The 115,343-nt window shown below is 43.5% G+C and carries 110 protein-coding genes, 9 tRNA genes and 1 other RNA gene (1 of these 120 running past the window's edge); 39 read left to right on the top strand and 81 right to left on the bottom strand.

Annotation, left to right across the window (positions count from 1 at the left end):
- The 3 genes from ACOSVQ_RS13780 to ACOSVQ_RS13770 all read left to right on the top strand — a co-directional run.
- Positions 1 to 340 carry the 3' end of a cobalamin biosynthesis family protein gene (locus ACOSVQ_RS13780; protein ID WP_491983102.1) on the top strand. It extends 614 nt beyond the left edge of the window, so only the last 340 of its 954 coding nucleotides appear in the window; the start codon falls outside the window, past its left edge; it ends in the stop codon at positions 338 to 340.
- Complete coding sequence (btuF, locus tag ACOSVQ_RS13775; protein WP_491983101.1) at positions 341 to 1,165, top strand: vitamin B12 ABC transporter substrate-binding protein BtuF; 825 nt, start codon at positions 341 to 343, stop codon at positions 1,163 to 1,165. It abuts the gene before it with no gap.
- A gap of 68 nt (positions 1,166 to 1,233) precedes the next feature.
- Entirely contained in the window at positions 1,234 to 1,854 is a 621-nt protein-coding gene (locus ACOSVQ_RS13770; protein ID WP_165312208.1) for a TRIC cation channel family protein, read from the top strand.
- A gap of 31 nt (positions 1,855 to 1,885) precedes the next feature.
- Here ACOSVQ_RS13770 and ACOSVQ_RS13765 read toward each other — a convergent pair whose 3' ends face one another.
- From ACOSVQ_RS13765 to secA, 6 genes are all read right to left on the bottom strand, one after another.
- A complete protein-coding gene (locus tag ACOSVQ_RS13765; protein ID WP_491983100.1) occupies positions 1,886 to 2,668 on the bottom strand; it encodes a TSUP family transporter in 783 nt (260 codons plus the stop codon).
- A gap of 154 nt (positions 2,669 to 2,822) precedes the next feature.
- On the bottom strand, positions 2,823 to 6,053 hold the full coding sequence (gene carB / locus ACOSVQ_RS13760) for a carbamoyl-phosphate synthase large subunit (RefSeq protein ID WP_491983099.1): 3,231 nt from the start codon (positions 6,051 to 6,053) through the stop codon (positions 2,823 to 2,825).
- A gap of 16 nt (positions 6,054 to 6,069) precedes the next feature.
- Positions 6,070 to 7,209, bottom strand: coding sequence for a glutamine-hydrolyzing carbamoyl-phosphate synthase small subunit (gene carA, locus ACOSVQ_RS13755; RefSeq protein ID WP_491983098.1), 1,140 nt, complete (start codon positions 7,207 to 7,209; stop codon positions 6,070 to 6,072).
- Positions 7,210 to 7,690: 481 nt separating this feature from the next.
- Positions 7,691 to 8,515, bottom strand: a complete 825-nt coding sequence (gene dapB, locus ACOSVQ_RS13750) for a 4-hydroxy-tetrahydrodipicolinate reductase (RefSeq protein ID WP_491983097.1) — start codon at positions 8,513 to 8,515, stop codon at positions 7,691 to 7,693.
- Between the two features lie 66 nt (positions 8,516 to 8,581).
- Complete coding sequence (gene mutT / locus ACOSVQ_RS13745) at positions 8,582 to 8,980, bottom strand: 8-oxo-dGTP diphosphatase MutT (protein ID WP_491983096.1); 399 nt, start codon at positions 8,978 to 8,980, stop codon at positions 8,582 to 8,584.
- A 68-nt stretch (positions 8,981 to 9,048) separates the two neighbouring features.
- Complete coding sequence (secA, locus tag ACOSVQ_RS13740; RefSeq protein WP_491983095.1) at positions 9,049 to 11,742, bottom strand: preprotein translocase subunit SecA; 2,694 nt, start codon at positions 11,740 to 11,742, stop codon at positions 9,049 to 9,051.
- Between the two features lie 342 nt (positions 11,743 to 12,084).
- On the opposite strand from secA, the gene ACOSVQ_RS13735 reads away from it, so the two are divergent.
- Positions 12,085 to 12,543, top strand: a complete 459-nt coding sequence (locus ACOSVQ_RS13735) for a DUF721 domain-containing protein (RefSeq protein WP_491983094.1) — start codon at positions 12,085 to 12,087, stop codon at positions 12,541 to 12,543.
- Between the two features lie 86 nt (positions 12,544 to 12,629).
- Here the strand turns inward: ACOSVQ_RS13735 and lpxC are convergent, their stop codons facing one another.
- The 14 genes from lpxC to rsmH form a co-directional block, all read right to left on the bottom strand.
- The gene (gene lpxC, locus ACOSVQ_RS13730) at positions 12,630 to 13,547 is read right to left on the bottom strand and encodes a UDP-3-O-acyl-N-acetylglucosamine deacetylase (RefSeq protein ID WP_491983093.1); all 918 of its coding nucleotides are present in this window, start codon (positions 13,545 to 13,547) and stop codon (positions 12,630 to 12,632) included.
- A gap of 97 nt (positions 13,548 to 13,644) precedes the next feature.
- Positions 13,645 to 14,856 carry a cell division protein FtsZ gene (ftsZ, locus tag ACOSVQ_RS13725; RefSeq protein ID WP_491983092.1) on the bottom strand — a complete coding sequence of 404 codons (1,212 nt, stop codon included), beginning with the start codon at positions 14,854 to 14,856 and terminating at the stop codon, positions 13,645 to 13,647.
- A gap of 30 nt (positions 14,857 to 14,886) precedes the next feature.
- Positions 14,887 to 16,149: a cell division protein FtsA gene (gene ftsA, locus ACOSVQ_RS13720; RefSeq protein WP_491983091.1), complete on the bottom strand. Its 1,263-nt coding sequence runs from the start codon at positions 16,147 to 16,149 to the stop codon at positions 14,887 to 14,889.
- Positions 16,142 to 16,891, bottom strand: a complete 750-nt coding sequence (locus ACOSVQ_RS13715; RefSeq protein WP_491983090.1) for a cell division protein FtsQ/DivIB — start codon at positions 16,889 to 16,891, stop codon at positions 16,142 to 16,144. The genes ftsA and ACOSVQ_RS13715 overlap by 8 nt, the downstream gene beginning before the upstream one ends.
- Positions 16,892 to 17,106: 215 nt before the next feature.
- A complete protein-coding gene (gene murC, locus ACOSVQ_RS13710; protein WP_491983089.1) occupies positions 17,107 to 18,567 on the bottom strand; it encodes a UDP-N-acetylmuramate--L-alanine ligase in 1,461 nt (486 codons plus the stop codon).
- Positions 18,568 to 18,577: 10 nt separating this feature from the next.
- The gene (murG, locus tag ACOSVQ_RS13705; protein WP_491983088.1) at positions 18,578 to 19,642 is read right to left on the bottom strand and encodes an undecaprenyldiphospho-muramoylpentapeptide beta-N-acetylglucosaminyltransferase; all 1,065 of its coding nucleotides are present in this window, start codon (positions 19,640 to 19,642) and stop codon (positions 18,578 to 18,580) included.
- Complete coding sequence (gene ftsW, locus ACOSVQ_RS13700; RefSeq protein WP_491983087.1) at positions 19,632 to 20,822, bottom strand: cell division protein FtsW; 1,191 nt, start codon at positions 20,820 to 20,822, stop codon at positions 19,632 to 19,634. The genes murG and ftsW overlap by 11 nt, the downstream gene beginning before the upstream one ends.
- Positions 20,823 to 20,850: 28 nt before the next feature.
- Positions 20,851 to 22,188 carry a UDP-N-acetylmuramoyl-L-alanine--D-glutamate ligase gene (gene murD, locus ACOSVQ_RS13695; protein ID WP_491983086.1) on the bottom strand — a complete coding sequence of 446 codons (1,338 nt, stop codon included), beginning with the start codon at positions 22,186 to 22,188 and terminating at the stop codon, positions 20,851 to 20,853.
- Between the two features lie 74 nt (positions 22,189 to 22,262).
- A complete protein-coding gene (gene mraY, locus ACOSVQ_RS13690) occupies positions 22,263 to 23,345 on the bottom strand; it encodes a phospho-N-acetylmuramoyl-pentapeptide-transferase (RefSeq protein WP_491983085.1) in 1,083 nt (360 codons plus the stop codon).
- Positions 23,342 to 24,703, bottom strand: a complete 1,362-nt coding sequence (gene murF, locus ACOSVQ_RS13685) for a UDP-N-acetylmuramoyl-tripeptide--D-alanyl-D-alanine ligase (RefSeq protein ID WP_491983084.1) — start codon at positions 24,701 to 24,703, stop codon at positions 23,342 to 23,344. Before murF ends, mraY begins: the two co-directional genes overlap by 4 nt.
- Positions 24,700 to 26,184, bottom strand: a complete 1,485-nt coding sequence (gene murE / locus ACOSVQ_RS13680; RefSeq protein WP_491983083.1) for a UDP-N-acetylmuramoyl-L-alanyl-D-glutamate--2,6-diaminopimelate ligase — start codon at positions 26,182 to 26,184, stop codon at positions 24,700 to 24,702. Before murE ends, murF begins: the two co-directional genes overlap by 4 nt.
- 47 nt (positions 26,185 to 26,231) lie before the next feature.
- Complete coding sequence (locus tag ACOSVQ_RS13675) at positions 26,232 to 27,989, bottom strand: penicillin-binding transpeptidase domain-containing protein (protein ID WP_491983082.1); 1,758 nt, start codon at positions 27,987 to 27,989, stop codon at positions 26,232 to 26,234.
- Positions 27,986 to 28,303 (bottom strand): cell division protein FtsL, encoded by a 318-nt coding sequence (gene ftsL, locus ACOSVQ_RS13670; protein ID WP_491983081.1) that lies wholly within the window; start codon positions 28,301 to 28,303, stop codon positions 27,986 to 27,988. Before ftsL ends, ACOSVQ_RS13675 begins: the two co-directional genes overlap by 4 nt.
- A gap of 7 nt (positions 28,304 to 28,310) precedes the next feature.
- Positions 28,311 to 29,261, bottom strand: coding sequence for a 16S rRNA (cytosine(1402)-N(4))-methyltransferase RsmH (gene rsmH, locus ACOSVQ_RS13665; protein ID WP_491983080.1), 951 nt, complete (start codon positions 29,259 to 29,261; stop codon positions 28,311 to 28,313).
- Positions 29,262 to 29,767: 506 nt separating this feature from the next.
- Between rsmH and ACOSVQ_RS13660 the strand changes: the two genes are divergently transcribed.
- The 7 genes from ACOSVQ_RS13660 (at position 29,768) to ACOSVQ_RS13630 (ending at position 34,072) form a co-directional block, all read left to right on the top strand.
- Positions 29,768 to 30,424 carry a recombinase family protein gene (locus ACOSVQ_RS13660; RefSeq protein WP_491983079.1) on the top strand — a complete coding sequence of 219 codons (657 nt, stop codon included), beginning with the start codon at positions 29,768 to 29,770 and terminating at the stop codon, positions 30,422 to 30,424.
- A 23-nt stretch (positions 30,425 to 30,447) separates the two neighbouring features.
- Positions 30,448 to 30,855 carry a hypothetical protein gene (locus ACOSVQ_RS13655; RefSeq protein ID WP_491983078.1) on the top strand — a complete coding sequence of 136 codons (408 nt, stop codon included), beginning with the start codon at positions 30,448 to 30,450 and terminating at the stop codon, positions 30,853 to 30,855.
- A 288-nt stretch (positions 30,856 to 31,143) separates the two neighbouring features.
- Positions 31,144 to 31,548, top strand: coding sequence for a hypothetical protein (locus ACOSVQ_RS13650; RefSeq protein WP_491983077.1), 405 nt, complete (start codon positions 31,144 to 31,146; stop codon positions 31,546 to 31,548).
- Positions 31,549 to 31,560: 12 nt separating this feature from the next.
- Positions 31,561 to 31,959, top strand: a complete 399-nt coding sequence (locus ACOSVQ_RS13645; protein ID WP_491983076.1) for a hypothetical protein — start codon at positions 31,561 to 31,563, stop codon at positions 31,957 to 31,959.
- 4 nt (positions 31,960 to 31,963) lie between these two features.
- Positions 31,964 to 32,140, top strand: coding sequence for a hypothetical protein (locus tag ACOSVQ_RS13640; protein ID WP_491983075.1), 177 nt, complete (start codon positions 31,964 to 31,966; stop codon positions 32,138 to 32,140).
- A complete protein-coding gene (locus tag ACOSVQ_RS13635) occupies positions 32,133 to 32,687 on the top strand; it encodes a helix-turn-helix domain-containing protein (protein WP_491983074.1) in 555 nt (184 codons plus the stop codon). The genes ACOSVQ_RS13640 and ACOSVQ_RS13635 overlap by 8 nt, the downstream gene beginning before the upstream one ends.
- 71 nt (positions 32,688 to 32,758) lie before the next feature.
- Positions 32,759 to 34,072, top strand: a complete 1,314-nt coding sequence (locus ACOSVQ_RS13630; RefSeq protein WP_491983073.1) for a hypothetical protein — start codon at positions 32,759 to 32,761, stop codon at positions 34,070 to 34,072.
- A 10-nt stretch (positions 34,073 to 34,082) separates the two neighbouring features.
- Here ACOSVQ_RS13630 and ACOSVQ_RS13625 read toward each other — a convergent pair whose 3' ends face one another.
- The 5 genes from ACOSVQ_RS13625 to rsmI form a co-directional block, all read right to left on the bottom strand.
- Positions 34,083 to 34,562 (bottom strand): hypothetical protein, encoded by a 480-nt coding sequence (locus tag ACOSVQ_RS13625; RefSeq protein ID WP_491983072.1) that lies wholly within the window; start codon positions 34,560 to 34,562, stop codon positions 34,083 to 34,085.
- 231 nt (positions 34,563 to 34,793) lie between these two features.
- Positions 34,794 to 36,107: a site-specific integrase gene (locus ACOSVQ_RS13620; protein ID WP_491983071.1), complete on the bottom strand. Its 1,314-nt coding sequence runs from the start codon at positions 36,105 to 36,107 to the stop codon at positions 34,794 to 34,796.
- Between the two features lie 12 nt (positions 36,108 to 36,119).
- Entirely contained in the window at positions 36,120 to 36,314 is a 195-nt protein-coding gene (locus ACOSVQ_RS13615; RefSeq protein WP_491983149.1) for a DUF6538 domain-containing protein, read from the bottom strand.
- A gap of 50 nt (positions 36,315 to 36,364) precedes the next feature.
- Positions 36,365 to 36,794: RNase P RNA component class A (gene rnpB, locus ACOSVQ_RS13610), an RNA gene on the bottom strand.
- Positions 36,795 to 36,885: 91 nt separating this feature from the next.
- Positions 36,886 to 37,749 carry a 16S rRNA (cytidine(1402)-2'-O)-methyltransferase gene (gene rsmI, locus ACOSVQ_RS13605; protein ID WP_491983070.1) on the bottom strand — a complete coding sequence of 288 codons (864 nt, stop codon included), beginning with the start codon at positions 37,747 to 37,749 and terminating at the stop codon, positions 36,886 to 36,888.
- A gap of 70 nt (positions 37,750 to 37,819) precedes the next feature.
- Here rsmI and ACOSVQ_RS13600 point away from each other — a divergent pair, with 70 nt between their 5' ends.
- Genes ACOSVQ_RS13600 through ACOSVQ_RS13585 form a run of 4 tightly spaced genes read left to right on the top strand, consistent with a single transcriptional unit; the run spans position 37,820 to position 41,166 of the window.
- The gene (locus ACOSVQ_RS13600; RefSeq protein ID WP_491983148.1) at positions 37,820 to 39,640 is read left to right on the top strand and encodes a penicillin-binding protein activator; all 1,821 of its coding nucleotides are present in this window, start codon (positions 37,820 to 37,822) and stop codon (positions 39,638 to 39,640) included.
- Complete coding sequence (locus ACOSVQ_RS13595) at positions 39,612 to 39,983, top strand: YraN family protein (RefSeq protein ID WP_491983069.1); 372 nt, start codon at positions 39,612 to 39,614, stop codon at positions 39,981 to 39,983. Before ACOSVQ_RS13600 ends, ACOSVQ_RS13595 begins: the two co-directional genes overlap by 29 nt.
- Before the next feature lie 3 nt (positions 39,984 to 39,986).
- Complete coding sequence (locus tag ACOSVQ_RS13590; protein ID WP_491983068.1) at positions 39,987 to 40,577, top strand: phosphoheptose isomerase; 591 nt, start codon at positions 39,987 to 39,989, stop codon at positions 40,575 to 40,577.
- A 16-nt stretch (positions 40,578 to 40,593) separates the two neighbouring features.
- Complete coding sequence (locus tag ACOSVQ_RS13585; protein WP_491983067.1) at positions 40,594 to 41,166, top strand: BON domain-containing protein; 573 nt, start codon at positions 40,594 to 40,596, stop codon at positions 41,164 to 41,166.
- Between the two features lie 58 nt (positions 41,167 to 41,224).
- Here ACOSVQ_RS13585 and sspB read toward each other — a convergent pair whose 3' ends face one another.
- From sspB to zapE, 8 genes are all read right to left on the bottom strand, one after another.
- A complete protein-coding gene (sspB, locus tag ACOSVQ_RS13580) occupies positions 41,225 to 41,662 on the bottom strand; it encodes a ClpXP protease specificity-enhancing factor (RefSeq protein ID WP_491983147.1) in 438 nt (145 codons plus the stop codon).
- A 48-nt stretch (positions 41,663 to 41,710) separates the two neighbouring features.
- On the bottom strand, positions 41,711 to 42,346 hold the full coding sequence (sspA, locus tag ACOSVQ_RS13575) for a stringent starvation protein SspA (protein WP_491983066.1): 636 nt from the start codon (positions 42,344 to 42,346) through the stop codon (positions 41,711 to 41,713).
- Positions 42,347 to 42,445: 99 nt separating this feature from the next.
- Positions 42,446 to 43,183, bottom strand: coding sequence for a cytochrome c1 (locus tag ACOSVQ_RS13570; protein WP_491983065.1), 738 nt, complete (start codon positions 43,181 to 43,183; stop codon positions 42,446 to 42,448).
- Positions 43,180 to 44,445, bottom strand: a complete 1,266-nt coding sequence (locus ACOSVQ_RS13565; protein ID WP_165312237.1) for a cytochrome b — start codon at positions 44,443 to 44,445, stop codon at positions 43,180 to 43,182. Before ACOSVQ_RS13565 ends, ACOSVQ_RS13570 begins: the two co-directional genes overlap by 4 nt.
- Positions 44,445 to 45,038, bottom strand: coding sequence for a ubiquinol-cytochrome c reductase iron-sulfur subunit (petA, locus tag ACOSVQ_RS13560; RefSeq protein ID WP_491983064.1), 594 nt, complete (start codon positions 45,036 to 45,038; stop codon positions 44,445 to 44,447). The genes ACOSVQ_RS13565 and petA overlap by 1 nt, the downstream gene beginning before the upstream one ends.
- Before the next feature lie 331 nt (positions 45,039 to 45,369).
- Positions 45,370 to 45,762: a 30S ribosomal protein S9 gene (rpsI, locus tag ACOSVQ_RS13555; RefSeq protein WP_042480501.1), complete on the bottom strand. Its 393-nt coding sequence runs from the start codon at positions 45,760 to 45,762 to the stop codon at positions 45,370 to 45,372.
- 15 nt (positions 45,763 to 45,777) lie between these two features.
- Complete coding sequence (gene rplM / locus ACOSVQ_RS13550) at positions 45,778 to 46,206, bottom strand: 50S ribosomal protein L13 (RefSeq protein WP_165312239.1); 429 nt, start codon at positions 46,204 to 46,206, stop codon at positions 45,778 to 45,780.
- Between the two features lie 212 nt (positions 46,207 to 46,418).
- Complete coding sequence (gene zapE / locus ACOSVQ_RS13545; RefSeq protein ID WP_491983063.1) at positions 46,419 to 47,522, bottom strand: cell division protein ZapE; 1,104 nt, start codon at positions 47,520 to 47,522, stop codon at positions 46,419 to 46,421.
- A 151-nt stretch (positions 47,523 to 47,673) separates the two neighbouring features.
- Here zapE and zapG point away from each other — a divergent pair, with 151 nt between their 5' ends.
- From zapG to degS, 3 genes are all read left to right on the top strand, one after another.
- The gene (gene zapG, locus ACOSVQ_RS13540) at positions 47,674 to 48,114 is read left to right on the top strand and encodes a Z-ring associated protein ZapG (protein WP_491983062.1); all 441 of its coding nucleotides are present in this window, start codon (positions 47,674 to 47,676) and stop codon (positions 48,112 to 48,114) included.
- A 142-nt stretch (positions 48,115 to 48,256) separates the two neighbouring features.
- Positions 48,257 to 49,624: a Do family serine endopeptidase gene (locus ACOSVQ_RS13535; RefSeq protein WP_491983146.1), complete on the top strand. Its 1,368-nt coding sequence runs from the start codon at positions 48,257 to 48,259 to the stop codon at positions 49,622 to 49,624.
- A 188-nt stretch (positions 49,625 to 49,812) separates the two neighbouring features.
- Positions 49,813 to 50,874 carry an outer membrane-stress sensor serine endopeptidase DegS gene (gene degS, locus ACOSVQ_RS13530; protein ID WP_491983061.1) on the top strand — a complete coding sequence of 354 codons (1,062 nt, stop codon included), beginning with the start codon at positions 49,813 to 49,815 and terminating at the stop codon, positions 50,872 to 50,874.
- 118 nt (positions 50,875 to 50,992) lie between these two features.
- Here the strand turns inward: degS and rplS are convergent, their stop codons facing one another.
- The 5 genes from rplS to ffh form a co-directional block, all read right to left on the bottom strand.
- Positions 50,993 to 51,346, bottom strand: coding sequence for a 50S ribosomal protein L19 (rplS, locus tag ACOSVQ_RS13525; RefSeq protein WP_102940491.1), 354 nt, complete (start codon positions 51,344 to 51,346; stop codon positions 50,993 to 50,995).
- Positions 51,347 to 51,387: 41 nt separating this feature from the next.
- Positions 51,388 to 52,134, bottom strand: coding sequence for a tRNA (guanosine(37)-N1)-methyltransferase TrmD (trmD, locus tag ACOSVQ_RS13520; protein WP_491983060.1), 747 nt, complete (start codon positions 52,132 to 52,134; stop codon positions 51,388 to 51,390).
- 25 nt (positions 52,135 to 52,159) lie between these two features.
- Positions 52,160 to 52,714, bottom strand: coding sequence for a ribosome maturation factor RimM (gene rimM / locus ACOSVQ_RS13515; protein WP_491983059.1), 555 nt, complete (start codon positions 52,712 to 52,714; stop codon positions 52,160 to 52,162).
- A 27-nt stretch (positions 52,715 to 52,741) separates the two neighbouring features.
- Positions 52,742 to 52,990, bottom strand: a complete 249-nt coding sequence (rpsP, locus tag ACOSVQ_RS13510; protein WP_491983058.1) for a 30S ribosomal protein S16 — start codon at positions 52,988 to 52,990, stop codon at positions 52,742 to 52,744.
- 209 nt (positions 52,991 to 53,199) lie between these two features.
- Complete coding sequence (ffh, locus tag ACOSVQ_RS13505; protein WP_491983057.1) at positions 53,200 to 54,585, bottom strand: signal recognition particle protein; 1,386 nt, start codon at positions 54,583 to 54,585, stop codon at positions 53,200 to 53,202.
- A 246-nt stretch (positions 54,586 to 54,831) separates the two neighbouring features.
- Between ffh and ACOSVQ_RS13500 the strand changes: the two genes are divergently transcribed.
- A complete protein-coding gene (locus tag ACOSVQ_RS13500) occupies positions 54,832 to 55,626 on the top strand; it encodes a cytochrome C assembly family protein (protein ID WP_491983056.1) in 795 nt (264 codons plus the stop codon).
- A gap of 100 nt (positions 55,627 to 55,726) precedes the next feature.
- On the top strand, positions 55,727 to 57,001 hold the full coding sequence (locus ACOSVQ_RS13495; protein WP_491983055.1) for an HlyC/CorC family transporter: 1,275 nt from the start codon (positions 55,727 to 55,729) through the stop codon (positions 56,999 to 57,001).
- Between the two features lie 81 nt (positions 57,002 to 57,082).
- Here the strand turns inward: ACOSVQ_RS13495 and luxS are convergent, their stop codons facing one another.
- From luxS to cysP, 26 genes are all read right to left on the bottom strand, one after another.
- A complete protein-coding gene (gene luxS / locus ACOSVQ_RS13490) occupies positions 57,083 to 57,601 on the bottom strand; it encodes an S-ribosylhomocysteine lyase (RefSeq protein WP_491983054.1) in 519 nt (172 codons plus the stop codon).
- A gap of 142 nt (positions 57,602 to 57,743) precedes the next feature.
- The gene (gene gshA / locus ACOSVQ_RS13485) at positions 57,744 to 59,309 is read right to left on the bottom strand and encodes a glutamate--cysteine ligase (RefSeq protein ID WP_491983053.1); all 1,566 of its coding nucleotides are present in this window, start codon (positions 59,307 to 59,309) and stop codon (positions 57,744 to 57,746) included.
- Between the two features lie 123 nt (positions 59,310 to 59,432).
- Positions 59,433 to 62,288: a M16 family metallopeptidase gene (locus tag ACOSVQ_RS13480; RefSeq protein WP_491983052.1), complete on the bottom strand. Its 2,856-nt coding sequence runs from the start codon at positions 62,286 to 62,288 to the stop codon at positions 59,433 to 59,435.
- 19 nt (positions 62,289 to 62,307) lie between these two features.
- On the bottom strand, positions 62,308 to 62,763 hold the full coding sequence (locus tag ACOSVQ_RS13475) for a YqaA family protein (RefSeq protein ID WP_491983051.1): 456 nt from the start codon (positions 62,761 to 62,763) through the stop codon (positions 62,308 to 62,310).
- Positions 62,760 to 63,707: an NADP-dependent oxidoreductase gene (locus ACOSVQ_RS13470; protein WP_491983050.1), complete on the bottom strand. Its 948-nt coding sequence runs from the start codon at positions 63,705 to 63,707 to the stop codon at positions 62,760 to 62,762. Before ACOSVQ_RS13470 ends, ACOSVQ_RS13475 begins: the two co-directional genes overlap by 4 nt.
- 144 nt (positions 63,708 to 63,851) lie before the next feature.
- The gene (locus ACOSVQ_RS13465) at positions 63,852 to 64,982 is read right to left on the bottom strand and encodes a sodium ion-translocating decarboxylase subunit beta (RefSeq protein WP_491983049.1); all 1,131 of its coding nucleotides are present in this window, start codon (positions 64,980 to 64,982) and stop codon (positions 63,852 to 63,854) included.
- 9 nt (positions 64,983 to 64,991) lie between these two features.
- The gene (oadA, locus tag ACOSVQ_RS13460) at positions 64,992 to 66,776 is read right to left on the bottom strand and encodes a sodium-extruding oxaloacetate decarboxylase subunit alpha (RefSeq protein WP_491983048.1); all 1,785 of its coding nucleotides are present in this window, start codon (positions 66,774 to 66,776) and stop codon (positions 64,992 to 64,994) included.
- A 19-nt stretch (positions 66,777 to 66,795) separates the two neighbouring features.
- Complete coding sequence (locus ACOSVQ_RS13455; protein ID WP_491983047.1) at positions 66,796 to 67,065, bottom strand: oxaloacetate decarboxylase subunit gamma; 270 nt, start codon at positions 67,063 to 67,065, stop codon at positions 66,796 to 66,798.
- A 395-nt stretch (positions 67,066 to 67,460) separates the two neighbouring features.
- Positions 67,461 to 67,537, bottom strand: a tRNA-Arg gene (locus ACOSVQ_RS13450).
- 35 nt (positions 67,538 to 67,572) lie between these two features.
- A tRNA-Arg gene (locus tag ACOSVQ_RS13445) sits at positions 67,573 to 67,649 on the bottom strand.
- A gap of 97 nt (positions 67,650 to 67,746) precedes the next feature.
- Positions 67,747 to 67,823, bottom strand: a tRNA-Arg gene (locus ACOSVQ_RS13440).
- 35 nt (positions 67,824 to 67,858) lie between these two features.
- Positions 67,859 to 67,935, bottom strand: a tRNA-Arg gene (locus ACOSVQ_RS13435).
- Positions 67,936 to 68,032: 97 nt separating this feature from the next.
- Positions 68,033 to 68,109, bottom strand: a tRNA-Arg gene (locus tag ACOSVQ_RS13430).
- Between the two features lie 66 nt (positions 68,110 to 68,175).
- Positions 68,176 to 68,268, bottom strand: a tRNA-Ser gene (locus ACOSVQ_RS13425).
- 47 nt (positions 68,269 to 68,315) lie between these two features.
- Positions 68,316 to 68,392 (bottom strand) — tRNA-Arg (locus ACOSVQ_RS13420).
- Between the two features lie 42 nt (positions 68,393 to 68,434).
- A tRNA-Ser gene (locus tag ACOSVQ_RS13415) sits at positions 68,435 to 68,527 on the bottom strand.
- Positions 68,528 to 68,708: 181 nt separating this feature from the next.
- On the bottom strand, positions 68,709 to 68,906 hold the full coding sequence (gene csrA, locus ACOSVQ_RS13410) for a carbon storage regulator CsrA (protein ID WP_004415691.1): 198 nt from the start codon (positions 68,904 to 68,906) through the stop codon (positions 68,709 to 68,711).
- A gap of 90 nt (positions 68,907 to 68,996) precedes the next feature.
- Positions 68,997 to 70,184 (bottom strand): aspartate kinase, encoded by a 1,188-nt coding sequence (locus ACOSVQ_RS13405; RefSeq protein WP_491983046.1) that lies wholly within the window; start codon positions 70,182 to 70,184, stop codon positions 68,997 to 68,999.
- A 189-nt stretch (positions 70,185 to 70,373) separates the two neighbouring features.
- Positions 70,374 to 72,956, bottom strand: coding sequence for an alanine--tRNA ligase (gene alaS, locus ACOSVQ_RS13400; RefSeq protein WP_491983045.1), 2,583 nt, complete (start codon positions 72,954 to 72,956; stop codon positions 70,374 to 70,376).
- Positions 72,957 to 73,141: 185 nt separating this feature from the next.
- Positions 73,142 to 73,603: a recombination regulator RecX gene (gene recX / locus ACOSVQ_RS13395; protein WP_491983044.1), complete on the bottom strand. Its 462-nt coding sequence runs from the start codon at positions 73,601 to 73,603 to the stop codon at positions 73,142 to 73,144.
- 124 nt (positions 73,604 to 73,727) lie between these two features.
- Positions 73,728 to 74,780 carry a recombinase RecA gene (gene recA, locus ACOSVQ_RS13390; protein ID WP_491983043.1) on the bottom strand — a complete coding sequence of 351 codons (1,053 nt, stop codon included), beginning with the start codon at positions 74,778 to 74,780 and terminating at the stop codon, positions 73,728 to 73,730.
- Positions 74,781 to 74,930: 150 nt separating this feature from the next.
- On the bottom strand, positions 74,931 to 75,413 hold the full coding sequence (gene pncC, locus ACOSVQ_RS13385; protein WP_491983042.1) for a nicotinamide-nucleotide amidase: 483 nt from the start codon (positions 75,411 to 75,413) through the stop codon (positions 74,931 to 74,933).
- A 149-nt stretch (positions 75,414 to 75,562) separates the two neighbouring features.
- Positions 75,563 to 76,693: a sulfate/molybdate ABC transporter ATP-binding protein gene (locus tag ACOSVQ_RS13380; protein ID WP_491983041.1), complete on the bottom strand. Its 1,131-nt coding sequence runs from the start codon at positions 76,691 to 76,693 to the stop codon at positions 75,563 to 75,565.
- Positions 76,690 to 77,580 (bottom strand): sulfate ABC transporter permease subunit CysW, encoded by an 891-nt coding sequence (gene cysW / locus ACOSVQ_RS13375; RefSeq protein ID WP_491983040.1) that lies wholly within the window; start codon positions 77,578 to 77,580, stop codon positions 76,690 to 76,692. Before cysW ends, ACOSVQ_RS13380 begins: the two co-directional genes overlap by 4 nt.
- A gap of 14 nt (positions 77,581 to 77,594) precedes the next feature.
- The gene (gene cysT / locus ACOSVQ_RS13370) at positions 77,595 to 78,464 is read right to left on the bottom strand and encodes a sulfate/thiosulfate ABC transporter permease CysT (protein WP_491983039.1); all 870 of its coding nucleotides are present in this window, start codon (positions 78,462 to 78,464) and stop codon (positions 77,595 to 77,597) included.
- Between the two features lie 80 nt (positions 78,465 to 78,544).
- Entirely contained in the window at positions 78,545 to 79,546 is a 1,002-nt protein-coding gene (gene cysP / locus ACOSVQ_RS13365) for a thiosulfate ABC transporter substrate-binding protein CysP (protein ID WP_491983038.1), read from the bottom strand.
- Between the two features lie 273 nt (positions 79,547 to 79,819).
- Between cysP and cysM the strand changes: the two genes are divergently transcribed.
- Entirely contained in the window at positions 79,820 to 80,710 is an 891-nt protein-coding gene (gene cysM, locus ACOSVQ_RS13360) for a cysteine synthase CysM (RefSeq protein WP_491983037.1), read from the top strand.
- 201 nt (positions 80,711 to 80,911) lie between these two features.
- The gene (mutS, locus tag ACOSVQ_RS13355; RefSeq protein WP_491983036.1) at positions 80,912 to 83,497 is read left to right on the top strand and encodes a DNA mismatch repair protein MutS; all 2,586 of its coding nucleotides are present in this window, start codon (positions 80,912 to 80,914) and stop codon (positions 83,495 to 83,497) included.
- A gap of 84 nt (positions 83,498 to 83,581) precedes the next feature.
- On the opposite strand, the gene rpoS is transcribed toward mutS, so the two are convergent.
- The 11 genes from rpoS to folB all read right to left on the bottom strand — a co-directional run bounded on the left by rpoS (position 83,582) and on the right by folB (position 91,309).
- Complete coding sequence (rpoS, locus tag ACOSVQ_RS13350; protein WP_491983035.1) at positions 83,582 to 84,580, bottom strand: RNA polymerase sigma factor RpoS; 999 nt, start codon at positions 84,578 to 84,580, stop codon at positions 83,582 to 83,584.
- Positions 84,581 to 84,651: 71 nt separating this feature from the next.
- Positions 84,652 to 85,638: a peptidoglycan DD-metalloendopeptidase family protein gene (locus tag ACOSVQ_RS13345; RefSeq protein WP_491983034.1), complete on the bottom strand. Its 987-nt coding sequence runs from the start codon at positions 85,636 to 85,638 to the stop codon at positions 84,652 to 84,654.
- Positions 85,638 to 86,264, bottom strand: a complete 627-nt coding sequence (locus ACOSVQ_RS13340; RefSeq protein ID WP_491983033.1) for a protein-L-isoaspartate(D-aspartate) O-methyltransferase — start codon at positions 86,262 to 86,264, stop codon at positions 85,638 to 85,640. Before ACOSVQ_RS13340 ends, ACOSVQ_RS13345 begins: the two co-directional genes overlap by 1 nt.
- Positions 86,257 to 87,024: a 5'/3'-nucleotidase SurE gene (gene surE / locus ACOSVQ_RS13335; protein ID WP_491983032.1), complete on the bottom strand. Its 768-nt coding sequence runs from the start codon at positions 87,022 to 87,024 to the stop codon at positions 86,257 to 86,259. The genes ACOSVQ_RS13340 and surE overlap by 8 nt, the downstream gene beginning before the upstream one ends.
- Positions 87,017 to 88,063, bottom strand: coding sequence for a tRNA pseudouridine(13) synthase TruD (gene truD, locus ACOSVQ_RS13330; protein ID WP_491983031.1), 1,047 nt, complete (start codon positions 88,061 to 88,063; stop codon positions 87,017 to 87,019). Before truD ends, surE begins: the two co-directional genes overlap by 8 nt.
- A 10-nt stretch (positions 88,064 to 88,073) precedes the next feature.
- Positions 88,074 to 88,550, bottom strand: a complete 477-nt coding sequence (ispF, locus tag ACOSVQ_RS13325) for a 2-C-methyl-D-erythritol 2,4-cyclodiphosphate synthase (protein ID WP_491983030.1) — start codon at positions 88,548 to 88,550, stop codon at positions 88,074 to 88,076.
- Between the two features lie 2 nt (positions 88,551 to 88,552).
- Positions 88,553 to 89,248 (bottom strand): 2-C-methyl-D-erythritol 4-phosphate cytidylyltransferase, encoded by a 696-nt coding sequence (ispD, locus tag ACOSVQ_RS13320; protein ID WP_491983029.1) that lies wholly within the window; start codon positions 89,246 to 89,248, stop codon positions 88,553 to 88,555.
- The gene (ftsB, locus tag ACOSVQ_RS13315; RefSeq protein ID WP_042480612.1) at positions 89,248 to 89,529 is read right to left on the bottom strand and encodes a cell division protein FtsB; all 282 of its coding nucleotides are present in this window, start codon (positions 89,527 to 89,529) and stop codon (positions 89,248 to 89,250) included. Before ftsB ends, ispD begins: the two co-directional genes overlap by 1 nt.
- A gap of 125 nt (positions 89,530 to 89,654) precedes the next feature.
- Positions 89,655 to 90,458, bottom strand: a complete 804-nt coding sequence (locus tag ACOSVQ_RS13310; RefSeq protein WP_491983028.1) for an undecaprenyl-diphosphate phosphatase — start codon at positions 90,456 to 90,458, stop codon at positions 89,655 to 89,657.
- A gap of 9 nt (positions 90,459 to 90,467) precedes the next feature.
- The gene (folK, locus tag ACOSVQ_RS13305) at positions 90,468 to 90,959 is read right to left on the bottom strand and encodes a 2-amino-4-hydroxy-6-hydroxymethyldihydropteridine diphosphokinase (RefSeq protein WP_491983027.1); all 492 of its coding nucleotides are present in this window, start codon (positions 90,957 to 90,959) and stop codon (positions 90,468 to 90,470) included.
- Complete coding sequence (gene folB, locus ACOSVQ_RS13300) at positions 90,956 to 91,309, bottom strand: bifunctional dihydroneopterin aldolase/7,8-dihydroneopterin epimerase (protein WP_491983026.1); 354 nt, start codon at positions 91,307 to 91,309, stop codon at positions 90,956 to 90,958. Before folB ends, folK begins: the two co-directional genes overlap by 4 nt.
- 242 nt (positions 91,310 to 91,551) lie before the next feature.
- On the opposite strand from folB, the gene plsY reads away from it, so the two are divergent.
- Positions 91,552 to 92,148: a glycerol-3-phosphate 1-O-acyltransferase PlsY gene (gene plsY / locus ACOSVQ_RS13295; RefSeq protein WP_491983025.1), complete on the top strand. Its 597-nt coding sequence runs from the start codon at positions 91,552 to 91,554 to the stop codon at positions 92,146 to 92,148.
- A gap of 60 nt (positions 92,149 to 92,208) precedes the next feature.
- Here the strand turns inward: plsY and tsaD are convergent, their stop codons facing one another.
- Positions 92,209 to 93,225, bottom strand: a complete 1,017-nt coding sequence (tsaD, locus tag ACOSVQ_RS13290) for a tRNA (adenosine(37)-N6)-threonylcarbamoyltransferase complex transferase subunit TsaD (RefSeq protein ID WP_102943020.1) — start codon at positions 93,223 to 93,225, stop codon at positions 92,209 to 92,211.
- Between the two features lie 240 nt (positions 93,226 to 93,465).
- Here tsaD and rpsU point away from each other — a divergent pair, with 240 nt between their 5' ends.
- The 7 genes from rpsU (at position 93,466) to ACOSVQ_RS13255 (ending at position 100,733) form a co-directional block, all read left to right on the top strand.
- Positions 93,466 to 93,681, top strand: a complete 216-nt coding sequence (rpsU, locus tag ACOSVQ_RS13285) for a 30S ribosomal protein S21 (protein ID WP_001145625.1) — start codon at positions 93,466 to 93,468, stop codon at positions 93,679 to 93,681.
- Positions 93,682 to 93,709: 28 nt separating this feature from the next.
- Positions 93,710 to 94,153: a GatB/YqeY domain-containing protein gene (locus tag ACOSVQ_RS13280; RefSeq protein ID WP_491983024.1), complete on the top strand. Its 444-nt coding sequence runs from the start codon at positions 93,710 to 93,712 to the stop codon at positions 94,151 to 94,153.
- Positions 94,154 to 94,260: 107 nt separating this feature from the next.
- Entirely contained in the window at positions 94,261 to 96,006 is a 1,746-nt protein-coding gene (gene dnaG, locus ACOSVQ_RS13275) for a DNA primase (protein WP_491983023.1), read from the top strand.
- A 97-nt stretch (positions 96,007 to 96,103) separates the two neighbouring features.
- Complete coding sequence (rpoD, locus tag ACOSVQ_RS13270; protein WP_491983022.1) at positions 96,104 to 97,975, top strand: RNA polymerase sigma factor RpoD; 1,872 nt, start codon at positions 96,104 to 96,106, stop codon at positions 97,973 to 97,975.
- A 156-nt stretch (positions 97,976 to 98,131) separates the two neighbouring features.
- Positions 98,132 to 98,207 (top strand) — tRNA-Ile (locus ACOSVQ_RS13265).
- Positions 98,208 to 98,835: 628 nt separating this feature from the next.
- On the top strand, positions 98,836 to 100,296 hold the full coding sequence (locus ACOSVQ_RS13260) for a methyl-accepting chemotaxis protein (RefSeq protein WP_491983021.1): 1,461 nt from the start codon (positions 98,836 to 98,838) through the stop codon (positions 100,294 to 100,296).
- Positions 100,293 to 100,733 carry a hypothetical protein gene (locus ACOSVQ_RS13255; protein WP_491983020.1) on the top strand — a complete coding sequence of 147 codons (441 nt, stop codon included), beginning with the start codon at positions 100,293 to 100,295 and terminating at the stop codon, positions 100,731 to 100,733. The genes ACOSVQ_RS13260 and ACOSVQ_RS13255 overlap by 4 nt, the downstream gene beginning before the upstream one ends.
- Here ACOSVQ_RS13255 and ACOSVQ_RS13250 read toward each other — a convergent pair.
- Entirely contained in the window at positions 100,730 to 101,563 is an 834-nt protein-coding gene (locus tag ACOSVQ_RS13250; RefSeq protein WP_491983019.1) for a helix-turn-helix domain-containing protein, read from the bottom strand. The two genes, ACOSVQ_RS13255 and ACOSVQ_RS13250, sit on opposite strands and share 4 nt — an antisense overlap.
- A gap of 239 nt (positions 101,564 to 101,802) precedes the next feature.
- On the opposite strand from ACOSVQ_RS13250, the gene rhaM reads away from it, so the two are divergent.
- The 3 genes from rhaM to ACOSVQ_RS13235 all read left to right on the top strand — a co-directional run bounded on the left by rhaM (position 101,803) and on the right by ACOSVQ_RS13235 (position 105,485).
- Positions 101,803 to 102,126 (top strand): L-rhamnose mutarotase, encoded by a 324-nt coding sequence (gene rhaM, locus ACOSVQ_RS13245; protein ID WP_491983018.1) that lies wholly within the window; start codon positions 101,803 to 101,805, stop codon positions 102,124 to 102,126.
- A gap of 247 nt (positions 102,127 to 102,373) precedes the next feature.
- Positions 102,374 to 103,516, top strand: a complete 1,143-nt coding sequence (locus ACOSVQ_RS13240) for an iron-containing alcohol dehydrogenase (RefSeq protein ID WP_491983017.1) — start codon at positions 102,374 to 102,376, stop codon at positions 103,514 to 103,516.
- Positions 103,517 to 103,721: 205 nt separating this feature from the next.
- Positions 103,722 to 105,485, top strand: a complete 1,764-nt coding sequence (locus ACOSVQ_RS13235) for a bifunctional lysophospholipid acyltransferase family protein/GNAT family N-acetyltransferase (RefSeq protein WP_491983016.1) — start codon at positions 103,722 to 103,724, stop codon at positions 105,483 to 105,485.
- Positions 105,486 to 105,588: 103 nt separating this feature from the next.
- Here the strand turns inward: ACOSVQ_RS13235 and ACOSVQ_RS13230 are convergent, their stop codons facing one another.
- The 4 genes from ACOSVQ_RS13230 to hutW form a co-directional block, all read right to left on the bottom strand.
- Entirely contained in the window at positions 105,589 to 107,685 is a 2,097-nt protein-coding gene (locus ACOSVQ_RS13230; RefSeq protein WP_491983015.1) for a TonB-dependent hemoglobin/transferrin/lactoferrin family receptor, read from the bottom strand.
- Between the two features lie 219 nt (positions 107,686 to 107,904).
- Positions 107,905 to 108,480, bottom strand: coding sequence for a heme utilization protein HutZ (hutZ, locus tag ACOSVQ_RS13225; protein ID WP_102942965.1), 576 nt, complete (start codon positions 108,478 to 108,480; stop codon positions 107,905 to 107,907).
- Positions 108,477 to 108,998 carry a heme utilization cystosolic carrier protein HutX gene (gene hutX, locus ACOSVQ_RS13220; protein ID WP_102942964.1) on the bottom strand — a complete coding sequence of 174 codons (522 nt, stop codon included), beginning with the start codon at positions 108,996 to 108,998 and terminating at the stop codon, positions 108,477 to 108,479. The genes hutZ and hutX overlap by 4 nt, the downstream gene beginning before the upstream one ends.
- A gap of 27 nt (positions 108,999 to 109,025) precedes the next feature.
- On the bottom strand, positions 109,026 to 110,372 hold the full coding sequence (hutW, locus tag ACOSVQ_RS13215) for a heme anaerobic degradation radical SAM methyltransferase ChuW/HutW (RefSeq protein ID WP_491983014.1): 1,347 nt from the start codon (positions 110,370 to 110,372) through the stop codon (positions 109,026 to 109,028).
- Between the two features lie 215 nt (positions 110,373 to 110,587).
- Here hutW and ACOSVQ_RS13210 point away from each other — a divergent pair, with 215 nt between their 5' ends.
- From ACOSVQ_RS13210 to ACOSVQ_RS13185, 6 genes are read left to right on the top strand one after another with little or no spacing between them, the layout of a single operon-like run.
- Positions 110,588 to 111,373 carry an energy transducer TonB gene (locus ACOSVQ_RS13210; protein ID WP_491983013.1) on the top strand — a complete coding sequence of 262 codons (786 nt, stop codon included), beginning with the start codon at positions 110,588 to 110,590 and terminating at the stop codon, positions 111,371 to 111,373.
- An 8-nt stretch (positions 111,374 to 111,381) separates the two neighbouring features.
- Entirely contained in the window at positions 111,382 to 112,065 is a 684-nt protein-coding gene (locus tag ACOSVQ_RS13205; RefSeq protein WP_491983012.1) for a MotA/TolQ/ExbB proton channel family protein, read from the top strand.
- Positions 112,065 to 112,484, top strand: coding sequence for an ExbD/TolR family protein (locus tag ACOSVQ_RS13200; RefSeq protein WP_491983011.1), 420 nt, complete (start codon positions 112,065 to 112,067; stop codon positions 112,482 to 112,484). Before ACOSVQ_RS13205 ends, ACOSVQ_RS13200 begins: the two co-directional genes overlap by 1 nt.
- Positions 112,484 to 113,353 carry a heme/hemin ABC transporter substrate-binding protein gene (locus ACOSVQ_RS13195; protein ID WP_491983010.1) on the top strand — a complete coding sequence of 290 codons (870 nt, stop codon included), beginning with the start codon at positions 112,484 to 112,486 and terminating at the stop codon, positions 113,351 to 113,353. Before ACOSVQ_RS13200 ends, ACOSVQ_RS13195 begins: the two co-directional genes overlap by 1 nt.
- Positions 113,354 to 113,412: 59 nt before the next feature.
- Positions 113,413 to 114,453, top strand: a complete 1,041-nt coding sequence (locus ACOSVQ_RS13190) for a FecCD family ABC transporter permease (RefSeq protein WP_491983009.1) — start codon at positions 113,413 to 113,415, stop codon at positions 114,451 to 114,453.
- The gene (locus tag ACOSVQ_RS13185) at positions 114,453 to 115,292 is read left to right on the top strand and encodes a heme ABC transporter ATP-binding protein (protein WP_491983008.1); all 840 of its coding nucleotides are present in this window, start codon (positions 114,453 to 114,455) and stop codon (positions 115,290 to 115,292) included. The genes ACOSVQ_RS13190 and ACOSVQ_RS13185 overlap by 1 nt, the downstream gene beginning before the upstream one ends.
- The last annotated feature ends 51 nt before the right edge of the window (positions 115,293 to 115,343 follow it).

Genomic DNA, 115,343 nt, shown 5'->3' with positions numbered 1-115,343 from the left:
TATTGCTGTGCTCGAATTTATTCCACTAAGACTATTCAGCCTAATGATTACATTGGGGAATAACTCAGGCAAAGCCCTGCAAGCAATCAAAAGTCAAAGTCGCTCTTGGCCTCTGCCGGGGCCAAGTTGGTTACTGTGCGCAATCGGCGGAAAACTTGAATTAGCTTTAGGTGGACCGGCTATCTACGGTGAACAAAAAGTCGTGCGCGCAAAAATAGGGGGACGTATCGTTCCATCTGCGCTTCACCTTTCTCAAATACATAGCTTACTTGCTTGGCGACTTATTGCTTGGATCGTTCTCGAAAGCCTTCTACTTGTCGCTATTCATAAAGGAATATAAATGCGTTTTTGGTCACTCGCTTTCACTGCTCTAGTACTCGCCGCTCCCACTCAAGCTGAACAATCCATTAAACGCATTATTAGCCTTGCGCCTCATGCTACTGAACTCGCTTTTGCCGCAGGCTTAGGTGACAAACTTGTCGGTGTGACTGACTACAGTGACTATCCGGAAGCTGCAAAAAGCATTGAAAAAGTAGCGAACTATCAAGGGATAAAATTAGAGCGCATTATGGCGCTCAAACCTGATCTCATCATCGCTTGGCCCAAGGGCAATCCTGCTAAAGAAGTCGCTAAGCTCAAACAGCTCGGTTTCATATTTTTTGATTCACAAGTCAATACGCTCGACGATATTGCCACCAATATTGAAGCTCTCAGTCAATACGCCGATGACCCACAACAAGGAAAGCAAGCAGCTAAAGAGTTTCGCGATCGTCTAGCCAAGTTGAAGTCGCAATATTCACAAGCAACGCCCGTTCGCTACTTCTATCAACTCAGTGAGAAACCAATTATTACTTTGGCTCAAAATAGCTGGCCGAGTGAAGTCTTTCGATTCTGCGGCGGTGAAAACATCTTTGAACACAGTGCTACACCTTACCCTCAAGTGGGTATAGAGCAAGTACTGGTCGCACAACCAGAAGTAATATTTACCTCTGAGCATGCTATTGCAAACGGCAACATGTGGTTGCGCTGGAAAGATGATATTCCGGCAGTACAACTAGGTCATGTCTGGTCGTTAAATTCAGACTGGATTAACCGTTCAACACCAAGAACGCTCAACGCAATTGAAGAAGTGTGTGACTACTTTGACAAAGTAAGAAACGATTAACAGCACGTAAAAAAAGTCTTACAATCCACCACCTTTTTTCGATAACCCTTTTTGGTAGCACATAAAAATTGGATACCTCATTACTTTATTTAATCGATATGTTTGGTACAGCTATCTTCGCCATTTCTGGCGTACTCTTAGCTGGTCGTTTAAAAATGGATCCTTTCGGCGTCACCGTATTAGCAAGTGTTACTGCCATTGGTGGCGGTACTATCCGTGATATGGCGCTAGGCGCTACACCCGTATTCTGGATTAAAGATACCACTTATATTTGGGTGATTATCGTAACGTGCATATTAACGATGGCATTGGTACGCAGACCAAAGCGAATCCCTTGGTGGGTACTACCCGTTTGTGACGCTGTCGGTTTGGCCTTCTTTGTCGGAATCGGTGTTGAAAAAGCGTTGATGTATCAAGATTCAGCAATAATCGCGATTATTATGGGCGTGATCACTGGCTGTGGCGGAGGCATTATCCGCGATGTATTAGCGAGAGAAATTCCAATGGTGTTGCGTAGTGAAGTCTACGCAACAGCCTGTATTGTAGGCGGTGTATTCCATACAACTGCATTAGCAATGGGATATGACAACTCGGTCGCTCTACTTTCAGGTGTTGCGTCTACACTGATCATTCGCCTTGGCGCTATACGCTGGCATCTATCATTGCCTACGTTTGCTTTAACTAAGTAAGTACTTTTAACAAAGTAAGTGTCTTAGTACATTAACTAAATAGATTCAGAAACCACTGCGAATGTTGTTGCCACAACAATTTCGTTGCCATCAACATCGACATTAAAATAACTAAAGGTCGGATCCATTTCTGACCTTTAGTTATCACCACTTTCGCACCTAAGCGAGCCCCGAAAAACTGCCCACATGCCATCACTAAACCGAGTTTCCAGATTGGTAAACCCGCAATCACGAAGAACAGTAACGCCGCAATATTCGAAGTGAAATTTAGGATTTTCGTTCTCGCTGTCGCATCCACCAAAGTAAAGTGACCAAGAACGACAAAACAGACAGTGAAAATAGAGCCCGTGCCCGGACCAAAAAATCCGTCGTAGAAACCTACACAGCTACCGACACTGAAAGCAAATGCCGATTCTGATAGTGGCTTTTTACCTGAGTCTGCTTTGGTTTGTGGGGCAAACAGAAAATAGAGAGAGATACCGACCAACAGCAAAGGTATCAAGCTGGTCAGTAGCGAAGCATCAAACTGCTGAACTAACACGGCCCCAGTTGCTGCGCCGATAAAAGTACACAGAATTGCGAGACGCATCTCCTTAAGATTCACAATTCCACGGCGGACAAAGTACAAACTGGCAGAGAAACTACCAAATGAGCTTTGTAATTTGTTGGTGGCTAGAGCTTGTGTGGGAGGTACGCCTGCGGCTAATAGTGCTGGTAGTGTTAAGAGACCGCCGCCACCAGCCATGGCGTCGATAAATCCTGCTGCACCTGCTACAAAAAACAGGATCGCCAGCATTTCGAATGAAACTTCCATGATTTTCCAAAACTACGACATCGAACGCACAAAGTAACACCAAGTTACTGTTTGAGATAGCGAAATCATGGCGACAAACAATAAAAAAGCCCGCTCAAATGAGCGGGCAATGAGGTTGTCAGATAAACCTTTAGGTTTATCGATTTATTATCTCTTACGCTAAGCTAGCTTTTACTTTCGCGTGTAGCTCTTGTACTGAAGTTACTGTCGCTTTCGCGTCAGCAGTGTGAGACATACAGGTTGCAAACGCTGCGTTTAGCGTTGTTGTGTAGTTCACTTTCTCAGCCAAAGCACCACGACGTAGCAGCTTAGAATCTTCAATCGCTTGACGACCAGATGCAGTGTTCACGATGTAGGTGTATTCATTGTTCTTGATGCGGTCCAGAATGTGTGGACGACCTTCATGAACTTTGTTTACCAAGCGTGGGTTGATACCTGCTTCGCCTAGAATCACAGCAGTACCGTGAGTTGCATCTAGTTGGTAGCCAAGTTTCACTAGCTTAGAAGCTAGGTCTACAACACGCTCTTTATCACCTTCACGAACTGAAAGTAGTGCACGACCACCTTCTGGGTAAACAGAACCACAGCCAAGCTCAGCTTTCGCATAGGCTTCAGCGAACGTTGCACCAACACCCATAACCTCACCAGTAGAGCGCATTTCTGGGCCTAATAGTGGGTCAACACCAGGGAACTTGTTGAACGGTAGTACCACTTCTTTCACTGAGTAGTAAGGAGGAATGATCTCTTTAGTGAAGCCTTGTTGCTCCAGAGATTGACCTGCCATTACACGTGCAGCGATTTTCGCTAGTGGTGCACCAGTCGCTTTAGATACGAACGGTACTGTACGTGCAGCACGTGGGTTTACTTCAATGAGGTAAACTTCGTTATCTTTAACAGCAAACTGTGTATTCATTAGACCGCGTACACCAAGTTCGAAAGCCAGTTTCTCTACTTGTTCACGCATCTTGTCCTGAATTTCTTGGCTTAGCGTGTATGCTGGAAGTGAACATGCTGAGTCACCTGAGTGAACACCTGCTTGTTCGATATGTTCCATGATACCGCCGATAACCACACGCTCACCGTCACAAATAGCATCAACATCCACTTCAGTTGCATCGTCTAGGAAACGGTCTAGCAGAACTGGAGACTCGTTTGATACGCTTACAGCTTCGTTGAAGTAACGACGTAGATCTTGTTCGTCGTATACGATTTCCATCGCACGACCACCAAGTACATACGAAGGACGTACAACTAGCGGGAAACCGATCTCTTTCGATTTTTCAATCGCTTGTTCCATTGTCGTTACTGTTGCGTTTTGAGGCTGTAGTAGGCCTAAACGCTCAACAGCAGCTTGGAAACGCTCACGGTCTTCTGCACGGTCGATTGCATCTGGGCTAGTACCGATAATTGGCACGCCAGCCGCTTCTAAAGCACGAGCCAGTTTCAGTGGCGTTTGACCACCGTACTGAACGATAACGCCTTTTGGCTTTTCAACACGTACGATTGCTAGTACATCTTCCAGTGTTACTGGTTCGAAATACAGACGGTCTGAGGTGTCGTAGTCTGTTGAAACTGTCTCAGGGTTACAGTTAACCATGATAGTTTCGTAGCCATCTTCGCGTAGTGCTAGAGATGCGTGTACACAACAGTAGTCAAATTCAATACCTTGACCGATACGGTTTGGACCGCCGCCAAGAACCATGATCTTGTCTTTATCTGTTGGGTTCGCTTCACACTCGTCATCGTAAGATGAGTACATGTAAGCAGTGTCTGAAGCAAATTCAGCCGCACAAGTATCTACACGCTTGTACACTGGGTGGATATCGTATTGGTCACGTAGACGACGAATTTCGCTTTCAGCAACACCGAGTAGCTTAGACAGACGTGCATCAGAGAAGCCTTTGCGCTTCATCTTCTTCAGTACATCTTGAGTCAGGCCAGCAAAACCGCCCGCTTTCACTTCAGCTTCCAGTTTCACTAGCTCTTCAATTTGAACTAGGAACCAACGATCAACGTTTGTCAGGTTGAATACGCCATCCACAGACATACCTGCACGGAATGCATCCGCGATGTACCAAATACGCTCTGCGCCAGCTTCTTTCAATTCGTAACGAATCTTCGTTAATGCATCTGGTGCATCTAGGTCAACCATCTCATCAAGACCGTTCGCGCCAACTTCAAGGCCACGAAGTGCTTTTTGTAGAGATTCTTGTTGGTTACGACCAATCGCCATAACTTCACCAACAGACTTCATCTGAGTCGTCAGGCGGTTATTAGCACCAGCAAATTTCTCGAAGTTAAAACGAGGAATCTTAGTCACAACGTAGTCAATGGTTGGTTCGAATGATGCTGGAGTTGCACCACCAGTGATGTCGTTCATTAGCTCATCTAGAGTGAAGCCAACTGCCAGTTTCGCTGCGATTTTCGCAATTGGGAAACCTGTTGCTTTAGAAGCAAGAGCAGAAGAACGAGATACACGTGGGTTCATCTCGATGATAACCATACGGCCATCTTTCGGGTTGATACCAAACTGTACGTTTGAACCACCAGTCTCTACACCGATTTCACGCAGTACCGCTAGAGAAGCGTTACGCATGATTTGGTACTCTTTGTCAGTCAGAGTCTGAGCTGGAGCAACAGTGATTGAGTCACCGGTGTGGATACCCATTGGGTCGAAGTTTTCAATCGCACAAACGATGATACAGTTGTCGTTCTTATCACGAACAACTTCCATCTCGTACTCTTTCCAACCGATTAGAGATTCATCGATAAGCAGTTCGTTGGTTGGAGATAGATCCAGACCACGAGTACAGATTTCTTCGAATTCTTCTTTGTTATAAGCGATACCACCACCAGTACCACCCATAGTAAATGACGGACGGATGATACATGGGAAACCCACCATATCTAGAACACGGTAAGCTTCTTCCATTGTTTTTGCAGTATCAGCGCGCGGACATTCAAGACCGATAGACTTCATTGCTTTATCAAAGCGAGAACGGTCTTCTGCTTTGTCGATTGCGTCAGCAGTCGCACCAATCATCTCTACGCCGAACTCTTTTAGTACACCGTTAGCTTCTAGAGCTAGTGCACAGTTCAGTGCCGTTTGACCACCCATTGTTGGAAGAATCGCATCTGGGCGTTCTTTCTCGATGATCTTACGTACAACTTCCCAGTGAATTGGCTCTATGTATGTTGCATCTGCCATTTCTGGGTCAGTCATGATTGTTGCTGGGTTTGAGTTCACAAGGATAACTCGGTAACCCTCTTCACGTAGCGCTTTACACGCTTGAGCACCAGAGTAGTCAAACTCACAAGCCTGACCGATAACAATTGGACCTGCACCTAAAATAAGAATGCTCTGAATGTCAGTACGTTTTGGCATTATCTACTACTCCAAATTAAGCGCGGTGTTGTTTAATCAATTCAATGAAGTGGTCAAATAGCGGTGCAGCATCGTGCGGACCAGGGCTTGCTTCAGGGTGACCTTGGAAGCTGAAAGCTGGCTTGTCCGTACGGTGAATACCTTGTAGAGAACCATCAAATAGTGATTTGTGCGTTGCACGTAGGTTCTCTGGTAGTGTTGCTTCATCCGCAGCAAAACCGTGGTTTTGAGAAGTAATCATTACGACACCACGATCAAGATCTTTAACCGGGTGGTTCGCACCGTGGTGACCAAACTTCATTTTTACAGTCTGAGCACCAGAAGCTAGTGCAAGGATTTGGTGACCTAAACAGATACCAAACACAGGTAGACTTTTCTCAAGGAAAGTTTTTGTCGCTTCGATTGCGTAAGTACAAGGTGCTGGGTCACCAGGGCCATTCGATAGGAACACGCCATCTGGATTCATCGCTAGTACTTCTTCAGCAGAAGTTTCTGCAGGAACGACTGTTAAACGACAACCGCGGTCAACCAACATACGTAGAATGTTACGTTTCGCACCAAAATCGTAAGCCACTACGTGGTACGGTAGCTCACTATCATTTTTCGGTTCAGGTAGACCACCTTCCAGTGTCCATGAACCTTGTTTCCATTCGTACGCTTCTTTGGTCGTTACTACTTTCGCTAAATCCATACCTTTAAGGCCTGGGAATTCTTTAGCTTTTACCAACGCTAATGCTTCATCTAGGTTATCGCCCGCCATGATGCAACCGTTCTGTGCGCCTTTCTCACGTAAAATACGCGTAAGTTTACGCGTATCGATATCAGCAATACCGACGATATTTTGTGATTTAAGGTAATCAGAAAGAGATTGTTCACTACGGAAGTTAGAAGCGATAAGAGGAAGATCGCGGATCACAAGGCCTTGTGCATGAATTGAAGAAGATTCTTCGTCTTCGGTATTGGTACCGGTATTGCCAATGTGAGGGTAAGTCAGTGTAACGATTTGTTGAGAATAGGAAGGATCAGTGAGGATTTCTTGGTACCCCGTCATCGAGGTATTAAAAACAACTTCACCAACGGATGAACCATCTGCCCCAATGGACACTCCGCGGAACACTGTCCCATCTTCTAGGACTAACAGTGCTGATTTACTCAAGACAACCTCCAGAATAAAAATGCATAAAATATAAATTAAATTGCAAATTTGCCTTCCTGTTAGCGTGAAAATCATGCTCTAGGGTAATTTTGACAAATTGGCGGTATTTTAGAGATCGCTGTGACCCATGTCAACGTTAGGAGGGAAATTAAATTTAAATTTATTACCTTAGAAGTAAAAAACCGACCTAAACCATCAAAAACTCATGTTTTAAGCATTTAAAAGTAATATTTATGAGGTTTTGATTTTCAAACAGGAAAAAATAGTTTGTTAACAATTGAAATTAGCGCAAAAAAAACAAGCAAACGTTAATCTTATTTTTTAATTGTAAAAAATGAAGGTAAAACGGAGTAATTAACCTCAACAAGACAAAATTGCTTAAAAAGTTGACGGATAACTCGATTTATAGGAAAGATAAAATGAATAGGAAATGTTAGTAAATTTCTTATGCGCCAGGTAAACCTGACGCATAATTATGTAATTAGAGTTCGTTCAAACCTAGCACATCAGTCATGCTGTAGAAGCCAGCTGATTTTTGATTCAACCAAACAGCAGCACGAATAGCACCGTTGGCAAATGTCATGCGATCAGTTGCTTTGTGAGTAATCTCTACGCGTTCACCAATATCTGCAAACATAGCAGTATGCTCACCAACGATGTCACCTGCGCGAATGGTCGCAAATCCAATTTCGTTACGAGTACGTTCACCTGTGATACCTTCACGAGCATAAACTGCAACATCACTAAGCTTATTACCCATAGCGCCAGCAATCGCTTCACCCATACCAATAGCAGTTCCCGATGGTGCATCAACTTTATGACGGTGGTGCGCTTCAACGATCTCGATATCGCAGTAATCCCCCATCACTTTTGCTGCTTTCTCTAATAATTTGAATACTAGATTCACACCAACGCTGTAGTTCGGCGCCATAACAATAGGGATAACTTTTGCTGCTTCATTGATAAGTTGACGCTCTTCATCGGTAAAACCCGTCGTACCAATGACTAACTTTTTGCCGTATTTCTTACACAGTTCAATATTCGCTAGAGTGCTCGCTGGGGCCGTAAAGTCGACGATGACGTCAAAGTTTTCTACTGCCAATTCCAAGTTATCTACTAAAGCGACGTCAAATCGACCAACACCACACAACTCACCGATATCAACTCCCACTAGCGAAGACTCAGGGCGTTCAGATCCTGCCCCTACTGTTGATTCAGAATTGTGATGTGCTGCTTTGACTAGATTGCGGCCCATACGTCCAGCTGCGCCTGCAATTGCAATTCTTACCATTGCAAAATTCTCCATTTACTCGTTGCTATCCTACGATTTACGCTTTTTAAACTACCAACTATCGAAGTTGATAGCCAGCACTTACGAAAACTCTTTAATCACTCGCTCGAGGATTGGAACGTTCGCTTCTGGAAACTGGTAGTTAGCAAGATCTGCAATGTCTACCCAGAGTCCGTCCTGACCTTCTTTACCATAAGGTTGATTGTTAAATCCACTGATGACAATGAAATCGAACTTGAGTGATTTCTCTGGATAGTCATATTCCAGATGTTCGAATAGGTGCTGCTCAGTCACTTCAATACCAATTTCTTCTTCTAGTTCTCGAGCCATTGCTTGGGAAACAGATTCGCCTTCTTCTACTTTGCCACCCGGAAACTCCCAGAAACCACCTTTGTGCAAATTGTCAGGACGCTTAGTGATGAAGATTTGAGATTTGCTCAGGTTAAATATAATTCCAGCAACGATATGTATTCGTTTCATCTGTCTTCCCTTGTATTTCTTTACTCAAAAAAAGAGCCGCCTAAGCGACTCTTTTCTATTGGTTTTTATTAAGCGATTTTACCGTGGCACTGTTTGTACTTCTTACCTGAACCACATGGGCAAGGCTCATTACGGCCAACTTTACGTTCTGCTGTTGCATCACCGTCGCTAGTTTCACTGCCTTCATGCTGAGCTTGGCTCATACGTGCAGCTTGTTCAGCTTGAGCACGACGCTGCGCTTCCATACGCTCAACTTCTTCTTGCTGTTGAACTCGTACTTTAGAAAGAATAGCGATAACGTCTGATTTCAATGACTCAAGAAGCTCTTCAAACAATTCAAACGATTCACGCTTGTACTCTTGTTTAGGGTTCTTCTGAGCATAGCCACGTAGGTGAATACCTTGACGCAGGTGGTCCATCGCCGCTAAGTGTTCTTTCCATAGCGTATCCAGAGTCTGTAGCATTACAGATTTCTCAAAGTTACGCATGACTTGAGCGCCAACCACTTCTTCTTTGTGTTTGTATACCGCTACTGAATTTTCAAGAATACGTTCACGAAGTGCTTCTTCGTAAAGCTTCTCGTCTTCATCAAGCCAAGATTGAATTGGTAGTTCAAGATCGAAATCGTGCTTCAAGCGATCTTGCAAACCTGCAATATCCCACATATCGTCAAGTGATTGTGGTGGAATGTATTGGTCGATCACCGCTGTCATAACATCAGCACGGTTTTGTTCGATCATGTCACTGATATCGTCAGTGCTCATGAGTTCATCACGAAGCTCATAAACTACGCGACGTTGATCGTTGGCTACATCATCGTATTCAAGAAGCTGTTTACGGATGTCAAAGTTACGACCTTCAACTTTACGTTGAGCTTTTTCGATTGAACGAGAAAGCATTTTAGATTCGATCGCTTCGCCTTCTTCCATACCGCTTTGGATTAAGCTTGCCATACGGTCAGAAGTGAAAATGCGCAATAGCGTATCTTCCATTGAAAGGTAGAAACGAGAAGAACCCGCATCACCTTGACGACCAGAACGACCACGCAGCTGGTTATCGATACGACGTGATTCATGACGTTCAGTACCAATAATGTGCAAACCGCCAGCTTCTAGAACTTGATCGTGAACTTTACGCCATTCCGCTTTAATCGCATTAATTTGATCTTGAGTTGGGTTATCTAATGACTCAACTTGCATCTGCCAGCTACCACCAAGCACGATATCCGTACCACGACCAGCCATGTTAGTTGCGATAGTTACTGCGCCCGGTTTACCAGCTTCAGCAACGATTTCCGCTTCCTTTTCATGGAACTTCGCGTTTAGTACGCTGTGTTTGATTTTCGCTTTCTTCAATGCGTTAGAAAGAAGTTCAGATTTTTCAATCGACACAGTACCAACCAATACTGGCTGACCTTTCTCAACACATTTCTTAATATCTTCGATAATAGCCGCAAATTTTTCAGCTTCGGTACGGTACACCATATCTGGCATATCGTTACGAATCATTGGTTTGTTAGTTGGAATAACTACCGTTTCCAAACCATAAATTTGTTGGAATTCGAACGCTTCAGTATCCGCTGTACCTGTCATACCTGACAGTTTTTCGTATAAACGGAAGTAATTCTGGAAGGTAATCGACGCCAGAGTTTGGTTTTCGTTCTGGATCTTAACGCCTTCTTTCGCTTCAACAGCTTGGTGCAAACCGTCTGACCAACGACGACCTGGCATAGTACGGCCAGTATGTTCATCAACGATGACCACTTCGCCGTCTTCAGTCACGATATAGTCTACGTTCTTCTCAAATAGAACGTGTGCACGTAGTGCTGCGTTCACATGGTGAAGCAAACTGATGTTTGCAGGCGAGTAAAGTGTATCACCCTCTTGCATTAAACCGTTTTTGACCAATATCTCTTCGACAAACTCTTGACCAGTTTCCGTTAGATATACTTGCTTAGATTTCTCATCAACAGTGTAGTGGCCGTCACCGCGATACTCTTCAGAGTCTTCTTTATCCTGACGCTGTAGAGATGGGATTAACACGTTAATACGAGTGTATAGCTCTGAGCTATCTTCTGCAGGGCCAGAAATGATTAACGGAGTACGAGCTTCATCGATAAGAATTGAGTCCACTTCATCGACAACAGCGAAGAAACGTTCACGTTGAACGCGGTCTTCAGGGCGGAAAGCCATATTGTCACGAAGGTAATCGAAACCAAACTCGTTGTTAGTTCCGTAAAGAATATCGGCTTGATAAGCTTCTTTCTTGGCTGGTGGCGACATGTTTGGAACGTTAACGCCAACGGTCAGGCCAAGGAATTCGAATAATGGGCGGTTTGTTTCTGCGTCTCGCTTAGCGAGGTAGTCGTTCACTGTTACAATGTGAACGCCTTTGCTTGGTAGAGCATTTAGATAAGCAGGAAGTGTCGCTGTAAGAGTTTTACCTTCACCAGTGCGCATCTCTGCGATACGGCCGCCGTTAAGCACCATACCACCGATTAATTGAACGTCGAAATGACGCATACCGAAGACACGTTTAGAAGCTTCACGAACGGTAGCAAATGCTTCTGGTAGTAGTTGGTCTAGATTTTCGCCTTGCTCAAGACGTTGACGGAATTCTACCGTTTTAGCCTTTAGCTCTTCGTCGGACAGAGCTTCAAACGCAGGCTCATAATTATTAATTTCTTTTACAATTTTTCTTAGACGGCGAAGTGTTCTGTCATTACGACTGCCGACTACTTTTGTCAGTAGCTTAGTTATCATTTCTTGTGAATCTCTCTTTGCTTAGATCGTCCGCGATCTCTTAATGCCTTCAGTCTCTACCTGTTTTCAACTAAGGATACTGAGATAAATCATGTATCTTTTGATATTGTGATGATGACGTTTATTTTCAAGACACTAAATTTATTAAGTGGCGCATAGTTTAAGTAATTTTTCGTTCAACAACCAATAACATTAGTGGTTGATGGCTCTTAGCTTTGTATTTTGTGCACTAAGCCTAATGTTTTAAGGTATTTGAAACCTAATAATCTCTAATTAATCGCTCGTTTCAGTCAACAATAAATCGTTATAGAATGTCGCTGAGCTTTATAAAAGGAGTGCGGAATGCGAGATCATCGCCCCACAACGACAGATGAATTGATTGAGTCATCTCGGCTAAGTAAGTTACAACAGCACGCAAAAGAGATCATCCAGATCAACCTAATATTGCAAACACACCTGCCCAAAGGGATTGAGCCGCATATTAGAGCGGCAAATATTCGCGGTGGACATTTAGTATTGGAAGCGGCAAGTGCATCGATCAAGATGAAGGTAGATTATGATCGACTCAATATTCTCAACCAATTAAGAAACCAAGGTTTTGGTAAGTTGATCAGCATTGAAATTAAGATCAACCCAGCGATTTATCGCACCAAAACAGGTTCAACAGAGGATCAAAAAGAGGCAATTCCTCGCCCCCCTCTTTCGGAAAATGCCGCATCATCCCTACTGATGATCGCTCAGAATGCCAATCCTAAGGTAAAACAACGCTTAGAAAACATCGCTAAGCTAGCAAAGAAATAGTATTTCGAAAGTTACACTAACTTTCTCTTTCGACAGATATAAAAAAAGCCAGACTTAGTCTGGCTTTTTAGAATCTTCAAATTGTCTTACGCTAGAACCATGTTTGGGTCTGCAAACGCTACTGGTGAACCCACTTCCTCTTCGAAAGTCGCCCATTCCCAAGCTTCTTGATCCGCCAATACTTTACGAAGTAGTTGGTTATTCAGACCATGACCTGATTTGTAAGCACTAAACTCACCAACAATTGCGTGACCACACATGTATAAGTCACCAATTGCATCAAGTACCTTGTGAGTAACGAATTCGTTAGCGAAACGTAGACCTTCTTCGTTAAGGATACGGTAATCATCCAAAACGATAGCACAGTCAAAGCTACCACCTAAACATAGGTTTTGTGATTGCAAGTATTCGATATCACGCATGAAACCAAAAGTACGAGCTCGTGAAATCTCTTTGATAAAACCTTGAGTTGAAAAATCAAACACTAAGCGTTGATCGTCACCATCGATTGCAGGGTGATCAAACTCAATTTGGAAATCCATTTTGAAGCCATTGTGTGGACGCATTTCTGCCCACTTATCACCATCTTCAAAACGAACAGGTTTCTTAATACGGATGAATCGCTTAGCTGCATTTTGTGTTTCGATACCCGCTTGTTGTAGTAGGTATACGAATGGGCTTGCGCTGCCATCCATAATTGGAATTTCAGGTGCATCCACTTCGATAATAACGTTATCAATACCCATACCAGCCAGAGCCGCACTTAAGTGCTCTACAGTAGAGATACGAACGCCTTCATCGTTAACCAATGCTGTACAAAGCATTGTGTCACGTACAGCTTCTGGGTCAGCTGGAAAATCAACTGGTGGATTTACGTCTGTACGACGGTAAATAATACCTGTGTTTGCAGCGGCTGGGCGAAGAGTAAGTGTGACTTTACGACCAGAGTGGAGACCCACACCAGTAGTTTTCACTATCTCTTTCAGAGTACGTTGTCTGATCATCTGCTTGCCTCTAAATCAATGCCACAAAGCTCGGTCGGTAACTTTACCGACCGACATATTACCAAAATTTTGAACACTGTCAAATTGTGGCGGTATTTTAATCAGCCTGACGACGTAAAAATGCAGGTATATCCAAGTATCCGCTCTCTTTTTCTGGCTTAGGTGCAACATTTTGCCCTTGGCCCGAAGAAGAGATATTTGACGTCGGTGAAGGCTGTACTTTTACTTCTGTCTTTTCATGCAAAGGCTGTGCCGGCTTTTCTTCCACTTTAGCTGCAACAGCAACTTGTGGTTGAACGACTGGTGCAACTTTCGCTTTACCGCCTGCTACTAGAGTAATGTCTGGCTTTCTTTCGTTGCCAATACCCGTTGCAACAACCGTTACGCGAATTTCATCAGCCATATCTGGATCTAGTGATGTACCGATAACAACAGTTGCATTGTCAGAAGCAAACGCTTTAACAGTGTTACCAACCGTTTCGAACTCATCTAGTCTCATATCCAGACCAGCGGTGATGTTAACCAATACGCCACGAGCGCCTGCAAGATCAATATCTTCAAGTAGAGGACTTGAAATTGCCATTTCAGCAGCTTCTTCTGCGCGGTCTTCACCTTTAGCAATACCACTACCCATCATCGCGTGCCCCATCTCAGACATAACTGTACGTACGTCTGCGAAGTCCACGTTAATCATACCTGGGCGAGTGATTAGCTCTGCAATCCCTTGTACTGCATTTTTAAGTACGTCATTCGCGCTAGCAAAGGCTTCAAGTAAAGTGATACCACGACCCAGTACTTTCAACAGTTTTTCGTTTGGAATAGTAATTAAAGAGTCCACGTGTTTAGACAGCTCTTCAATTCCCTGTTCAGCAAACGCAAGACGTTTTTTACCTTCAAAGCTAAATGGTTTAGTCACTACAGCAACCGTTAAGATGCCCAGTTCTTTTGCCACTTCAGCAATGACAGGAGCAGCACCAGTACCGGTACCGCCGCCCATACCAGCTGCGATAAACACCATATCGGCGCCAGCTAGTAATTCTTTAATTCTATCTCGGCTTTCTAGAGCTGCATCACGTCCCACTTGAGGGTTAGCACCCGCCCCCAAACCTTTAGTGATATCACCACCGATTTGAATGACGCTGCTTACGCTGGTTTTGCGAAGTGCTTGTGCATCCGTGTTGATACTGATGAATTCCACGCCTTCAATGGACTCACGCACCATATGTTCAACAGCGTTACCGCCGCCGCCACCAACTCCAACAACTTTAATTACCGCGTCGTCAGACATTTCCATCATCGGTTCAAACATGTGTTATCTCCGTTTTTCCTGCAACTCAGGTTAAAACTCTTTTTGTATCCAATTACGCAAACGACTAATTACACTAGACACTGACTGGCGCTTAGGCTCTTGAAACTCAATGTCGTCATTAATTTGACTGTCTTTGGCGTAATGAAGTAAACCAACTGCCGTAGAATGATACGGCTCTTTAACGTAATCAGTAAGCCCACTCACTTCGAGAGGCTTACCTACCCTAACTTGATTGCGGAATACGCGTTCAGCACATTCCACTAAGCCTTCTATTTGCGAAGCACCACCAGTTAAAACTACACCTGCAGCTAAATGATGTTTAATGCCTTCTTTTCGCAAGTTCTCTTGGACAGTATCTATGGTCTGGTTAACTAAGCCCATTAACTCAGTGTAGCGAGGCTCAATCACTTCCGACAAGGTTTGACGTTGTAAACTTCGTGATGGTCTACCGCCAACACTAGGTACGTTTACTGTGTCATCCTTACTAACCAACTCACTTAACGCGCAACCGTACTTAACTTTTATTTCTTCAGCGTCGTTTACAGGTGTACCAAAAGCAAACGCTATATCGCTTGTTACTGCATTGCCCGCATATGAGAATACTTCTGTATGTCTTAAAGCACCACCAGTCCAAATAGCGATATCCATCGTACCTGCACCAATGTCAATAACACATACACCAAGCTCTCGCTCATCTTCAGTAATAACAGCATTACTTGCCGCCAATCCTGAATACACTAACTGCTCAACTTTCAAACCGCAACGTTCAACAGCTTTAATAATATTTCTCGCCATATCGCTATGGCAGGTAATCAAGTGCACGCTAACTTCCATGCGCACTCCAGATAATCCTAGCGGATTTTTTATACCTTCTTGATAATCAATCGTAAATTCTTGAGGAATAACATGCAAAATACGTTGTTCCTCACTTATTTTGATCGACTTCGCGGTATGAATAGCACGATCCATATCTTCTTGGGAAACTTCCCCTTCAGAAATAGTGCCCATACCTTTTTCAATTCTGCTCGTAATGTGTCGACCAGAAATCGACAAGAATACATTACTAATTTGGCATTCCGCCATTAATTCAGCCTGATCTACTGCACGCTGAACTGATTTAACCACCGATTCCAGATCGTTTACGCCGCCCTTATCCATTCCTCTGGATGGGCTTGTACCTGCGCCAATAATATTAATTTGACCATCAGGAAGTAGTTCACCAACTAAAGCTGAAACGGTGGCAGTACCTATATCGAGACCAACAATTAATTTGTCATCAGCTGTTTTACTCATCTGTGCTCTCTTGCGCTAATTCTTGATCAGGAAACCAACCAACGGCCGCTCCGGTATCGTATCTGAGATCGATATAACTTACTCGTTCAGCATCATTACCTAGCTGCTTATAGAGTAAAAAGAAACGATTTATTCGCTCTTCTAAAGACTCTTTTCCTAATTCTAAGCGAATTCCGTTATCTAAAATAATTTGCCAAGCTCGACGCTCATTTAATACCAGAGAGGATATATTTAAGCCTATCTGCTGAAATTTAGGGCTGTATTCTTTCCAGATATTTAAAACTTCAGGTGCACTGCCATCTGGACCATATAGTTTTACGTGCTCTTCATTAACCTGAGCAATATCGCCATTAAAGACAATACCTTTATCATCGAGCAACGAATTACCATTCCAAATAGCTTTAACCTGATATTCGGTTAAAAATACTTTTATTGTATCTGGCCATTGTTTGCGGATTGAAGCATGAGATACCCAAGGTATTGACTGAGCGCTAGATTGCAGCTCATTAATATCCTGCGACATGAATGTGCCAATATGATCGAGCTGACCAAATGCACGTTGAACATCAAACGCGGATACGTATTGTAAGTCACCTTGCAAAACTATCTTCGAGAGCGGAAGTCTCTGTTCATCCCACATCCAACTGATCGTTGAATACAGCAAAAAGCCAACCAACAACATCACCAAAAGTAAAAAGCTACCACCTGCGATATGCTCTCGAACTAATGGTGAACGGGACATAATACGACCTTGAGAAAATGTACTATTTATCAAAGTTCGTTGTTCCTGTTGACGACTGGCAATTTAATTCCCTATTTCAATGTACAATAGAGGCAAAAGCAATAACTTTAACCTAAGGATTATACTGAGGACACTAAAAGTATCAAACACTCAAATAAATAAAACTGGTAGGAGTACCACCGAAATCACGAATGATACACCTATAAGCAACAAATTTAATATTTCTGCATCTTTTCAATATTCAATTGTAAAGATTGTAAGTGCTTGGCTACTTTGCCCACATCCCCTGCACCTTGAGTCAGAACTAGGTCACCATCTTGTAATACATTCGCTAGTACTGCTGGCAATGTTTTGTTGTCTGAAACAAAGATAGGATCAACTTTTCCTCGGCTACGAATAGTGCGGCAAAGAGAGCGTCCGTCCGCGCCAGCAATAGGTTTTTCACCTGCTGAATAAACATCCAACATAATCAATACGTCGACCTGCTCCAGCACATTAGCAAAATCATCATAAAGGTCGCGAGTACGTGTATAGCGGTGTGGTTGGAAAACCATAACCAAACGCTTGTCAGCCCAACCACTACGAGCCGCTTTAATGGTTACATCCACCTCTGTTGGGTGATGACCATAATCATCTACCAACATAGCCATACCATTACCTGTTTCGAACTCACCGAGGTGGTCAAACCGACGACCTGTACCTTGAGTACTGATCAACGCTTTCAAAATTGCTTCATCGCTGATGTCATCTTCTGTTGCAACGGCAATCGCTGCTGAAGCATTTAGTGCATTGTGGCGACCTGGAATATTTAGAGTGATATCCAAGTTTTCTTTACCTTGGCGAACAACGGTGAACTTCCCTTGTTGCCCCTGCTGACGGTAGTTTTCAATACGAACATCAGCATCATCAGAGAAACCATAAGTGATTACTTGACGGCTAATACGTGGAATCAACTCACGAACCACTGGATCATCAATGCAAACAATTGCTTGACCATAAAATGGCAAGTTGTGCATAAAATCGACAAATGTTTGTTTCAACGTTTCGAAGTCACCGCCATAGGTATCCATATGGTCCGCTTCAATGTTGGTTACAATCGTTGCCATTGGTTGCAAATGTAAGAATGAAGCATCGCTTTCATCAGCTTCTGCAATCAATACGCGGCTAGAACCTAAGCGTGCGTTAGTACCTGCACTTTTAACCAAACCACCATTAACAAATGTTGGATCCATCCCAGCTTCAGAATAGATTTGTGTCACTAACGCCGTAGTCGTTGTTTTGCCGTGCGTGCCTGCCACAGCAATACCGTGACGGAAACGCATCAGCTCAGCCAACATTTCAGCGCGACGAACAATGGGTATACGCTTTTCGCGAGCGGCTTGAATTTCAGGGTTTTGTTCGTTGATCGCCGTTGATACGACCACAACACTCGCTTGATCAATATTCGACTCTTGATGACCGATAAATACCGTTGCTCCGATACTTTCTAGACGCTCAGTTACCGCATTCGCAGAAATATCAGAACCTGTTATTTGATAACCTTCATTTAGCAAAACCTCGGCTATGCCACTCATACCTGCACCACCGATACCGATAAAGTGAATGCATTTAACTCGGCGCATTTCAGGCACCATTGCTCGGATTTGAGCTAAGTCTTGAGTATGTTTGATCTTCATGAATAGGTTCTCATTTCTCAGTAATAGCGATAATGGCGTCAGCAACCACTTGGTCTGCATCTAATTTAGCTGCTTGACGGGCTTTATTGGCCATATCTAATAATTGGGTACGTTCGAGCTCTGCTATAGTTTGTGTCAGCTTTTCAACCGTCAATTGCGGTTGTTCTATCATTTTTGCCGCACCACACTCGACTAAATGATCTGCATTCAATGCTTGCTGTCTATCTTTGTGCATGAACGGAATAAAAATAGCTGCAACACCAGCAGCTGAGACTTCAGAAACCGTTAACGCTCCAGAGCGGCAAACTAACAAATCTGCCCATGCGTATGCTTGCGCTACATCATCTATAAATTCAGTTACTTGGTAGTTTTTGGCACCTGATGCTTGGTAGGCTTGTTCTACTTCCGGCTGATTATCTTTACCAGCCTGATGACGAACTTCGTAGCCTTCGCCTAATTGTGCCATGACATCAGGCAGAGTTTGGTTAAGGATTCTTGCACCTTGGCTTCCACCCATGACAAGCACACGAATAGCCCCATTTCTCTCAGCAAGACGTTGATTTGGCTCTGACAGTTCCACCACATCGGTACGAACAGGGTTTCCAACCACAGGCGCATTCGGAAATGCACCTTTAAAAGCCTGAAACACTCGCGATGCAATTTTCGATAACCACTGATTGGTTAAACCTGCTACCGCATTCTGTTCATGTAAAACAACAGGAATTCCTTGAATCCATGCAGCAACGCCGCCCGGACCACTGACGTATCCACCCATGCCAAGTACTGCATCTGGCTGCCATGCTTTGATATGGCGACGAGCTTGCATAATGGCATTGATGATTTGGAAAGGCGCTTTGATCAGACGAGTGATACCTTGCCCACGTAAGCCTTTTACACGAATGAAATCAATCTCAATACCATGTTTCGGCACTAAGTCTGCTTCCATACGGTCAGCTGTGCCTAACCAACGAATTTCCCATCCTTGCTGCTGAAGCTTTTTAGCTACAGCTAATCCAGGGAAAACATGACCGCCGGTACCACCAGCCATCACCATTAAACGTTTCTTATTCTTCATCAGCCATTTCTTCTAACTGTCGAACTCGCTCTACTCGGCATTCATGATCGATGCGAAGCAAAATAGATACTGCCACAGACATAACAATTAAACTGGAACCACCATAACTTATCAGCGGTAAAGTAAGACCTTTTGTTGGCACCATACCAGCGGCGGCACCAACGTTCACCAGCGTTTGGAACGCAAACCAAATGCTAATTCCCAGAGCAAGATAACCACCAAACTGATGATCATGCTCAAATGCTTTCTTGCCGATAAACGCAGCTTTCAGAACCAGACTAAAAATCAGCGTTAAAATTAGTATGACACCGACAAACCCCAGTTCTTCTCCGACAACTGCAAATACAAAGTCGGTATGCGCTTCAGGTAAATATTCAAGTTTTTGAATCGAGTTACCTAAACCTTGACCAAACCACTCACCACGACCAAACGCCATCAATGATTGAGTTAACTGATAACCACTACCAAAAGGGTCATCCCAAGGATCAAGGAAAGAGGTCACGCGGCGTATACGGTATGGCTCTGCGGCAATAAGACCAACAATCACTAAAATCCCCGCCACCATTAAAGCGAGGAACTGAGATAGCTTTGCGCCTGCAATAAATAGCATGCCAAACAAAGTCACCAGCATCACAACCACAGTACCTAAGTCAGGTTGTAGTAGCAGCAATACGGCTAGCGCCATAAACACCAAAATCGGTTTAATGAAGCCGCCAAAGAAAGTCTCTCGCACTTCGTCTTGCTTACGAACTAAATAGCCTGACATAAAAATAAACAAAGAGAGTTTCGCGACCTCAGCGGGTTGTAAGTTGAACAGTCCTAAAGGGATCCAACGTGAAGCACCATTAACCGATTTGCCGCCAACTAATACCACCACCAGCAACAGGAAAGAGACTGCCAGTAATACCGAGCTGTATTGAGACCAACGCTGCATTGGTATTCGCAATATGACTGACGAAACCATTAACGCCAATAGCAAAAAGACTGCATGACGAAACATAAAATGGAACGGCTGATCTGTGAGTCTTGAACTGATTGGAAACGACGCTGATGTCACCATCACAAGACCAATCAACATTAAACCTAATGCTATCCAGACGAGTTGGCGATCAAACAGAGCCTCTGGTGAAGGAGTTCTTAGCCATTTATGAATAGAATTTATTGGTTTAAATCGTCCCAAAACATTACCTTTCGACTATGCGAATTATTTACACAGAAACTTTATCTGCAAATTGTTTTGCCAGAGCGGCAAACTGCTCACCTCTGTCCATAAAGTTTTTAAACTGATCCATGCTGGCACAAGCAGGAGACAATAACACCATGTCACCGTGTGCAAGCTCATTACTGACGGCTTTTACTAGCTGCTCCATCGTATCAAAACGGCGCGCTGACGGATGAAGAGGCATAAACTGATCGCCATCTTTACCGAAGCAGCAAAGCTTTAGCGGTAATGTTTCGAATACAGGCTTGAGTGAAGAGAAATCTGCACCTTTACCTAAACCACCCACCAGCAGATACAGATTACCTTTCAAAGAAAGTCCCGATAGAGCTGCCAAGGTACTTGCAACGTTGGTTGCTTTGGAATCATTAACCCACTTAACACCATGTTTGTCTTCAACCACCTGACAACGATGCGTCAATCCGGTGTAAGACTTTAGAGCGTTCAACAGAGAAACACTGTATTCAATACCCGCAGCTTTCAGCAGAGCAAGAACCGTTAATACGTTTGCAACGTTATGGCGCCCAACTAGGCTCAGTTCAGTTGAAGGTAGTACTGCTGTATCACCAGCCATTAACCACTCTTGACCTTGGTGCTGTTGAGTGTAGAAATCCGCCGGATTTTCTAAACCAAAGCTGAGCAGCTCGGTACTTTTTGAATCTGGATAGGTTTGGCGGTCATCGGCATTAACAACCAATGTTTCAGTATGCTCAAAAATGCGTAGTTTAGCCTGACGGTAAGATTCCATCCCGTCATAGCGATCCATATGATCTTCAGAAAGATTTAAAAACGCTGCGGCTTTAAGGTTTAGATTCGAAGTCGTTTCAAGCTGAAAACTAGAAAGTTCAAGCACATAAAGATCAGAATCTTCAGAAAGTAAATCGAGTGCTGGTACACCGATATTGCCACCAATAAAGGTTTTTAAACCAGCGGCATTACCCAACACACCCATCAGGTCAGTAACGGTACTTTTGCCGTTTGAGCCTGTAATCGCGACCACTGGTTTTTCAACGTGCCAAGCGAAAAGCTCAATATCACCGACAACAGGAATGTTCGCAGCGATAGCTTGTTGAATTTGTGGTGTTGCCAAGGCAATACCCGGATTTGCCACAATCAAATCAGAAGCTAACAACCAATCCACATTCCAGCCACCGCTATGCAGAGCAACGTCTTGCGGCAGTTGCTCCTTGCTTGGCGGATTATCGCGAGTATCAATCACTTTCACCTCAATTTGAGGATGAAATTTTCTAAGATAATTAACGACAGAGAGCCCGGTAATACCGAGCCCTACGACCACAACATGCTGAATGCCTTGCCAACGGTCCATTTTAAATCCATATCCTTCGGGGATATTCCCCAATCATTATTTCTGTTTAGCTTTAAACTAACGGACTTTAGCTATTAACGTACTTTAAGAGTCGCTAAGCCAATTAAAACCAACACAATTGAGATGATCCAAAAACGCACAATAACGCGCGGCTCTGGCCAGCCTTTAAGTTCATAGTGATGGTGAATTGGTGCCATACGGAAAATACGTTGACCACGCAGTTTGTATGAACCAACCTGCAATATTACAGAGATAGTTTCCATCACGAAAACACCGCCCATGATGACTAACACAAATTCTTGACGAACCAGCACAGCGATAGTACCGAGCGCACCACCAAGAGCAAGTGAACCTACATCGCCCATAAACACTTGTGCTGGATAGGTGTTAAACCATAGGAAGCCTAAACCCGCCCCAACAATCGCAGTACAAACCACCACCAGTTCCGAGGTGTAAGGGATATAAGGAATATGAAGGTAGTTAGCAAAGTTAACGTTACCTGTCGCCCATGCAATCACACCGAAACCAGCTGAAACAAGAACGGTCGGCATGATCGCCAATCCATCTAAGCCATCGGTTAAGTTAACAGCGTTACTGGTACCAACAATCACAAAGTAAGTCAGAACGATATAAAGCATACCAAGCTGCGGCATGATGTCCTTAAAGAAAGGCACCACCAGCTGAGTTGCAGCCGTATCTTTACCATGTGCATAAAGTGCAAAAGCCACAACCAAGGCAATTGTTGATTGCCAGAAGTATTTCCAGCGAGCAATCAAACCGTCAGTATTCTTACGCACCACTTTACGGTAGTCATCAACAAAACCGACTGCGCCATAACCACCAAGAACAGCCAATACAGCCCAGACATAAGGGTTCGACAAATCAGCCCAAAGTAGAACAGTGGCAAAAATAGAAGCCAAAATCATCACACCGCCCATAGTCGGTGTTCCACGCTTACTAAAGTGCGATTCAGGTCCGTCATTACGAACGACTTGACCAATTTGTAGAAGTTGTAAGCGCTTAATTAAGTGAGGTCCCATCCATAACGACAACGCAAGTGCCGTTAAGATGCTCACAATTGCTCGAAACGATAGGTATTCGAACAAACGAAAAAACGAAAAATATGGCTGGAGTAATTCCGCTAGCCAAATAATCATGAGTACTTCTCCTTAAGAGCAGCAGCAATCTTACTCATACCCGCACTATTAGCCCCTTTGACTAACAACACGTGAGAACGATCCTGTTGTTGTGCTAATTCCTGCTCGATAAAACTGATCATCTCTTGATGACTGTCAAAGTGTTTACCATGGCAAACCTCGCTAATTACTTTTGCATCAGCGCCATAGGTCAAAACAAATTCAAAATTGAATGGTGCTGCATGTTCACCGACTTGTTGGTGAAGTGCAAGACTTTCGTTACCCAACTCCGCCATATTGCCTAAAATTAACCAACGGCTGTCAGAAAAACTCGCCAACAAGTCTACCGCAGCCTTCATAGCTGGAACACTCGCATTGTAGCTATCATCAATTAAGGTGATATTTTCAGTCAACGTTTCAACATCAACTCGGCCTTTCACCTTAGGTAGATGAGCCAAACCGTATTGAATTTCGTCTAAAGTCGCGCCCATTTCAATCGCCAGAGCAGATGCTGCTAATGCATTAGAAACGTTATGTTGACCGATGATATTCAAAGCAATGTGGGCTTCACCAATCGGTGTCACCATATTAAATGAAGTTCGTCCCGCTTGATCTAACTGAATGTTGTTAGCGTAGAAATCCGCTTCGCTATTGATGGATGAAAAGGTTTTCACCGTTTTGTCTGCTAGTACCGGTTGCCAGATTTCGCCACCATTACTTTCAAGGTTCACTATCGCCGTACTTGCCGATGATAAGCCTTGATAAATTTCGCCTTTAGCCTGTTTTACGCCATCGATAGAGCCAAAGCCTTCTAAGTGAGCCGCTGCCACATTGTTGACTAAAGCCACATCCGGTTTAACTAGCTCTGTGGTATAGGCAATTTCGCCAATATGGTTAGCACCAAGTTCGATAACAGCAAAGTCATCTTGCTCTGTTGAACGCAGCAGAGTCAGAGGTACACCAATATCGTTGTTGAAGTTTCCAGCGGTAAAAAGAACCTGTCCTTTAGATGACAAGATACTCGCCACCATTTCTTTCACTGTGGTTTTACCGCAACTACCGGTAATCGCCACCGTAGGTGTAGCACACACTTGGTGAACCCAAGAACCGAGTTTCCCCAAAGCCAATTTAGTATTGGAAACAATTAATTGTGGTAAATCGACATCTAGCTCACGTTCAACCAATAGCGCTTTAGCGCCTTTCTCCACAGCTTGCTGTGCAAAATCATGAGCATCAAAACGCTCACCAACTAAAGCCACAAACAGAGCATTCTCAGGCACATTACGAGTGTCTGTGGTAACGGCTTCAATATCGAGATCTTCGCCAACTAAACGCGCACTCAGTACATCACTTAATTGGGATAACGAAGTTTTAATCATAATGCTAACCCTAATAAAGTTTGAGCAGACTCTCTGTCTGAGTAATGGATAGTTTCATTCGCCATGACTTGGTAATCTTCATGACCTTTCCCTGCCAACAAGATAATGTCATCAGTACCAGCATTATCAACCGCAAATTTTGCAGCCAAATAACGGCTGTGCTCAATTTGAGCGGCGTCGGGATGGTCTAATCCAGCTAACATATCCTGCACGATAGCCGCAGGATCTTCACTACGAGGATTGTCATCAGTGAGAATGACGCGATCGGCAAACTTTTCAGCTATCGACGCCATCATTGGGCGTTTGCCTTTATCACGATCACCACCACATCCAACGATTGCCCAAAGCTTACCGCTGCAATGAACTCGAAGAGCCAGCAAAGCTTTCTCCAATGCATCTGGGGTGTGTGCGTAATCCACAACCACTTTGGCTTTATTCGCTACTTGGAACAGCTCCATTCGACCAAGCACTGGTTTTAATTGTGGAGCGGTTTTGATTAGCTCTTGTTTCGCAAAGCCCAGCGATAACATTGCCGCAAAAGCTTGCATGACATTCGAAGCGTTAAACTCGCCGATCAGAGGGACATGCAGCTCTCCGTTACCCCAACTTCCATCAAAACCAAGAGTAATCCCAGTTTCTGCATAAGTAACTTGTGTAGCCCAAAGAGCACGTTCAGTTTTCGGTCTTGTTTTCAGTGAGATGCCAATCGCATGAGACAATTTGACACTCCACTCCAAACCAACTGCATCATCAATATTGATAATCGCATTGCGACATTGATGTTCAGTAAAAAGAGAGAACTTCGCTTTCGCGTACTCTTCCATCGTACCGTGGTAATCCAAATGATCACGGCTCAAGTTCGAAAATACACCGACATCAAAAGTAAGTTTTTTCACTCGCCCTTGCACCAGACCATGAGAAGAAACTTCCAAAGCAGTGAAAGCTGCGCCTTGTTCGGCAAGTTGATGTAACTGAGCTTGAATTTCAATCGCGCTGCCTGTGGTGTTTGCTGCGGGCTCTAGGTTCGCGAGAAAACCATTACCCGTTGTACCCATCACAGCCGCTTTTTCACCGAGTAAATCTATCCATTGAGCAATGAGCTGAGTAATGGTGGTTTTTCCATTAGTACCAGTCACCCCAACTAAACGACTCTGATGAGCGCCGTAAAGATTTCCGGCTAATTCAGACAAATGCAGATCCAGTTTCTCAATGTAAACAACGGGAACATCAGCTTTCCATTCAACGCTACCGTGGGTTTTGATTTGACATGCTTGAGCTAATACCGCATTCGCGCCACGCTCAATAGCCGTATCAATGTATTTTCTGCCGTCCACAGCATGACCAACGATGGCAACGAAAGTATCACCAGCGCGAATTTTTCGACTGTCTAGATCTAAATGGGTTACTGAGATATTGCCCCAAGCTGAATCCGCTTGAAGCCAAGGAGAGATAAGTTCAGATAAAGCCTTACTAGTGTTCATATTGGTTCTCACACTAACTTTCACATTAAGATGTTATTTTTAAACCGTTATTGTTGGAATCGATTTTCATCTGGAACGATGTTCAGGATTTGCAGAGCACCTTTCATGATCTCTGAAAATACAGGACCCGCTACGGCACCACCGTAATAAGAGTCACCTTGCGGCTCATTGACCATCACAACCAGAGAAATTCTGGGGTCACTGACTGGAGCAACACCTGCGGTGTAAGCAAAGTACTCATCACTGTAGCCACCAGCAATCGCTTTACGCGATGTACCTGATTTAGCTGCAATACGATATCCAGGCACAGCAGCTTGAACCGCAGTGCCACCCGGTTGAGTTACCGTTTCCAACATATCCAATACTTGTTTAGCATACTTGGCATCAACCACTCGATGAGCCAAATCTTGTTGGTGGCTGTCGATAATATGAATCGGCTGATAAACACCTAAGTTTCCGAGCGTCGCATAAGCATGTGCCAATTGAATTGGCGTGATTGCAAGGCCATAACCGAAGGCAAGCGTAGCAATTTCGAACTGTGACCAGCGATTACGGCTTGGGAAAATACCGGCTGTTTCACCGACTAGGTTTAAACCTGACATTTCACCCAAGCCAACAGAATTGTACATACCCAGCATGGCTTCGAGTGGCATTTGCAATGCAAGTTTTGCTACACCAACGTTACTCGATTTCTTCAAAATCATCTGAAGATCAGCTTTGCCCACTTTTGATGTATCACGAACGCGGCTACCACCAATCTGCATCACGCCATCACCGGTATCGATAATGGTATTTTTGTCGGCAATACCGTTCGCTAATGCTGCCAAAACCACAAAAGGTTTAACTGTTGAACCCGGCTCAAATGCATCGGTGATAACTCGGTTGCGCATTTTAAAACTTTGCCAGTCACTGCGGTTATTCGGGTTATATGATGGAGCATTAACCATGGCTAGAACGGCACCCGTTTTTACATCTAGCATCACAGCCGAAGCAGATGTTGCTCGGTAATCAGCCATTGCTTGTTTTACCGCACGAAACGCGATCGCTTGCAAACGTTGATCAATCGTCAATTGTAGTGGTTTTCCTTCTTCACTCTCTTCCAGTGAAATGTTTTCCACTACTCGGCCATATCTGTCTTTACGGATAATGCTTTTACCTGACTCACCAGTCAGCCATTTGTCGTAACTACGCTCTGCGCCTTCCAAACCGTGACCATCAATGCCGGTTACACCAATCAGGTGTGCGCTCACTTCACCCGCTGGATAGTAGCGGCGAGACTCAGCTTTAAGTCCAACTCCGTTAAGCTTTAACTCACGAATGTATTTCGCCATCGCAGGGCTTACTTGGCGTTGCAGATAGATAAAACGACGAGTGCTGTTATCAGAGATTTTTTTCAACAATGCATTGCGGTCTAACCCCAGCACATCTGCAAGAGCATGCCAGCGATCTTTCTCCTGCAAACCACCATTTTTAAATATAGCGACAGGATCTGCCCATACTGCTTCTACAGGGACACTTACAGCAATGGCTTCACCGTTTCTATCGGAAATAATGCCACGAGCAGAATGCAGTTCTTTGGCGCGAATGGAACGCATGTCCCCTTCACGAATTAAGTTGTCAGGTTCGATGACTTGGATAAAAGCGACACGACCAATAAGCGTCGCCATGGCGGCAAAAAGAAAGAATACCAGCAGATAAAAGCGCCAGCGGATAAATACGGGAGCTGGAATCGCTTCGTTGGAAGGCTTTGGTTTAGCGGTCGACTTGTTAGATTTAGATTTTGTTTGAACTGGCTTTTTTTTCATTTCAGGTTAACCACAACTTCCTTATCGGAATCTGGACGCTTCATTTCCAGATCTTTCTGAGCCAGTTCCTGAACTCGGCTGTGTTCAGCGAGGGCAGTTTCTTCGAGAATCAAATTTCGCCATTCATTATCCAACCTATCCCTTTCCATAAATGCCTGATCTTTTTCGGAAATAGCTTGGCGAGTGTGGTGGGTGGTAAATACAACCCCCATTGCACTCGCAAAGATCAAGATTAATAGCACTAACGGCACCCGACCTACAGTAAACAGGTCTACGACGATAATTTTGGCAAGGTTAGTTTTAGCTTGAGGCATAAATAAATCAAAGTTTCTCAGCAATTCGCAGAACAGAGCTACGTGAGCGTGGATTCATTTCAACTTCTTCAGACGTAGGCATAATCGCTTTACCGATAGCTTTCAAATTCGCACTACCTAGAGCTTTGATTTGGTCTTGAGTAAGAGGAATACCATGAGGTACTTCTGGACCTTTGCTCTCTTTACGAATAAAGCGTTTCACCATGCGGTCTTCCAAAGAGTGGAAACTGATCACAGACAAGCGACCTTCAGGAGCCAGAATTGAAGCAGCCCCTTTTAATGCTGTATCAATTTCTTCTAATTCACTGTTGATGTAAATACGAAAAGCTTGGAAAGAACGTGTCGCAGGGTGCTTTTTCTCTTTAAAACTTTTTGGCGCCGCTTCAGAGATTAACTTAGCAAGCTGGCTGGTTCGTGTTAGGGGCTCGTTCTCTTCATCTTCACGATAAGCCACTATCGCTTTAGCAATACGGCGAGCGTGTTTGTCTTCACCAAACTCACGAATCACCCAAGTAATGTCATCAAGGTCTGCTTCTAACAACCATTGTGATACAGGGATACCAGATGTTGGATCCATACGCATATCAAGCGGACCATCTTTCATAAAGCTGAAACCGCGCTCAGCGTCATCCAATTGAGGAGACGATACGCCTAAATCGAAAAGCACACCATCCACTTTGCCCACTAAATCATAACGAGCTGCATATTCAGCGATGCCAGAAAAAGGACCATGAACAATAGTAAAACGAGGATCATCAATCTTCTGCGCTTCTGCTATCGCCTGAGGATCACGGTCAATACTGTATAAGCGACCGTTTTCACCTAGCTTGGATAAGATTGTACGGCTGTGACCACCACGACCAAAAGTTCCATCAATATAGATACCATCAGGTTTGATAGCTAAGCCATCAATTGATTCATGAAGAAGTACAGAAATATGTTGGAAAGTATCAGTCATAAGTTTCTCGTTTTGCGGGTCAGCCCGTACATAATCATCCTGTAGTGTACCGAATTCTTACACTACTGCTACCCATAAGCACTGGTAGGGCGTGACATTGCACTAAGTTTAGTGGTTTTGCTGTCGTCTAAGTCAATATAAAGCAAAAAACCCATCATAACGAGGTAGTTATGATGGGTCTGAAATAGGTGGAGTCGACGTATAAGCCGAGTCTCACAGCAATCTATTCATTGCTCATCAGGGCGCGGAGTCTAACACACTTCAGATTTGTTTCTCAATTTGTTACACAGTTAGTAACACAGGTTATCCAACATCCCTCCTTCCAGACGATAAGCGCAGCACCTCAATATTTGCGCTCCACTAGCAATTTCGCAACAGTTCGATTTGGGTATACCTCAATCAAACCAATCTCACAGTTTTGAAAACTCAATAAAATCAATTATCGAACCACCTATAAGAGACTGGTATTATCGAACCAATTAAAACGAACCGAAAAATTTTGAATCATGTTTATTAGAGCTTACCTCCGAGCATCAACTAAAGAACAAGACGCAAACCGAGCAATGGAATTACTGAATCAATTTGTTCAGGACAAAGGCAACGGAAAGAAGATTGCAAAAGCATATGTCGAGAATGCGTCCGGCACAAAAGAAGAGCGACCAAAACTAGAGGAGTTATTAAGCGACTCTCACGAGGGAGACATTCTTCTAATAGAAAAGATGGACAGACTAACGCGCCTCCCATGGAAACAATGGGAAACTTTAGAGCAACGCATTCATGGTAAAGGATTACGTATTGTCGTAATGGATCAAGTGATGACACATCCGGCATTACTTGAAGAACAGGGAGCTATATCACCAATTCAAGAAGCTCTTACAAAATTTATGCTCAACTTAGGCGCGGCTATGGCTCGCGATGACTACGAAACTCGCGAGAGACGCAGAAATCAGGGAATCAACAAAGCTAAGGCAATTGATGAAGAACTTCAACGCAAAGGTGCATCACCAATTAAATACAAAGGAAGACGGGCTGATGATGAGCGTAATAACCATATTCGTTCCTTACTAGAAACGGGGCACTCATATACAAAGATACAAGAAATGCTTAAGTGTTCACGCTCTACGATTGCTCGCGTACGCCATATGATGAACGAAGATGAATAGCCGACTAATAGAGGAAGACAAGAATGTATCAGTTTAACTTCAGCTATAAAGCAAATGATAAACATCTCACAGTAACAGTTACCGATACCAAGTCTAACCAAGCGGTAGAGATTTTAGACTATTGGCATTTAAGCGGCTCTCGTTTCGACTTTAGCCAAAGAAAAGCCGAACATGTAACAACATGGCGTGAAAATGAAGAACCTCTCACCAGATTAGAAAGTTTCTCGGCAGCCGCTCGGCTTGCGTTCGTTCTATCGCTATCGTATGAAGAGCAGCTCAAGTACTCAGTCAGTGAGGTAGAAGAGGACGATGTGTTGTGGTTGTTCGACGACATCAACAAACAGTATTCGATAAGCAGCGGACAGCTAGATCCGCTGAACCCATACATAGATTTTCATTCAGACGCAGCAACCCCTCAATATTGCCACTAATAAAACACCTACTTCATGACATACAGCCGGGCAATGCATTGCATCCCGGCTTTTGATTTCTATAATTCACCGATTTTAGTGAGTTATATTTATCAACGCTTTCAATGATAGTAATCACTAACCATTTGCATTGACAGCATAGGCGAAAGCTGGCAAGTTATGCCTTAAATATCCCCGTTTGTGTATTAATAGAGCCGCTCCGTAATTAGAGTCATGCCACGTCACTTAGAATAGAAACACCACCCAAAAAATATTAAGTCCGGAGCACTCTGAGTTACAGGAGACAATATGTCTAAAAGAATGGCTGACTATCGAGCAGAACTGATAGAAATCATCCTCAATGATGAAGACTTAAACCTAAGCGCTCAAGCCGCTCATGATAACGTGAAACAAATGAGCGACCGCGTTGTGTTTGAGCTTCTTAATATCGAACCTGATGCCGTAGCAATGCAAGCAGCAGAGGGCGAACGCCTAGCAGCTCAAGAAGAGCAAAACCGTATTTCCACCGCTAACCAACACCACGAACGTTTGAGTAAATTATCCGGTGTGGCTCGGCTCGCTGCGATCATGGATATGGAGCAGAACAGCGATTTAAGCAGCCTTTTGCCTACATCAGAACGAGACCGCCTAGATTCTGGCGAGTTGACCGGGTGCAACCGTATAGCTGCAACCCTTAATCAAATGAAAGCGTGAGGTGTATAAACGATGATTCATTCACAGCAACTAAAAGAGATTTTAACTAACGTACGCAACCACATCGAAAGCGGAGACAGCGCGGCAGCACTAACGCACCTTGAAATAGCTGATATGTACGCAGAGCACCATAAATTCAATGACTGGCGAATAACACCTGCAATCCAACACATAGCAAGCAGACTAGGCATCACCGAGCCACAAGCTATAGAAGAAGTTTTATATTATGGCTTTTATGAAGCAGGTCGAATCGTTGCCGGGAGCGGCTTTGATATTCTGAATCAGATGATGAAGCAAAGAAAAGTAGAAACTATTCAGATGATGATGCCCTATTTCGGTGTACGCAAAATGAATGCCCAAGAAGAAAGTGCAGCAATTGACCGTATCAATATCGAAAAACGCAGGGGGTAACATTATGGCAAGTAAACGCTTCAGCTTATCAGGCACTGTTCTTGCCGAAGTTCAAGCACTAGCGAAAGCCGGAGCCATGACAGAAGCAGAATTAGTTACAAGGCTTGTCGAAGTTGGGCTTGGACGTCTCCAACTACGAATCAACCAAAAAGCAATAGACGAAAGAAAAGCTCATGGCTAAACGCATCACTCCTAAGCAAAAAGCAGAGGTGATCGCACTACTAGAAGCCGGGTATAGCAAAAGCGCTGCCGCCCGGCAATCAGGGATATCTCTTTCAACGGTAAAACGAATCTCTAGCGATCCTACAATAAAGCCCGGAAAGAACCATGCTCATATGGTACAAGTAGCTCGGGAATCATTACAGACGGCTTTATCAAGTGATTTCGCTCGACATCAACTAGCGTCATTAGTTGTTGATGATCTCGCAATGGCGGCAAGTCTGCGCGAGAATGTTAGCTCATTACTTGAAGCCGTTGACGGTTTGGAAGTGCGAAACCTCAAAGAAGCCGGAGCAAAGGCTCGAACACTTGCAGCAATTGCAACAGCCAATAAGCTAAACACGGACAACCTACGTCAAGTGATAGCCCTAGCAGCTCCACAAATGACCGTAGAGGAAGACTTGCCAGTGTTGGAAGTGCGCGAAATGCTACCGGAAGAGATTGCAGCCATTAGAGACGAGCAGCAATCAGAGGCTAAAGCTATGGGACTGGTAGAGAGAGACACATAAAGCAGACGAAAAAAAACAGCGCGCCAACGCTGTTTTTCTTATTTGTACCACTGTTAAGAAGTACCTTATGCATGAAAGATTCTAACATTAAAGCCACCGATGGCGCATCTGTTTCGCAGAAAAAAATCCGCTCATCCACTAGTAAAGTGGGGGGTGATATTTCCGAAAAACAGAAATCTGAGACTCTTCGTTTAGCCCTTGCTAGGTCTACGCGAGAGGCAATAGATAAGAAAAACTGCTTAATCGGTAGTAGCACTATAGATCCAACCATCACTAAAAAGGGTATACACCCTAACAGTGAGATTCATTTTAAGAACTGGAAGAAAGCAGACAGATATCAGAAAGGCTTGGTCTACGGTCTGCGGATTTTACTGAATGCCGAAATTTCTAAAAGTGATGATGTAGTTCTGCCCTTCACTGTTCACACGTTGCCAGAGAACAAAGCGTTTTATGATGCAACAGATACAGAACTAGCCAACAACTTTAGAGACCATCTCAAGAAAGGACTACGGACAGAGCTACACATCTCAGAGCCTGAGTTCTTCTTCATTATCACAGGTAAGGGCGACAAACGGCACATACACGGTTGTATGCGCGTCCATTCCTCTCATTATGATGATGAACAGCTAGCAGCAACCAAACAGGTACACTACGTATTAAAACGCGCCTGTGGGCTAACTGACAGGCTACGAGACAACATCGCTAGCCAATACAATTCAAACCGTGGGTTGTATAAGTTTGCGATCGCCTCTCCTAATCCAAACGGTAAGAGCCGATTTGACAAACAAGGAAAAGAACAAGCAAACCCTCACCGTCCCTATGGTCATATGGTTTACATCGACACACCATCTACAGCCGGATTCATGCAAGGCAATTGGATGCACTACATCCTGAGTGAACGCAATCAATCAAACAAGATTTACAGCACGCAGACGCTAAAGGGACAGAGTGAAGAGCTAAACGGTAGATTGCATGATGCGCTTAAGGAACTGCGCTCATGTAGCGACTGGACAGATAACAAGCCAAAGTTTTACCAGATAACTGATGCATGGGCTGAAGTGCTGAGAGACTACATGAAATCATCAAGGAAAGAGCAAGAGTACACTGCGGAAGACATGCCAAAAACCACCAGCCTAAGCGATTGTGAGGGCGATATAGATAAAAGAGCATCAACGCTAGAAATAAATCGTTTCTCTTCACCACGTCCGGCTGAGGGCGATTGTGAGGGCATGGATAACACAACCTCACAATCAAAAGTCCTAGAAAAAACGGGCTTACCTAGAGGTGACAAAGAAGAAGCCCGTGACGCAATTTTGAAAATTGGCTCACGTAAGTTGAAAGATATCTTAGATAGTCATAACCGAAACAAACTTAAGCACTCATAGAGCCTTACAACTAATTTATTTCTTTTTGAATATCAGAAGCCAAATAATCTAAACATGGATCAATAACGTCCTTGGCAAAATTTTCTGCTCTCATAAACAGTCCTTCCATCTGATAGACATATTTATACTGTGCGCCATACCCTTTATCATTGATGGTGTAAACAGGGTTGCAGTCTATATTGAAGCTGTTGTCCATATCTGCATCAACAGTCATAGGAAAAGCCAAAAGTCGAATACTGACCGGAACCGAAGATTCAATCTTAGAAGCCAGATGATACCCGAAGTCATTGCCTATACTGTGGGGCTTAACGAACGTGGCAGAGGTGGGATAGTCCATTGTCATTTCGATTCGATTACGTAAGTGATCGATATCAACGCTGATATTTGGATTACGAACAGCTTCGCTGTAGTAAACAGGTTGAACGGGAATAGCACAGCCTGTCATCATAGCGCCTAAACTGAATACTGCTAACATACGGTTTTTATTCATTTTTCTCTCCTTTGGGCGCATTAGAACAGAACTCGGTTACGCATTAATAGATCCAGTTCACTGTTTACATACTGTGATTAAAATCCTCCCTAGAGCTAGTTATGAGCCGTCTTTGACCTGCCAGACATGAACAGAAATAATTGAATCAAATAGGATGATGACTGCATTCACTTGAAGCATGTATAAGAGGTATCAACAGTGGCGAGACTGTATAAGGTTGTTGTCAAAATTCTACCAATCAACACTCTCTATTACTCTTGAAAGAGCCAACAAAGGAAAATCATCAATGTACTTTTTGGTGATACCAATAGCATTTAACTCATGTCCTACTACTCGCTGAACAACTTCGGTTTTATGCTGTTGATTAGAAACTGCATTCTGAATAAATGTACCACGTAGACTGTGGAAGGAATGACGCTTACCTGTTTCTACGTGAATCTTAGGGATGCCTAGCTCCTCCATGCATTCACGGAAGTAGTTCGTGACATTGTCAGCTTTTGCGAAGCTTTTAAATACGGGACGACGCTTTGTAACATTATCAGAATTGCGGCAAGCGAACTCTTGCACATAATTTAATATTCCAAGCTTAATCAACTGGCTATGTATTGGAATTCTTCTCGTAGCCGCTGTTGTCTTACCCTCTTCAACAAACACATAATGAAGACCTGTGCCCTCTTCCGAATCAACTTTGAATGCGGAAACGTCAAGCCCCATCAGATCGCCTTTTCTAGCACCTGAATATAGAGCAAATAAAATCAACCAACAGTAATCAACCGATTTTTGATACTTGTCTATGTTCCCTTTCGACTTAGCTTGAGAAAGGTTGGTTTGGTTCTGGTGTAATTTTCGAGTGACTAGATCACGAATTTCTCGCGCTTGGTGAGGGGTAAAAGGCTTAAACGATTGAGATTCAAAAGTAGGCTTTAACCCCTCGGTTGGTGACGAAACAAGAATTCCCTCTTGTTTAACAAGGAAAGTAGACAACAGCTTGTGCCAGTCCGTATAGATTAGGTGAACAACCTTAGAGCTGATCATGTCATCCTCTGGTGTTTCTCCTTTCTTTGCATATTCGGCTCGCTCGGCAGCGCTCATTTTGTTATATGGGCTTTTATTACCAAGGGGTAAATCAACGGCGGTTTCAAGTGCTGCTTCAATATCCTTTTTCTCAATAGACGAAACTGTTTTATCCCCAACCAGTGCCAATAGGTAATCAAAAGAGTTGCGAGTTTGTCTGCTAATTTCGGGACTCATACCCGGAGCTTTTGCTCCTTTTGCCGTCCTGACTTCGAGCCATTCAAAGCAACGCTCTATGGCTTCCGAAAGTAGTATAGAAGGTTGTTCAGTTGAATCGCTCAAGGAAGCCGAGGTATTTCGTGCTTTAACTTCTTCTAGTCTAATCGCATATTCAGGATCATATAACTTAGGATTTTGCTCACGAAACTTCCTAGCTTCTAATCGATCAGCTTCGTCATCTCCAGAGTCCCAAGTTTGAGTACCGAAAATTGTTGAGTGGGTAATTAGATCTTGTTGAATATTCTTACTCATGCAATACGCCTTCTAATCGCTAAACTGCTCGATTAATGATTTAACCATGCGAGCGGCTTTGCTAGCGGATCGAGTTTGTAAGCTGATACGAATAACGGAAGGATAAGGAAAGTTATTACGAATAACTTTAGGGACACGATAGCAAAAATAATATACGCCGTTTCGTTGATAGGTATATCTTAGCTTTTGTTTCTCATTTTGTTGCACAGTCTGTAACACAGCGGTCTCGCTTAGCTGCGAGACCGTGCATTACAAAGGTTTGGAGCCAACGTATAAGCCGGGTTCTGTTCCGCTTGCGCGGCAGTAGCCATTCGTCTAGGCCAGCAATCACTCACTGGCTCAAGCAACCTACCCGCCTCCTTACGCGAGCAACGCAATGTGGAGGCCTATTTGGTCTTGCTCCGGGTGGAGTTTACCTTGCTACGAACTGTTGCCAGTCGCACGGTGCGCTCTTACCGCACCCTTTCACCCTTACCTGATCCCTTACGGGCCATCGGCGGTCTTCTCTCTGCTGCACTTGTCGTAGGCTTGCGCCCCCCAGGCGTTACCTGGCACCCTGCTCTATGGAGCCCGGACTTTCCTCCCCTTTGTCAGTCTCCCGAAGGACGTCAACGTCAGTCTCCCAAAGGACTTCAACGCCAGTCTCCCGAAGGACATCAACAAAGCAGCGACTACCCAGTCAACTCCGAGCGCGAATTCTATAGATAAGTCAACTCACTGTCTAGAAAGAATGCCCATCGCAAGGCAATTAACGCTCAGGTGCTTAAAATCCAGACGATTATTCCAGATTCTCTAATCCCCACTTATACAGTGCATTTTTCTTCAAGTTATAAATTTCGGCAGCAAGTGCTGCCGCTTTTTTAAGCGGCAACTCTTTGGTCAGAATAGCTAGTGTACGTAATGCTTCGTCAGGCAGCTCTTCGTCAGCCTGTTCTCTGTGTCCATGAATCAATAAAACCATTTCCCCGCGTTTGCGGTTTTCGTCTTCTTCAATCCAATCGATCAGCTCTCCAAGTGGCATACCTTGAATCGTTTCGAAGGTTTTCGTCAGTTCGCGAGCCAGCACTACTTCACGTTCTGGACCTAATACCGAGAGCATATCTTGCAGTGACTCTGTAATACGATGCGGAGATTCGTAAAAAATACAGGTACGTTCAACCTTCGCAATTTCCATAAACTTATCTTTGCGACCTTTACTTTTGGCAGGCAAAAAGCCTTCAAAACTGAAGCGGTCAGACGGAAGACCAGAGGCACTTAACGCTGTAATGACGGCACACGCACCAGGAAGTGGCACAACTTTAACCCCAGCCTGACGACATTGCGTTACCAAATGGTATCCTGGATCACTAATAAGTGGTGTACCCGCATCTGAAACTAACGCAATTGATTCACCAGCTAACAATTTCTCAACTAATACTTGAGCTTTTTGTTGTTCGTTGTGATCATGCAAAGCGAAGGTTTTGGTTTGGATATTAAAGTGGGAAAGCAATTTGCCTGTGTGGCGAGTATCTTCTGCTGCGATAACATCAACACTTGAAAGCACGTCTAAGGCGCGCTGGGTAATATCCCCTAAATTGCCTATCGGAGTAGGAACAATGTATAAAGTTGGGACCTCTGCCGGCAAGGTTTTGTTATCTGTCATTTGTTTACCATCACTTCAACGATTAATATAGAGACAATTTCACTCGGGATAATGAAAAGAACTCATGGCTATAAATAACCATCAGAGAATTAGTGTACCACGCTTAATCGCTCCAGTTGCATTAGCAATCACGTTAGCAGCTTGTTCGTCTAAACCTTCAGCACCTCAATATGTTGATATCACAGGTGAACCTAACCAGCCGACGCAAAATTATCTTATGAAAGCTGATAGTAGTCAGGGTAGCTTACAGAATGATTGGTTGATTATGGCAATGAAAGCTGCCATTGCGAGTAACAACACCGAGCAAGCTCAACTGCTTATTTATAGACTCTCAAAACAAAGTCTTAGTGAAGTACAGCAAGCTGAATGGCAGATGGGCAGAGCTCAATTGGCAATGAACGCCGAACAATATACGCAAGCTCTGAACCAACTGAATTTTAATGCTCAATGGGCTTTAGCTGACTCTCAATGGATTCAATATCATCAGATGAGAGCAGATATTTTTACGGCCTTAGATCGTCCATTTGATTCAAGCCGAGAGCTGTCTGCACTTTATGTCCTAATTCCAACGGCTCAAGAAGAGGCGATTTCTGACCAAATCTGGGCTAATTTGCAGCGCTATTCTGGTCAAACAATCACACAACTAACGACTATGCCGGAAGAAGAGATTTTAGACGGTTGGCTTCAGTTAGCTGTCTACGTTAAGACTTTCGGAAACGATGTCCCACAGTTGAAAAATACGCTTGAGAAGTGGCTGGCAGATAATGCAAATCACCCAGCTGCAAAATACACACCGAAAACAATCACAGACATTTTAGAACTCACTATCATTCAACCTGTGAACACAGCACTGTTACTTCCGCTGACTGGAAAATTTGATAAGCAGGCTCAACTGATTCGTGATGGTTTCATCATGGCAATGATGAATGATGAAAAGCGTGAAGATAGCGCAACACTGACGATTATCGACACAAACGCTGAATCGGTTGATGCGATAAAAACCAAAATTAAAGAGAAGAAAATCGACTTTATCGTTGGCCCTTTAATTAAAGAGAACATTGCACAGATGCAGCAAGAGCATAGAACTGAAGGTCATACGCTCCCAAGTCTTGCACTAAATATTCCTGACGAGTTGATTGAAGGCACTGACATCTGTTACCTAGCGCTCTCCCCTGAACAAGAAGTTGCACAAGCGGCTAAGCACTTAGCGGCTCAAGGTGTTCAATATCCACTCATCCTTGCACCTCAAAGCAGCTATGGTGAGCGTGTTGTTGAAGCGTTCAACGAAGAATGGCGTAAATACAGTCAAAATAAAGTAGCGGTGAACCTGTTTGGCGATAAACGCCAGCTTCAACGCAACATCAACAACGTTTTTGGTCTGCAAGAAAGCCAACAAAACATTGCTCAAATGGAAGGCTTATTGAATATCAAACTCGAAAGCCAACCTCGTAGCCGACGTGATATTGATGCGGTCTACATCGTAGCAAGTAGTGATGAGCTGACTCTGATTAAACCATTCATCGAAGTCGCGATTAACCCAGACACTCGTCCACCGAAACTATACTCAAACTCTAAGAGCAATGGTGGTGGCCGTCAGTACGAAGACCTCACGGGCGTTAGCTACAGTGACATACCATTGCTTATCCATCCTCAGCCTGAAATCGCTGAGCAGATAGAACGTTTGTGGCCTAAGAATTCGAATGCTGAGCGCCGCTTACAAGCATTGGGAATGGATGCTTATCGTCTTATGGTTGAACTTCCACAGATGAAAACCGTCGAAGGTTATACAATCGAAGGTCAAACGGGTGTGTTAAGCATTGATGAACAATGCGTAGTTCAACGTGAAATTAGTTGGGCCGAACATGGCACTACTCCTGAGCAAGCGCAGTAAAGGACAACATTTTGAGCAAGTGGCGACGCAGTTCTTACGTCGCCAAGGTTTATCGCTTATTGATAAAAACTTTCTCGCTCGCGGGGGAGAGTTAGACCTAATAATGAAAGATGGCGAAACCACAGTCTTTGTCGAAGTGAAATACCGAAACAACCAAACATTCGGTCACGCAGCTGAGACCGTGACTCGGCAAAAACAGCTTCGCTTGATCAAAGCTGCAAATTGGTGGATGCTCAAACAAGGTTTAAACGCAGACTCAACAGATTTTAGATTTGATGTGGTCGCTATTCACAATGACGGCGCCCATGTTGAGTGGATAAAAAACGCAATTACCGAAGGATAATCAATGCTCGAAAGCATTAAAGACAGTTTTACTGAAAGTATTCAGATACAAATCGCAGCGGCAGAAGCTCTGCCAGACGCCATTCTGCATGGTTCACAAGCAATGGTAGCAAGTCTACTCAACGGCAATAAGATTCTTTGTTGTGGTAACGGTGGCTCATCTTCAAATGCTCAGCAGTTTGTCTCCTGTTTACTTAACCGTTTTGAAACTGAGCGTCCTAGCTTGCCTGCAATGGCATTAACCGCAGACATTACCACCCTAACAGCGGTTGCCAACGACTACCACTATCAAGAAGTATTCTCCAAACAGGTTCGTGCATTCGGTCAACCAGGCGACATTCTGCTCGCTATATCTACCAGTGGTAACAGCAAAAACATCATCAAAGCGATGGAAGCAGCTGTGACTCGCGATATGACCATCATTGCTCTTACAGGTAAAGATGGTGGCGAAATGGCTGGGTTGTTGGGTGAAAATGATGTTGAAATCCGAATTCCATCACACCGCACAGCACGTATTCATGAAGTACATATGCTGACACTCCATTGTCTGTGTGATTTGGTTGATCAGGTTTTATTCCCATCTCACGAAGAATAAAAGTAGAAGGTTTGTTATGAAGTCTTTCCGCCTAACTTTACTATTGAGTGCAGCACTGAGTTTGTCTGGTTGCGCTGGATTATTTATCGCTGGTGCAGCGACGACTGCAAACTTGGTGACAGATCCTCGTACTACGCAACAAATTTGGAATGACAACCAAATTGAGTTTGAAGTGGCAGGTCTTGGTAATAAAGCACCTTACAGAGGTGCTGCACGATTCATTGCAAGCTCTTATCAAGGTACAGTAGTTATTCTAGGCCAAGCTAGAAATGCAGAATTACTCGACCAATTTATTGCTCAAGCCCAAAAAGTCAAAGGTGTAAAAGAATTACACAATCAGGTCAAGATTGCAGAGCCTTTATCTGTAAGTGCAATCAGTAATGACAGTTGGATCACCACAAAAGTTAAATCTGCTTTGATTGCCGACTCAGACCTAAACGGGACAAAAATTAAAGTAATTACAGAAGCGAAAGAAGTGTATTTATTTGGCTATGTATCTCGTGAACATGCAGATAAAGCCACAGATATTGCTCGTAATATTTCTGGTGTAAAACAGGTTATTCGCGCCTTTGAATATGGGAATGAATAAAGCTTAATTACCAGTATTCCAAAAAGAAAAAGCAGCTCAATGAGCTGCTTTTTTATTTCTATTTCACGACACGTAAACTAGGTTTTCCCTTCGGACGAGGAGGAGGCTCATCATCTGATGTGCTATCTTCGAACGAAGTTTCACTTTCAAAGTTTTCGTCTGCTATATCTTCCATAATCATATCTGAATCGAGCTCTTGCTCATAAGCAGGCTCAGGGTCAAACATGGTTCCTGCACCGTTCTCACGCGCATAAATCGCTTGTACGGCATACAACGGAACAACAACAACCTGCGGTCGACCACCAAAGCGAGCATTGAAAGTAACTTCATCGTTACCAAGCTCTAAGTTGCCAACAGCACGAGGTGCCACATTAAGGATGATTTGCCCATCTTGCACATATTCCATCGGAACACGGACACCACGCATAGTTGCGTCTACAACAAGATGAGGCGTTAAATCGTTTTCTAGCAACCAATCATAGAATGCTCGAAGCATATATGGTCGGCGAGGTGTCATTTGATCAATATCCATCAAATACAACCATTAACGAGCAAGACGCATCTCGCGTTCTGCTTCAGTTAGTGAAGCTAGGAATGAATCACGTTCAAATACGCGGTTCATATAAACTTTTAGCTCTTTAGAACCAGGACCAACTAACTCAATACCTAGTACAGGTAAACGCCATAATAGCGGTGCTAAGTAACAGTCGATTAGGCTGAATTCTTCGCTCATGAAGTATTCAAATTCTGCAAACACTGGACCTAGAGTTAGTAAATCATTGCGCAATTTATTACGTGCAGATTCTGCTTCTTCAGCTTTACCTTTTACGATTTTTTCAGCAAGAGAATACCAGTTTCTTTCGATACGATAGATCATCAGACGGCTATTACCACGAGCTACCGGATAAACAGGCATTAGTGGTGGATGCGGAAAACGCTCATCAAGGTATTCCATGATGATTTTTGAATCATAAAGCGCAAGCTCACGATCGACTAAAGTAGGTACCGTTTTGTATGGGTTAAGCTCAATTAGATCAGCTGGTAGGTTATCTTCATCAACCAACTCAACCTCAACACTGACACCTTTTTCAGCCAGCACAATACGAACCTGATGGCTATACATATCAGATGCACTTGAAAATAGAGTCATCACAGAACGTTTATTGGCAGCTACAGCCATGGAGCCCTCCAGCACACTTACACAGATACAAAAAACAATGGAGGCTAAGCCCCCATTGCAGAATTAAATACTAGGATTTAGCGCGGTATGATAGCACAATTAGTGCACATCACGCCAATATTCTTTCTTAAGTGCTACCACGACGATAGTTAACACCAATAAGAATGCAAATACCCACCAACCCATTGCTTGACGTTCCAGCTTCACTGGTTCAGCCGAGTATTCAAGGAAGTTAACCAAATCAAGCACCGCTTGATCAAATTCACCTGAGCTTAGCTCACCGTTACCTTGGGTTTTGGTTCCGACGATCACTTGAATTTCTTTACCATCAACTTCATGTGTATCGAAGATTGGTTCAGGAGTACCTTGAAGCTCTTCAAGCACATGTGGCATACCTACACTTGGGAAAACAATGTTGTTTACACCAAATGGACGACTTGGATCTGCATAGAATGAACGCAAATAGGTATACAACCAGTCTGTGCCACGAACGCGAGCAACCAGTGTTAGATCTGGTGGTGGAGCACCAAACCACTTCGCAGCTGATTTATCAGGGATCGCATTTTCCATCAAAGAACCAATTTTTGTCTGTGGATCAAAAATCAGATTCTCTTTCATTAAATCAGCTGGAATGCCTAAATCCGTCGCAACACGTTCATAACGTTGATATTGCGTAGAGTGACATCCAAAACAGTAGTTCATGAATAACTTAGCACCACGTTGTAGAGATGCTTGATCAGTTAAATCATTCTCCGCTTTATCTAAATGCACGTTACCGCCTGCTGCCATCACCATTGATGGCAACATTGCAAATAAAATTACAATCCACTTTTTCATTTGAATGTGACCCTCTTTGGTAATGGCTTGGTTGCTTCATTTTTGCTGTAGAAGAACAACAAGACGAAGAACATGAAGTAACCCAAACTAAAGATTCGAGCTAGTAAGGTATAGGTTGGCGTTGCTGGTAGCGCACCAAGAATACCCAAAGCAATAAAACAAATAGTGAATTGAATAATGTTGATTAAATGCAACTTACTACGGTAACGGTAAGAGCGAACTTTACAACGATCCAACCATGGCAACAGGAACAACACCACAATTGATGCACCCATTGCAATAACACCGATTAGCTTGTCTGGAACCGCACGTAGAATCGCGTAGAACGGAGTAAAGTACCAAACAGGAGCAATATGCTCAGGTGTTTTCAGTGGGTTTGCAGCTTCAAAGTTAGGCGGCTCAAGGAAATAACCACCCATTTCTGGGTTGAAGAACAATACATAGCTAAACAAGAACAAGAAGCCAGCTACACCAACCAAATCTTTTACCGTTCCATATGGGTGGAATGGGATAGAGTCGATAATGTCGTATTTCTTCGAGTAGTAATCATGGAACTTGAACTGTGATTGGTAATCGTCTCCCATACTACCTTTAGGTAGTTTAGTTTCGATACCATCTGGGTTGTTTGAACCCACTTCATGCAGAGCAAGAATGTGCAGTACGATCAACAAAAGCAACACGATTGGTAACGCGATCACGTGCAGTGCGAAGAAACGGTTCAGCGTCGCACCAGAGATTACGTAGTCACCACGAATCCAAAGTGTTAAATCATCACCGATAACAGGAATTGCACCAAACAGTGAAATGATTACCTGCGCGCCCCAGTAAGACATTTGTCCCCAAGGTAGCAAGTAACCCATGAACGCTTCCGCCATCAGCACTAAGAAAATTAGCATGCCGAACAACCAAAGAAGTTCACGAGGCTTTTGGTATGAACCGTAAATCAGACCACGGAACATATGCAGATACACAACAACGAAGAATGCAGATGCGCCAGTTGAGTGCATGTAACGAAGCAACCAACCAAACTCCACATCACGCATGATGTATTCAACAGAAGCGAACGCGCCTTCACCTGAAGGGACATAGTTCATTGTTAACCAGATACCAGTTAGGATCTGGTTAACTAGCACCAACATCGCCAAGGAACCAAAAAGGTACCAAAAGTTGAAGTTCTTTGGCATTGGATATTCAGAAAGGTGCTTTTTATAAGCGTTCATCGCGGGTAGACGTTTTTCTACCCAATCAAGTAGAGCTTGCATTATGCCTCCCCTGTTTCATCGAGACCGATGACAATTCTTGTATCACTTAAATACATATGCTTCGGAATAACCAGGTTCAGTGGTGCAGGAACGCCCTGGAATACTCGTCCAGCCATGTCAAACTTAGAACCATGACAAGGACAGAAGAAACCCGATTTCACACCTTGTACTTGCTCACTGAAAGAATCCGGCAAATAACTTGGCGAACAACCTAAGTGAGTACAAATACCAACAGCGATGAAATATTCAGGTTTAATTGAGCGATAAGTGTTTTGAGCGTAACCCGGTTGTTGCTCTTCACCAGAGTTCGGATCACGCAGTTGATTATCGTGCTCTTTAAGAGCATCAACGATAGCTTGAGCACGACGAACAACCCATACAGGTTTTCCACGCCACTCAACACGAACCATTTGCCCTTCTTCGAGTTTGCTTATATCAACCTCGACAGGGGCGCCGGCCGCTTTTGCTTTCGCGCTTGGGTTCCACGATTTTATAAAAGGTACAGCAACTGCCGCCGCTCCTAAACCACCGACAACTGCCGTTGTCGCTGTTAAGAAACGTCTGCGACTGTTGTTCAAAGGCGCATTGCTCATCCAGACATTCTCCCATTTGCTCCTTGTGGATTGCTGTTATTCCGCTTAAGAGCATGGCTAACAAAATACTAATTTAGTTGTATTTATTTGACGGCAAATGATAAATAAAACCCTACTTTTTGACAAGATAAAGCTACCTTTTCGTAACATTCGTGAAGCAAACCCTAAGTTGCGTCACAAAAGGGAGTAAGGGCGGAAAAGTTTGCGAAGTGATTATTGCGAAATGAAATTTTTCTAGAGCTAAAAAACAAAAAGCCCGGCATAAGCCGAGCTTTTTTTGTCCACAATCCAGTAATAACTGGACAAACGAACCTCTTTCGGTGAAGAAAGATTAACGTTTAGAGAACTGTGGACGACGACGTGCTTTACGTAGACCAACTTTCTTACGTTCAACGCAACGAGCGTCACGAGTAACGTAGCCAGCCGCACGTAGTGCAGGACGTAGTGATTCATCGTATTCCATAAGAGCGCGAGTGATACCGTGACGGATAGCACCTGCTTGACCAGAAATACCACCACCTTTAACAGTGATGTATAGATCTAGTTTCTCTACCATCTCAACTAGCTCTAGAGGTTGTTTAACAACCATGCGAGAAGTTGGACGACCGAAGTACTCATCAAGGCTACGCTTGTTGATTACGATGTTGCCGCTGCCTGGTTTGATAAAAACACGTGCAGCTGAGCTTTTGCGACGGCCAGTGCCGTAGTATTGATTCTCTGCCATTTCCGAAATCCCCAATTAGATGTCTAGTACTTTAGGTTGTTGAGCAACATGGTTGTGCTCAGCGCCTGCGTAAACTTTAAGCTTACGGTACATAGCACGGCCTAGAGGACCTTTTGGAAGCATACCTTTAACCGCTAGCTCAAGTACCATCTCAGGCTTACGCTCGATCAGCTTCTCGAAGCTGAAAGATTTTAGGCCACCTGGGAATTCAGTGTGACGGTGGTACATTTTGTCTTTAGCTTTGTTACCAGTTACAGCAACTTTCTCCGCGTTAACAACGATGATGTAATCACCAGTGTCTACGTGTGGAGTGTATTCAGCTTTGTGTTTGCCACGTAGGCGAGATGCAATTTCACTTGCTAGACGGCCAAGAGTTTTACCTTCTGCGTCTACAACATACCAGTCGCGTTTTACAGTTTCTGGTTTAGCAACGAATGTTTTCATGCTAATAATAACCCGTTAATTAAAATTTACACTTAAAGGAGCATATTGCTCCCACTGTCTAAGAGCCCAGACAACACCCCTTCGAGTGGGTGGTACTCCCGGTCTAAAAAGACCTGCAGTAACGGTGGGTCGCAGGATTATAAAGAAGAGTGAAGGAAAAATCACCTCTTTTTATACAAAAAAGTAATTTTTCCTTATCAATACAGAAAGGCTTACGCTAAGTGTTCCTGAGCCAAATAATCATGGCTTTGCATCTCGATTAAACGCGACTGACAACGCTTGAATTCAAACTCTAACTGCCCGTGCGTATAAAGCTCCTCTAAAGGAACTTCAGCAGAAATAATGAGTTTTACATTGCGCTCATAAAATTCGTCGACCAAAGCAATAAAACGTCGCGCAGCATCATCAATAGATCGATCCATCTGCTTAACGTCAGCGAGTAACACCGTGTGATAGAGCTTGGACAACTCTATATAATCATTTTGGCTACGAGCAGTCTGGCAAAGCTGCTCAAATGAAGCATAAAGCAAACCGTCGTTCGCTTCTATGACATCAATCGTTCGATGATTCACTTCTATTTGATGTTGTTTCGGCTTTTCACTACCCACCAATTGCCCGTAATACTTATTGAGATTCTCGGAAGCTTTAGCATCGAGAGGATAATGATAGATTTCTGCTTGTTGTAGTGTTCTTAAACGATAATCTACGCCACTATCAACATTCAAAATATGACAGTGCTTTTCGATTAAGGCGATTGCAGGTAGGAAACGAGCACGTTGTAATCCATTACGGTAAAGGTCTTGTGGCGGAATATTCGAGGTAGCAACTAAAACAACTCCACGATGAAATAGAGCTTGGAATAACGTACCTAAAATCATTGCATCAGTAATATCCGAGACAAAGAATTCATCAAAACAGATAATGACTGCTTCTTTACTGAATTTATCTGCAACAATCTCAAGTGGGTCACTGACATCATCAAGCAGCTTTAATTCATCATGTACTCGGTACATAAAGCGATGAAAATGCACTCGCATTTTCTTATCGGTAGGCAAAGCATCAAAAAACGTATCCATCAGATAAGTTTTACCTCTCCCTACTCCCCCCCAAAAATACAATCCTTTAGGCAGCTGTGGTTTTTCTTCTTTTTTCCCTAACAGTTTTTGCCAGCGAGATGGTTTGACCACTGGAGTATTGAGGTAATCAATTAACTGATGATAAAGCTCATCTAGGGCATTTACAGCCATAGCTTGTGCTTCATCTTGTTGAAAATCCGATCGTTTTAAATCTTGTTCGTATCGTTGCTTCGGAGTCATGACTATCTGCTCAAAGAAAGAGGGGAAGAAACTGCAATGTAGAGCACATGCTTTTTGCTTTATCCATTCGGGCAGTCATAGTACCATGAGACAAGCGCATGTGTAACCAATTGGTGAAAAACATGTTAAATAACAACAATAAGGAGCTGTTATGCCTTGGATTTATGCCATTGTTGGATTGTTAGTCGGCCTTGTAGCTGGCGTTGTGATTTCTCGTTTAACCACGCCTCAATATAAGGCTCAAAAATCCTTACAAAAAGATTTAGACAGCACAAAGTATGCACTTGAACAACAACGTCAAGAACTCGCAGATCATTTTGCCCAAACGGCCGAGATGCTTGACACACTTGGTAAAGACTACACGAAGCTGTATCAGCATATGTCGAAGACCTCTAGCGAGTTACTTCCAAACTTGCCTGAACAAGACAACCCATTTGTTAAGCAAATTGCTCAACAAAAAGTAGAGAGCACTTCAGATGAAGCTCTTGAAGAACAACCTAAAGATTACGCTTTAGGTGCAACTGGACTACTAAAAACTGAAGAGAAAGCGATTCTACGCTCTTCTGAAGTTATCGATGTCAAAGCGAGTTAATTGATACTCATATTGATAACAGTTAATCTCCAATGAACTTTGCAAAGGTTTTTGAGTCATAACTCTCACTGAGTCTGTTGAAGTTTGATATTTAGCACAAATATTAATCACGACCAGATAATTATCTATGAGGAGTTTCATGATGAAAAAACCTTTGCTTGCTTTAACGGTTCTATCCTTAAGCTTAAGTTCTATCATTGCACCAATGCCGGCTACTGCGGCACTGCCTTTAACTGTGAATGGAGAGCAAATGCCGAGCTTGGCACCTATGCTCGAAACAGTAACACCGGCAGTGGTAAGCATTGCAGTAGAAGGTACTCAAGTCTCTCGACAAAGAGTTCCAGAGCAATTCCGATTCTTCTTTGGTCCTGACTTCCCCGTTGAACAGATGCAAGAGCGTCCATTCAGAGCTCTAGGCTCGGGCGTTATCATTGACGCGGGTAAAGGTTATGTCGTCACCAACTATCACGTTATTAATAATGCAGAGAAAATCCGCGTTAAACTTCATGATGGACGTGAACTCAATGCGGAGCTAGTTGGCGGCGATGAGATGTCTGATATTGCGCTACTAAAATTGGAAAAAGCTGAAAACCTAACGCAAATTAAGATTGCAGATTCAGATCAACTTCGAGTCGGCGATTTCGCTGTAGCAATCGGTAACCCATTTGGTCTTGGTCAGACCGTCACTTCAGGTATTGTTTCCGCACTAGGTAGAAGTGGTTTAAATATTGAAAACTTCGAGAACTTTATTCAAACAGATGCTGCGATTAACAGTGGCAACTCTGGCGGCGCATTAGTAAACCTAAATGGTGAACTTATCGGTATCAACACCGCTATTCTTGGCCCTAATGGCGGAAACGTGGGAATTGGTTTCTCAATCCCTTCTAACATGATGAAAAACCTAACCAGCCAAATTCTTGAATTTGGCGAAGTTAAACGCGGCATGTTAGGCGTTCAAGGTGGTGAAGTCACTTCTGAGCTTGCTGAAGCTATGGGGTATTCTTCAACTAAAGGCGCGTTCGTTAGCCAAGTAGTTCCAGATAGTGCAGCAGATAAAGCTGGACTTAAAGCAGGTGATATCGTTGTTTCCGTTAACGGTAAGAAAATAGAAACCTTCTCAGAGCTACGAGCGAAAGTCGCAACGCTAGGAGCAGGCAAAACAGTTAAACTGGGTGTCATTCGTGAGGGTAAAGAGAAAACCTACGAAGTCACACTGGGTGAAGCAACCAATACCAAAACCAAAGCAGACAAACTGCATCATGGATTACAAGGTGCTGAGTTAAGCAACACCACATCAACTGACACAATTGAAGGTGTCAAAGTGACTAGCGTTGCTAAAGACTCTCCAGCGGAAAGTTACCAGCTTCAAACCGATGACATCATTATTGGAGTAAACAGACAACGTGTGAAAAATATCGCCGATTTACGAGCAATTATGGATAAAAATCCAAGCATTCTTGCTCTTAATATTCAACGTGGCGACCGCACTATCTATCTAGTCGTTCGATAAGCTTAAAGCCAACATACAACAATAGCTGATGTTCTGATTAAGCTAATAAAGAGGACCACAATTGCATGTGGTCCTTTTGTTATTTGTCTAGGTAATGCTATTCTTCGTGTTTATAAAACTCACCCAAACTTCTTGGGATACAACTATTTAAAACTCACTCAATTGGCTTGGCTACTTCTGGGGAATTTATGCTAAAAGTTTTACTTCGTTCTGTTGTTATTGGCTTGGTTACTGCTGCAATTATCGTCGCCGCCATGCCATCTTTACGTGAAAACATTATTCCAAAACGAAGCAATACGCCTGCCGACATTACCTCCTTACAAATAACTTTTAATGGGGCAGTCAGTAAAGCTGCACCAGCTGTCGTCAACATCTATAGCCGTAAATATACCGAGAATGATCGCAGCAAGCTTTCTACCCAAGGACTAGGTTCAGGAGTGATCGTGAGTGAAAAAGGCTACATCATCACTAACTATCACGTGGTTGCACAAGCCGATCAAATAATCGTGGCACTGCAAGATGGACGCGTAGCCGCAGCTCAATTAGTTGGTAAAGATAGAAGAACAGACATCGCCATTTTACGAGTTGAAGGTAGCAACCTTCCTGTTATTCCTTTAAACCCGAAATATCAGGCTAAAGTAGGCGATGTTGTATTAGCGATAGGTAACCCTTACAACCTCGGTCAAACAACGACATTTGGCATTATTTCGGCAACAGGGCGTTCATCAATCAGCGCCGATGGTCGCCAAGCATTTATTCAGACCGATGCGGCTATCAATGAAGGCAACTCTGGTGGTGCATTGGTCAATACTCAAGGAGAGCTAGTGGGGATTAACACGGCCTCTTTCCAACAAGCAACGGATCTAGAAACATACGGTATTTCATTTGCTATACCCTACTCCCTAGCTAACACAATCATGGAAAAGATCATTGCTGATGGCCGAGTGATTCGCGGTTATATAGGTGTCGACGGGCAAGACATTAACTCTGTGACCTCCCGTTTATTAGGCAGTGAACACATTGGCGGTATTGTTATTTTGGCCGTAGATCCAAATGGTCCGGCAGCGAAAGCTGGATTTGAACCTCGAGATATTATTTTAAAGATCGACGAGCATAAAATTAACGGTCGCCAAAGCGTGATGGATATTGTCACCAACTTAAGACCTGGAACCGTAGCCAACTTTACTTTATTGCGTAAAGGCGAGGAAATCACCGTACCTGTAACTATTTCAGAAGACACTCGCGAATAACTAAACGGAACCAATCAAAGTAGATCTACGATAGTTTTAAAAGCGCTGAGTTAAAAACGCACATAAAAAAACGGAGCCAAATGGCTCCGTTTTTTCTATGAGAATGCGATATGAAGTATTACTTCTTAGCAAGTTTCTCTTTAATACGAGCAGACTTACCAGAACGCTCACGCAGGTAGTACAACTTGGCACGACGTACTGCACCGCGACGTTTAACTTCAATTCCGCCGATAGCAGGAGAGTGAGTTTGGAACGTACGTTCAACACCTTCACCGTTAGAAATCTTACGTACAGTGAATGCTGAGTGTAGACCACGGTTACGGATAGCGATTACAACACCTTCGAATGCCTGTAGACGCTCACGATCACCTTCTTTTACCTTAACTTGAACTACAACAGTGTCACCTGGTGCAAATTTAGGTAGGTCTTGTTTCATTTGCTCTTGCTCAAGAGCTTTGATGATGTTACTCATTTTTTAAATTCCTAGAATAAACTGATACTAAATTTAATAGGTTACTGGTTATCCCGAGTTTCTTTAATGAACTCAGCCAGCAATTGTTCCTGTTCGTCAGTCAGAGCTAGGTTTTCCAGGAGCTCCGGACGTCTTAACCAAGTTCGGCCCAGCGACGATTTAAGTCGCCAGCGACGAATGTCCTCATGATTTCCAGATTTCAGCACCAAAGGTACCTCTTTTCCGTCTAACACTTCAGGACGTGTATAGTGCGGACAATCTAACAAGCCATTGGCAAAAGAATCTTCTTCTGCAGACGCGAAATCTCCAAGTACACCCGGTATAAACCGAGACACTGAGTCAATCAACGTCATAGCTGGGATTTCCCCACCCGTCATTACGAAATCCCCAATTGACCATTCTTCGTCAACTTCAGATTCGATAATGCGTTCATCTACCCCTTCGTACCGCCCACAAATAAGAACCAAGTTCTTATTAGTAGCAAGTTCTTCTACACCTTTTTGGTCGAGCTTACGACCTTGAGGAGAGAGGTATATGACTTTCGTCTTTCCCGGTGCGGCTTGCTTGGCAGTATGAATAGCATCGCGCAAAGGCTGTACCATCATCAACATACCAGGGCCACCACCGTAGGGCTTATCATCGACAGTGCGACGTTTGTCGTGAGTGAAATCGCGTGGATTCCAAGTCTCAATGGACAACAACCCTTTTTTTACCGCTTGGCCTGTGACTCCAAAATCTGTAATGCTGCGGAACATTTCAGGAAATAGGCTTATTACGCCAACCCACATGTGTTCTTTGCCTTATATTTCAGAGTTAAAACGCTGGATCCCAGTCAACTTCGATCCGTTGAGCCGTGCGATCAATATTCTTGATCACTTGCTCTTCAAGGAACGGAATTAATCGTTCCTTTTGTCCGAAAGCATCTTTCAGATTTGCTTTAACTACGAGAACATCGTTCGAGCCTGTTTCTAGCATGTCTGTAACTTTACCTAGGTCGTAGCCTTCGGTCGTTACCACTTGCATGCCGAACAATTCGCGCCAGTAGAATTCATCTTCTGGCAATTCTGGTAGTACCGCAGGGTCAATTGAAATTTCAAAGTTAGTCAGTAAGTGCGCATCTTCACGAACATCGAGACCTGCAAGTTTAACTACAAGCCCTTTGTTGTGGCGCTTCCAACCTTCCACTTTGTATTCAACTGACACACCCTTTTGGTTAACAAACCAAGGGGCATAATCAAAAATACTTTCCGGATTGTCTGTATAGGAAAAAACTTTAAGCCAACCACGAATGCCGTAAGTAGCACCAAACTTGCCTACAACAATTTTCTCGCTTTGTTTGCTCATCGTTTCATTACCTTTCATCGACATAAACTAGTTACTCACTAAATGTAAGAATTAAGCAGCTTTTTGAGCGTCTTTTACTAGTTTAGCTACGCGATCAGATAGAGATGCGCCTTGTGAAACCCAATGGTTCACGCGATCTAGATCTAGACGTAGGCCTTCTTCTTGACCAGTAGCAGTAGGGTTAAAGAAACCTACTTTCTCGATGAAGCGGCCAGTAGCTGAGTTGCGGCTATCTGCAACAACGATTTGATAGAATGGACGCTTCTTAGCGCCGTGACGTGCCAAACGAATGGTTACCATGTCGTCCTCTTTGCTTTCTCAAAAATAAAATTAACCCCAGTAACCGTTTTAGATAAAACAGCTTGGGGTCTCGTGCCAAAATAAAGCCCCGGAATTTTACTCTTATTCCGAGGCTTTGCAAGGTTTTTAGCTAATTTTTCACCACCAAAAGCAGAGATAAATTACCGTGACCTTGATAACAGTTTGAAAGATTAGGTTAGTTTTTAAGCTTAGCGACCGAAGAAGCCACCGCCTCCGCCCATACCACCCATTCCGCCCATCATGCCTTGCATGTTGCGCATCATTCCTTTCATTCCGCCTTTTTGCATTTTTTTCATCATCTTTTGCATCTGAGTGAACTGCTTCAATAGGCGGTTAACGTCCTGCACCTGAACACCAGAGCCTGACGCGATACGTTTTTTACGGGAGCCTTTAATCAAATCAGGATTCTGACGTTCTTTCATCGTCATTGAGCTGATAATAGCTTCCATTTGTTTGAACATGCCATCGTCAACTTTATCTTTAACGCCAGCAGGTAATTGAGACATGCCTGGAAGCTTATCCAGCATTCCCATCATGCCACCCATATTTTTCATTTGTCCAAGCTGTTCACGGAAATCTTCTAGGTCAAAACCTTTCTTCTCTTTGAACTTCTTAGCCAGCTTTTCTGCTTTTTCTTGGTCAACGTTGCGCTGTAAATCTTCAATCAGTGACAGTACGTCACCCATACCAAGAATACGTGATGCAACACGATCAGGATGGAAAGGCTCTAGAGCATCGGTTTTCTCACCCACACCCAAGAACTTGATTGGTTTACCAGTAATATGACGTACAGATAAAGCTGCACCACCACGAGCATCACCATCGACTTTGGTCAGAATCACGCCCGTCAAAGGAAGTGCATCACCAAATGCTTTCGCCGTGTTTGCTGCATCTTGCCCCGTCATTGCATCGACAACAAACAGTGTTTCTACTGGATCGATAGCTTTGTGCAGGTCTTGGATTTCCGACATCATTTGCTCGTCGATAGCAAGACGACCTGCGGTATCGACAATTAATACGTCGTAGAATTTTTTCTTAGCGTGATCGATCGCGGCATTAGCAATATCAATTGGCTTTTGGTCTGCTGAAGATGGGAAGAAATCAACACCAAGATCGGTTGCTAGCGTTTCTAGCTGTTTTATCGCCGCAGGGCGATAAACGTCGGCAGACACCACCAGAACTTTCTTCTTGTCGCGCTCTTTTAAAAGCTTAGAGAGTTTACCAACGCTGGTTGTTTTACCTGCACCTTGTAAACCCGCCATCAAGATTACTGCTGGCGGCTGAGCTGCAAGGTTTAACGCTTGATTGGATTCACCCATCACCTTTTCAAGTTCGCTACGTACGATCTTGATAAATTCTTGGCCTGGGGTCAGCGATTTAGAAACTTCAACACCTACCGCGCTCTCTTTAACACGGTTTACGAAATCGCGAACAACAGGAAGCGCAACGTCCGCTTCCAATAGCGCCATGCGGACTTCACGCAGGGTATCTTTAATATTGTCTTCAGTAAGACGTCCTTTACCGCTGATATTTTTCAGCGTTTTGGATAGTCGATCCGTTAAATTCTCAAACATCTTTATTCTCTTCGCGGTACGGCGATTAATTGTTGTGAGTATACCTTAGCCAAGTCCATAGGCATACCCTAATCCCCATAACAGGGAACACAGACATCTCTATAACTGGGAACATTGAGGTTTGTCTTCTAGATTGGGTTAACTTTGCGAGATCTCAACTCTCAAAAATCAATCAAGATCCACCGTAGCTCATTAGGGTTAGGCAATGTATAATTCGCTAATTCAGCAGCCATTTATGTGAGAAGTATGGATAACTTAATCGCTATCGTTGCAACTTTACTGTACGTTTTAGCTATCGCAACAATAGTGCCTAGCCTAGTCAATCAAACAGGGATAAGAGCAAAATCCGTTTTTATTTCTGCTTTCTTAGCGCTTGTTTTTCATGCTTGGCTACTTGGAGACCTCATTATCAATGTTACTGGGCAGAATTTAAGCATGCTCAATGTAGCCTCTCTGATTAGCTTTATTATCTCTTTAGTCATGAGTGTAGCGATGTTTAAAACTCGCTTATGGTTTTTGCTACCCGTTGTTTATAGCTTTTCGGCAATCAATTTGTCTGCCGCTGCATTCTTACCGAGTACTTTCATCACTCACTTAGAAAATGATCCGAAATTGCTGGTGCATATATCTCTAGCACTGTTTTCATATTCAACACTATCTATTGGTGCATTGTACGCCTTGCAGCTTGCTTGGCTTGATTACAAATTGAAAAAGAAAAAAGCTTTAGCAATTAACCCTAATTTGCCACCATTACTGATGGTTGAACGCCAGCTATTTAAGATAATTCTGATTGGCAACCTACTACTAACTGGTACTCTGATTACTGGTTTTGTCTTTGTTCAGGATATGTTTGCTCAAGGCAAAGCCCATAAAGCTATCCTTTCATTTATTGCTTGGGTGGTATATTCGATTTTGCTTTGGGGACACTACCAAAAAGGTTGGCGAGGCAGAAAAGTAACTTGGTTTGCAATTGCTGGTGCGACTTTGCTGACTTTGGCTTATTTTGGTAGCCGATTTGTCAGAGAAATAATCCTGAGCTGAGTAAAATTTCGCGTTTTGTCTTTATTGACTTAGCGCTTATCATAATCCATTAATTACTAAAGTTTATTTACCTACATCTGTTATAAGGAAAAAGATCGTTTTGGACGATATCTCTACGGGTATTTTATTTGCGCTGCTTGCGTGTCTTATCGTTATTTCTGCCTATTTTTCCGGTTCTGAGACAGGCATGATGTCTCTCAACCGTTATCGTTTAAAGCACCTCGCCAACACAGGGCATAAAGGAGCTAAACGAGTTGAGAAATTACTGAGTCGTCCAGACCGTCTTATTGGCCTCATTCTTATCGGTAATAACCTAGTCAACATTCTTGCTTCTGCAATCGCAACCATAATTGGTATGCGTCTTTATGGTGACTACGGAGTAGCAATCGCAACTGGTGTTCTAACACTAGTGGTGCTTGTTTTTGCGGAAGTGACACCAAAAACATTGGCCGCTCTGTTCCCTGAAAAAGTCTCTTACGCAAGTAGTGTTCTACTAACCATACTGATGAAGGTTTTTGCACCACTGGTCGTTTTCGTCAACTTCATTACCAATGGTTTCATTCGTCTGTTAGGTGTGAAGAACTTAAGCAGTGGCGATGATCACCTAAGTTCAGAAGAGCTACGTACTGTGGTAAACGAAGCGGGTGGTCTTATTCCGCGTCGCCACCAAGATATGCTTTTGTCGATTCTTGACCTTGAGCACGTCACAGTGAATGACATCATGATTCCTCGCAATGAAATCACAGGTATCAACATCAACGACGATTGGAAATCAATTGTTCGCCAGTTAACTCACTCTCCTCACGGACGAGTGGTGTTGTACCGTGATCAGATTGACGAAGCGGTTGGTATCCTGCGCTTACGTGAAGCCTCTCGCTTTATGCTAGAGAAAAGCGAACTGAATAAAGAGACAATTCTGCGAGCTGCAGACGAGATCTACTACATTCCGGAAAGTACGCCTCTTAACGTTCAGCTACTTAAATTCCAACGTAATAAAGAGCGTATTGGCCTGGTTGTTGATGAGTACGGCGATATTATCGGTTTGATTACTTTGGAAGACATTCTGGAAGAGATTGTGGGTGAATTCACTACCTCAATCGCACCAAGCTTATCCGAAGAGATCACACCGCAAGGTGATGGTAGTTTCCTAATTGAGGGGAGCGCAAATATTCGTGACATTAACAAGAGCTTGAAATGGAAGCTTCCAACTGATGGTCCAAGAACTTTGAACGGTCTTATCTTAGAGCATCTTGAAGAGATTCCAGCGAGCCAAATCAGTGTAAAAGTCGCAAATCACCCAATGGAAATTGTCGAATTGGAAGAAAACCGCATTAAATTGGTACGAGTTCACCCTCGTAAACCGAAAAAAGTGTAATTCACTATTCCAGAAACAATAAATACAAAAAAGGCTTGGTTAACCCAAGCCTTTTTACTATCCGAATCAATCAACGATTAGTTAGTCGATTTTTAACTCTTTCAGCATTTCTTCAGGTAAAGCTAGCTCATCATTACGGTTTACACTGATACCCGCAGCAATCACAGCCTGAGCGATTTCTTTCGCCTCTTCAAGTGAGTGCATAGCAGCAGTACCACATTGATATTCGTTTAGCTCAGGGATCTTGTTTTGCGATTCCACTTTCAACACGTCTTGCATTGCTGCAAGCCATGCATCTGCCACTTGCTGTTCACTTGGAGCACCGATTAGGCTCATGTAAAAACCTGTACGACAGCCCATAGGCGAAATATCGATGATTTCTACATTTGCACCGTTCAAATGTGCACGCATGAAACCTGCGTATAAATGTTCAAGTGTGTGAATACCTTTCTCAGACAAAATGTCTTTGTTTGGCGCAGTAAAGCGTAAATCAAAAACAGTGATCGTATCGCCTTTAGGGGTTTGCATATTTTTAGCAACGCGAACTGCTGGTGCATTCATACGAGTGTGGTCAACAGTAAAGCTGTCTAATAGTGGCATTGTTCTTTTTCTCCAATGGCGCTGAATCTCAAATCTAGCGCGGAACATGTAAAATTTTTTATAACTAGAGTTATTGGCTAATGATAGCTGTCTCAAGTTCAATGGTGAAGCTTCATTTGCTTATTTAAGGTAAGCAAACTGGTTATTTAAGATAAGAAAAATAGTGTTCGAGGAACTCATCGAAGCTAAGTTTATCTTGTTGCTCGATATTCTGTTGCTCTTGAACAGAACGAGCAACTTCTTCTTCCATCAAATTTTCCGAGTAAGCTTGATACTGATGATCTAAGTTTTGTTGGCGATATTGTAAACCTAGTGCACACCCTGCTTTACCCAAACCACCAGCAGCTTTCACATGTTCTAACAATTGTGCCGACAGAGTTTTTTCAGGGTTGTCGATCCAAGTTTCCAGCTCATTACAAACTTGCTGATAAGCATCGCCACCCAGTTCAGCATCCATTACTTCAGCAATTTGGCGTAAATCGGCAAATACACGTTTTGCCCATGCTTGCAATGATAGCTTCTCACCGTGACAGCCAATTTGTAGTTCTAATCCGACTTGGCGACCTTGAACAATCACTTTGTTCCAGTTGTCGCGCCAACATTCTAGTTCACAACTATCCATTGGGTCTGAATCAGACAATGCTGCCCAAGTTAAAAATAGGTCTAGAAAACGAACTTGCTGCTCAGTAACACCTACAGGACTGAATGGGTTTACATCTAAAGAACGAACTTCAATGTACTCAACACCACCTCTTGCTAAGGCTTCCGAAGGTTTTTCACCGCTTTTCGCCACACGTTTTGGACGAATTGGTGCATACAGTTCGTTTTCAATTTGCAAAACGTTGCTGTTAAGCTGGCGATATTCACCATCGACCTTGACACCAATTTCAGCAAATTCCTCTGAAGGAGTACGAATGGCTTTATTCAACCCTTCTAAGTACTGATTCAAACCATTGAAGCCAATCTTCAAACCACTTTGAGCGCTATTGGTATAACCCAAATCACTCAAACGTAAAGACGTTGCATGAGGAAGGTATAAGCTGCCACCAATCTTTTCAAAAGGCAGTTTGGTTTCACGACCACGAATAAATGATGAGCAGAGCGCTGGAGATGCACCGAAGAAATATGGGATCAACCAACCAAAACGGTAGTAGTTACGAATCAGGGCAAAATACGCTTCTGATTTCGTATCCTGACGAGCTGCGTCATCTTGTACACCATATAAAGCGTCCCAAAATGAGTCTGGGAATGAAAAGTTAAAATGGACGCCTGAAATAATCTGCATCAAACTGCCATAACGCTTTTTAAGCCCAGCGCGATACAAAGTTTTCATTCTTCCTGTATTAGAAGAGCCATACTGAGCAAGATTAATATCGTCTTCACTGCCAACGTAGCAAGGCATAGAAAGCGGCCAAAGCTTTTCATCATTAATTTTGGTTTGAGCAAAATGATGAATATCTTTCAATTGCGACATCAAGGTCGCTACATCGTTTGAAACTGGTGTAATAAATTCAAGCAGCGATTCTGAAAAATCCGTTGTGATCCAACGGTTCGTCAGCGCACTGCCTAATGAATTAGGATGCGGAGTCAGAGCCAGCTCACCATCTGATGTATAGCGTAATGTTTCACGTTCAACACCACGGCCAAACTGCTGAAATACTGTAGATTTATTTGCAACTCGTTCAAGTCGCTCGGCAAAATTAGTCAAAATGAGATTCGCTTATATGTATAGTGAGTCGGCCTATTCCTTTTTCGGTTCAACCTTATAGAGGAAAAATCCATCAGAACAGACAGGAGGCACGCGAACGTCGCCTCCTCTTTAATGTGTACTCTAGCGGATGATTTCAAGCTCTTCTACGGGAATAGTTAATTTTTCTAGTTGAGGCTTGAGCGTTTTCGCATCACCAACGACGATGATTTGGTAATCGCTGGGGTTAAACCACTTAGCAGCCATACGATCTAGTGTCGATTTATCAACGGTTTTCACTATCTCATTACGTACTTGCAAATAGTCTTTATCTAAGCTGTAAGTCAGTATGCTGCTTAACAAGGAAGCTTTTTGCCCTGGAGTTTCATATTTCAACGCATCTTGTTGCCCCACAGCCAATCGTAAGAAATCCATCTCCTGATCCGTTATGCCTTGCTCACTGAATTTTGCCATCTCTTTTTGTAACTCGAGAATCGAATCAACCGTTGCATCAGCTCTGACTTGAGCATTAAACACCACCGCGCCAACCTCTCGGTTGCTGGTAAAGTAACTACTCGCACCATATGTAAAACCTTTGTCTTCGCGTAGGTTCTGATTAATGCGACTGTTGAAATTTCCAGCCAGATTAAAGTTAGCTAATTGGCTCAAATACAGTTCACCGGTTGCGTCAAACGGCAATCCACGTCGAACTAAACGAACAACGGATTGTGGCGAATCTGGTTTATCCACCAGATAAATTTTCCTACCCGTTAATTTAGGAACAATTTGTGGATCAATTAGAGGTGACGCCTCGCCTTTCCAATTGGCGAAAAAGTTAAGCTGTTTACGAAGCTCTTGTTTTGAGATATCACCCACAACCACTATTTGAGTACCATTCGGTGTGTAGTGTTTACGATAGAAATGCTTTACGTCATCCAGTGCCAAGTTGGCAATCGAGTTATTGGTACCATCGCTAGAGCGAGAAAATATCGAATTACCAAATAACACTTGGCGAGTCGCTTGAGATGCTAACCATTCCGGTTGCTGGTGTTGGAAAACCATTCCCTGAATCATTTGCTGCTTTATACGATCAAAATCTTCTTGCTTAAAGCCTGGCTGAAACAGTACCTCTTCAATTACAGAAAGCGTTTCCGATAAGTTCTTCTCTAAACTAGATACAACAACACTTGTCGAATAGACGTTTGCACTGACACTGATGGTTGAACCTAGCTTATCCAACTGAGCTTGAATATCTTCAACATCTCGTAAAGTTGAGCCTTGCTCCATCATTGCTGCAGTTAAATTGGCAAGACCTTCTTTTCCTCTAGCAACATGTCGTTCGCCAGCAGGAAGCTTGAACTGGATAACCACAGTCGGTGTTTCTGATGTTTTGGTACCTAAAAGCTCAGCGCCATTGTTGAAATAAATCTCATACAATGATGGCAAATGAGCCTGAACTGGCTCAGCAACTTTTGGCATCACTGAACGATCAAAGTTGTCTGTCACATTTCGATAAGCCAACTGTTGTTCAGTCAGTTTCTGGTGCTCAGGAATAATGCGTTCAGAAGTAACAAAAGTCGCTTTTTTCACGGCATAACTTGTTTTGCCTTTAGGTACAACGCTAAGGGTGACCTTGCTCTTGCCATCTATATATTTTCTAAATACCGAAGATAATGTTTTCGGAGAAACACGGCCTAATTGTTCAAGCTGATCTTGGATTCGATCCGGATGACCGTAGAAGGTTTCATTGGAAGCTAACTGAGCTACTTTTCCTGACACGCTTTGTAATGCAAATACAGAGTTAGCTTCTGCCATACCAGTAATTTGCTCTAACCTATCAGCATCAACTCCCTTAGCTTTGAATTCTTCCAGTGTTTGCATTAACTCCTTATACAAAGGCGCTAATTTGCCTTTATTGCCTGCTGGAGCCATGGCGAAAACATAGAAATTACAGGCCAGTTCCGAACAATCGTGGAATGAACCAGCACTAACAGCTTTCTGAGTTTTAACTAAATTCTGATAAAGATAGCTATTGGTTCCACTCCCAAGAACACTCGACAGTACATCTAAAGACATTTGGTCATCAGCACCACGATAGGATGTCGGCCAACCAATCACGACCATAGGCTGCTGTATGCGATCTTCCATGGTAATGAAACGGTTTTCAGGTAACACCGCTGGTTGCTTTTTAGCATCCTTCACATCAGGCCCTTTAGGAATAGAACCAAAGTATTGGCTCACCCAAGTTAATGTTTCATCCACATCGATATCCCCGCCGATAGTCAGAACAGCATTGTTTGGACCATACCAACGAAGGAAAAACGCCTTCAGATCGTTAACATCAACTTTATCGAGATCTTCAACATAGCCAATTGTCTGCCAAGAGTAAGGATGCCCTTCTGGATATATTGCCTCACCCATTTTTTCCCACATCAGACCATATGGGCGATTATCATAATTCTGAGCACGCTCGTTCTTGACAGTATCTCTCTGAATCTCGAATTTACGTTGTGAAACGGCATCAAGTAAAAAGCCCATACGATCCGATTCTAACCACAATACCTTTTCCAATTGATTGGACGGTACAGTCTCATAGTAATTAGTACGATCTCGGTTGGTAGTACCATTAAGTGAACCACCAGCTTCTGTAATCAACTTAAAGTGCTCTTGGTCTCCAACATGTTTTGAACCTTGAAACATCATGTGTTCAAAAAAATGAGCAAAACCAGACTTACCAACTTCTTCACGAGCAGAGCCAACATGATAAGTAACATCAACATGCACTAGAGGATCAGAGTGGTCCGGAGAAAGAATGACAGTTAACCCATTGTCTAAACGATATTTAGAATAGGGAATCATTACTTTGTCAGACGTCGAATCAATTTGTTCAACTAAGTGAACACCTTGAGGAAGGGGGGAGAGTTCAGTCTCTGGTTTGGTTTGAGTACTACAGCCATAAATGGCAAACAACGAGAAGGCACCAGCCCAGATTTTCCTCATAACATCTCCTTAGAAAACCTTAGAAAAAGAAAAGAGCGGCAAGAATGGAATATCGAAGCGCTTTGCCAATCAAAATCATGACAAATGAAGGTAAAAATTTCATTCTTAACCAACCTGCAGCTAAACAAAGTGGATCGCCAATTATAGGTAACCAACTGAATAGCAAAGACCAGTAACCGTACTTTGTTAACCATGCTAAAGCTTTATGACCGTGCTTTTGCTGTTGAGTTCGATTCGGCAACCACAAACCTAACCAATAGTTAATTAAGCCACCAAGGGTGTTACCTAACGTTGCGATTGTAATGACAGAAAAGACGGAATATTGATTCAGCGATAAGGTGGCAAGCAATGCGGCTTCTGAACCTCCAGGAAGTAGAGTTGCACTCAAAAAGCCGCCAAAAAAAAGAACCCACAATGCAGAATCAGAGAAGAACTGCGCAAATTGGGTAAACAGAGAGTTGAAAAACTCGATCATTTCATATCTAACAGAACTTTGCCTCGGGTATGACCAGTTTCTATCTGCTTATGCGCTTGTTGAACTTCATCCATCGGATAAATTTTCTGAATTTCCGTTTTTAACAATCCAACACTGACCATGTAAAGCATTGTGTCTAATTGCTCAGGATTGGGATCAACCAACATCCCTGTGGCTTGAAAACCCAACATTTTCGCTTTCTCGCAGATAAGTTCAGCACTTAAGGTTGGCACTGTAACCACACGAGCATTATCGTTTAAGCATTTCAAAGCATCCAATGCAGCATCACCGCCAACAAGGTCGATTAACACATCGACTTTATCAATACGTTGGGATACAGGAGCGAACTGATAGTTAATCGCGTGAGCTCCAAGAGTCGCCAAATAGTCCAAATTGCTTTCGCTGCATGTTGTATAAACTTCCGCTTTAGCTGCGATGGCTATCTGAACAGCTAAATGTCCAACACCACCGGCACCCGCGAGAATCAACACAACATCGCCCTCTTTTACTTCCGCTTTATTGAGAGCTTGAGCAGCAGTTTGACCTGCGAGAGGAAGAACAGCGGCAGCTTCTAAAGTCACGGCATCAGGTACCAGACTCAATTCATTTTCTGGAACACAAATGTATTGGCTATAACCACCACCGCGAATTGGAAAACCAACAAATCCAGCAACGTTATCTCCTGACTGTAGACGAGAAACAGAATCACCTGTCTTCATTACTTGCCCTGCAATATCGTAACCAGGAACCCATGGTAGCTTGTCTTTATTTTGCGCCGCAGCCCAGCCTAATCCAGCTCGAGTTTTAACATCGATAGGATTAACCCCCGAAAAAGCCACACGTACTAATACCTCACCCGCTTTAGGCTCTGGTATCGGTGACGATAAAATTGAAAGAACTTCAGGCCCACCAAACTGGGTAATAGCAATTTGCTTGTTTTCCATTTCAACTGTCCCTATAGCGCAAAATAAAAAAGGGATGCTGCAGCATCCCTTTGAATATATACCAATATTTGCAAACACTACAGTTTCATGCCACTAAAGCGTTAACCGTAAGTCGTGTTCTACGTTGATAAACTTGCAACCCTTCTAACCCACCAACGCAAGTAACACACCTGCCGCAACCGCAGAGCCAAGAACCCCTGCTACGTTTGGTCCCATTGCATGCATTAATAGGAAGTTCTGAGGGTTAGCTTGTAAACCAACCTTGTTCACAACTCGCGCAGCCATAGGAACCGCAGAAACCCCTGCCGCACCGATAAGTGGGTTGATATCTTCTTTTGAGAACTTATTAAGAATCTTAGCCATAATAACGCCACCCGCAGTACCAATACTGAATGCCGCAGCTCCTAAGACCAAAATACCTAGCGTTTCCAAATTCAAGAATTTATCCGACTGCAGTTTTGAGCCAACACCAAGTCCTAAGAAAATAGTCACAATGTTAATCAGCTCGTTTTGTGCCGTCTTAGATAAGCGCTCAACTACGCCAGCTTCTCGCATCAAGTTACCTAAACAGAACATACCCACAAGTGGTGTTGCTGCTGGAAGGAACAAGATAGTCATCAGCAAAACAACCAATGGGAAAATGATTTTTTCTGTTTTCCCAACGTGACGAAGTTGTGCCATCTTAATTTGGCGTTCTTCTGGCGTTGTTAATGCTTTCATGATCGGAGGTTGAATGATCGGAACCAACGCCATGTAACTGTAGGCTGCAACGGCAATCGCACCAAGCAAGTCAGGTGAAAGTCTACTTGCTAAGAAGATCGCTGTTGGGCCGTCTGCACCACCGATAATTGCAATCGAAGAAGCATCCGCCATGGTGAATTCCATTCCTGGCACATAGTTAAGCAAAATCGCACCAAACAATGTTGCAAAGATACCTAGCTGTGCTGCTGCCCCCAGCCATAGAGTTTTAGGGTTTGCAATCAAAGCCCCAAAGTCCGTCATTGCACCTACACCCATAAAGATCAATAGCGGGAAGACACCCGATTCAATCCCTACATGATAAACGTAGTAAAGCAATCCACCCGGCTCTGTGAAGCCAGCATTTGGTATGTTCGCAAGAACAGCGCCAAAGCCAATTGGCAGCAGTAACAAGGGTTCAAAACCTTTACGAATAGCGAGAAAAAGGAGCAAACATCCAACCATGATCATAATAATCTGACCAAGTTCGAAGTTTGCAATACCAGTTTCTAACCATAAGGTCATTAATCCGTCCATGGTTCTCCCTTACGCTAAGCTCAGCAGTGGTGAACCAACGGCGACAGCATCACCTTCTTTCACATGAAGATCCTGAACTAAGCCAGCACGAGCCGCTCTTACTTCAGTTTCCATCTTCATTGCTTCTAGAATAACGAGCACATCACCTTCGGCGACCTCTTCACCTGTCGTCACATTTACTTTGAAGATTGTGCCTGCAAGAGGTGCAGAAACATCTTCAGCATCCGTTGCTGCAGCCACTGGTGCGGCAACTGGTTTTGCACTTGCAGGCGTGACTGAAGTCAGTTGACCTTGAGGGCCGACTTCCACTTCGTAGACATGACCATCAACTTTTACGCTGTATGTTTCGATACCACCAACAGCCGCTTTAGCTACAGGTACTGCTGCAACCGGAGTTGCTACTTCTTTTCCTGGTGCTGGCTCAAATGCATCTGGATTATGACGATTTTTCAGGAACTTGAGCCCTACTTGAGGGAACAATGCATAGGTAAGAACATCATCAACGGTATCTTCCGCCAGTGATATACCCTCTGCTTTTGCTTTTTCTAGCAGGTCAGTAGTCAGATGATCCATTTCATCTTGCAGTAAATCGGCAGGACGGCATGTGATCACTTCTTTACCTTCAAGAACACGGGCTTGTAGCTCTGCATTGACATGCGCTGGCGCTGCCCCATACTCACCTTTCAATAACCCAGCAGTTTCTTTGGTGATGCTCTTGTAACGCTCGCCCGTTAATACGTTGATAACCGCTTGCGTACCAACAATTTGTGAAGTTGGCGTTACCAATGGGATGTAGCCTAGATCTTTACGAACGCGAGGGATCTCTTCAAGAACTTCATCAATACGGTCAGCCGCACCTTGTTCTTTTAGTTGCCCTTCCATATTCGTCAACATACCACCAGGAACCTGAGCAATAAGAATGCGAGAATCCACACCTTTAAGCTGACCTTCCCACTTAGCATATTTCTTACGTACTTCACGGAAGTAAGCCGCAATAGGTTCAATTTGCTCAAGTTTTAAATTGGTATCGCGTTCAGTACCTTGCAGCATAGCGACAACCGTTTCCGTCGGTGTATGACCGTAGGTTTGGCTCATTGAAGAAATTGCAGTATCAAGAATATCAATCCCTGCTTCTACCGCTTTCACAGCCGTTGCAGTTGATAAACCCGTGGTTGCATGGCAGTGGAGTGCCAATGGAACATCACAGGAAGCTTTAATACGAGTAATTAACTCTTCTGCTTCATACGGTTTTAGTAGGCCAGACATATCTTTAATACACAAAGAATGACAGCCTAGATCTTCTAATCGTTTAGCAAGATCAACCCACGTGTCCGCATTGTGAACTGGGCTAGTTGTGTATGAGAGTGTACCTTGAGCGTGAGCGCCAACATCAATCGTTGCTTTTACTGCTTTTTCAAAGTTACGAACATCGTTCATCGCGTCAAAAATACGAAACACATCCATACCGTTGGTATGAGCGCGTTCTACGAATTTTTCCACGACATCATCTGCGTAATGGCGATATCCCAATAAGTTTTGACCACGTAAAAGCATTTGCATTGGAGTATTCGGCATCGCTTTTTTCAGCTCACGCAAACGCTCCCAAGGATCTTCCCCCAAAAAGCGAATACAAGCATCAAATGTAGCGCCGCCCCAAGTTTCAAGAGACCAGTAGCCAACTTTGTCCAACTCTGCTGCAATCGGCAGCATATCTTCGATACGCATGCGTGTAGCAAATAAAGATTGATGGGCATCACGAAGGACCACATCGGTTATGGCAAGTGGTTTAGACATGCTTATTAACTCCTTTTAATTATTTACTACTCTTAGCAGCAGCTAGAGTGCGGTGCTGATGTACCGCTGCAGAAATAGCCGCTACAACCTGTGGACTAACGCCCGCAGATTTCACTGGTACTTTTTTATTTTTGTTAGGTGTACTGATCGGTTGAGGTACTTCTTGTGGTACCAATTTAGACATTAACCGAACGAGATAAACCAAGATGGTTAGGAATAGAAAAACGAAGCCCATCCCTGTAATCATCAGGGTGGCCGCGTCTACTAGCAGGCTTCCAATATTTGTCATGTTGCTTCCTTTCTTTGTCATCCTGACAACAATTGTCAAAAACCGAGATAACTGGCTAAGACAAGTGAGCAAAAATTATCTCGACTGTTCAAAAATTGTCAATTTAGTTGAGACCACTCTTCTAGAAGCACCACATACTGAGTGCCAGATTTATGGCATAGCTAACAAAACAGCGCAAATCGACTGTAAGCAAATAAAGGTATTGGGAATGTATTTTTGTGATTTACAAATAGATTAATGAAGTTTTGAAATGAAATTTGAGATCTAAGCGGTAAAGTCATTTAGCTTCGATGCAGAACAGTGACTTAGCGCTCATAAATAACCAAGAATAGAATTTTGTAAATGGCGATATTGCAGAAAAGAAAAAGCCTCGCAAAATGCGAGGCTTAAAATAGTGGCGCGTCCTGGAGGATTCGAACCTCCGACCGCCTGGTTCGTAGCCAGGTACTCTATCCAGCTGAGCTAAGGACGCGAAGTGTTAATGAAATCAATCATCAACTTAAATTATGGCGCGCTCAGGAGGATTCGAACCTCCGACCGCCTGGTTCGTAGCCAGGTACTCTATCCAGCTGAGCTATGAGCGCGCAGTTTTCAATATCATATCTTCAATTATGAAGCGTGATATAAGGGCATTACCCTGATGTCTAAGATTCTTATCACAATCATCTCAAACATAAATAGTGGCGCGTCCTGGAGGATTCGAACCTCCGACCGCCTGGTTCGTAGCCAGGTACTCTATCCAGCTGAGCTAAGGACGCACGGTGTTAATGAAAATAATCATCAACTTAAATAATGGCGCGCTCAGGAGGATTCGAACCTCCGACCGCCTGGTTCGTAGCCAGGTACTCTATCCAGCTGAGCTATGAGCGCGCAGTTTTTAATATCATATCTTCAATTATGAAGGGGATATAAGGGCATTACCCTAACATCTAAGACTCTTATCTCAATCATCTTAGACGATAAATAGTGGCGCGTCCTGGAGGATTCGAACCTCCGACCGCCTGGTTCGTAGCCAGGTACTCTATCCAGCTGAGCTAAGGACGCGCAGGGTGTGAAACATATCACACTAAATTTATTTCAGAACAAAAAAATTGACCCTTGGTCAATAAATGGCGGTGAGGGAGGGATTCGAACCCTCGATGCGGCTACAAACCGCATACTCCCTTAGCAGGGGAGCGCCTTCGGCCTCTCGGCCACCTCACCGCATTATTCATATTCGATAACTTGTTATAAAAACAAGAGAAAGAATATGGCGCGTCCTGGAGGATTCGAACCTCCGACCGCCTGGTTCGTAGCCAGGTACTCTATCCAGCTGAGCTAAGGACGCACTTTGTTCTTTGTTTGGCTGCTAACCCAAACAAGGCAAGAATGGCGGTGAGGGAGGGATTCGAACCCTCGATGCGGCTATAAACCGCATACTCCCTTAGCAGGGGAGCGCCTTCGGCCTCTCGGCCACCTCACCGTCTTGCGGAGGCACATATTACGATTTACCAAAAATATGTCAAACATTTTCTTGGCAAAAATAGCAAAAACCAAGTCAATCGTTGCCTATTTAATCAAAGCGCTATGAAATTACACTTTTATTAAAAAAAGCACCTCTTAAAAACAAAAAAGGCTGGCTAAAAAGCCAGCTTTTTTGAGAATTAGTAGTTGCCAGATGCAACGTTACCATTGCCCTTTTCAGCTTGAATGCGCATGTAAATTTCTTCACGGTGAACAGATACTTCTTTTGGTGCGTTCACACCGATACGTACTTGGTTACCTTTTACACCTAAAACAGTAACAGTTACTTCATCACCGATCATTAGAGTTTCGCCAACACGACGAGTCAAAATTAGCATTCTTTGCTCCTTGAGTAATCTCTGAATTATCTTGCAGTTACACTATTATCCACCAGAAGTTATCTTGTCGTAAACTCTCATGGCGGTTTATTAACCTAAAGATACTTGCCTAGGTTGAAAATCTAATAGTTCGTCAGAAGTTATAAAAGCTTCATGCAAAATATTAGCTGCTGAATTAACACTTTCTGGACTTAACATAAGCATAGATGATTGTGAAGTCGTTGAAACATAATGAATATTTATGTCGTGTTCAGCTAGTAATGCAAAAGAACGGTCAACTAAGCTCGGGGCTTGTAAACCTACTGTGGTTAATAAACTCACATGCTCACTATTACGGATTTTATCGCTGAACACCAGCTTCAACTTAGCACAAGCATCAAGTTTTATAACTACTCCTGCCCATTCTGTATCCTCGATCACACTCCAAACTTCAATACCTAACATTTGGCAGTGTTTCTGCAGGCTTGAAAGCGCTTCATGGTCGATAGTAATCAAAGCCATATCTCTTTGAATGGCTATACCACAGACAGGTTTAGTTCCCAATTCACCTTTGATCAAGCTACCTTCATTGACATCAAAAGTAGACAAAACACGAAGTGGAACTGCATTGTCCCAAGCGAATTGAACGCATGGTAAATGTAAAACTTTTGCACCTTTACGAGCCATTTCTTCCATAGATGGAAAATCAACGACATCTAATTTCTGTGCATTAGGTACCACTCTTGGATCACAAGAGTACACACCATCTACATCAGTAAAGATTTGGCATTCGTCAGCCTTGAGAGCTCCCGCAAGTGTCACAGCACTTGTATCTGAGCCACCGCGTCCTAACGTGGTGATGTCCCCATTCTCATTAACACCCTGAAAACCAGCTACTATGACAATTTGATCTTGTTCTAGTAGCTCGATAATCGTTCGTGTATCAATGTTCTTAATCGTCGCGTCATTGTGCAGATTATCCGTCACAATGTTCGCTTGAGCTCCGGTTAGTGAACGTGCAGCAAAACCCAATTTATTTAGAGTCATTGCTAACAGTGCCATAGACACTTGCTCACCAGCAGAGAGCAAAACATCAAGTTCTCTTGCCGTTGGTACACTATCGATTTGTTGGGCTAATGCCACTAATCGATTCGTCTCACCCGACATTGCAGATACAACTACAACAACTTGATTACCATCATTTTTCGCCTTTATGATGTGTTCAGCTACAGTATGGATTGTTTCAATTGAACCCATTGAAGTTCCGCCGAACTTTTGCACGATAAGGGGCTTTTTCACCAGTATTCACCTTCCCAAGACCGAAGTCTCATACGCACCAACTCATCTATCCAACCGATAAATTCGTTTAGTAATAACAAAAACAAAACCAAGTAGATAACTGCGCGGAAAACTCCACCCAACTAAACCACTTGGTTAATGGAATTAAACTACATCAGTCCCATGTTGAAACTGACGTAGATAATTAATTTATAAGCGTTCTTCTAGCCAAGGCTGAACAGTTTGCATTGCCGCAGGCAAAGCTGACACATCAGTACCACCAGCTTGAGCCATGTCTGGACGACCACCGCCCTTACCGCCAACTTGTTCAGCAACCATTTTAACTAAGTCGCCAGCTTTCACTTTGCCAGTCAGGTCGTTAGTTACACCAGCAATTAGGCTGACTTTGTCGTCTGCCACGTTAGCCAATAGAACAACACCACTACCAAGTTGATTCTTAATATCGTCAACCATGGTTCTTAGGTTCTTGCTGTCTGCACCTTCAAGGCCAGCGATAAGAACTTTAGTGCCATTGATCACCTGAGATTTACCCATAATGTTGGCACTTTCAGTTGCTGCCATTTTATCTTTCAGCTTCTGAATTTCTTTTTCTAACGCTTTTGCTTTATTCGCTGCTTCAACAAGCTTCTCTTCATATTTACGTGCTTGAGCGTCAATCACATCAAGTGCTGACTCACCAGTAACAGCTTCAATACGACGGATACCTGCAGCGATACCACCTTCTGAAGTGATCTTGAACAGACCAATATCACCTGTATTTGAAGCGTGAATACCACCACACAGTTCAGTTGAGAACTCACCCATTGAAAGCACACGAACTTGGTCATCGTATTTTTCACCGAACAGTGCCATTGCACCTTTTTTCTTCGCTGATTCGATATCCATGATATTCGTTTCAATCACATGGTTACGACGCACTTGTTCGTTAACCAGACGCTCTACTTCTTTCAGCTCTTGAGCTGTTACCGCTTCAAGATGAGAGAAGTCAAAACGCAGACCTTCAGGTTTCACTAGAGAACCTTTTTGAGTCACGTGTTCACCCAATACTTGGCGTAGTGCTGCATGCAGTAAGTGAGTTGCAGAGTGGTTAAGAGACGTTCCTAGACGACGTTTAGCATCAACGAGTGCTGTTACTTTATCGCCTTTAGCAAATACACCTTCAACGAGCACACCGTGATGCGCAAAAGCATTGCCTAGTTTCTGTGTGTCTTCAACTTTGAACAAACCTGATTCAAGTTTTAGTACACCAGCGTCACCACATTGACCACCTGATTCTGCGTAGAAAGGTGTTTCGTCTAACACAACAATCGCTTTGTCGCCCGCAGACAGAGAATCAACTTCATTGCCTTCAACGAACATCGCTGTGATAGTGCCTTGACCTTCTGTTGCGCCGTAGCCACAGAATTCAGTGCTGCCATCCACTTTGATTAACGTGTTGTAATCAGTACCAAACTGACCAGCTTCACGAGCACGTTGACGTTGCTCTGCCATCGCAGCTTCAAAGCCAGCTTCATCGATAGTGAAGTTGCGCTCACGAGCGACGTCGTTAGTTAAGTCAGCAGGGAAACCGTATGTATCGTACAGTTTGAAAACTGTTTCGCCATCAAGCTCTTGGCCTTCTAGGCTATCTAGAGCTTCATTTAGAATTGCCATACCGCGGTCAAGTGTGCGGCTGAAGTTTTCTTCTTCAATGCGCAGTACTTTTTCTACAACTGCTTGTTGCTTTTTAAGCTCGTCACCTGCTGTGCCCATTACATCAGCAAGAACAGATACCAGTTTGTAGAAGAATGAGCCTTGTGCACCCAATTTGTTGCCGTGACGAACTGCACGACGAATAATACGACGTAGCACGTATCCACGACCTTCGTTAGAAGGCATAACGCCATCTACGATTAGGAAAGCACATGAACGGATGTGGTCAGCAACAACACGTAGAGACTGGTTCGATAGATCTTGGTGACCAGTCACTTCAGCAGCGGCTTTAATTAGTGTTTGGAATACATCGATTTCGTAGTTTGAGTGTACGTTTTGCATAATTGCAGAGATACGCTCAATACCCATACCTGTGTCTACAGACGGCTTAGGTAGAGGTTCCATCGTGCCATCAGCATGACGGTTAAACTGCATGAATACGTTGTTCCAAATCTCAATGAAACGGTCGCCATCTTCCTCAGGTGAGCCCGGAGGACCGCCCCAAATATGATCGCCGTGATCATAGAAAATTTCAGTACATGGGCCACATGGACCAGTATCACCCATCTGCCAGAAGTTATCTGACTCGTACGCTTTACCACCTGGTTTGTCACCAATACGGATAATACGGTCAGCAGGAATACCAACTTGCTTGTTCCAGATTTCGAATGCTTCGTCATCAGTCTGGTAAACCGTTACCAGTAAGCGATCTTTTGGTAATTCAAGTACTTCAGTTAGAAATTCCCATGCAAATTTGATGGCATCTTCTTTGAAATAATCACCAAAGCTGAAGTTACCCAACATTTCGAAAAATGTGTGGTGACGCGCGGTGAAACCCACGTTTTCTAAGTCGTTGTGTTTACCACCAGCACGAACACAGCGTTGAGCTGTTGTGGCGCGAGTGTATGCTCGTTTCTCTAAACCTAGGAAACAATCTTTAAACTGGTTCATCCCTGCGTTAGTGAACAGCAAGGTCGGATCATTAGCAGGCACCAAAGACGAACTATCGACGATTTGGTGACCTTTACTTTCAAAGAATGAGAGGAACGCGCGGCGAACCTCATCCGTGCTCATGTACATGCAGCTCTTCCTGAAATACTCAAGTTAGAATTTTGCGCTATTGTAAAGCATGGATAAGAGTTCGCCTAGTTTTCTTAAAGAAAAGACGAGCAAGAATTAAAATTTAACGGAATGTCATTAAGTTAAGAGTAGGATTGATTGAAACCAAGTCGTGTCAACTTCTGATGAAGGTGAACCTCACAAAGCTAAACATTGTCATCCTCAGAAAGCGCATATTGAATTTGCTCAAAGCTAAAGCCACGATACTGAAGGAATCTCACTCGCTTGGCATACTCTTTTTGATCTTGAGTGTTTAGTTGTTTGAATTTCTTTTCAGCGGTTTGCTTCGCCAATTCAAACCAATCGACTTCTTCTTGCTCTAAGACACTATTAACAGCTTCATTATCAACGGCTTTTTGCTGTAGCTCCTGACGAATTCGTCTTTCGCCATGACCTTTAGCAATATGTTGCCTCACTTGGCTACGAGCAAAGCGCTGATCATCCAAATAGCCATGTTCTTTACAGTAGATAACGGCTTGTTGTACTTCATCTTCTTCAAAGCCCTTCATCACGAGTTTCTGCCACAGTTTGAACTCTCCGTGATCTCGTCGTGTTAGTAAATACAGTGCGCGCTCTTTGCAGCTCATTTTATTTGGGCTTGAATACATATCACCTCTAAACACAGAAACTTAAATGTTTATTGCACAGTCAAACACTCTGAATAACAAAAAGCCCCGCTAATCAGCAGGGCTCAGAATTCACTATCACCATGATGATGAACATCAACAGTGATTAAAACTCTTCTTGTTCTTCAACAGACTGTTCAACATCATCAGAAGATGAAGTTGCTTCTAGAGAAGAGTTCAACAACATTTCACGCAGTTTGGCATCGATAGTCGCTGCTGCTTCTGGGTTGTCGCGTAGGAACTTACATGCGTTCGCTTTGCCTTGACCAATTTTATCGCCATTGTAGCTGTACCAAGCACCCGCTTTCTCAACCAGCTTGTGTTTAACACCTAGGTCAATCAGCTCACCTTCACGGTTAAAACCTTGACCGTAAAGAATTTGCGTGTCTGCTTGTTTAAATGGTGCTGCAATCTTGTTCTTAACAACTTTGATGCGAGTTTCGTTACCAACAACTTCATCGCCTTCTTTAATCGAACCTGTACGACGAATATCCAGACGCACAGAAGCGTAGAATTTAAGCGCGTTACCACCCGTTGTTGTTTCTGGGTTACCAAACATCACACCAATCTTCATACGAATTTGGTTGATGAAGATACACATACAGTTTGACTGCTTCAGGTTACCCGTTAGCTTACGCATCGCTTGAGAAAGCATACGAGCTTGAAGACCCATGTGGCTATCGCCCATTTCACCTTCAATCTCAGCTTTCGGCGTTAGTGCTGCAACTGAGTCGACAACCATAACATCTACTGCGCCAGAGCGAGCCAATGCATCACAGATTTCCAGCGCTTGTTCACCAGTGTCAGGCTGAGAAACCAATAATTCATCAATGTTCACACCCAGTTTACGAGCGTAGATTGGGTCTAGAGCGTGCTCAGCATCGATAAAGGCACAAGTTTTACCTACGCGCTGTGCTGCTGCAATCAGTTCAAGAGTCAGCGTTGTTTTACCTGAAGATTCAGGACCGTAGATTTCTACGATACGACCCATTGGTAAGCCACCAGCACCTAGAGCAATATCTAAAGAAAGTGAACCCGTAGAGATGGTTTCTACATCCATTGTACGGTTGTCACCAAGGCGCATAATTGAACCTTTACCGAATTGCTTTTCAATTTGACCTAGGGCTGCAGCTAGCGCCTTCTGTTTGTTCTCGTCCATTACGTTCTCCAGACTGTCACTCGCGTGATACGTGAATGCTTACAAATGAGTTTGACTTACTTTGTCAGAATGATGCTCATTATACTGTTGATTTGTACAGTGTCCACCCCTGTATGGAAAAAAGTTGCTACTTGCCGAAAAGTCAGAGACTTATGACAAATGCTGCTTAATTGTTTCTAAGGCGTGGATCACAGCTTGAGTTCTAACCGCGCTGCGATCACCTGAAAAGTGTTGCGTTTCAACCTTTAACCAATCGGATTTATTAGCCCAGGCAAAACAAACAGTGCCCACTGGCTTCTCTACACTTCCTCCAGTAGGACCGGCAATGCCACTGATCGAAACGCCAATAGTCGCGTTAGAGTTTTTTAATGCCCCCTGAACCATTTGAATCACGACCGGTTCAGAGACTGCGCCAAATTTTTCTAGTGTCTCGGCTTGCACACCGATCATTTCTTGTTTTGCTTCATTGCTGTAGGTGACAAAAGCTCGGTCAAACCAAGCTGAACTGCCAGCAATTTCCGTGATCGCATTTGCCACACCACCGCCAGTACAAGACTCTGCCGTCACTACAATTTGTTTGTGCTCAAGCAATAACTCGCCCAGTTGTTGGCTTAATTGGTCTATTGAATTCATTACAAACACCTAACCTACTATTAATCCGATAAAGCTAACTGATAGCTAACGCATTGCCAACTACAGAAACAACAAGAGTGCCATTTGGCACCCTCGTATCTTTAGTTTTTTTGTTAAAGCAGGTTTTGTTAAAGCGTATAAAAAGAAAATTAAATTTCGAACATCAAGTTGCCCGGAGCTAAGAACGGCCAGCGTATAACCTCAGGAGCTTGATGAGAATCTTCTGCGAAGAAGTAACCGACTTGAGGCAATGCGAACACTTGATCACCTCGCTTCAAAGGCTGCTCACTCAATGCACGATGAGAAAGTTTAGCTTCCCAAAGTTCATCCGTTTGCCAGCCGATTGGTGACAGTTCTACGCGTACTTCTGCACCAACAGGGTTAATAGACACAACCTCACAAGGCAATGATGCTTGGCTATTCTCTTTTGCCGATAGGCTTAGTTCATGGCTACGTACATAAAGCAGACCATTTTTGCGAGTCGCTTCATTGACTGGTGGCAGCACAAAAGCTTCACCATTATTCCACTGTTCTTGCTGCCAATTAGCCTTGAATTGATTGACGTTACCAAAGAAATCAAACACAAAACGGCTATTAGGATGCGCATACAGCTCAACTGGTGAATCCACTTGCTCAATACGACCATTACTCATCACCACCACACGATCTGATAGCTCCAAAGCCTCATCCTGATCGTGAGTCACAAATACGCTGGTAAAGCCCAATTCATCGTGCAAACTACGTAACCAGCGACGCAAGTCTTTACGTACTTTTGCATCTAATGCGCCGAAAGGTTCATCAAGCAACAGTACTTCAGGTTTTGTGGCTAAAGCTCGAGCCAGTGCGATACGTTGCTTTTGCCCCCCAGAAAGCTGCTCTGGGTAGCGACCAGCTAGATGCCCTAGTTGAACAATTTCCAACAACTGCTTCACACGCTTATTGATTTCAGCTTGAGAAGGACGCTGCGAACGATCCATTACCTGCAAACCGAACGCAACGTTATCAGCAACAGTCATATGGCGGAAAAGTGCGTAGTTCTGAAAAACAAAACCCACTCGGCGATCACGTACGTGAACGTTGGTCACATCACGGTCACGGAAATGAATAGAACCCGAATTGGCACTTTCTAAACCTGCGATAATACGCAATAACGTTGTCTTACCCGAACCTGAAGGGCCAAGTAAGCCAATCATTTCACCATCTTCAATATGCAAGGAGAGTGGCGAAAGTGCCTGAAATTTGCCGAAATGCTTCGAAATATTATCTAAACGAATACTCATAACGTTCCTTGCTGCTCTTGTTCAATGACATGATTTCGTTCTTGTCGCCATTCAACAAAGGCTTTCAAAATCAAAGTTAATAAAGCGATAAATGCCAAAAGGGATGCGCTTGCGAATGCCGCTTCGGATTGATAGTCCTCATAAAGAAGCTGAACATGCAGAGGCAAGGTGTTGGTTTCACCACGGATGTTTCCAGACACTACCGCCACGGCACCGAACTCCCCAACCGCGCGAGCATTAGTGAGAATCACACCGTAAATCAATGCCCACTTAATGTTTGGCAGTGTCACTCGGCGGAACAGTTGCCACCAAGATGCACCGAGAATAACAGCCGCTTCTTCATCACTACGACCCTGTTGTTGCATTAAAGGAATCAGTTCTCTGGCAACAAATGGACAGGTAACAAAGACTGTCACCAGCACAATACCCGGCCATGCAAACATGATTTGCAAATCATGTTCATACAACCATTCACCTAACCAACCACTGCTGCCGTAAAGCAACAGATACAGCAAACCTGCAACTACTGGTGATACCGCAAATGGGATATCAATTAACGTGGTAAGAAATTTCCGTCCTGTGAATTCAAAACGAGTCACAGACCACGCGAGCATCACGCCAAACACTAAGTTGATTGGCACCGTCAATAAAGCCACCAGCAGAGTCAGACCAATAGCATGTAAGGTATCAGGCTCGCTCAGGTTAGTGATGTAAGTTTCTAAACCGCTGGCAAAAGCTTGTTGGAAGATGCTCAATAGTGGAATCAGCAACAGCACTGCGACAAAAAACAGCGCTAAAGAGATTAAACTCCACTTTACCCAAGGCTGCTCCCCTACTCGTAAAGGTCTTTGAATTGTTGATCTAGAAGTTGAACCTTGACTAGACATAGCGAATAAACTCCTTATCGACCGTGAATTCGGCGTAAATACGCGCCTTGCCAAAGGTTAATCACTAACAGCAGTGACAACGATGTCAGTAGTACAATCGAAGCAATCGCGCTTGCAGCTGGGAAATCAAACTCTTGCAGACGAACGAATATCATCAGGGACGTAATTTCACTCACGTATGGCATATTGCCAGCAATGAAAATCACTGCACCAAACTCACCTAAGCTACGCGTAAATGACAATGCAACACCCACCATCAGAGCTGGCCATAGAGATGGCATAATGACACGCCAGAATACTGCACTGTCAGACGCACCAAGGGTCATTCCTGCTTCTTCTTCCTCACGGGAAATTTCTTCAAGCACAGGTTGTACGGTACGAACAACGAAAGGAATACTGGTAAAAGCCATAGCGACAATGATGCCCAAAGGGGTATACGCGACTTTCACACCTATGCTTTCAAGCACACTACCGATCCATCCATGGCTTGAGTACAAAGTCGCAAGCGTAATGCCTGCTACCGCGGTTGGTAATGCGAAAGGCAAATCAACTAGAGCATCGAGAATTCGTTTCCCCGGAAATGTGTATCGAACCAACACCCAAGCTAATAGAAGACCAAAAGCACCGTTAAAGATTGACGCAACGAATGCAGAAATCACCGTCACTTTATAACTTGCTACCACACGAGGGTCTGCAATCACTTGCCAGTATTCACTAAAAGACATGCCCTTGGTTTGCATCACCAGACCTGTTGCTGGTAGCAACAGAATCAAGCTAACAAACAACAATGAAATACCTAAGCTAATAGCAAAACCAGGTAAAACACGGGTTTTCTTAGGTGAACCATGATGCTTCGGGCGAGATGTCACAACAGATCCGCTCATAAACTCTCAATATAACCAGTGGATAAGAAAGATAACCGCCCCATTTCAGCTACATGCTAATGCGGGGCGGCAGTGATCGATTAACGACGTTGTAGTTGATCTAACTTAGCGCCATTTGCGAATTGAGTTTTCATAGCTTCATCCCAACCGCCAATGATTTGTTCTACAGTCAGTAGCTCTACCGCTGGGAAACGGTCAGCAAATTCAGCTTTTACTGTTTCATCGTGTACACGGTAGTTGAAACCAGCCAGCATACGTTGAGCATCTTCACTGTACAGGTATGAAAGGTATTCAGTTGCTACGTCCGTTGTACCGTTACGTTTTGCATTGCGCTCTACAACCGCTACAGGGAATTCCGCAAGAATCGACGTTTTTGGAACAACCACTTCGTAGTTATCTTCACCGTATTGTTTACGGATATTATTTACTTCTGATTCGAACGTGATGAGAACATCACCTAATTGGCGCTCAACAAATGAAGTTGTCGCACCACGACCGCCTGTATCAAATACAGCAACGTTCGCTAAGAATTGTTTTAAGAATTCATCTTGCTTCGCTTCGTTATCTTTACCAAACGCTTTCTGAGCGTAGCCTAGAGCAGCTAGGTATGTGTAACGCGCATTGCCCGATGTTTTCGGGTTAGGGAAAACAGAAGAAACATCTGCACGAGCTAGGTCACCCCAGTCTTGAACGTTCTTAGGGTTACCTTTGCGAACCAAGAAAGCAGTTGTTGAGTAATAAGGAGAACTTGCGTTTGGTAGCAGCTCTTGCCAGTTAGCAGGGATCAACTTGCCTTTGTCATGCAGTACTTGTACGTCTGTTACTTGGTTAAAAGTCACGACATCCGCTGATAGACCTTGCAGAATTGAACGAGCTTGAGCTGATGAGCCGCCGTGAGACTGTTTGATCTCTACCGTTTTGCCTGTTTTCTCTTTCCAGTGTTCAGCGAACAATGGGTTATATGAAGCAAATAACTCACGAGCGATGTCGTAAGAAGAGTTCAATATTGTTTGATCTGCTGCTGAGGCGTTGAATGATCCCGCAATTAATAAAGCTGCGAGTGCTGACTTCATCTTTTTCATTATGTTCATACTCCAAAATCATCTTGCCGATGTGGCTTCCTTTGTGACTAGAATATGTGCATAAAACGATTATAACAAAGGGTATAAATAGAACCTTTTGGAATATTATCAAACAATAAATTGTATGCTCATTGTGAATAGAGGCTTGTGCTGTAGTGAAGAAGAATTAGACAATGTCAGCAGTTGCGAAACGCATATTCATAAAGAAACAACAAAGATCAAGATTAACCACTAACAATATTAACAACTAACAATAGATAAAAGGCGAACACTGTGTCTGACTTTCCAACCATCGAAGCTTATGTAGGCCAAACGCCTCTGGTAAAACTGCAACGTCTAGCGGCGGATAGCCAAAGCACTGTGTTAGTTAAACTGGAAGGCAACAACCCTGCTGGTTCTGTAAAAGACCGCCCTGCTCTGAATATGATTATCCAAGCGGAAGCACGTGGCACAATTCAACCCGGCGATACCATTATTGAAGCAACAAGTGGAAACACGGGAATCGCACTTGCCATGGCAGCCGCTATCAAAGGCTACAAAATGATTCTCATCATGCCGGATAACTCGACTCAGGAACGCAAAGATTCGATGCGAGCCTATGGCGCAGAGCTTATTCTGGTGAGCAAAGAACAAGGAATGGAAGGCGCTCGCGACCTAGCCTTGCAAATGCAAAGTGAAGGCAAAGGTAAAGTTCTCGATCAATTCAATAACCCAGATAACCCTGATGCTCACTTTCACTCTACGGGCCCTGAAATCTGGCAACAGAGCTTTGGTAAAATTACTCACTTCGTTTCTAGCATGGGAACAACGGGCACTATCATGGGGGTATCTCGCTACCTGAAGAGCCAGAATCCTGATGTGAATATTGTGGGTCTGCAACCTTCAGAAGGCAGCGCAATTCCGGGGATTCGCCGCTGGCCACAAGAATACTTACCGGGTATTTTTAACGCCGCTGATGTTGACCAAGTGATGGATATCAATCAAAACGATGCAGAAGAGACAGCGCGAGCACTGGCTCGAGAAGAAGGCATCTGCGCAGGTGTCAGCTCTGGTGGTGCGGTCTACGCTGCTATCGAAATCGCTAAGCAAAACCCGGGGTCTGTGGTGGTTGCGATCATCTGCGATCGCGGTGATCGTTACCTATCTTCAGGGCTTTTTTCTTAATAAGAACTCTTCCCTAAAGAGTCTCTTCTTTAGTATCCCCTTGCAGCAAGAGTTGTAAGGGGACAATTGCCCAGCCGTTACTGGATTTGTTATCATCACTCACCGTTTTTAAGTGACCTTATGCGTGACTTTGCTCGTTACTATTTGTTTGATAGTTAGAGTAAAAGGACTGCCAACGATACTAACAAGTGATGTAACGCCATGAATCAACCGAGCGAGTCTCTTTCGCACCACACTCCAATGATGCAGCAATATCTTAAACTCAAGGCAGAAAACCCTGAGATATTGCTGTTTTATCGTATGGGGGATTTCTATGAGCTTTTCTACGATGATGCCAAACGTGCTTCACAATTGTTGGATATCTCCCTAACCAAACGTGGTGCTTCGGCGGGTGAGCCAATTCCTATGGCAGGTGTGCCATTTCATGCAGTTGAAGGTTACTTGGCAAAATTAGTTCAACTGGGAGAATCAGTCGCTATCTGTGAGCAGATTGGTGATCCTGCCACCAGCAAAGGTCCTGTTGAACGTAAAGTCGTCCGCATTGTTACTCCGGGTACGGTGACAGATGAAGCGTTGCTTTCTGAGCGTCTCGACAACCTTGTCGCTGCTATTTTCCACCACGACGGTAAATTCGGTTACGCAACTTTGGATATAACCTCAGGTCGTTTCCAGCTCAGCGAACCAGAAACAGAAGAAGCAATGGCAGCAGAGCTACAAAGAACAGCCCCAAGAGAACTGCTTTTCCCTGAAGATTTCACACCAGTTCAGCTGATGGCAAGTCGCAAAGCTAATCGTCGTCGCCCTATTTGGGAATTTGAACTTGATACCGCCAAGCAACAACTCAACCAACAGTTCGGCACGCGTGATCTGGTTGGCTTTGGCGTTGAAAACGCAAAATTGGGCTTATGTGCTGCAGGCTGTTTAATTCAATACGTTAAAGATACTCAACGTACCGCACTGCCGCATATCCGCTCATTAACTTATGATCGCCAAGATCAGTCTGTGATTCTCGATGCCGCAACCCGTCGTAATCTGGAACTGACCCAAAACCTTGCTGGCGGAACAGACAATACATTAGCGGAAATACTTGATCACTGTGCAACGCCAATGGGCAGCCGTATGCTCAAACGTTGGATCCACCAACCTATGCGTTGCATCAACACTCTCAATCAACGTCTGGATGCCATCGGAGAGATCAAACAACAAGGCTTATTCGCCGATCTTCACCCAGTATTAAAACAGATCGGAGATATTGAACGAATTTTGGCGCGTCTGGCGCTGCGTTCTGCTCGTCCAAGAGATTTAGCTCGTCTACGTAATGCTATGCAGCAACTTCCTGATTTGAGCGATACATTAGCGGAGTTGGCACACCCTTATCTTGCGAAATTACGTGATTATACTCAGCCAATGGATGAGCTGTGTGAGCTGTTAGAACGTGCGATAAAAGAAAACCCGCCAGTAGTAATCCGTGATGGTGGTGTCATTGCTGAAGGCTACAATGCCGAACTCGATGAATGGCGTGATTTGGCAAATGGCGCCACAGAATATCTGGAAAAACTGGAAGCTGACGAACGTGACCGCCACGGTATCGACACACTAAAAGTGGGCTATAACGCAGTACACGGTTTCTTTATTCAAGTTAGCCGTGGTCAGAGTCATCTTGTTCCACCACATTATGTTCGTCGTCAAACATTAAAGAATGCGGAACGTTACATCATTCCAGAGCTGAAAGAGCACGAAGATAAGGTACTGAATTCAAAATCCAAAGCACTGGCTTTGGAGAAGCAACTTTGGGAACAACTCTTTGACTTATTGCTTCCTCATCTTGAGCAAATGCAGAATCTCGCTTCCGCACTGTCTCAATTAGACGTATTGCAAAATCTGTCAGAGCGAGCTGAAAGTTTAGATTACTGCCGACCAACCATAACGGAAGCGCCGGGGATCCATATCCAGTCAGGACGTCATCCTGTGGTAGAGCAAGTAATGAATGATCCGTTTATCGCCAACCCGATAGAACTGCATGCACAGCGTAAAATGTTGATCATCACGGGTCCAAACATGGGTGGTAAATCTACCTATATGCGTCAAACCGCTCTGATTGCGTTGCTTGCACACATTGGCTGTTATGTTCCTGCGGAATCAGCACAAATTGGTTTACTCGATAGAATTTTCACCCGTATCGGCGCTTCAGATGATCTTGCTTCTGGGCGTTCAACCTTCATGGTTGAAATGACAGAGACAGCCAATATCCTGCACAACGCGACAGAAAAAAGCTTAGTGTTAATGGATGAAATTGGTCGTGGCACCAGTACATATGATGGTCTGTCACTGGCTTGGGCAAGTGCGGAATGGCTAGCAAAACAGATAGGTGCCTTAACCCTGTTTGCGACCCATTATTTCGAGCTGACAGAGCTACCAAACGTATTGCCTAATTTGGCTAACGTTCATTTAGATGCGGTTGAACACGGAGACAGCATCGCCTTTATGCATGCCGTGCAAGAAGGCGCAGCAAGCAAATCTTATGGCCTAGCCGTTGCTGGGCTAGCTGGCGTACCTAAAACGGTGATCAAAAATGCACGCAGCAAGCTGACTCAATTAGAGCAACATAGCTTACAACAAACAGGACAACCATCGGCGAAATCTAGCTCGAGAGTTGATATTGCAAACCAACTCAGTTTAATCCCTGAACCAAGTGAAGTTGAGAATGCACTAGCAGCCATCAACCCAGATGACTTAACACCTCGTCAGGCGCTTGAAGAGTTATATCGTTTAAAGAAACTTCTTTAACACTTACATAAAATCTACAAATGACAAAAGGCACTCAATGAGTGCCTTTTTACTACCAAGAATATGAACATCAAAACGTCTGTTTTAAGCTTCAACTTCCACGTTAAACAAAGACTCCATGTTCAAGCCTTGTTTAACCAATATCTCTCTTAAGCGACGTAAGCCTTCAACTTGAATTTGACGAACACGTTCACGAGTTAGGTTAATTTCACGTCCAACTTCTTCCAATGTTGAAGGCTCATAACCTAATAAACCAAAGCGTCGTGCTAACACTTCTTTTTGTTTAGGATTTAGCTCTTCAAGCCACTCAATCAATGAATCACGGATATCGTCATCTTGAGTCGACACTTCAGGATCGGAGTTGTTAATGTCCGGAATAATATCAAGTAGCGCTTTATCCCCATCACCACCAATCGGTGTATCAACAGAGCTAATACGTTCATTTAAACGAAGCATCTTGCTGACATCATCAACCGGTTTATCTAGCTCAACCGCGATCTCTTCTGCAGTTGGCTCATGATCGAGTTTTTGCGAAAGCTCGCGTGCAGTACGTAGATAGATATTGAGTTCTTTAACTACGTGAATTGGCAGACGAATAGTGCGAGTTTGGTTCATCAGCGCACGTTCGATCGTTTGACGGATCCACCACGTCGCGTAAGTTGAAAAACGGAATCCACGTTCTGGATCGAATTTTTCAACCGCACGGATCAAGCCCAAGTTACCTTCTTCAATAAGATCCAGTAAAGCAAGTCCACGGTTACTATAGCGACGAGAAATTTTCACCACCAAGCGTAAGTTGCTTTCGATCATACGACGTCTCGCTGCTTCGTCTCCACGGAGAGCACGGCGAGCATAAAGAACTTCTTCTTCGGCGGTTAAAAGAGGTGAGAAACCAATCTCGCTAAGATACATCTGAGTTGCATCTAAGCTTTTGGTTGAGGCATCGAACTCTTCACGGATATCTTCCGCTTGGTCGATGTCATCGTCTTCGGCAGTGAGCTTTACTTCAACTTCAGCAATGTCTGCTGAATCAATGTCTAGGTCAAACTCTTCTTCCTTGGTTACTGTATTGCTGATACTCATAGCGCCTCCCCCGGCGAGCTAGCAAGACATTACTGCTCAATATGTCACTACATAACTCTTCACAAGTATATTTAAGGCAAATACCGTTTTGGATTGACAGATTTACCTTGATAACGAATTTCAAAGTGCAGACGAACACTGTTCGTACCTGAGCTGCCCATTGTTGCTATTTTTTGACCAGCCTTAACACTCTGTCCTTCTTTAACCAACAACTGGTCGTTATGGGCATAAGCACTTAAGTAATGCTCATTATGCTTTACGATGATTAAGTTGCCATAACCTCGTAATGCATTACCCGAATAGACCACGGTTCCTGCAGCAGTAGAAGTAATGGATTGACCACGCTGTCCTGCGATATCAATGCCCTTATTTCCTTGATCTCCTGCTGAAAAGTTTTTAACAACTCTCCCTTTCGTTGGCCACAGCCACTTATCGACTTTATCGTTCTGTGGTTTAGGTTTGCTTACAGTTTTGTTAACATTTTGTTGAGTATTAGAACCAACATACTCTTTTGTTTTCGATTGATCAATCGTCTTATTTGGATCTTTTTTAACCGAACTTGCCGAATTGTTAGCTTGAGCAGTATTAGAATTTTTGCTCGATTTCGGGGGAGAAACCGCAGCAGATGTTGCGGCTGCAACTGGCACTTTAGCCGCTACAGCCGCAGTAGAAGCACTCGATGCAGTGCTCGCAATTCTTGGGGGTGCTGTTGTATTGGAAGCGATGGAGGAACTGTTGCCTGCACCCGTTCCTCCATATGCTGGAGCATTATATGCAGGACTCCAGAGGCGGAGCTTTTGTCCCGGATGAATGGTGTATGGCGCTTGGAGTTTGTTAAAACTAATGATGTCGTTGACGTCTTTGTCGGTGATATAAGCGATAAAGTACAAGGTGTCTCCACGCTTTACCTCATAGTAGCTTCCACGATAGCTACCGCGACCGATTTCTCGATAATCTTTCTTAAGCCCAGACACTGGCGCAGGAGAACTTGCTGTACAGCCTAGTAGTAAGCCACACAGTCCACACGCCAATAATGTCTTGAGCTGAGGACGCTTCATTACGCTAGGTCACCAGCGACCAAAGGAACAAAACGCACTGTTTCTATTAGCTGAGAAATAAACTCATCACCTTTACGTATTATTTTGTAGAGCTGCTGCTCATCTTCACCGACAGGTATCACTAATCGTCCACCATCCGCAAGCTGATCCAGCAAAGCTTGTGGTACTTTCTGCGCAGCTGCGGTCACAATGATCGCATCAAATGGCGCTTTTGCCGCCCAGCCTTGCCATCCATCTCCGTGCTTTGTTGAAACGTTATAAATATCGAGCTGTTTTAAACGGCGTTTCGCTTCCCATTGCAGAGATTTAATTCGTTCAACCGAGAACACGTGATCGACAAGGTGAGATAAGATCGCCGTCTGATAACCCGAACCAGTACCGACCTCCAGAACTCGGCTATTTCGCTGCAATTCTAACATTTGAGTCATTTTTGCAACGATATACGGCTGAGAGATAGTTTGCCCTTGTCCGATTGGTAAAGCATTGTTGTCATAGGCCTGATGAACCATCGCTTGGGAAACGAAGTACTCTCTCGGCAATTGGTGTATTACCTGCAACACATGTTGGTCGGTAATACCGTTTGCTAATAAAAACTGAATTAATTTATCGGCTTTTGGATTAGCCATCAGTCCTTTCCTTTAACCAATGATCCATGCTTCCTAATGACTCATGAGCAGTAAGATCCACTTGCATAGGAGTCAATGAAACAAAACCATGCTCGATAGCATGAAAGTCTGTTCCTTCACCGGCATCTTGCTCTTTACCAGGAGGACCTAACCAATAAATATCATGACCTCTAGGATCTTTCTGTTTAATCATGCTTTCTGCGTGATGACGAGCACCTAAACGAGTCACTTTGGTTCCGGCAAGGCTCTCAAATGGCACATCAGGAATGTTAACGTTCAATAGTCGATTGGTTGGAATAGGTCTACAAAGGTGTTGCTCCACCAGTTGGCGAGCAATTTTTCCTGCTGTAGCAAAATGTTGATTTCCGACTAATGAAAAAGCGATAGATTGAACACCCAAGAAATGCCCTTCCATTGCAGCCGCAACCGTTCCGGAATAAAGAACATCATCACCTAGGTTTGCGCCATGGTTGATCCCAGTTAATACGAGATCTGGCATCGAATCTTTCAATAATTCGTTTAAAGCAAAATGCACGCAATCCGTTGGTGTACCTTGTACTGAGTAAGTATTCGGTGCCACTTTAGAAACGCGCAAAGGCTGCTCTAGTGTTAAAGAGTTAGATGCACCAGAGCGATTTCTGTCGGGAGCAACAATGATCACTTCTGCAAGATCTGAAATAGCTTCAGCTAAAGCATGAATACCATCGGCAAATACACCGTCATCGTTGCTTAAAAGTACTTTTAGTTTTTTGTCACTCATACACACGCTCTACTGCAATTTCTTCTATCAGTTCTCTCACAATCGATGTAGCAAAACTACCAGCATCAAGAGCGAATTTTAACGTAATAGAATCGCCATCGACTTGCCAAGTTAAATCTTGTGCTTTCAACGAGATCGCTCTGCGATCATGTCGCATGCGGTTACCTCGAATCAGCTTCATCAAGTCTTCTTCTTCATCTATAAATGGCTGTTCAAGCTTCTGCGCTTCTGATTGTGTAGGCAAAGCATTATCGCCTGCTAGGGCTGCTGAAATCTGTGCTTCATCTTGGCTAAGCAACTGATTAAATTCTGCAACTTTCTCAGAAGCCACCAAAATTTGCTCCCCATTGACAAGAGCGATATCCCCTTCGACAAATCGATAGAAACAGTTTTGCTCAATACGAGAAGAAACAATGCGGTTAAATATCCATGAACGAGCAGTCGAAAGATAAAGACTTCGCTGATTCTGGTCACGAGTTCGGACATTTTCACGTCCCCAGCGACGAGCTTCATTTAAGTTGTTGCCGTCTTTACCAAATCGCTGATTACCAAAATAGTTTGGCACGCCTTGTTGCGCGACAACCTCTAAACGTTTCAACACTTCTTCAACATCTGTTACTTCAGATAAGGTCACTTCGAAGTTATTACCAGACAAATCACCAGGGCGTAACTTTTTGTTGTGACGAGTCATGGCTAAAATTTCAATGCTTGGGTGTTGTGACTGAAACAGAGCCAAATTAGGGAAACCAGCTGTAGGCAAGTGAACACTCAACCATTGTTCTGTCACAGCATGACGATCTTTCAAACCTGCCCAGCTAACATCTTTGGATTTTACGCCACATGCTTTAGCCAGTTCATTAGCAACGAAGCTGGTGTTCTCACCGGTTTTTCGAATCGAAACCATCAGATGTTCGCCGCTGCCAGCAAACTCATAACCAAGATTTTCAATAACTTTGAAATGTTCTGGTTTAGCTTTAATTTTGCCTTTAGCTGTTGGTTTACCACACAGGTAAGCTAAAGAAGATAGAATATCTGTCATTTTTGACTCTTTACGCTTTCATCAGTAATACAACGGCTTCGCACGCGATGCCTTCTTTACGACCAGTGAAACCTAAACGCTCAGAAGTCGTTGCTTTCACATTTACGTTGCTGATGTCTGTCTCTAAATCTTCTGCGATAGCAGCACACATCGCTTCAATATAAGGTGCCATTTTCGGAGCTTGAGCAATAATCGTGACATCCGCATTACCCAAACGGTAGCCCAGTTCTTTTACTCGGCGGTACACATCTTTCAGCAACTCACGACTGTCTGCACCTTTCCATTTATCATCGTTATCTGGAAAGTGCTTGCCAATATCGCCTGCAGCAATAGCGCCCAACAGAGCATCGCTCAACGCATGTAAGGCAACATCACCATCAGAATGTGCAATCAAACCTTGTTCATAAGGAACGGCAACTCCGCCAATAATGACAGGGCCTTCACCACCAAATTTATGCACATCAAAACCATGGCCAATTCGTATCATGTTTATTCCTTATTTCGGCTCAAATAGAACTCAGCCAATGCAAGATCTTCTGGCTGAGTAATTTTAATATTGTCAGCTCGACCGTTCACTAACGCCGGGCTCAAATTCAGTCTTTCAAAAGCAGAGGCTTCATCCGTAATGTTCGCCTTTGAGGCTAATCCATCAATTAAAGCATCACGCAAAGGGATTGTACGGAACATTTGCGGAGTGAGTGCATGCCATAGATTAGAGCGTTCGACGGTGTGATCTATGTTCTGCTGTTGATTACTACGCTTCATAGTATCGCGTACAGGCGCAGCCAAAATTGCGCCGACAGCGTGAGACTGCGCCATATCGATAAGTCGAGAGACATCCTGTTCTGTGAAACAGGGACGAGCAGCATCATGAACCAACACCCATTCGCTAACTTCATGTTTGCAAATGTAATTTAATGCGGATAGAACCGAATCAGCTCTCTCCTTGCCTCCATTAATGCGGACAACTTGAGGATGGTTAGCCAACGCTAACGTAGAGAAATAGGGATCGGTTTCGCTGACAGCGACCACTACTTTTGACACATTTGGTAGCGCCAGTAACTTAGAGACTGTGTGTTCTAAAACTGTCTTACCTAATAGTTTTAGGTACTGCTTAGGGCGGTCCGCCTGCATTCGGCTACCAACGCCCGCTGCTGGTACAACCGCAATAATTGATTGAGTCATTAACGGTTATCCTCACCGGTAATTCGGTAAAAAGTTTCTCCACTTTTCACCATACCTAATTCATGACGAGCCCTTTCTTCTATCGCATCAAGACCTTGGCGTAAGTCATCAATTTCAGCAAACATCTCTTGGTTACGCTGATGTAAGTTAGTGTTTACTTGCTCTTGAACTTCTATCTCTGCCGCAACAGCGTGGTAATCAGATATTCCGTTTTTTCCCTGCCACAAGCTGTATTGAAGAAAACCAAGCAGCAGGGTTAATGTCACAGCAAGAACTCGCATTACTTTCACACTCGTCAATATTGATAAATATCTATGTATATAGAAAAAAGGCCGAATAAAAACGGCCTCTTTGTCAATTTGGGTAGAAACGCTCTATTTATACCACAAGCACCGTTTTCAGGCGACTAACGGCTTAATAGAAAGGCAAATAAGCCAACACCCAGAATCAAACGATAAATCACAAATGGTGTCATACCCATTCGAGAAATTAGCTTCAAGAAAAAGAAGATACAGATATAGGCACTCACAAATGACGTCACGATACCTGTTAAAAGGAAACCTAGATGAATAGGTTCTCCGCTAGTCACCAGTTTCAATCCTAGGTAGCTACCTGCTAGAACGATAATTGGAATCGACATTAAAAAAGAAAAACGAGCTGCCGCTTCACGAGTGAAACCAAGATAAAGGGCCGCTGTGATAGTAATACCTGAACGAGAAGTACCTGGAATGATAGCTACTGCTTGCGCGAAACCAATGAAAAGTGCTTTCTTCCAACCCGCTTGATATTCATTAAGATTTTGCGTCGCCGTTTTGTCCACATACCACAATGGAATGCCGAAAATGATAGTGGTCGCAGCAATCACCCAAGCGCTGCGCAAATAGACTTCAACAACGTCTTTCATCACTAGACCAAAGATACAGGCTGGGATTGTTGCCAAGATAATACACCAAGCTAAACTTGCTTCTTTGCTTCTATCACCTTTAAAGATAGAGGCGAAAAAAGCGCTCAATAGTGCTTTCACTTCATTTCGGAAATAAATCACAACCGCAGTCAGCGTTCCAACGTGCACTGCCACATCAAAAGCTAAACCTTGGTCAGCCCAACCTAGTACTGCTGATGGCAAAATAAGGTGCGCAGAGCTGGAAATAGGCAAAAATTCAGTAAAACCTTGAATTAAAGCCAACATAAAAGATTCAAAATAACTCATTATTTACTCTTACTTCACACTAAACCATTGAGGAATTGGTTTCAGTTGTTCTAAAAGCGCAGCATCTTGCCAAACTTTTTTAATGGATAGATCAGTTCCTGGAATATTGAGTTCAGGGCATAGTTCATACAAAGGTTGTATCACAAATGGGTACTGATAAATATCAGGACGTGGTATGACCGGAGAACTTGGGGATACGACATCGCCAAACAAGATAATATCCATGTCTAGAGTGCGATCTTGATATTTTTTCGCATCAACATCGCGCCCCCAACGGAATTCCACTTCTTTTAAAGACTGTTGAAAATCTTCAAGAGAGAGCGACGTTTTTAACTCTACCACCAAATTTAAAAATGGATGGCTATCAAACCCTTGCGCTGGACATTCATAAATCGTTGAAAGACGAAGTTCATCTCCCAGCAGACTTAACTCTTTGATCCCCGCTTCAATATGACGGTATCGTTCTAAATTAGAGCCAACACCAACATATGCAGTGATCATAGAGATCCTCTTTCGATGATCACTCCAACACCTTTTGCCTGCGGAACAGCACCAGGTTTGGTCAATCGAATACGAATCCAAGGCACACTAAAGCGTTGCATAATGAGCTCTGCAATTTCTTCAGCAACTCTTTCTACTAATAAGAAGCGACCTGATTCAATATGTTCAATAACAGCTTGGCTGACTTGAGCGTAATCGAGTGCATGTGCTACATCATCACTCTTTCCTGCTGGCTTGTTGTCATGCGCCATTTCTAAATCGAGAACCAACTTTTGTTTAATGGTTTGTTCCCAGTCATACACACCTATTGTGGTAATAACTTCTAGCTGCTCTATAAAGACTTTATCCATCTTCTATCGAATTCCTTACAACAGTTAGACTCAATCACAGGTCGGATACCTAAATTGAGTAAAAAAACGTACTATCGTCGCCAATCGCGATATCATATACGAAACCGCGTGTAGATGGGTAAACCAAACAGAATTTTTACTTTTAAGACGTTCACCGCAATGCGAACTTAAACCTATAAGTAGCATCGATGTATCAAAACAATGTAATGCTCTGTTAAAGAAATCACCGTATTGAGGCAATAATGACGCCAGTGGCACTCATAATGATAATTTCCGCCTACTTACTGGGTTCAATCTCCAGTGCGGTGCTGATCTGTCGATTATTGCGCTTGCCCGATCCGAGAGGTGTTGGCTCAAACAACCCAGGGGCAACAAACGTATTACGTATTGGTGGGAAAAAAGCGGCTGCATCAGTGCTGCTTTGTGACATGTTAAAAGGCACTATCCCTGTTTGGGCTGGTTACTTTTTAAAAATTGACCCACTGATTTTAGGTATCATCGCTATAGCAGCTTGCCTTGGTCATATGTATCCGATTTTCTTCCACTTTAAGGGTGGAAAAGGTGTTGCTACGGCATTAGGAGCCATTGCGCCAATCGGTTTGGACTTAACCGCAATGATCATGGCAACTTGGTTGTTTGTCGCGGTGATATTTCGCTATTCATCCTTGGCGGCGATTGTCACAGTACTGCTTGCGCCATTTTATACTTGGCTGGTCAAGCCCCAATATACTCTGCCTGTTGCCATGCTTTGCTGCTTAATCATTTTGCGGCATCATCAGAACATTAAGCGTCTTTTTGCTGGAACAGAGCCGAAAGTCGGCGAAAAGAAGAAAGCCTAAGGCTTTCTTACAGACATAAAAAACGGTCGCATTAGCGACCGTTTTCTTTATAGCGTTTACTTACTCAATAGGAGTGAGTTGATCAATCGGCCAACGAGGGCGAGCTTCAACGCTTAAATCAGTAACATCACCATTTTTTAAACGTTGCATACCAGCAAAAGCAATCATTGCTCCGTTGTCGGTACAAAATTCGGTACGTGGGTAATAGACTTCACCACCAATTTTTTCCGCAAGCTTAGCTAAATCAGCACGCAACTGTTTATTTGCACTTACACCACCAGCAATAACAATGCGCTTCATACCGGTTTCTTCAAGTGCACGTTTACACTTAATAACAAGCGTTGAGCATACCGCGTCTTGGAAAGCATAAGCGATGTCAGCACGAGTTTGTTCATCATCGCCATTCGCGGCAATCGTATTAGCTGTAAAAGTTTTTAGACCAGAGAAACTCATTTCAAGCCCCGGACGATCTGTCATTGGGCGTGGGAATTTAAATCGCCCTGGAGTGCCCTTTTCAGCTAAACGTGAAAGCAAAGGACCACCTGGATAATCCAGCCCCATCAGCTTTGCTGTTTTATCGAATGCTTCGCCAGCAGCATCATCAATCGATTCACCGAGAATACGGTATTCGCCGATGCCTTTTACTTCCACCATCATACTGTGACCGCCAGAAACAAGCAGTGCTACAAATGGGAACGGTGGAGGATTATCTTCCAGCATAGGAGCCAAAAGGTGACCTTCCATATGGTGTACAGCAACAGCAGGAACGTTCCAAGCGTAAGCAATGCTGCGGCCAATAGTTGCACCAACTAATAAGGCACCAACCAAGCCAGGTCCAGCAGTATAAGCAACACCATCAATATCTTTCGGTGTTAAATTAGCTTCAGCCATTGCCGCTTTAATAAGGGGAATCGTCTTTTTAACGTGGTCACGAGAAGCTAGTTCTGGTACAACGCCACCGTAATCCGCATGAAGTTTAACTTGGCTATAAAGCTTATGAGACAGCAATCCCTTTTCGTCATCGTAAATCGCTATACCCGTCTCATCACAAGAGGTTTCAATACCAATAATACGCATATTTTTCTCAGCACACTGCCATCTATAATTTGAAATTGGCGCAATGTTACAACGCCTTCGCTTCACAAACAAATTTTGTACAGAGTCTAGTCGACAAAGTGCTTTACAAAGGCACAACGATCGGATTAAAATTCCGCACCATTTTTGATCTAGCTGATTAACGACCAAACGAGTAAGAAATCTTATTGTTTTGGTCACTGATTGTCAGCATTAACGAATAACCCCTGAGGTGAAAGGCATATGCCAGTAGTTAAAGTACGTGAAAACGAACCGTTCGACGTTGCACTACGTCGTTTCAAACGCTCTTGCGAAAAAGCAGGTATCCTTTCTGAAGTGCGTCGTCGTGAGCACTACGAAAAACCAACTACAGTTCGCAAACGCGCTAAAGCAGCAGCTCAAAAGCGTCACGCTAAGAAGCTTGCTCGCGAAAACGCTCGTCGCGTTCGCCTGTACTAATAGCTTTTTCCTAATTAAGGAATGAGTTATGGCTCTTATTGATAATCTCAGAGAAGAGCAAAAATTAGCGATGAAAGCCAAGGACAAAGCGCGCCTTGGCACTATTCGTTTAGCCCTTTCAGCTATTAAACAACGTGAAGTCGACGAGAAGATTACTCTGACCGATGACGACATCGTTGCTGTACTGACCAAAATGGTTAAACAACGTCGCGACTCTGTATCGCAATACGAAGCAGCAAATCGTTTAGATTTAGCTGAGGTGGAGCAAGCAGAAATCACCATCCTTGAGGAATTTATGCCTCAACCACTGGGCGAAGATGAAGTGGCAGCATTGATTGACAATGCAATCGCAGAATCATCTCCAGCGGGCATGCAAGACATGGGTAAAGTGATGGCTATCTTGAAACCACAAATTCAAGGGCGTGCAGATATGGGTAAAGTCAGCGGTTTAGTTCGCGCTAAACTGGCTTAATCCAGAACTCTATTGCAGCAAGCCGTGCTATTCTTTGAATGCACGGCTTGTTTGTATCTAAGGTCTATAGACCTTAACTATTCGTTTTTATCTCTTTTTTAGGTTTTATGGCAGGACAAATCCCTCGTAGCTTCATCGATGACCTCCTAGCTCGACTTGATATTGTCGATGTTATCGACGCACGTGTGAAACTTAAAAAAAAGGGCAAAAACTACGGTGCATGTTGCCCATTCCATAACGAAAAGACCCCATCGTTTAGCGTAAGCCAAGAAAAGCAGTTCTATCACTGCTTCGGGTGTGGTGTGCACGGCAACGCCATCGACTTCATGATGGAATATGAGCGTCTTGAGTTTCCAGAAGCGATTGAAGAACTCGCCTCTTCTCTTGGTTTAGAAGTACCACGTGAAGAACGGCCGAATAATGGTTTTAAAGGAAACACACCAAAAGTCAGCAGCGACGAAAAACGAAGCCTCTATGATTTGATGGGCAGTATTGCTCAGTTTTATCGCCAACAGCTTAAAGTTCCTGCTAACCGACATGCCATCGAATACTTAAAAAATCGCGGTTTATCCGGCGAGATTGTCCAAAAATTTGGTATCGGTTATGTGGCTGATGAATGGGATTTAGTTCGTAAGAATTTTGGTCAACAGAAACAGGCACAAGAGATGCTGGTTTCTGGCGGCATGCTCATTGAGAACGACAGCGGTAAACGCTACGACCGTTTTCGTGGCCGAGTCATGTTCCCAATTCGGGATCGTAGAGGAAGAGTGATTGGATTTGGTGGCCGCGTTATTGGTGACGGCACTCCGAAATATCTCAACTCTCCAGAAACGCCTATTTTCCACAAAGGTAAAGAACTGTACGGACTGTTTGAAGTTTTACAGGCTTACCGTGAACCACCACAGATCCTAGTGGTCGAAGGTTATATGGACGTGGTGGCTCTGGCGCAATATGGCATCGATTATTCCGTTGCGTCTCTGGGTACATCAACCACAGGTGATCACCTGCAATTGTTGTTCAGACAGACCAATACGGTTGTTTGTTGCTATGACGGTGACCGAGCGGGTCGAGAAGCCGCATGGCGTGCTTTAGAAAATGCACTTAGCTATCTGAAAAGTGGCAATATTTTAAAATTCCTTTTCCTTCCAGATGGTGAAGACCCAGACAGTTTTGTACGTAAAAATGGGAAAGAAGCATTTGAAGAGATGGTTCGCAATGCAGAGCCATTATCAAAATATCTGTTTTCTAATTTGCTTACCCAAGTTGATGTGGGTAATAACGAAGGCAAAGCCGCATTAGAAGCACTTGCTCTTCCTTTAATCAATAAAGTTCCTGATGAGTCTATGCAAAATCAGTTACTTAAGATTTTAGGGCAAACAACTGGAATTTATAAAAAGCCATCACTACCGACGGATTCTAAAACTAGACCTCAGCCGCATAAAGAAATAAAGCGAACACCGATGAGAGATGTCATCGCTTTGCTTCTTCAGAATCCGAGCTATGCTGATATGGTGCCAGACCTTTCTACTACTCAGGGTTTGGATATTCCAGGGTTGAAATTGTTGACAGAAGTGCTTGAAAAATGCAGACAACAACCCCATATAAAAACTGGTCAATTGTTAGAGCATTGGCGAAACACAAAAAACGAGGCGCTAATGTCTCGACTAGCAAGTTGGGATATTCCGCTTGTAGAAGATAATCAAAACGAACTATTTTTTGACTCATTGGACAAAATTATTGCCCAGTGCGTAGAGAAACAAATTGAAAATCTGCTGGCTAAATCAAGAAGTATCGGTTTATCAAGCGACGAAAAAAGGGAGCTTCAAGATCTCATGAGAGATTTGAAAGCGTAACCCTGTTTGAATAGTCAGCAACAATTTAATTTGTTATTATCCGTGGTTTGCATTTCGCATACTATTCCTTCACCAGATACGAAGTTGGATACCGTCTATGGATCAAAATCCGCAGTCACAGCTTAAGCAACTTGTCATTCGCGGCAAGGAGCAGGGCTATCTGACCTACGCCGAAGTAAATGACCACCTACCAGCAGAAATCGTAGATTCTGAGCAGGTAGAAGATATTATTCAGATGATCAACGACATGGGTATTAAGGTTGTAGAAACCGCCCCTGACGCTGATGATCTAGCTCTTAATGATGATGAAACCATCACCGACGAAGATGCAGCTGAAGCTGCTGCTGCTGCGCTATCAAGCGTAGAAAGCGAGATTGGTCGAACGACTGACCCTGTTCGTATGTATATGCGCGAAATGGGTACAGTAGAACTACTAACTCGTGAAGGTGAAATCGATATCGCGAAGCGTATCGAAGATGGTATTAACCAAGTACAAAGTGCTGTCGCTGAATACCCTGGAACTATTCCATACATTCTTGAGCAATTCGATAAAGTTCAAGCTGAAGAACTTCGCCTAACAGATATTATTAGTGGTTTCGTAAACCCAGATGATATGGAAAGCGAAGCACCTACAGCAACACACATCGGTTCAGAGTTAACAGGTTCAGACCTTGATGACGAAGATGATACTGATGACGATGACGACGACGAAGATGAAGACGGCGACGACGATAGCAGCAGCGATGAAGAAGAAGTTGGTATCGATCCTGAACTTGCTTTAGAGAAGTTCACTGAATTACGTAATCAGTACCAAAATCTTCAACTAGCGATCAACGAACACGGCGATACAAGCAGTAAAGCTCAAGAAGCAACTGAAATGGTATTAACGGTATTCCGCGAATTCCGTCTAACGCCAAAACAGTTTGACCATCTTGTAAATACGCTACGCAATTCAATGGATCGCGTACGTACACAAGAACGTTTGATCATGCGTGCTGTTGTTGAAAAAGCGAAGATGCCGAAGAAATCATTCATTTCGGTATTTACTGGCAATGAATCTGATGAATCTTGGTTTGAACAAATCCTTGCATCAGACAAGCCATACGCAGCGAAGATCCGTGAAGATGAAGAAGATATTCGTCGTTCAATTCAAAAACTGCGTATTATCGAACAAGAGACATCTTTAACAGTAAACCGCATTAAAGATATCAGCCGTCGTATGTCTATCGGTGAAGCGAAAGCTCGTCGTGCGAAGAAAGAGATGGTTGAAGCGAACTTACGTCTGGTTATTTCTATTGCTAAGAAATACACAAACCGTGGTCTACAGTTCTTGGATCTAATCCAAGAAGGTAACATCGGTCTTATGAAAGCAGTAGACAAGTTTGAATACCGTCGTGGTTACAAGTTCTCAACTTATGCAACTTGGTGGATCCGTCAGGCAATTACTCGTTCAATTGCTGACCAAGCACGTACAATCCGTATCCCAGTACATATGATTGAAACGATCAACAAATTGAACCGTATCTCTCGCCAAATGCTACAAGAAATGGGCCGTGAGCCTCTGCCAGAAGAGTTGGCAGAACGTATGCAAATGCCTGAAGATAAGATTCGTAAAGTACTGAAAATTGCTAAAGAGCCAATCTCTATGGAGACACCAATCGGTGACGACGAAGATTCGCATCTAGGTGATTTCATCGAGGATACAACGCTAGAACTTCCACTAGACTCTGCAACAGCAACTAGCTTGCGTGCAGCAACTCGTGACGTTCTAGGCGGTCTGACTCCTCGTGAAGCAAAAGTACTTCGTATGCGTTTCGGTATCGATATGAATACTGACCACACTTTGGAAGAAGTTGGTAAGCAGTTCGACGTTACTCGTGAACGTATCCGTCAGATCGAAGCAAAAGCGCTACGTAAACTTCGTCACCCAAGCCGCTCAGAAACTCTGCGCAGCTTCCTAGACGAATAACTTAGTAGCTAGCTTTGATAAAGCATTGAATAAAAGGTGAGCGACAGCTCGCCTTTTTTATTATCTGCAGTTCTAAGTGGATAAAAACTAAGCGCTATTACCCTACTTTGCGTCTAGACACACCCCACCCCTTCCCCTATAATCATTGACCTAATCGGCCCCTTAGCTCAGTGGTTAGAGCAGTCGACTCATAATCGATTGGTCCCCAGTTCAAGTCTGGGAGGGGCCACCAAATTGTAAAAGCCTGATGAGGAAACTTGTCAGGCTTTTTTCATTTTATCTTCGGTCACTCTATCAACTCGCCATAAAGCGATACAAATAAAATTATTGTACAAATATTGATTTCATAATCTCAGAAGTGATGTAAACTTATCGTACGACTCAGTTGAGATAGCTAGGGAAAAGTGACCGTTAAGAAGTCACGTCATAGGTTAATTGTCTCTCAACACGATATTAATGAGGCGCTTATGTTTCTTTTCAGCCAACAAACTCTTTCAATGCAGACTCATGCTAATAGTCAGTATGTAAACACGAAAAATAAATCATCTACTGACATACCGTTCACTCCTCAATTGTTAAAAAACACGAGTACATAAAATACATACTTATGCATTTTTAACTTTGCGCAATGTAGGCTTTTAGACTGTCAATAACATCAGAAAAAAGCCACATAAATTGCAGCTTGAATATAAGTTTATTTGTTAATTACCCACTGAATGGTTTTTATACATTTTTTCCACACAAACGTTTTTATATTGAGTAAAAGTGGAGAAATACGCATTTAAATCAAAGTGTAAAAAGCTCATAAACACTACATTCAGGACAACAATAATCCTAATAACGAACATAGAAGTACTGTTATGCAATTTGACCGAGAACTTTCTTTTTCAGAGAAGACATATGTCATCAGCATTCCGATGACACTACTCTCCTTTATCTATTTTGCTCGCTACGGTTACGCGACGGCAGATATGCTGGTCACTCTCACACTGGCAGCGCTTTCATTTTTGCTCAACAAACGCACTTTCAAGGTCGCACTGCCCTACGTGCTATATGGTTTTGTGGCACTACATATTCATCAAGCCTACGGCGACATCATGTTGCACTTCGAAGTGTTCATTATGTTGGCGTTATTGATGCTGTATAACGACTGGCTGATGGTGCTGCATGGCTTGGTAGCTGCCGCTTTACACCATATCTTCTTTTTCTGGATGCAGTCATCCGGAATGCCAATCTTCATTTTCCCGCCCAACAGCGGATTCAGCATTGTTATTGAGCACTGCTTGTATGCCATTTTCCAAGCCAGTGTCTCTATTTATGCTTGTTTGGTCTTAGACAAGAGCATGAAGAGAATGAACTATGTGAATGACATGGTGGCGAACATCGTCCAAAAAGATAAATTGCATTTGAATGTTGAGCTCAAGTCTAACGACGAATTTTTTGTTCGTTTTAATCAGATCATCATGCAGTTGCAAAACACAGCTCAAGTCCAAAACCAAGCGATTTCAAAACTCAAAATGGTTTCAGACAACCTTATTGAAAACGTTGAATCGGTTGATAACGAGATCTCCCACAACGCATCGAATACAGAAATGGTTGCGGGTGCAATAGGTGAATTGGGCTCTTCTTTTAATAGCGTTTCGGACTCAACACGTGCCTGTAATGAAGGTACTCAGCAAGCAAACCAGCTCAGCAGACATGCTCTAGAGCAGTCGGCACGATGCCAAGATAACCTTGCTAAGCTCAAACAAGCGGTTTCGAGTACTCGAAGCAACGTAGAAAACGTTGTGAGCGACACGCAAAATATTCACAAGATTCTGCAAGCCATTACAGGCATTTCAGAACAAACCAACTTACTTGCTCTTAACGCTTCAATTGAAGCTGCTCGAGCAGGAGAAGCTGGGCGTGGTTTTGCAGTAGTAGCCGACGAAGTTCGCCAGTTAGCGAACCGAACCAGCACCAGTGTTGAAGAGATTACTCGCTCTCTGTCTGTATTGGATAGAAACATCAAACTGTCTACCGACAATATTAGCAACATGGCGGGTTACTCTGACGACGTATCTGGTGCGGTAGATACGATTATTAAAGTAACCGAGCAGATTTCTAGCAATATCAGCCAAGTAAGCACCCAGATGGACTACGTAGCTTCGGCGATCCATCAACAAGGATCTGCGCTTGATCAGATCAACCAGAATATGGCGGGTGTAAAAGAATCCACTCAGATCATGGAAGAGAAATCGGAAAGCCAAAAAGTGTCGATAAAAGACTTGTCTGCTTCTATGAATCAGCTATCTGAACTGACCCAGCGATTTGTACTGTGAAAGATTGGCTTTTCAAGTTTGTCTTAGTGATTGGCATTTTTGCAGCAGGCTATATTGTTCCTAGCCTGCTCAACTTCGATAAGAAAATGCAGTTCACTCAAACGGAGGAAAACTATGAGCGAGTCGGGTGCAAACTGGTAGATGGTCAATGTTCAGTACAGGGCTATAAACTGGAGTTGGTCAAAGGTTCTTTTTCCACCATGGAACAAACCACTTTCAAGCTGACCAAAAATGACTATGACATACCATCTGACGTATTGGTCACGTCTGACGATAAGATTTTTGGCACTATCATCAGCCAAAGAATGGAGAACGACCCCACTCAGCATAAAGTGCTTATTCCTTACTGCGGTAACCCTATTATGCAGATCATCATCGATAGCAGCACACAAAAAGGACTGGTTATCGACAATCTAGCTAAACGCGGTGATACCTAGCGTATCGCTGCTCTTTCCTTTCTAAGTCTTGCATCTCTTGGAGTAACGTTGAACACCTGCTTAAATTTGGTCGAGAAATAGTTGCTATCGTGATACCCAACCTCAAACGCAATATCGGTGATCGATTCTTCGCTGTAGAGTAGACGTGACAAAGCCTTGCTTGCTCGTATGTAGTGGAGATATTGGTTATAACTCATCCCTGTCAGATGCTTAATGCTCTTAGTCAATTGCCTAGAAGACAAGTGAGCAATTTCAGCCACAGGCTCTAATTCTGTTAGTTCTGAGTAATGGTCATTGATATGTGAAAGGGCAAAAATGACTCTGTCTTCATGATTCATCAAATCCGATTTTTGTATTTTCCCTCTCCACAACTCAACAATTAATTGCTGAAACAGAGACTGAGCAATAATGCGCGAATCATCAGAATCGGTATGAGATTCAATATCCAGCTGCTCTATCAGTTTATTGGCTCTTTCCGCTGCATTCTCGTTAATAAACCAGCCGTTTTCGTCACTCGTTTCCATCGGTATGTAGTTTTTTAAGCAAGAACAAACCGTTAATTTATCTCGATCAAACAGAACGTTACTGAGGTAAAGATCATCCACACTATCGAACAGATGGCGATCCTCCTTCTTCACAAAGCAGACGTAATTTTTGCTGAGATTCATAGGAATATCGTTCATCACATGAATGCCATTACCACCAGAGACAATAATGATTTCTTCGAACGAATGCGCATGCTCAGGAAAGGGTTCCTGTGGGCTTCGAATCTCGGTCGTAACCGGACTTTTTGAATCCATGAAAAACTCATGCGCTTTGAGGTAAATCATTCTAGCACTCCTGTTAGAACGGACTGTTTATTAAATACACAGTTGAGCAAAGACTCTGCGTTAAACAGCACACTTTGAAAATGCTAGAACGATATATTGTTAAAAATGTGAAACCGATGTAATTCACCTTGATAAAGTTACCAAACTGATGCGAACAAGTGTGAATTAACCAAGGTTTGTATTAATTGAGTCTCTTATTCTGATCTTTCAAATTATCCACTTCATGATAGGAGCCACTGGTGAGTGAATTAATACGCAAAGGCTTTGTGATGCAGCTAAACCCAGGATGCAAAGAAGAATACAGAAAGAGACATGATGAAATTTGGCCAGAACTCGTCGATGTTCTAAAAACTCACGGTGGCAGCAACTATTCCATCTTCTTACACGAACAAACCCACCAGCTTTTCGGCTATGTGGAAATTGAAAATGAAGAACAATGGCAGCAAGTAGCACAAACCGAAGCCTGTCAAAAATGGTGGGCATTCATGCAAGACATCATGGAAACTAACCCTGATAATTCGCCGCAATCTATTGAATTAGAATCTGTTTTCTACTTGCCATAACAGCTTATGCGCTAGGATAAAGCCTCATATTTCAGTGAGGCTTTATTTTTGCCTGAGAGGTCTAAATACGCATTCCTAGGCACGATAAACAAGATGTGAAAATTTGAGCTTGGGCATTACTTTCTTGGCAAATTCGCATCATTAATTAGTCAATCAGCAGAAATTTGAAGTTAATACTCAAAAAAAAGCGCTCTAATAACCTTAATCTAATAATGGTTTTATCAAAATTAAGTTTAAGGACATAACTATGAGTGTATTCAAACTTGCGTTCCCCAAAATCAATTTGTCTGGCGTTGGCTCAATTGAAGCTCTTGTTGAGCGACTTGTAGAAGAACACGGACAAGAAAAAGGTCTGTTAATTTGTGACCCAACATTAGTTGAGTTGGGCTTTGCAGACAAACTGATGGACACCAAACTAAACTTGGCTCTATTTAGCGAAGTGCGTCCGAACCCAGACACCAACACCGTCAATAGTGCATTTGATATGTACAGTACGGAAGGAGCTAAATACGTTATCGGTTTTGGTGGTGGTAGCTCTATTGATACTGCAAAAGCGATTAAAATCCTTTCAGCAAACCCTGGACCTATTGCGGCGTATAATGGCGTAGAAAAAGTAAAAGTGCTTGGCGCGCCACTTTATGCGATAAACACTACAGCAGGTACGGCAGCAGAAGTTACCAGTAACGCCGTTATTACTGATACAGCCACTCACGTCAAACACGTCATCATCTCTGACAAAATCATCCCTGATATTTCAGTCAATGATGCAAGCGTAATGCTTGGTATTCCAGCATCAGTCACTGCCGCTACAGGTATCGATGCGCTAACTCACGCAGTTGAATCTTACGTTTCTGTCGGTGCTCATCAGCTTACTGATTACATTTCTCTAGAGTCAATTAAGCTTATCGCTCAAAACTTGCCTCAAGCTGTCGATAACGGCTCTGATGTTCACGCTCGTGAAATGATGGCTTACGGCCAGTTTGTAGCAGGTCTGTCTTTCAATAGCGCAGGCTTAGGTATGGTTCACGCAATGGCTCACCCAGCAGGCGCACACAAAGACTTACCTCATGGCGTGTGTAACGCGATTCTACTTCCTATCGTGAGTGAATTTAACCGCCCATACCGTGTTGAGAAATTTGCCAAAGTTGCAGCGGCTTTGGGTGTGGATACGTCATCAATGAGCGTTGAAGAGGCGAGTGTTGCCGCTATTGATGCGTTAAATGCACTAAACCGCCGTGTAGGGATTCCATCAGGTTTTGGCGAGTTAGGCGTTACTAAAGAAGATACCCTAACTTGGGTTGATGATGCGATGGCAGACCCATGTGCAGGTGGTAACCCGCACCCAATGTCTCGTGAACAAGTGATCGAGCTATACGCTAAATCACTATAATCATCACGACTGTTGAAACTCCAAGCCTGAGCATCTAGCTCGGGCTTGTGTTTTATCAATGCCGTTTAACCGAAATGCCTCATTTATAGAAATCTCCATTCATCATTTTGCAAAAAATCCGCCATCAAAGACTCACATAATTGCAGTGTAGATGAAATATTCCCCTTCTAGCATGAGCTCATAATACAAGGATTGTGAGGTTAACATGCTGTCTAAGAGCCCTTTTAAACTGCCACGAAAAACGCCATTTGGTTTAGGTGAAAACCTAGCGGAATGGGCAACGGGTTTAAGTCAACTTGATAAATTCTACGCGCAACGCCCTGCAGGGTGCGACACTCGCCAATTTCTTCGCTTTACGCTCGAAATTTTAGGCATTGATTACCAACTGATTAAAGGCTCTCTCAACAATGTGCCAGTTATGGGGCCAACAGTTGTGGTTGCCAATCACCCACTAGGCTGTGTTGAAGGCGTGATATTGGCAGAGATGCTACTCACGATTCGTTCTGATGTGCAAATACTGGCAAACCAATACTTAAAAACTGTTCCTGAACTGGATTCCCTCTTTATCGGCGTTGATGTTTTTGAGACAGATAAATCACGGAAAGCAAACCTTCAAGCGATGCGTCAGGCTCATAAACATTTAGAGCAAGGCGGCTTGTTACTCATGTTCCCTGCTGGCGAAGTTTCCCAATTGGTAGACAGCAAACAACATCGTTTGGAAGATAAAGAGTGGAGTCAATCGGTCAGCCGCTTGATCAAAAAACATAAAGCGGCAGCAGTACCCGTTTATATCGAAGGTCACAACTCGACTCGTTTTTATATGGCGGGGAAAATACATCCGCTGCTCCGCACCGTAATGCTCGGCCGCGAATTACTGAATAAAAAACAAACCTGTATCGACATCTCTATTAGCGACGCAATTCACTACAAAGAGATGCAACATCTTTGCGATCAACAACTGGTCAATTACTTGCGCTTGAACACCTATCTGCTTGGTGCAAAAAAAACACTTTCGCGAGATAAAACTAACCTAGATGACACTTCACAAGCTATTGCGGACAGATTACCGCTCACTGAACTGCTTGAAGATCTTGAAGCGCTTCCTTCATCATCGCATCTGCTCAGTCTAAATGAGTTTGATGTTTACTGTACTCATTCCGAGAATATCCCTTCTTTAATGCATGAGATTGGACGCTTACGTGAGAAGAACTTTCGCCAAGTCGGTGAAGGGACAGGTATGGCTTTAGATGTCGACGACTTTGACCGAGAGTATTTACATCTTTTCATTTGGGACAGAGAGCGCGATGAAATGGTTGGCGCTTATCGCCTAGGCTTAGTAGACAAAATTGTGGCAACCCAAGGTATTCAAGGCCTTTACTCAAGTACATTGTTTAACTACGACCCACGTTTTCTAGAAAATATGGGTAACGCCATAGAGCTAGGGCGCTCAGTCATTGATGAGTACTACCAGAAAAGCATGGCTCCATTGCTTCTGCTATGGAAAGGGATTGGCGCATTTATTCATAGAAACCCTCAATACACTCACCTGTTTGGCCCCGTCAGTATTAGCAACGATTACAGCGAACAAGCCAGACGTTTGCTAGCAGACACCATGACACTGCACTTCTACGACAACGAGCAAGCAAACTTTGTCGCAGCTTCCAACCCATTACCTATGATGCAAGCACAATGGAATGCCAGTTTGTTAACTTCCTTAGCCGACTTGCAACTGCTCTCGCGAGTGATTGCTCGTATTGATGAAGGCAAAGGTATTCCAGTGCTATTACGTCAGTATTTAGGATTGAATGGAAAATTGGTCAGCTTCAACGTTGACCCTGCCTTCAACGATGCCCTAGATGGTTTGATCGTAGTGGACTTACATGATGTGCCGATGAAAACCCTAGGTCGCTATATGGGTGTGAAAGAAGCAGAGGAATATTTGGCTATCTCTAACACTATTACGCGATAAAAAACTGTTACCTAATAAAACTATTGCCTAATAGAAAATCCCCGAGATTTAAACTCGGGGATTTGTCTTTATCCATCATCTACACAACGAATAGTACTAACATTTAGAATTCATACTTAGCAGTAAGCGAGAAATTACGTTTAGCTTGTGTAAGATCTTTGTCTTCTGCTGATAAACCGCGCACATCATTCCAGTTGTAGTACTCTTCGTCAGTGATGTTGAAGATACCTGCTCTTAGCGTTAGGTCGTTGATTGGTTTGTAGTAAGCAGTAACATCAACCACTGTTGCTGCATCGATCGGTAAGAAGTCACCATCAATATCACTCTGTTTCTTCTTCGCTGTGTAAGTCAGATTAATCGTTGTACCCCATTGATTAACTGAATCATAGCTAACACCAACAACCGTATTCCATGGGTTAACCTCGTTTAGCGGATTACCGTCACCGTCTTCACCTTCAGTATAAGCAGCGGCAACGCGTGAACTAAAGCCCTCAACAGGCATGAATGCATCCCATGATAGTTGGTTGGCAAACTCAACACCTTTGATGGTCGCTTTATTGATGTTAATAGCCTGAGACACCGCATCCATAGTGGCATAACTTCCAGAGACAATTTGAGTATCGATGAAGTTGTCGTAATCGCTGTAGAAGACAGAAATCTCATTGCTCATTGAACCGGAGTTAAAACGCCAACCAGCTTCGTAAGAAATGCTCTCTTCCGCTTTTAAATCAGGGTTAGGTTTGCTCACGTAACCATACATAGGATTACCATACGAGTAGTACAACTCTTGGAAATCTGGAGCTCTGAAACCTTGGCTAATTTGTGCGAATAGGCGGTGTTGCTCATTTAGCTTATAAACCGTCCCCAAACGAGCAGTAACTGCCGAGTCAGAATAGGTTTTGTACTCGCTCGCATCATTTAAACTTGGGTTCTCACTTGTATCACCCGGTTTAGTTTTGAATGAATCAAAACGGAGCCCTGGCGTTATGATGAAATCATTCCAAGAAATTTCATCTTGAACAAACATCCCATAGCGGGTTTCTGCTGCATCAGGAATGTAGAAAATCACCTGATTACTACCAACAGAGTTGAACTCTTGGTTAGTATTAGCTATATCTTTATCAGAGAAAGAAGCCCCGTAAACTAGGTTATGTTCCAAGCTTCCAGTCATGAAAAATTTGTCAAATTGGGTATCAAACTGAATACCTTCATCGGAATAAAGATAATCTTTCTTCTGAACGTTACCATTTGACACTCGAGTACGGTCAGTAACCCCCGTTTCCTCCTTACTCATCCAATCAAGCTGCCAAGTAATTCGATCTGCAAGCATCGTTTTAGTATCCCAGATATGCTTAATACCTAGTTGATACTGTTCCGTTTCATCACTGCCAGATGCGTCTGTATAAGGCACCATTCCCGTACTATAGTCGAGAGTTGGCAAATTGTTTTTATTGCGGATGTAGTTACCCGAAAACTCCACTCGATGAGCAGGGTTCAGTTGATATTGCAGTTTAACCAATAAATTATTTGCACTACTGTCTTGTTCATTTGGCTCACCGAAGTTATTCACTTCTTCACCATCACGACGTGTATAAGCAACCAAAGATTCTAGATCACCCACTTTATTAGCTAACGCAATAGACTCACTGAAGGTTTTATCAGCAGAAGAGTAGTTAAGTTTTGCATAGCCACCGAAGTTTCGTCCTTTCAGAATATCGGCAGGATCTTTGGTTTCAAATGCCACAATACCGCCAATGGCATCAGAACCTTGCAGAGAGGATGACGCTCCTTTAACAATCTCAACCGCTTTGATCATATCAGTGTCGACATCAACGCGAGACGAGTTGACAAACTCAGCACCAGAATCAAATTGGTTCGGTTGAGCAACCCCATCCACGATAACTTTGATACGGTTTCCTTCAATACCGCGAATATTGATGCTTTGAACACCTTGGCGGGAGTTGGTTTGTAGAGTAACCCCCGGTGTGTATTTGAATAGATCTTCGATATCTTCAACCATATTGGTTTCGATAGTTTCATCGTCAATCACGGCTACTGATGCCGCGGTATCAATAGTCTGTGTATTTAGACGAGTTGCCGACACAACAACTTCATCAAATGAGTAGGTAGTTTCTTCAGCGACTGCTGGCGCTGATAGCAACGCGCCAATAACTATGGCAAGCGGAGTTTGCTTAATCATTATCATGTCCATGTTTAAATGTTTAAATGTTTAAGTGGGCTCAATGGTTTTACCTCAAATTTGAAGTGCAAGAATCTAAGCGGCATTCGCATGCGAGCCGCTTTGAAGCATCAAATCGATGAGGATATTGTTATTAGTTGAGCTGATTCTTAGGTTAAATTTTTACTTAATCAGCATTTATTAAACACTGGTTATTAAACGCTTGTTATTAAGTAGTGGTTATTGCTCCATACGCTCTTTTTCAGCTTTAACGTGCCCTTCTGTTAAATGAACAAAATCGAGCATGTCATCACCGGAAATGACAAACGCTTGTCCGAATCCTTTGACGTAACGTCCTGACTCAGGCACTAAGCGATAAAGATTGAAGTCACCAAGCTGGCTTAAATTATCGATAATTTCACCAAATCGCGCTTTTAGCGCGGCAACGCCTTGGCTCCAATCTTGTGTTTGTTTTTCAACGAGTTCTGCACGTGTATCGAAAGTCAGTCGTTTACGTGCATAAATGTTCTTACATTCGCTTTCATCCTCGATCATTAAAATCGAAACATTACGGTTCGTTTTTAAATTTTGCCCATGAGCGGCGATGTCACTTACGAGGATGTAATAAGCTTTGCTATCAAAAGCGAATGGAGCGTATGTGGCGTTTGGAATGCCAGCAGCGTTGATCGTTGCTAACTGCAACGTTTTACGGGAATCTCGGAATTCACGAACTTCAGGCTCTAATCGGCCTTGTAGTCGTTCGCGACGAACTTCTTCTCGTTGAGCATTTTCTTGTGGCTGACTTTCTATATTCACGCGGCAAACTCCTTTTTCATTTGCATAAACGCTTCTACCTGCTGTGGGAAAAGCTGACGTTTCTTATCTCGGCCTACGTATACTTTAAAAACACAATCACCATTCGCATTGAAGAAACCGATATAGTGACTTTCCATAGCTCGAAATGGCTTGCTAACAAAAGCAATGTGTTCCACTAAATCTAAGCGTAGATGACCATGCAGTTCGCCGTCTCTCCCCATCAGGTTATAGTAGCCGTGTGCTTCTTTGCCCTTAGGAAAATTGGCTTTCGTTTCAAAAATAGAGCCGAAAGAGTGAACTATCGTAGTTACTGGTCCCCACTCTGGTAGTTGTTCTAAAACGGTTTGTGCATGTTTGCCATCGATACGAGTCATCATTTCGTCTGGCAAAGCTAATGTAATAGCACCTTCAGATAAGCCTAGTTGCTCAGACATTGTTGAGACAGGTGTTGCTGAATCTTCCGCTAACGCCGCTGTCACTTTTTGTTGTACTTCTGTCTCTGAACAAGTGGTGTACATAGTTACTCCTATTATTTTTGTTTTTATTCAAGCGCTTTTAAGCATCGCTTGAGTTTGATTCTGAATCACTTGAATCGCATTCGTCGCTAAAGTCACAGACCAAAATTGTCCTGCCAGAGTCAGTTCAACAGCGAAAGGCGTGATATTCACTAATCCTCTTTTTTGCCAAGCTGTAAATAAAGGCATAAGTGCATCAAACCACTCACCTAACTCATGTTTGAGTAATACTCCACGGTCAAAAGACGCTTTGAGATCACTGTGAATGCTTTCACTAGATGTTGATTGAAACGCCATGGCACTTGGAAACTCATCCGCTTCTATTGCTTTAATGTAAGCATCCAAATCACGATGCTGCATAGTGCTAATACCATTAAAGTTACCACCCGCTCCCGCACCAATAGGCAATACCTGAGCATTAGTTTTCGCTAAGCTATTGTAAATGCTGCGCTCACGATTACCCGAAGCCCAGTGATTAACACTTAAACGTCGCTGGTGATGCTTTGCCATGAATGACACACCCATTTCATACATAGTAGCTTTAGTTGCAGTGTCAGCAGGGTTAGGCAATTTGCCTTGTTCCACCAGACGCGCCATCGGCAAATTTTGCAACTCAAGCAACTGATAGAGATCGACACCATCAACACCCGATTCAATGTAGGCTTCCAAATCTTTCTGCCAAACGTCTAGCGTCTGATGAGGCAATCCATATAAAAGATCGATCACTATCGGAGCTGCGTTATAACGCACTAGTTTTTGCAAAGTGTTCATCACCACTTCGCCATCATCTAGACGCTTGGCACTACGGCGAACTTTGCTATCAAAACTCTGCACACCAAAAGAAAAACGATTGAATCCACCTTCTAGTGCCGCTTCAAACTTCGATTCATTAAAACGATTTACACGACCTTCAAGCGTGATTTCGCAATCAGGTGTTAAAGGAAAATACTGACGAATCAACTCGCCTAACTGTTTCAACTGTGCTGCGTTGAGGTCAGTTGGCGTACCGCCACCCACATAGACTGCTTGAAATGGATAACTTTGTGTCCACTTTAATGCTGACTTTCTCTTTATTTCCGTCACTAACGCTTGGAAATAATCTGCAATCAGTTTTTCGCTCGAAGCGTATTGGAAAAAGTTGCAATAAGTGCAACGAACACGACAAAACGGAATATGAATGTATAAGCAACGTCCGCTCGCTTCGCCAGAGAGACTCAACGCTTCTGATAAAACCGATTGAGTTAGCGTAGGATTTATAGGCTTCATCGCTCCACCTGCGTGAGCACCACGCTTGGCAGCAAATGCAAAACGCAAAGGATCTGGCGTGTCCTTACCAACAATCAATTCATCCGTACTGTCAAAAATCACCGGCTTCATAAATAACTCATGCCTTAAGTTAGAAAATAACGCTGCCGAGCTTTCATCTATGACCTTCAAATCAGCAACAAATTATTAGCTTATAAAATTGTAATTAGGATTTTGTTCGATATAATACCGATCGCAAATGATAATGCAAATGATATTCGATCTCATTATTATTTGTAAGAATGTGTAACAAAATGACTAAAAAACAGACTGATTAGTGGACAAAAATGACAAGGCTTCGTTATCTCATCGCTGGCTTAATCGCATGCCTAATACATGGTATTGCGCTGTCGTATACCCCACAAAAAAACACCATCAATGTATCAACCGAGGATGGCGCTCAGTCACTTCAAATTCAGCTTATGACCATCTCGGCAAGTAAACCGGTAGAACCCGTCATCGAGAAAAAGGTTGCTAAAGAACTTAAAGCTGAAGCTAAACCACTTGAGCAGAAACCTGTTCAACAAGAATCCATACCTGTAGAGAAAAAGAGTAAAACCGTAGCTCCGGATAAAGAGCCACTAAAAAAGGTTCAGCCTAAAAAAGAGCTTTCCAAGACAAAACCAAAGGCGCCAATCGCTGAACAGAATACAGAAATAGAACCACAAAAAACGATCGCCAAGATCGAAGAGCCAGCTGTAGCCAAAACAGAAAAAAAGAAAGTAGAAACAAGTAAAACTGAACAACAAGAGACAGCGCCAGCAGCCAAAGTGAGTGCGCAAGACAGTAAGCCGATGCTAGTAAAAAAACCTAAGTTCAGCGCAAAACCAACGCCAGTGAGCTACCCAAGAATCGCAAGAAAACAAGGATTAGAAGGCAAAGTGCTTATCGAGGTTTGGCTAGATGAACAAGGCAATCAAATCAAGCAACTATTGCTTGAATCGAGTGGGCACAACGTACTAGACGAGCGAGCACTTAGCACAATCAAAGAATGGCGTTTTTCACATCAAGTTGAGCAAGGGCAAGCCATTGCTCATCGCGTACAAATTCCGATTAATTTCCAATTACAGTAGTCGCTATCATGCAAACATTAACCAATATACATAGTCAGCTCGGCATCATGACATGGCCACTCATCATCATGTCATTCCTTACTATCGCTATCTTGATCGAGCGTACTATCTACATGCTGCTTAACAGCCGAACACATACAACAGCGATACTTAGAAGCATCCATAAACTGGATTTTTCTCGCCCTCAGGAAGTGGATGCCTTCATCCAAAACGAACTAAAAGGGCGACAACTGATTTTCCAATCCATGCGCATGCTGCTAGGACATAGACACTTCACAAAACCACTTAGAGAAGAAGCGGTAGGTATCTGGCTATTTAAAAAACGTCAGCAGTTTCGTTCAGGTATTCGATTGCTGTCGATGATAGGTGTCATCAGCCCGTTGATTGGATTACTTGGTACCGTACTGGGATTAATGGAAATGTTTAGTGGAATGACAGATGCCACTGCCGTTATTTCACCAGCAACGTTAGCGGATGGTTTAGGTCTCGCTATGACCACCACGGCCGCAGGTTTGATCATCGCGTTACCTGCAATTACAGGTGCACAACTTCTAGGCATGTGGGTTGAAAAGACGCTTGCCAAGATTGAGTACACCCTGAATCACAGCAATCTGCATATTGAGGGGATTGTGGTTGATCCTTTCTCTGGCACTCAAAGCGCATATACCGTTACCACTGACGAGGTGCTTTAATGATCCAGTCACACTCTCGTTATAGCGAAGACGAATTTAAGCCAGATCTCACGCCGATGATAGACATCATCTTTATTGTGATGGTGTTTCTTCTGCTTACTGCGAATGTCAGTGTTCAAACACTGAATGTCGACATTCCAAAAACGGAAGAAGCCAGTCAGCTTTCCTCGCCATATAAACCCGTTATTTCAATCGGTATCTTGCATAATGAAGAGGAAAAGTGGGCATTAGATGGCGTGAAATATAGTGATTGGAAGGCTTTCACTACAGAACTACTGAAAACTCGCAGCACCTACCCAGATAAACCTTTTGTGATTGCCGCAGATAAAAAAGCCGATGTGGAATCCATGCTCAACCTCTTTGCATTCATGCAAAAACACCAAATTTCCGCCACTAATATCGTTATGGAAGAACAATAATGAAAAAACTCGCTTTGGCATTCAGTCTATTTTTATCGATTCCTTTTTTATCAATGGAATCGGCTTACGCTCAACAAGAAACACAGGTAAATAATCGCATCATTAGTGCAGGTTCAAGCATTACCGAGCTACTGATTGCGCTAGGCGCGAAAGACCAGCTTATCGCCGTGGATGTAACAAGCCGAAAGTACAACGCTGACGAAGCCTTGCCGCAAGTAGGGTATCACCGCCAGTTATCTGCTGAAGGCTTAATGGCTCTTTCACCGACTCATTTAATTGGCTCACATGAAATGGGACCTGAGAATACTTTAACGCTACTAAAAAGTGGCGGCATAAAAGTTGAGACAGTGCCTTCTGGAGATACAGAAGAAGACCTGTTTGGCCGTATCGATAAAATCGCACAAATCACAGGAAAGCAAGAGAAAGCGAAAGAGCTTAAAGCATCGATTGATGAGCAGTTGAACGCAATGAAAGCTCGTAAACTCGCACATCCACCAAAAGTGCTGTTTGCTATGCTGACCAAAGGCAGACCAGCCACTATCGCTGGAGATAAAACCACTATCGATGTGATCATTAACCTTGCTGGCGGTCAAAATCCGGCAAAATCAGAAATGAGCTCATACAAACCACTATCACCAGAAGCCATCGTACAAATGCAACCTGATGTCTTATTGGTCAGTGCTCGCGCTTGGGAAGCATTAGGTGGGCATGAAGGCATTCTGAAAGAATTCCCTCTTCTGGCTGCTACACCTGTTGCGGGCAAAGACCGCATTATTCCCGTTAGCAGTAGCGCCATCATTGGCGGCTTTGGACTTGAAAGTTTAGAACTGACTGACGAGTTATATAAAGCCTTCCAAAAGATCGACTAAGCATTTTCACAGTAACAACCAGAATCCTATCCACCAAAAGAATAGGTAAAAATTTAACGATGACAGATTCAAGAATGGTTTCGGCTAAAACTCTGTGCATAGTGGCGGCGATTGCGCTTTACTGCGCGACGGTTGCTTCCATAAGTATGGGTGCGATGAACATCAGTTTATCTGACAGCTTGAAATCCCTTTTACCACTTGGCAGCCATGATCTTCCCGCGCATGTCACTATGATTGTTCAACAAGTACGTTTACCTCGTACTTTGTTGGCCATTGCTGTTGGAGGGATTCTAGCGATTAGTGGTGCTGTAATGCAGGGGCTATTTCGCAACCCGCTCGCTGATCCGGGCATTATTGGTGTCTCTTCAGGCGCTGCATTAGGTGCTGCGTTAGCAATCGTAGTGTTTGGCGATCTTGCTCACTACTATCCAAACTTACTACTATTTGGCACTGTCCCTATGTTCGCCTGTATCGGCGGTGCTTTTACGACATTTGCAGTGTATCGCCTTGGTACAAGCAGCAACGGAACTTCCGTCACTATGATGCTACTTTCCGGTGTCGCTATTTCAGCACTGGCAGGCGCGGCATTGGGTTTGCTTAACTATTATGCCGATGACCAAGCTCTGCGAGACCTGTCTCTCTGGACTATGGGATCATTGGCGGGCGCCAATCAAAAAGGTCTATGGCTCGCTTTTGCTACGCTTATCATTTTGTTTATCGCCTACTATCGTGATGCCGATAAGCTCAACGCCATGTTATTAGGTGAAGCGGAAGCGCGTCATATGGGCATTAACGTTCAGGCTTTAAAGCGCCGTTTGATTGTTTTGGCAGCTTTTGGTGTAGGAGTCACCGTCGCATTGAGCGGTATGATTGGCTTTATCGGACTTATCGTTCCTCATTTAGCCCGTATGATCATTGGCCCAAACTATCGTTCACTATTGCCAGTAACCCTCTTTCTCGGCGCACTGTTATTACTGATTTCCGATATGCTAGCTCGAACGGTGGTCGCGCCTTTAGATATGCCCGTTGGTATTGTCACCGCATTGCTTGGCGCACCTTTCTTTGTTTGGCTTTTGATTAAGCAAAAGGGGCGAATCTGATGCTGTCTCTCTTATCTTCGAAATTTAACTCATCAAACACGGCGCAAGAATCGATTGAATACTCCGGTATTAAAACGGTCGAAATACGCCATTTGTCCGTGACTCTTGGTGATAAAACCGTACTGGATAACATCGACCTTACACTGAATCGCGGCGAGTTTACGGTTCTGCTTGGCCCTAATGGCACGGGTAAAAGTACCTTGCTAAAAGCACTAACCGGAGAAATCAGCACAAAAGGCGAGTTCGCACTTTTTGGTCAAGAGCGAGATTCATGGTCATCACCCTTGCTAGCAAAACACTTGGGTGTACTGCCGCAAAGCAGTTCTCTGTCGTTTAACTTTATGGCTAAAGAAGTGATTGAGTTGGGTGGTATTGGGTTAACGATGTCTAACCGACAACTTGAAGATGTGGTAGCAAAACACATGCGTGAAACGGATGTTGAGCACCTGCGTTTTCGCTCATACCCTACTCTCTCCGGCGGCGAGAAACAGCGAGTGCATCTCGCTCGTGTGCTCACCCAACTAGAGCAAAGTGAACACAACAAAATTTTGCTACTGGATGAACCCACTTCTGCGTTGGATATTCACCACCAGCACACAACATTAGCCTTGGCACGCAAACTAGCAAATGAAGGCGCTACGGTTGTTGCTGTACTGCACGATCTTAATTTGGCGGCTCAATACGCTGACAGGATCGTTATTCTAAACCAAGGCAAAACTGCCGCAGACGATATTCCAGCGAAAGCTCTTAAACCTGAAATCATAGAAGCGGTTTATCAGCATAAAGTCGATATCATTGCGCATCCGACATATGGTCACCCTGTTGTCATCGCTTGTTAATTCGATTCGATGTTAGCAGGGTTCTAAAAGCAAAAACCTCCTTGCGGGAGG

The organism is Vibrio sp. HM8-C, assembly GCF_058630515.1.
Note: the sequence above shows the minus strand (reverse complement) of the source record. Positions and strands in the feature narration are given on the sequence as shown.

What these genes read in the sequence shown, in the direction of transcription:
- folB (WP_491983026.1), bottom strand. Translation starts at nt 91,309, where the DNA reads ATGGATAAAGTCTTTATAGAGCAGCTAGAAGTTATTACCACAATAGGT.
- rsmH (WP_491983080.1), bottom strand. Translation starts at nt 29,261, where the DNA reads ATGACTGATACTTTCCAACATATTTCTGTACTTCTTCATGAATCAATT.
- ispD (WP_491983029.1), bottom strand. Translation starts at nt 89,248, where the DNA reads ATGACTCAATCAATTATTGCGGTTGTACCAGCAGCGGGCGTTGGTAGC.
- btuF (WP_491983101.1), top strand. Translation starts at nt 341, where the DNA reads ATGCGTTTTTGGTCACTCGCTTTCACTGCTCTAGTACTCGCCGCTCCC.
- ACOSVQ_RS13635 (WP_491983074.1), top strand. Translation starts at nt 32,133, where the DNA reads ATGGCTAAACGCATCACTCCTAAGCAAAAAGCAGAGGTGATCGCACTA.
- ACOSVQ_RS13190 (WP_491983009.1), top strand. Translation starts at nt 113,413, where the DNA reads ATGACAGATTCAAGAATGGTTTCGGCTAAAACTCTGTGCATAGTGGCG.
- ACOSVQ_RS13650 (WP_491983077.1), top strand. Translation starts at nt 31,144, where the DNA reads ATGTCTAAAAGAATGGCTGACTATCGAGCAGAACTGATAGAAATCATC.
- rplS (WP_102940491.1), bottom strand. Translation starts at nt 51,346, where the DNA reads ATGAGTAACATCATCAAAGCTCTTGAGCAAGAGCAAATGAAACAAGAC.
- ACOSVQ_RS13660 (WP_491983079.1), top strand. Translation starts at nt 29,768, where the DNA reads ATGTTTATTAGAGCTTACCTCCGAGCATCAACTAAAGAACAAGACGCA.
- rimM (WP_491983059.1), bottom strand. Translation starts at nt 52,714, where the DNA reads ATGTCGATGAAAGGTAATGAAACGATGAGCAAACAAAGCGAGAAAATT.
- oadA (WP_491983048.1), bottom strand. Translation starts at nt 66,776, where the DNA reads ATGTCTAAACCACTTGCCATAACCGATGTGGTCCTTCGTGATGCCCAT.
- ACOSVQ_RS13185 (WP_491983008.1), top strand. Translation starts at nt 114,453, where the DNA reads ATGCTGTCTCTCTTATCTTCGAAATTTAACTCATCAAACACGGCGCAA.
- rsmI (WP_491983070.1), bottom strand. Translation starts at nt 37,749, where the DNA reads ATGACAGATAACAAAACCTTGCCGGCAGAGGTCCCAACTTTATACATT.
- csrA (WP_004415691.1), bottom strand. Translation starts at nt 68,906, where the DNA reads ATGCTAATTTTGACTCGTCGTGTTGGCGAAACTCTAATGATCGGTGAT.
- ftsZ (WP_491983092.1), bottom strand. Translation starts at nt 14,856, where the DNA reads ATGTTTGAACCGATGATGGAAATGTCTGACGACGCGGTAATTAAAGTT.
- tsaD (WP_102943020.1), bottom strand. Translation starts at nt 93,225, where the DNA reads ATGCGTATTATTGGTATTGAAACCTCTTGTGATGAGACGGGTATAGCG.
- ACOSVQ_RS13310 (WP_491983028.1), bottom strand. Translation starts at nt 90,458, where the DNA reads ATGAGTTATTTTGAATCTTTTATGTTGGCTTTAATTCAAGGTTTTACT.
- ACOSVQ_RS13235 (WP_491983016.1), top strand. Translation starts at nt 103,722, where the DNA reads ATGCTGTCTAAGAGCCCTTTTAAACTGCCACGAAAAACGCCATTTGGT.
- ACOSVQ_RS13715 (WP_491983090.1), bottom strand. Translation starts at nt 16,891, where the DNA reads ATGTCCCGTTCACCATTAGTTCGAGAGCATATCGCAGGTGGTAGCTTT.
- ACOSVQ_RS13380 (WP_491983041.1), bottom strand. Translation starts at nt 76,693, where the DNA reads ATGAGTATTCGTTTAGATAATATTTCGAAGCATTTCGGCAAATTTCAG.
- ACOSVQ_RS13205 (WP_491983012.1), top strand. Translation starts at nt 111,382, where the DNA reads ATGCAAACATTAACCAATATACATAGTCAGCTCGGCATCATGACATGG.
- rpsP (WP_491983058.1), bottom strand. Translation starts at nt 52,990, where the DNA reads ATGGTAACCATTCGTTTGGCACGTCACGGCGCTAAGAAGCGTCCATTC.
- ACOSVQ_RS13565 (WP_165312237.1), bottom strand. Translation starts at nt 44,445, where the DNA reads ATGCAAGCTCTACTTGATTGGGTAGAAAAACGTCTACCCGCGATGAAC.
- cysW (WP_491983040.1), bottom strand. Translation starts at nt 77,580, where the DNA reads ATGTCTAGTCAAGGTTCAACTTCTAGATCAACAATTCAAAGACCTTTA.
- plsY (WP_491983025.1), top strand. Translation starts at nt 91,552, where the DNA reads ATGACGCCAGTGGCACTCATAATGATAATTTCCGCCTACTTACTGGGT.
- ACOSVQ_RS13260 (WP_491983021.1), top strand. Translation starts at nt 98,836, where the DNA reads ATGCAATTTGACCGAGAACTTTCTTTTTCAGAGAAGACATATGTCATC.
- ACOSVQ_RS13345 (WP_491983034.1), bottom strand. Translation starts at nt 85,638, where the DNA reads ATGAAGCGTCCTCAGCTCAAGACATTATTGGCGTGTGGACTGTGTGGC.
- ACOSVQ_RS13585 (WP_491983067.1), top strand. Translation starts at nt 40,594, where the DNA reads ATGAAGTCTTTCCGCCTAACTTTACTATTGAGTGCAGCACTGAGTTTG.
- ftsL (WP_491983081.1), bottom strand. Translation starts at nt 28,303, where the DNA reads ATGCCTCAAGCTAAAACTAACCTTGCCAAAATTATCGTCGTAGACCTG.
- ACOSVQ_RS13535 (WP_491983146.1), top strand. Translation starts at nt 48,257, where the DNA reads ATGAAAAAACCTTTGCTTGCTTTAACGGTTCTATCCTTAAGCTTAAGT.
- rpoD (WP_491983022.1), top strand. Translation starts at nt 96,104, where the DNA reads ATGGATCAAAATCCGCAGTCACAGCTTAAGCAACTTGTCATTCGCGGC.
- murC (WP_491983089.1), bottom strand. Translation starts at nt 18,567, where the DNA reads ATGAAGATCAAACATACTCAAGACTTAGCTCAAATCCGAGCAATGGTG.
- degS (WP_491983061.1), top strand. Translation starts at nt 49,813, where the DNA reads ATGCTAAAAGTTTTACTTCGTTCTGTTGTTATTGGCTTGGTTACTGCT.
- ACOSVQ_RS13500 (WP_491983056.1), top strand. Translation starts at nt 54,832, where the DNA reads ATGGATAACTTAATCGCTATCGTTGCAACTTTACTGTACGTTTTAGCT.
- ACOSVQ_RS13625 (WP_491983072.1), bottom strand. Translation starts at nt 34,562, where the DNA reads ATGAATAAAAACCGTATGTTAGCAGTATTCAGTTTAGGCGCTATGATG.
- mraY (WP_491983085.1), bottom strand. Translation starts at nt 23,345, where the DNA reads ATGATTATTTGGCTAGCGGAATTACTCCAGCCATATTTTTCGTTTTTT.
- ACOSVQ_RS13240 (WP_491983017.1), top strand. Translation starts at nt 102,374, where the DNA reads ATGAGTGTATTCAAACTTGCGTTCCCCAAAATCAATTTGTCTGGCGTT.
- ACOSVQ_RS13195 (WP_491983010.1), top strand. Translation starts at nt 112,484, where the DNA reads ATGAAAAAACTCGCTTTGGCATTCAGTCTATTTTTATCGATTCCTTTT.
- hutW (WP_491983014.1), bottom strand. Translation starts at nt 110,372, where the DNA reads ATGAAGCCGGTGATTTTTGACAGTACGGATGAATTGATTGTTGGTAAG.
- ACOSVQ_RS13250 (WP_491983019.1), bottom strand. Translation starts at nt 101,563, where the DNA reads ATGATTTACCTCAAAGCGCATGAGTTTTTCATGGATTCAAAAAGTCCG.
- petA (WP_491983064.1), bottom strand. Translation starts at nt 45,038, where the DNA reads ATGAGCAATGCGCCTTTGAACAACAGTCGCAGACGTTTCTTAACAGCG.
- luxS (WP_491983054.1), bottom strand. Translation starts at nt 57,601, where the DNA reads ATGCCACTATTAGACAGCTTTACTGTTGACCACACTCGTATGAATGCA.
- trmD (WP_491983060.1), bottom strand. Translation starts at nt 52,134, where the DNA reads ATGTGGGTTGGCGTAATAAGCCTATTTCCTGAAATGTTCCGCAGCATT.
- lpxC (WP_491983093.1), bottom strand. Translation starts at nt 13,547, where the DNA reads ATGATCAGACAACGTACTCTGAAAGAGATAGTGAAAACTACTGGTGTG.
- ACOSVQ_RS13200 (WP_491983011.1), top strand. Translation starts at nt 112,065, where the DNA reads ATGATCCAGTCACACTCTCGTTATAGCGAAGACGAATTTAAGCCAGAT.
- sspB (WP_491983147.1), bottom strand. Translation starts at nt 41,662, where the DNA reads ATGCTTCGAGCATTCTATGATTGGTTGCTAGAAAACGATTTAACGCCT.
- ftsA (WP_491983091.1), bottom strand. Translation starts at nt 16,149, where the DNA reads ATGAGTAAAACAGCTGATGACAAATTAATTGTTGGTCTCGATATAGGT.
- dapB (WP_491983097.1), bottom strand. Translation starts at nt 8,515, where the DNA reads ATGGAGAATTTTGCAATGGTAAGAATTGCAATTGCAGGCGCAGCTGGA.
- truD (WP_491983031.1), bottom strand. Translation starts at nt 88,063, where the DNA reads ATGACAGATATTCTATCTTCTTTAGCTTACCTGTGTGGTAAACCAACA.
- cysT (WP_491983039.1), bottom strand. Translation starts at nt 78,464, where the DNA reads ATGAGCGGATCTGTTGTGACATCTCGCCCGAAGCATCATGGTTCACCT.
- recA (WP_491983043.1), bottom strand. Translation starts at nt 74,780, where the DNA reads ATGGACGAGAACAAACAGAAGGCGCTAGCTGCAGCCCTAGGTCAAATT.
- mutS (WP_491983036.1), top strand. Translation starts at nt 80,912, where the DNA reads ATGAATCAACCGAGCGAGTCTCTTTCGCACCACACTCCAATGATGCAG.
- murE (WP_491983083.1), bottom strand. Translation starts at nt 26,184, where the DNA reads ATGAACACTAGTAAGGCTTTATCTGAACTTATCTCTCCTTGGCTTCAA.
- ACOSVQ_RS13620 (WP_491983071.1), bottom strand. Translation starts at nt 36,107, where the DNA reads ATGAGTAAGAATATTCAACAAGATCTAATTACCCACTCAACAATTTTC.
- ffh (WP_491983057.1), bottom strand. Translation starts at nt 54,585, where the DNA reads ATGTTTGAGAATTTAACGGATCGACTATCCAAAACGCTGAAAAATATC.
- sspA (WP_491983066.1), bottom strand. Translation starts at nt 42,346, where the DNA reads ATGGCTGTAGCTGCCAATAAACGTTCTGTGATGACTCTATTTTCAAGT.
- ACOSVQ_RS13210 (WP_491983013.1), top strand. Translation starts at nt 110,588, where the DNA reads ATGACAAGGCTTCGTTATCTCATCGCTGGCTTAATCGCATGCCTAATA.
- ACOSVQ_RS13630 (WP_491983073.1), top strand. Translation starts at nt 32,759, where the DNA reads ATGAAAGATTCTAACATTAAAGCCACCGATGGCGCATCTGTTTCGCAG.
- surE (WP_491983032.1), bottom strand. Translation starts at nt 87,024, where the DNA reads ATGAGTGACAAAAAACTAAAAGTACTTTTAAGCAACGATGACGGTGTA.
- ACOSVQ_RS13595 (WP_491983069.1), top strand. Translation starts at nt 39,612, where the DNA reads ATGGCACTACTCCTGAGCAAGCGCAGTAAAGGACAACATTTTGAGCAA.
- murG (WP_491983088.1), bottom strand. Translation starts at nt 19,642, where the DNA reads ATGAAGAATAAGAAACGTTTAATGGTGATGGCTGGTGGTACCGGCGGT.
- zapG (WP_491983062.1), top strand. Translation starts at nt 47,674, where the DNA reads ATGCCTTGGATTTATGCCATTGTTGGATTGTTAGTCGGCCTTGTAGCT.
- zapE (WP_491983063.1), bottom strand. Translation starts at nt 47,522, where the DNA reads ATGACTCCGAAGCAACGATACGAACAAGATTTAAAACGATCGGATTTT.
- carB (WP_491983099.1), bottom strand. Translation starts at nt 6,053, where the DNA reads ATGCCAAAACGTACTGACATTCAGAGCATTCTTATTTTAGGTGCAGGT.
- ACOSVQ_RS13465 (WP_491983049.1), bottom strand. Translation starts at nt 64,982, where the DNA reads ATGGACGGATTAATGACCTTATGGTTAGAAACTGGTATTGCAAACTTC.
- rpsI (WP_042480501.1), bottom strand. Translation starts at nt 45,762, where the DNA reads ATGGCAGAGAATCAATACTACGGCACTGGCCGTCGCAAAAGCTCAGCT.
- ACOSVQ_RS13480 (WP_491983052.1), bottom strand. Translation starts at nt 62,288, where the DNA reads ATGAGGAAAATCTGGGCTGGTGCCTTCTCGTTGTTTGCCATTTATGGC.
- ACOSVQ_RS13470 (WP_491983050.1), bottom strand. Translation starts at nt 63,707, where the DNA reads ATGGAAAACAAGCAAATTGCTATTACCCAGTTTGGTGGGCCTGAAGTT.
- cysP (WP_491983038.1), bottom strand. Translation starts at nt 79,546, where the DNA reads ATGAAAAAGATGAAGTCAGCACTCGCAGCTTTATTAATTGCGGGATCA.
- rplM (WP_165312239.1), bottom strand. Translation starts at nt 46,206, where the DNA reads ATGAAAACATTCGTTGCTAAACCAGAAACTGTAAAACGCGACTGGTAT.
- murD (WP_491983086.1), bottom strand. Translation starts at nt 22,188, where the DNA reads ATGGACCGTTGGCAAGGCATTCAGCATGTTGTGGTCGTAGGGCTCGGT.
- murF (WP_491983084.1), bottom strand. Translation starts at nt 24,703, where the DNA reads ATGATTAAAACTTCGTTATCCCAATTAAGTGATGTACTGAGTGCGCGT.
- ACOSVQ_RS13655 (WP_491983078.1), top strand. Translation starts at nt 30,448, where the DNA reads ATGTATCAGTTTAACTTCAGCTATAAAGCAAATGATAAACATCTCACA.
- recX (WP_491983044.1), bottom strand. Translation starts at nt 73,603, where the DNA reads ATGTATTCAAGCCCAAATAAAATGAGCTGCAAAGAGCGCGCACTGTAT.
- ACOSVQ_RS13765 (WP_491983100.1), bottom strand. Translation starts at nt 2,668, where the DNA reads ATGGAAGTTTCATTCGAAATGCTGGCGATCCTGTTTTTTGTAGCAGGT.
- ACOSVQ_RS13590 (WP_491983068.1), top strand. Translation starts at nt 39,987, where the DNA reads ATGCTCGAAAGCATTAAAGACAGTTTTACTGAAAGTATTCAGATACAA.
- ACOSVQ_RS13645 (WP_491983076.1), top strand. Translation starts at nt 31,561, where the DNA reads ATGATTCATTCACAGCAACTAAAAGAGATTTTAACTAACGTACGCAAC.
- ACOSVQ_RS13230 (WP_491983015.1), bottom strand. Translation starts at nt 107,685, where the DNA reads ATGATTAAGCAAACTCCGCTTGCCATAGTTATTGGCGCGTTGCTATCA.
- ftsB (WP_042480612.1), bottom strand. Translation starts at nt 89,529, where the DNA reads ATGCGAGTTCTTGCTGTGACATTAACCCTGCTGCTTGGTTTTCTTCAA.
- ACOSVQ_RS13455 (WP_491983047.1), bottom strand. Translation starts at nt 67,065, where the DNA reads ATGACAAATATTGGAAGCCTGCTAGTAGACGCGGCCACCCTGATGATT.
- ACOSVQ_RS13280 (WP_491983024.1), top strand. Translation starts at nt 93,710, where the DNA reads ATGGCTCTTATTGATAATCTCAGAGAAGAGCAAAAATTAGCGATGAAA.
- hutX (WP_102942964.1), bottom strand. Translation starts at nt 108,998, where the DNA reads ATGTACACCACTTGTTCAGAGACAGAAGTACAACAAAAAGTGACAGCG.
- rpsU (WP_001145625.1), top strand. Translation starts at nt 93,466, where the DNA reads ATGCCAGTAGTTAAAGTACGTGAAAACGAACCGTTCGACGTTGCACTA.
- pncC (WP_491983042.1), bottom strand. Translation starts at nt 75,413, where the DNA reads ATGAATTCAATAGACCAATTAAGCCAACAACTGGGCGAGTTATTGCTT.
- ACOSVQ_RS13735 (WP_491983094.1), top strand. Translation starts at nt 12,085, where the DNA reads ATGCGAGATCATCGCCCCACAACGACAGATGAATTGATTGAGTCATCT.
- ACOSVQ_RS13475 (WP_491983051.1), bottom strand. Translation starts at nt 62,763, where the DNA reads ATGATCGAGTTTTTCAACTCTCTGTTTACCCAATTTGCGCAGTTCTTC.
- ispF (WP_491983030.1), bottom strand. Translation starts at nt 88,550, where the DNA reads ATGATACGAATTGGCCATGGTTTTGATGTGCATAAATTTGGTGGTGAA.
- alaS (WP_491983045.1), bottom strand. Translation starts at nt 72,956, where the DNA reads ATGTACATGAGCACGGATGAGGTTCGCCGCGCGTTCCTCTCATTCTTT.
- mutT (WP_491983096.1), bottom strand. Translation starts at nt 8,980, where the DNA reads ATGAAACGAATACATATCGTTGCTGGAATTATATTTAACCTGAGCAAA.
- secA (WP_491983095.1), bottom strand. Translation starts at nt 11,742, where the DNA reads ATGATAACTAAGCTACTGACAAAAGTAGTCGGCAGTCGTAATGACAGA.
- rpoS (WP_491983035.1), bottom strand. Translation starts at nt 84,580, where the DNA reads ATGAGTATCAGCAATACAGTAACCAAGGAAGAAGAGTTTGACCTAGAC.
- ACOSVQ_RS13340 (WP_491983033.1), bottom strand. Translation starts at nt 86,264, where the DNA reads ATGGCTAATCCAAAAGCCGATAAATTAATTCAGTTTTTATTAGCAAAC.
- folK (WP_491983027.1), bottom strand. Translation starts at nt 90,959, where the DNA reads ATGATCACTGCATATGTTGGTGTTGGCTCTAATTTAGAACGATACCGT.
- dnaG (WP_491983023.1), top strand. Translation starts at nt 94,261, where the DNA reads ATGGCAGGACAAATCCCTCGTAGCTTCATCGATGACCTCCTAGCTCGA.
- ACOSVQ_RS13675 (WP_491983082.1), bottom strand. Translation starts at nt 27,989, where the DNA reads ATGAAAAAAAAGCCAGTTCAAACAAAATCTAAATCTAACAAGTCGACC.
- ACOSVQ_RS13570 (WP_491983065.1), bottom strand. Translation starts at nt 43,183, where the DNA reads ATGAAAAAGTGGATTGTAATTTTATTTGCAATGTTGCCATCAATGGTG.
- ACOSVQ_RS13640 (WP_491983075.1), top strand. Translation starts at nt 31,964, where the DNA reads ATGGCAAGTAAACGCTTCAGCTTATCAGGCACTGTTCTTGCCGAAGTT.